Source organism: Acinetobacter sp. ANC_7513 (assembly GCF_056779915.1).
Genome location: NZ_JBWYIW010000005.1, coordinates 1 through 115,343, shown reverse-complemented (window position 1 = coordinate 115,343; position 115,343 = coordinate 1). Strand labels below are relative to the sequence as shown.

Genomic DNA, 115,343 nt, shown 5'->3' with positions numbered 1-115,343 from the left:
CAAAACGTACGTTTAGCTTCTGAGTTAACTGGTTATAAGCTCAATATGATGCTTGAAGAAGAGTACCGTGCTCGTCAACAAAATGAAGCACAGCAATATCTCGATATGTTTGTAGGTCGTCTTGATATTGAAGAAGACCTTGCGATGGCATTGGTAGAAATGGGCTTTACTTCACTTGAAGAGATTGCTTACGTTCCAGCTGAAACATTTGATGAAATCGAATTAGATGCAGAAACGGTTGAGCTTTTACAAAGCCGTGCGAAAGAAGTTGCATTAGCAGATGCACTGAAAGAGCAAGAAAATATTCAAGAACCGAGCGAAGAGCTTCTAGCGATGGAAGGAATGAGTTCAGAGCTTGCTTATGCATTAGCGGCTCGCGGTGTAATCACAGTAGATGATTTAGCAGATCAGGCAACTGATGATATCTCTGATATCGAAGGTTTAGGTGCTGAGAAAGCAGGTCAATTGATCATGAAAGCACGTGAATCATGGTTTAATTAACGAGGAGGTCATACATGACGGATAAGTCAATTAAAGAGTTAGCAGTCAGCGTAGGTCTTCCAGTTGAAAAACTATTAGATCAGGTGCGAGATGCTGGGTTGCCTCAATCTAAGGCAGAAGACACAATCTCAGTAGAACAGCAAGACCGTTTAGTCGCTCATTTGAAAAAAGCGCATGGGCAAGACAGCGGCAGCGCAGGAAAAATCACGTTGAAACGTAAAACTACGAGTACTGCAAAAGTAGCAAGTACATCAGGTAAAGCTAAAACTATTAACGTAGAAGTTCGTAAGAAGCATACGTTCACTAAGCCAGATCCTGAACAAATTAAAGCTGAAGCATTGGCAAAAGCAAAAGCTGAAACTGAAGCAAAAGCACAGCAAAAAGTTGAAGTTAAACCAGTTCAAGCTGAAGAGAAGGCGCAACCTGCAGTAAGTAAAGCGAAAGCGAACTTAGATGCAATGCGTGCTGCAGCGAAACAATCGAGTGAGAAGCAAGAAGTTGCTAAAGCTGCGGTTGTGGTTAAGCGCAAGTCAACAAATAAACCGATTGTTAAACAAGCAACTAAGCCAACTGAAACTGCAGAACAGAAAAAAGCACGTGAAGCTGAAGCTGCTAAATTAAAAGCAGTTGAAGAAGCAGCACGTCGTAAAGCAGCTGAAGAAGCACAACAACGTACGCTTGAACAAATGCGTCAGATGGCTTCTAAGTACTCTAATGAAGATGCAACTGCAACGATTCGTGTGGTCGATGATTCTCCATTGGCTGCTGGTCTTGTTGGTCAAGCATACGAAGATTCATTTGCGAAAGAAGACCGTGACATTAAGCGTGGTAATAACACACCAGGTGCACGTTCTCCTAAGAAAGGTGGTCGTCGTGGTCAAGAAGAGCAATCTTTCCGTGACAACTCTCATAAACGTGGTTTGAAATCAAGCCAAGCTAATAAACATGGTTTCGAGAAGCCAGTTAAAAAGCAAGTTTATGATGTTGAAATCGGTGCAACTATTGTTGTTGCTGACCTTGCTGCAAAAATGGCGATTAAGGTTCGTGAAGTAATTAAAACACTCATGAAAATGGGTGAGCTTGTCACTCAAAACCAATCAATTGACCAAGATACAGCAGTTCTAGTGGTTGAAGAAATGGGTCATAACCCAGTTCTAGTATCAGATACTCAAGCAGAAGATAACTTACTTGAAGCGGCTGAAGAAGCACGTGGTGCACAAACAACGCGTCCACCAGTGGTTACTATCATGGGTCACGTTGACCATGGTAAGACATCGCTTCTTGATCGTATTCGTCGTGCGAAAGTAGCGCAAGGTGAAGCGGGCGGTATTACACAGCATATCGGTGCTTATCACGTTACAACGGATAAAGGTATTATCACTTTCTTAGATACTCCGGGACACGCAGCATTTACTGCGATGCGTTCACGTGGTGCGAAAGCAACTGATATCGTTGTATTGGTGGTCGCAGCTGATGATGGTGTTATGCCACAAACAGCGGAAGCGATTGACCATGCTCGTGCAGCAGGTACGCCAATCATTGTTGCAATCAACAAGATGGATAAAGAATCTGCTGATCCAGATCGCGTATTGAATGAATTGACAACTAAAGAAATCGTGCCTGAGCAATGGGGTGGTGATGTCCCTGTCGCGATGGTTTCTGCGCACACCGGTGCAGGTATTGATGAACTTCTTGACTTGATCTTGATTCAATCTGAACTTCTAGAGCTTAAAGCTTCTGAAGAAGGTGCGGCACAAGGTGTTGTAATCGAAGCACGTGTTGATAAAGGCCGTGGTGCGGTTACTTCGATTCTTGTTCAAAATGGTACATTAAAAGTAGGTGACCTTGTTCTAGCTGGTGCATCTTACGGTCGTGTACGTGCGATGACTGATGAAAATGGTCAACGTATTAAGTCTGCAGGTCCATCGATTCCAGTTGAAATCTTAGGTCTTCCAGAAGCGCCAATGGCAGGTGACGAAGTTCTTGTTGTAAATGATGAGAAGAAAGCACGTGAAGTGGCTGATGCGCGTATGGATCGTGAACGTCAAAAACGTTTAGAGCGTCAATCTGCAATGCGTCTTGAAAACTTAATGGCTTCAATGGGCAAAAAAGATGTGCCGATTGTGAATGTAGTTCTGAAGACAGATGTTCGCGGTACATTGGAAGCGCTTCATGTTGCATTGGCTGAACTTTCAACTGATGAAGTGAAAGTGCGTGTCATTGGTTCAGGTGTTGGTGCGATTACTGAGTCTGATGTCACACTTGCAGAATCTTCAGAAGCATTCTTATTAGGCTTTAACGTTCGTGCAGATAATACAGCGCGCCAAAAAGCTGACGCAGATGGTATCGACATCCGTTACTACTCAATCATTTACCAATTGATTGATGATGTGAAAGATGCAATGAGTGGTAAGCTTGCACCAGAACATCGTGAAACAATTCTTGGTGTGGCTGAAGTACGTGAAGTATTCCACTCAAGTAAATTTGGTGCGGCAGCAGGTTGTATGGTTCTTGAAGGCTTATTACACCGTAACAAACCAATTCGTGTCTTACGTGATGACGTGGTTGTGTTCCAAGGTGAACTCGAATCACTTCGCCGTTATAAAGAAGTGGTTGAAGAAGTTCGTGCTGGTATGGAATGTGGTCTTGCGGTCAAAGGCTATAAAGACATCAAAGTGCTCGATAAAATCGAAGTCTATGATGTTCAATTAATTAAACGGAGTCTTTAATGGCGGGTAGTCAACGTCTTAAGCGTATGGCGGACACGGTTCAGCGAGAATTGTCTGAACTCATCCGTCAGGAGCTGAAAGATCCACGCTTAGGTGGTCTTGTGACCATCTCAGCGGTGAAAGTGAGCCCAGATTTAGGCTATGCTGAAGTTTATGTCACTGTCATGGGGCGTGAACTTGGTGATGAGCAAAGTGAAGCAGCAAATAAAGATACTCTAGATGTTTTAAATAAAGCATCAGGTTTTCTGCGTCATGAGCTGAGTCGTCGTATTAAGACACGTATCACACCTCGTTTACGTTTCCATTATGATAAAACTAATGCATACGGAAACTACATGTTTGGTCTAATTGCTGAAGCTGTGAAGGACTTACCTCCAGCTGACGATAAAAAAGACGAAGAGTAATTTCAAACAAAAAGCCACCTTAGGGTGGCTTTTTTTATCTTAATGTTTTTATATAAATTAAAGCCATAAAATAAATGCTACATTCAATTTTGAATTTGCGTATACAATATTTTTAATTAAACAAATACAAATAAATAATGAGGTTGATGTCATGCAAACTTTAAAAAAATCAGCTGTTGTGCTCGCATTATCAAGTACCTTGCTTTTTACAGGTTGTGGGTACAATACACTTCAAGCGAAAGATGAAGCCGTGACTGCATCATGGTCTGAGGTACAAAACCAATACCAGCGTCGAGCAGACCTTGTTCCGAATTTGGTGAATGTAGTTAAAGGATATGCAAAACATGAAGAACAAGTTTTAACTGAAGTCACAGAGGCACGTGCAAATGTTGCAGGGCTCAAAGTTGATAAAGAAGTCCTTGAAAATCCTGAACTATTCAAGCGTTATCAAGAAGCGCAATCGCAAATGACAAGTGCATTATCACGTTTGCTGGCAGTGACTGAAAACTATCCAGATCTTAAAGCGAATGAGCAATTCCGTGATTTGCAGGTACAATTAGAGGGTACAGAAAACCGTATAGCAGTTGCGCGTAATCGCTATATTTCTACCGTCCAAGATTACAACACCTATGTTCGTCAATTCCCACAAGTTGTAACTGCGAAAGTCATTGGCATGGATGCAAAAGAAAACTTTAGTGCTGAAGCGAGTGCACAAAAGACACCTAATGTTTCTTTTGATTAAATCAATGATTATAAGTTGATGAATATGAGCATGAGAACTCAGCATCTTAGACAAAATAGTATGAAATTGATTTCATGGCTATTTGTCTTTGTGATGACCTGTACATTGCAAACGGTTCATGCAGAATCTGCAACAGCAGTAGATCATGAGTCTGACGCGATTGTGCTGGGAAAAGTGATTCAATCCAACTCAACAAATCCATCAACAAGTGCTCAGCAAAATAAACCAACACCAGTATCTCCAGTTACTGTCTCAAATGATATGCAGGAAGGAGACACACAACGTCAACTTCCTACATTAAATGAACCTGTGATAGATCAGGCGAATATACTTTCTCCTCAAGAAAAGTCAGAACTCGATACAATAATTCGTGGTCTGTATAACGAGGGTAAGGCTCAAATTGGGATCGTCATCGTTCCAACAACTGGTCAGGAAGGTATCTTTGATTTTGCAATGCGGACTGCACAGACTTGGGGGTTAGGTTCTGCTCAACAAGATAATGGTTTATTAATCGCAGTGGCAATTAATGATCGAAGATTACATATCGCAACAGGCTATGGATTGGAAGGTGTGATTCCAGATATCGTTGCGAGTCGAATCATTCGCGAACAAATCACCCCTTATTTTAAAGCCAATGAATTTGGACAGGGTTTAATTGCAGGGGTTAGAGAAATTGAACGAATTGTTAACCTTGATCCTGAAATTGCCCAACAGGCTGCTGAAGAGCTGAAACTTAGACAAGAACAAGCCTTAAAAGCGCAATATGCAAAGGAAAAGACATTTAACACGGTATTATTTATTTTAATCGCTGGTGTGATTGGTTCTTTTATTATTGGTAATCGTTTAAGTGCTTCGGTCGCGGGCGTTACTGCTTTTGCTGCGAGTATGATTTATGGTTCAGGGATTTTAATCAGCTTGATTGTGGGTATTGGAATTTTCTTTTTATTATTTACATCAATCGCACAGTTGATTTTCCAAGCATTTTTATCTGGCGGAGGACGCGGCGGCAGTGGCGGTCGAGGCGGATTTGGCGGTGGTGGATTTAGTGGCGGTGGTGGTGGCTTTGGTGGGGGAGGTGCGTCAGGCTCATGGTAACAAAAACTGAAACGACAGAAATTATCACTGAACCTAAGTTGCAACAAACATCTCAACCGAGCTTCAAGCGCTGGATTAGGCACTTTTGTTATTTGCCTGCATCTAAACGTTATTTTTCCAAAATGGATCAAAATGCGATTGCAGAGGCAGTGAAACAAGCGGAGCAAGGTCATGTTGGAGAGATCCAAGTGGTCATAGAGGGATATATTCCATGTGCCTTGGCTTATTCAATGAATACTCGTCAGCGAGCAGAACAACTTTTTGCTGAATTAGGTGTATGGGATACAGAGTTTAATAGTGGTGTGCTGATATATTTAAATCTATGTGAGCAGAAAGTTGAAATTGTGATTGATCGTGGGATTCAAAAGGCCACAACGCAACAAGATTGGCAAGCAATCTGTGATCACATGATTAATGAGCTAAAAAATAAAAATTATAAACAGGGTGTTATTGTTGGCGTGATGGAAGTCGGCGAAATTTTGAATCGTTTTTATGATGATAAAGTGCAAGATTTGGAAAATGAGCTCAGTAATCAGCCAATTATTTTAAATTGATTTAAGAAAAGTGACAAAAAATGTCACTTTTTTACATAAATTAACATTAAAAATAAATTTGAAAAATATTTATTGGCAACTTTGAAGCGTTATCAGAAAATAGCATCAGTTAGTTAGCAACAACAAAATCTATATTGGGGATAGGTTGTTAACTTTGAACTTAAAAAATTAGGAGAGATGTTATGAACGCTCAAAAAGGTTTTACTTTAATCGAGTTAATGATTGTTGTTGCAATTATCGGTATTCTTGCTGCGATTGCGATTCCTGCTTACCAGAACTATATCGCTAAATCTCAAGTGAGTGAAGGTTTAACGCTTGCTGGTGGTCTAAAAACTGCAATTCAAACAAATTTACAGAGCAATACTTGTTTCGCTAATGGTTCAGATGAAGCAGGTACACAAGACTCAATTAAAGGTAAGTATGGTATCGCTACAATTACTAAAGCGGATGGTGATGATTTAGTTTGTGGTATCAATTATAAATTTAACGGTACTGGTGTCTCTAGTAAAGTAGCAAATTCAGAGCTGAATCTTACTGTTAACGACAATGGTGTTATGACAGTTGCTGATGGTACAACCGAAACTCTTAAAGAATTTTTACCACAGTCTTTAACAGTTTCTGGTTCATAATTTAAATTGAATAAAAAAGAGGATTTTAAATCCTCTTTTTTATATGAAAATTATTTATATTCTTCTCGCCAACTTTGCCCTTGTTGCACTTGCAAGTTACTTGGGGGTAGGGCGACCATTGATTAATTACGATTACTTATTAGTCGTAATCATCTTTTTATTTTTAAAGAATAGATTTCTAGCTGTAATGCTATTTACAATTTGTATTTTCATAGATGGTTTGAATATATTCTTTCAAATATTTCCTATTATTCATCTATCCGATATTATCTACCTACTTAAATTTATACCAGAAATAGATCATACTAAAAAAATAATAATTTCGTTTGGATTAATATTTCTGTTCATATATCTGTTTTTTTTGTGGAAATTTTTAGAAAAATTTTCGATTTCCAAAAAATACTTTTCCTATGGAGTCATTATTGTAATCTTACTTTCAATACTACAGAGTTTTTATATTGCCAATGGTGAGCGAGCATGGCGTATTGGTGAATCTAAATATTTTGATTCACAAATTTATAATTTCACAAAATTTAGAAATATAGATTTTATAAAAAAATTTCAAACTTCAGAAACAGCTTTGGGAGACAGATATTCTTTTTCAACTGGTTATGATGAAGTATTAAGAATTGAAAATCCTAAAAAAATTTTATTTATTGTAAATGAATCATGGGGAGTCACCTCAGATGAAATTCAAGAAGATTTGTTGCATGAAATTTTGAACAATAAACGGTTTAAATTGCTCAAACAGTCTGAAGTTAGTACAGATGGGTTTACCGTCAATGCTGAAATTAGAGAGTTATGCGGTCTATATCTGAATAATTTTAATCTCAAAAAACAAAAAAATGGATTTGAACAGTGTCTACCTCATATTTTGAGTAAAAGGGGATTTCATACACTGGGTGTTCATGGTGCTGCGAGCACCATGTATGAGAGGAAAGACTGGTATCCAAAATTAGGTTTCAAGGAATCTCTATTTTATGAAAATTTTTTAAACTTAAATTCGCGTTGCTATTCATTTCCAGGATTGTGCGATCGAGATTTGATGCAAGTTATTAGAAATAAACTCATGAATCACGATCAAATTTTTCTTTATTGGCTTACGTTGAATACGCATCTTTCATATGACTTGAGAGATCTTAAAAATGATCAATTTGATTGCGAGCGATTTTTAATCGATGGAAAATCCTCTTTATGCCGAAATTTAAAATTACAGAAGCAGTTTTTTTCAAATATAGATGAATTGCTAATTCAATCACAACTTAGTGGAACAATGATCATAATTGTGGGGGATCATGTGCCACCGTTGCTCGAAAATAATGAAATCAAATTTAAAGATGCTAAAGTTCCAATGATCGTGGGGTATATAGAGTGACGAATTTAAAAACACATAATAATGTCTTTTTGTTTTTTTTATTTTTTATTATAGGGTTTAGTAGTGTTTCTTATAGCCTTATCAATAATTTAGTGATTACTTTTATTTTGGGTGTGGCATTATTATTTGTTTTATTGAAATTTAAACTTGAATATTTTAGCTTCGAAAAGAAAAGATCACTGTTTTATTTTTTTTTATTGTTTCTAGTTTTTGGAGTTTCTCTCTATCTCTCACCTTATCAAAATGAGCACATGTTGTATCGTTATTTTGGAGTGGTCTTAAGTATTATTTTTGGAATATTTGGATACTTTAACTACAAGAATAAAGGCTTTGATCTGATTTTTATCAGCCAAATTTTGAGTCTAATCGGTTTCCTTCATTGTACAGTTTTAATATTTTATTGGTTTACTGTTCCGAGTCCAGCTGATTACGATTGGATATGGGATATGCCTTTTTTTTCAAACATCAGACATATTGCGGATTATCTGTCCATTTGTTTTTTGGCTTCATTTATTTTGCTGTTGAATAAAAAAATGAAGCTTGGTTTTATATATTATATTTTTTCAGTTGTTTTACTTTCTGTGATTATTTGGACTGGAGCTCGGGCAGCTTATTTAAGTGTCGCTTTAGCCCTTATATTTTTAGTTTTAAATGATATTAAGACTATAAAAAAATTAATTATGGTTTTAGTTCCATCAGTCATCTTGCCACTGTTTTTTAAAACAAATTTACCTGGTTTAGGTATGGGGCGATCATTTGATGTGGTTGGCAAGTCGGTTAATAGCTATACCTCAGGCCGGGTAGAGTTATATCAAACAATATTAAGCAAGTTTTCTGAAAGTCCGTTATGGGGCTTGGGTCCTGAGGCTGTGAGAAATATTGCGATTCCGCATGCAGGAGATGTGTTTGCCCAAGCACATAATCTGATTTTACAAATATTGCTTGAGTTTGGGCTCATCGGTTTTATTCTTATTTCAATTATTTTTGTGAAACCACTAATTCGTATTGCTAAATTTGAAAAGAACTATGAATTTATAATTTTGACGAGTTTTGTTATCAATATATGCGTCGCTGCTATGTTCAATGGGGGATTCTATTACATCGTGACTTTACATATTTTTTGTTTCTTTTATGGCGCACTGTTGGCGAATTTAGATTCGAAAAGTACAATTACAATTTCTTAATTACATATTTGTATGCTGAACTTATTTGCATGTTTGCTATTTTTAGCGTTAGCTTGGCTGCTACCATACCATCGTTCTCCTTGGCCAACCTTCGGTTCAGAAGTATTGACGTTTATCGCAGTCTCTTTTTTATTGCTATATTTAGCAAAATCTAAAGTAAAAATCGCAAAACCACAGCTTTATTTATTGCCATTTCTAAGTATTCCACTTATTCAATTTATTTTCGGACAGAACATCTATTTCAGCAATGCTTTATTTAGTTTTGCTTATATTCTGTTCTTTATGTTGATGGTGATTGCTGGATATCAACTTTGCCTCGAGCAGAAAAAGAGAGAGCAAGTATTTAAAATTACCTGTTTAACATTTGTTTCAGTCGGAGTTATCTCAGCTGTATTTGCGGTGCTTCAATGGCTCCAGCTAAATTGGATTTTTGGTGATCTTATTTACCCGCTAAAGGGAAATAGACCTTACGCCAATTTAGCTCAACCCAATAACTTAGGGACTTTACTTTTTTTAGGGCTACTGAGTTCGCTCTATCTATTTGAAAAACGATTACTTTCCAATCTTTATCTTATACCAATCGCGTTTGTTATTTTATTGGGAATTGTTTTAGCACAATCTCGAACAAGCATTATCGTTTGTGCTTTTATCGTGATCTATTGGTTAATCAAACAATTCAAAAAACAGAATCGATTTTCATTGACCCATTTAGCTTTTTGGTTAGGTGTATTTGTACTCTTAACACTGAATTTAACGACGATCAACCAGTTGATTTTTTCTATTGGTGATTCAGCTTCAGTCGTGCAAAGTTCCGCAGCAAACCGTGCTGTCCAAGGTATGGGTGATATTCGCCTTGATATGTGGCAACAAATGATAGCTGCGATTCTGCATCAACCATGGTGGGGGTATGGATGGAATCAAACAGGCTTAGCACAATACTATATTACCGATACCTTCCAAGTTTCACTTTGGTATAAAAGTGCACACAACATGATTCTAGACTTATTGGTTTGGAATGGTTTGATTTTAGGTGGGTTTATTCTTCTGTACTTTACAGCTTGGCTACTTTGGCTCAATAAAGGGGTGAAGGATAATATCTCGATCATTGCAACATTAATGGTATGTGCAATCCTCATTCATGGCATGTTAGAGTTTCCTTTGCATTATGCTTATTTTCTACTTCCAGCAGGTTTCTTACTGGGCATCATTCAGGCGCAATATAAAAATTTGCCTTCAGTAAAAATGAATGGTCGAGTGTTCGCAGTGATTGCTCTTATCACGATTGTGGGGGCTTTAGTTACGACACGGGATTATTTTTTATATAAAGAGCAAAGTGTACTCGCATCAAAGACTGAAGCTTTAACAGTAGATCAACAACACACCATGCAAAAGCAAATTTGGTTGATTACCCAATTTAAAGAGCGCGTGTGGTGGATCGGATTAGATCCTAAAACTGAAATGACAGAACAACAACTTGCTGATCTAGAGCGAATGGTTGCAAACTTGGCATCAAAATATGATTTACATAAGTATGCACAAGTATTGGCTTTTAATGGTATGGAGCAAGAAGCGAAGCATCAACTATGGATTTTAGAAACATTGCATAAGCAACATATTGAGTATGATGACTTATTGAAATAAAAAAATCCCCGAAAGGGGATTTTTTTATTTCAATCATTAAATTTGGCTTTGAATATAATTCTCTACACCAACTTGATTGACAAGATCGAGTTGAGTGGTCGCCCAATCTAAATACTCTTCTTCTTTTTCTAAAATCTCTTGTACTAAATCACGCGTAACGTAATCGAGTTGTTCTTCTGCTAATTTCACAGCAGTTTGTATCGTTTCAATGTTTTCTTTTACTTTCCGAACATCGCATTGCAGCACTTCGATTGTGTGTTGACCAATATAGAGCTTACCCAGATGTTGAAGATTTGGAAGACCTTCTAAAAATAAAATGCGTTCAATGATTTTATCTGCATGCTTCATTTGGCGGATAGATTCTTTATATTCCGCTGAACCGAGTTGTTCGATGCCCCAATCATTAAACATGCGTGAATGTAAAAAATATTGGTTGATGGCTGTAAGATGGTGGTAAAGCACCTGATTTAACTGATGAATAACGTCACGGTTGCCTTTCATGATCTTAGCTCCAAACTCAAAATTCAGCCTATCATAGAAGGCTATCGATAGAGATTATCTTAACCCAACTTGCTAAAGTCTGACGAGTAATTTATTGAACAGCAAATGAAAATCGCAATCAAATACACTTTTTCAAAAAATAACCCCGCTGAGTCAAAGCGGGGGGAGAAATTGGAAATCTGAATTATAGTTATAGAATGAGTTCTTATTATTTTTAGCACATTCTGAATTAAGCGGCGATTGAAATTCTGGCAGCTATTTCAGCAAGTTCTTCATTAATAATACTGCGTGCTTCAGGAACACAGCGTCCGCAACAAGTGCCTAGATCAAGCAAGTCACGAATTTCACGATAAGATTCAGCGCCATTTGCCATAGCATCTTTAATATCTTGATCTGTAATTCCACGACATAAACAAACGTACATTTCTGCTCAACCACAAGGATAAATGCGATAGTTGATATTATTGATAATTATTATCGTTTGTCAATGAAATTCATTTAAAAATGCTGTTTAATTCATCGATTTTCTAGATAAAAAAATACCACCTCATAGGTGGTATTTTTTAAGATATTGAAATTATTTAGAAATAATCACAACACCATCCATTTCAACCAGTGCTCCTTTAGGTAAACTTGCAACGCCTAATGCTGCACGCGCTGGATACGGCTGAGCGAAATATTCACCCATAATTTGGTTTACCAATTGAAAGTGAGATAAATCAGTGAGGAAAATATTCAGTTTGGCAATATCAGCTAAAGAACCACCAGCAGCTTCACAAACTGCTTTTAGATTATCAAATACACGACGAATTTGAGCTTCAATGCCCTCAACCAATTCCATGCTATATGGATCTAATCCAATTTGTCCTGAAAGATAAAGTGTATCGCCGACAAGAATGGCTTGAGAGTAAGTACCAATTGCAGCAGGTGCATTTTCAGTATGAATGACTTGGCGGGACATCTATTTCTCCATTATTCAAATCTAGCTTCATCATAAAGGATGAACACTATAGGTGAAAGCTCTAATCTGTATTTGTTTAGCAGGCTTGTGAGACTTCTTCAACTGCAAGAGGAGCTGACATGCGTGAAATACGCGGAAAACCAAATTGCATGCGGAGTTCACGAATGATTTGCGCAATTTGCTGACGACTATGAACAACAATACTCAGATAGGTTTTTGATTCGTATTGTCGAACGGACTCGATTCCGATTTTTGATTTACGACAGATATAAATCAGTTGTGAAATTTGCTCATCACTTAATAATAGATCGATACACAAGTAAGCATTGAAGTTGATTTCTGATTCACCTTCATCTTTCCAGTGCAACGGCATAATATTTTCAGGGTGTAACTGTTGTTCGTGTAGAAGGTTCTTACAGCGAGCACGGTGAACAATAAGACCGCGGCGAGATAAATGTCCCTGAATAGGATCGCCTAGCACTGCATTACAACAATGGGCATATTTTACATCTACACCATCAGTACCTAAGATCAGGCGACTTGATGCTTGATCTTGATGATGATCTTGAGCAAAGAGATGGTTCGCCACAAGTTGTGGGAGCAAATCACCTACAGCAATTTGTTCAAAAAGTTGATTCTTGCTTGGAATATGGCGCCATTGTAATAGTTCAGTCCAATTTTGATCGGTTAGATCATGAATAGAGGTATTAAATAACTTTAATGCACGATTTAAGGCTTGTTGACCGACAAGGCGCTGTTCATCAATATCTTGATCTCGCAAAATATTTTGAATAGAGCGTCTGGCTTTTTGAGTGTTGATAAAGCTCAGCCAATCCGGGTTGGGTGAAGCGAGAACATCTGTAATCACCTCAATGACTTGACCACTTGAGAGTGGTGTAGAAAGCGGTTTGATTTCACCATCAATTTTACAACCGACTGCATGGTTACCTAGGAATAAGCTCGCAGAGTAAGCGAAATCTACTGCTGTCGCTCCTTGTGGTAACTCATGTAAGTGACCTTGAGGAGTATAGACCCATATTTTTTCTTGATGTAGATAATCTAATAGATCATTAAACGTGGTCTTTGCACAGTCGCCACCGACTAAGGTGTGCAAATTTTGCATAGATGCTTGAATGGCAGATCGGCATGTTTGAGGAGCATTTTCACCTAATACCACTCCAAATCGCGCAGCCTTACGCATAAGTTCAGTTTGTATGGTGAGCGAAAGCGTTGTTTTCTCGCCTTTCAAACGCAGCATCAAGGATTGATTGCCACCAGGGAGAGGGCGGCGGATATGATCTTGGTAATTTAAAACTTGGAAGTTATCTTTTAACAACTCAACTAAACGATCGCAATCGGCAATGGTCTGTAGAACGATTTCAAACGCATGACTATGTGTGAGTTCTTGAAGGTTAATTTCGTTTTTAACAAAGTGGCGTAGCAATTCAATGTTATTGTTTTTCTTTTTGATCCGCCCGGGAATATTGAAGTTTTCCAAGAGATCGCTCAAATGCTTTTCCCAAATGGCTTGGTATTTACAGCGTTGAGGTTTGGTTTGCGCCAAAGCATCTTGTACATCATTGAACATATCTAAATCAAGATTTTGATAGCAGAGGTGTTCAAGATTGTCAGCCATTTCATTCATGCCGACCAAACGTGCCATTGGCACGAATATATCAAAAGTTTCTTGTGCAATACGGGCACGTTTATCTGGTCTTAAAGCTTCCAAAGTCGTCATATTATGGTAACGGTCTGAAAGTTTAATGATGATCACACGAGGATCTTGTAACGTGGCTTGTAGGATTTTTCGGAATGAGGCTGCTTTATTATATTCTTTGTCACTAGAGTGGCTTAATTTCGTAACACCATCGACCAGCTCAGCCACTGTTTTGCCAAATTTTTCAGTAATGTCTTCTTTGCTAAAGTCGGTATCTTCAATAACATCGTGCAGTAGTGCTGCCATTAACGTTTCTGGGTCTAGGCGCATATGCGCCAGAATACAACTTACGGCTATCGGATGCAGAATATAGGGTTCACCGCTTTTGCGTGTAATACCATCATGCGCCATGTCAGCATAATCGCAGGCCACAAGTACTCTGTCGACGTCCTTTTCAGATAAATACGCGTCGATGATGACTTTTAGCTGTTGCTTAGCTTGGCTGACCAATGGGCCTGGCATACTACACCTTTGAATCCGTGGAAGAGAGTAAAAAGTAAAAGACTTTACTAAAAATTCATATTGCTACAATGCTCTATTTTTAAATAGAGAATAGCTCTAATTTTTTTAACAAATTTTTTCAATTTTGTCGAATCATTCTCTAAAAAAATTCAATAAAAAAGCCTAGTCACTGGACTAGGCTCTTTTAAATGCAGGTCTTAAAGCTTATTGGAAAGAAAAACCATCTAAGTTTAAGTTATTTGCAGAAAGTGCTAAATCTAAGCTAGACGTTTGATAATCTTGCTCACGCTGTTTCAAGATATCTTTAGTGACATGACCTTCAGCGATTTCACGTAAAGCAACCACTGTTGGTTTGTCATTGTCCCATTCTACAGTTGGTTCGATACCTTGACGAGCAAGTTGACGCGCGCGTTTGCTTGCCACTAGTACAAGCTCAAAGCGGTTGTCTACATGGTCTAAACAATCTTCAACGGTTACGCGTGCCATAAGAGTTCTCGTATGTATGAAATTTTTTAACAGACTGCGCAGTATAAAATGCTTTGTCTATAGACTCAAGTTTAATCACGAATTCGGTGTGATTAATTTTTGAATTAAATCTTTATGTCGGTGAGCCTGTTGTGATAATGAAAGACGGTTCGCATTAATGACAGACTCAAGATCATGTAAAGCTTTATTAAAATCATCATTCAGGATGATGTAATCAAAGTTTACGTACTGTTGCATATCTTCTACTGCACAACTTAAGCGATGTTCAATCACTTCAACAGAATCTGTACCGCGGTTTGATAGGCGTTGGCGAAGATCAAATTGAGTAGGTGGAAGAATGAAAATTTGTTTTGATTCAGGAAAAAGTTTGCGAACCTGTTCTGCACCTTGCCAATCAATTTCAAGTAAAACATCATGACCCTTTGCAAGTTGTTCTTTTACAGTCGCTTGTGAAGTGCCGTAGTAGTTACCGAAAACTTCCGCATATTCGATGAAACCACCTTGATTCACTTGCTCAATGAAAGATTCTTTGCTGGTAAAGTGATAATGCACACCATCTAATTCACCAGGGCGTTGACCTCGAGTAGTGTGTGAAACAGAAACGTGTAAATTGCTTACGCGCTCAAGTAGGGCTTTAACTAATGATGTTTTGCCAGTTCCAGAAGCAGCTGAAACGACAAACAAGAGACCCGACATGATATTTTTCCTGATATGATAAAATATCTTCTCTATTTTAGAGCAGAGTGCTTTTAAACTAAATAGCAATTCGCATTTGTTTTAAAAAATATTCTGATTCATTGACCAAATTTTAGCGATCGTTTGAGGGTCTTATGGAAATTGTTTTAGCTAATCCACGTGGTTTCTGTGCTGGTGTAGACCGCGCTATTGCGATCGTTAATCGTGCACTTGAAAGCTTTAATCCTCCGATTTACGTTCGTCATGAAGTGGTACATAACAAATTTGTTGTGGACGATTTACGCCAACGTGGTGCAATTTTTGTAGATGAATTAGATGAAGTTCCTGATGACAATATTGTGATTTTTAGTGCACATGGTGTATCAAAAGCTGTACAACAAGAAGCTGAGCGCCGTGGATTAAAAGTATTTGATGCCACATGTCCTCTCGTGACAAAAGTGCATATCGAAGTAACAAAATATGCGCGTGAAGGGATTGAAGCCATTCTGATTGGTCATGAAGGGCATCCAGAAGTTGAAGGCACCATGGGTCAATATGATCTGAAAAATGGTGGTGCAATTTATCTGGTTGAAGATGAAGATGATGTTGCTGCTTTACAGGTGAATAATCCTAATAAGTTAGCATTTGTCACTCAAACGACACTTTCAATTGATGATACTGCAAAGGTCATTGATGCTTTACGTGCTAAATTTCCAGCCATCCAAGGGCCACGTAAAGATGATATCTGTTATGCAACTCAAAACCGTCAAGATGCGGTCCGTGATTTAGCGACTCAATGTGATGTCGTTTTAGTGGTTGGTTCTCCAAACTCCTCGAACTCTAATCGTCTTCGAGAATTGGCAGAGCGAATGGGTAAGCATGCTTATCTCGTAGATAATGCGGATGAGCTAAAAAAAGAATGGTTTGCTGAAACCACTAAAATCGGTGTTACTGCAGGTGCTTCAGCACCTGAAATTTTGATTAAACAAGTGATTCAGCGTCTACAAGATTGGGGCGCTACGTCACCACAGGAATTAAATGGGCGAGAAGAGAACATAACCTTTAGCTTGCCTAAAGAATTGAGAATTCAAGTTACTCAAGCTTAATAATGAATTATCAATGACATAGCAGGATAAGTGAACAGATTGCAAAATCGTGATCTTATCCTCATTTTCATACCATTTGTCATAACTGTGTTGGTTTTATAATTATAAAATATTACTTTTGTAACATTAATAAATAAATACAAAAGTTTGAATATGAAAGACTTACAACGGGGCTTTACCATTATTGAGCTGCTGATTACCACAATTGTGCTATCAATCACAGCAACCATGGCTATTCCATCTTTTAAAAATCTTGTTGCGCAATATCGCCTAAATTCAGATGTGCGTGAATTATCAAGCGTGCTGATGATGGCGCGTAATCAAGCAACATTGTTAAGAAAAGATGTGACTGTAGATCTTCAGTCGAATCAATCAGATAGCAATACAATCTTTCATTGGACACCCAAAGAGCAAAATAAATTGACTTCATCACAAGAAAAAGTCACATTCTGGATGGATGGGGGAATTTCTGACTTTACATCTGACATAAATTTTTCTATTTGTAATAAGGTGTTAGGTGTTTCTAAAACGATAGCAATTACAAGAATGGGAACACAATATTTAAAAGCAGAGGGGACATGCTAATGCGTGCTGCGCAACAGGGGGTAGGAATGATTGAAATTCTAGTTGCCTTATTGGTTTTGGCCATTGGGGTATTGGGGTTTTCATTTTTACAAATGCGCGCAATTGATGCTTCACATGAAGCAATGTCTAAATTACAAGCCATGAATTTAGCGCGTGACTTATCTGAGAAGATACGTGCGAACTCAAATGCTTATACTCAGTATCAAGCCAGAATAAATGCAGAAACACAAACAACTACAGCCAAATCATGTGTGCAAAAAGGAACGACGAATCCATGTGTTCAAGCAGCCGATTTTGCCCATTATGATGCTGCCCAGATAATAAAAAATGCCAATGGTCTTGGTATGAGTATCAAAATGCCGAATTGCCAAGTCAGTAATAATTTGCAATCTCGCCGATGCATTTACGTAGCCTGGGGAAAAACAAAACCTATCGATGATGCTTCTGCAAAAGATGCATGTACCCATGGTGGAAGTTATTTACCAAAAGCGCAATGCATCGTTATGGAGCTTTATTGATGCAGCATCTTAGGTATACACAAAAAGGTTTGACGCTAGTCGAGCTTATGATCGCTTTGGTGCTTGGATTATTGATTACCGCTGCTGCGGTACATCTGTTTTTTACAGGGCAGATGGGATTCACGATGCAGAAAGGGATGTCGGAGGTTCAAGATAACGGCAACTTTGGTCTGCGCTTTCTTACTTATGAAATTCGTAAAGCAAATTATGGTCAAGTAAATATCATTAATGATCGTTTGACGCATGGTGGCATTGTTATCACTTCAGCTCAGTCTCCAGTGGTGCCTACATCTGGTGATTTGGCATTTAATGCGACCAATATTCCTGTCAATATTTCACGAAATATTCCAAATACGGAGGTTGTGCCTGTATCGCAATCTGGTATGCCGAGTAATATAGAGTTGGTTTCAGCTGAATCTTCACAACCTGCTCAAGCGGGAATGAGCGACCAATTGGTCATGCAGTTTTATGCTGATACACAAGGTGTGGATTGTGAAGGTAATAATTACGATGCTGGACGATATATTGTTCAACGTTTTTTTCTACGTAAAGATGCAAATGCAAATATTCAAAAAGAACCACACGATGCATTGGTCTTGGCCTGTGAAGCAGGGTGGTACACGCGTAACAGCACTCAAATTTTAAAAAATTTTAATAATAAAAAGACTGTCTTTGGAACAACGAATGGTGAAATTTTGATGCATCGTGTTGATCACTTTCACTATCTGTTGGGGATTTCTAATGACGATAATACGGCACAGCAAAGATATATAAGTATTGAAGATTATAAAAAGCTCAATGTTTATCCACGTCCACGCATTAATTCAATACAGGTCGGTTTATTAGTAAGGTCATCTGAGAATGTAGGTCAAAATCAAGCAATTTCTCCTCATCAAGAATTTGAAGTTCTTGATCAAAAAGTAAAATTAAAAAAAGCACAAAAAACCGTCGCGACTAAATTTATTCGACAAGTCATTACACAAACGATCGCGATTCGAAATGGTATGAGTGTGATGGATTCAGCGGAGGGCTTATGATTCAACATCAACGTGGTGCAACGCTGATTGTGGTACTGATTATGTTAGTTCTGCTCACCATTATTGGTACTTGGGCGATTCGACAAAGTATGGTGAGTTTGAATATCACCACCAACAGCCAAGCGCAACAATTGTTAATGCAATCTTCCGATACTGTTTTTTATCGATTGGGGCATGGCGGCTATGCTGCCTCCAGTGGTAACCCTCTGAACTTAATTGGTTACTCGATTCAGAATGAAGGTAACGAAGTCGTATTCTGTTTTAGAAACCAATCCAATAGTGCGATGTTTAATGTTTCCAACAGTAGTGTATTGCGTTGGAATGAAGCAATGAGTGATGTCTCAGTCGATGGTGTTTCTGGGTTTTGTTCCTTATCAAATGATGGGGATTATGCCAGTGCTCGTAAGGCGCAATTAACTCAGGTGTCTGTAATCGTAAGCCCTCCATCAGACAGTGATCATGATATCCCACTTTCAAACGCAAACGTTGGAACTGACACTGAAAGTATAGGACAACCTTCTGATACTAAAAAAATAACAGTCTATTCAACATCGCTCTTACCCGCATTGTCTTCGACAGATTTAACGGATGAAATCCATCTTTGTTTGCGCCGACCACATACAGCACCATTGGTGGGTAATGCACAAACCATTTCGTCCTGTTTAAAGGAAATTGGTGTGCCGTATAACACCCAAATTCAAAGTTACATTTTTGATGCTTATCAGCGCGCTGAATCTTAATGGGGATGTGTTGTGAATAAAAAGATAAAGAATCATTTTACAAAAAAGATGATTGCGCAAAGTATTGCAGTCGTGATGGCATTGGGTGCGATCCCAATGCAAATGAACGCCAGTGATCTACAAATTTATCAAAATCCTGTAGCAAAAAATAATCCGATTATCATGTTGGCGATTGATAACTCGATGAGTATGAGTGCAGTAGATGCAACTTATAAAGGTCAAAGTGTTAGCCGTTTAAATGCCTTAAAAAACTCATTGGTAGATGCCTTAAATGCAAAGGACTTATCAGGAAATTATCGTATTCCAGATAATGTTTATATTGGGGTGTCGGTGTTTACGTCAACGGGTGAAATAGGGACAACAGAAGATTGGTTAAGCTATGGTGAAAATGCTCGTTCATCTAAAATCTTACTAGAAGCAAAACAACTTACACCTGCTCACCGTACGGATTTAATCAATAAAATTAATAGTATTGGAGCCGTAGGTAGTACGCCCACACCACTATTACTCTCAGAAACTTATGCGTATTTACTAGGAAATCGTACCTTTGGGGCTAACCTAAAAGGCATCGATTTACTTCCTTCATCTAAATATTCTAATTATAGCCGTGGTTTATCTGGAGCATCATTTGCGCCAGCGGACATTCGCAAAGCGGATGGTAGTTATAGAGCGCCACTCAACAAGTTGAATAACAGTGATGCCCAATGTAGTACGCAAGGTGTTTTTTTCTTAACAGATGGGGCGCCAGTTGGTTTGAGACCAAAGACGGTACTCCCTGTCATGCAAAATGCGTTGGCAGATGACAGCTTTACTTGTGAAGGCTCGCCCTTAAAAGATGTCTATTACAATTACGGTAATGCCAAAGGTGCCAGTGGTGCCGCGACCTTCAATGGCGAGTTTAAGGAAATGGCGACGCAGCCATATCGTTTTTATGAAGATGATATTGGTAATGCTGTGTCAGCCAATCAAACCACCTGGCAAAACCGTAGTTCATGGGCTTGTGTGGGTAAGATGGTTCAGCGTTTGGCAAATCAAACACAGATGACCAGCGATGCGAATCAGAAGCGTGTTTATACATCTACTGTAGGTTTTGGTCCCTTATTCCAAAAGCATCCACGAGAAACCTGTCGTGATTATGACAATGACGGTCTATACGATCATTGTACTTTTGATAGTAGCTATACAGGTTCTGGAAATGACATTTCCAATAGTATGAATGCTCAAGCATTAAAACAGTTGGGGAATGTGATTGGTAAAGGGGATACCTACGGGACTCGCCAAGAAATTGGGGGGTATACCCAAGCGACTTCTGGTGAAGATATTCAGAATGCATTGAATACCTTCTTGGTTGCCGTCTCTCACGGTAACTTTGAGGCTGCTAGTTTTGGTACTTATGTGGTGCCATTTGACCGTTTATCAACAAGTTCAGCATATCCTTATGTGTTCGCACCGCAGTTTCAACCACAGGTGAGCACAGCAAATTCGGTATTGGCTTCCACACATCAATTATGGTTAGGGAACTTAAAGAAATACAGTATTAACGCTCAAGCTGTGATGATTGATCGTGGGGGGAAAGAGGTACTTGATCGATCAGGTGCAATACGAACCAATACGCAGGATTTTTGGAACAATACTGGAATAGATGATGGTTTGAGTGCAATTCAAGGGGGCGTGTTCTCTCGGATTGCCACACCTTCACCACTAGCAGGTGTTACTGCTACAGACAAAATAAAAACGCGCCCTTTATTCACCAATGCAACGATTGCCACAACGGGTGATCAAGCAAAACGATTGGTAGGTTCTGAGAATGGACAACTGACGAAATTAACGACACAGAATGTGCTAGCCGCGACCTATATTGATTCAACCAAGTCGGGGTGGCGACAAAATGTATATCAACCCTATTTACTGTCGGCTTTGGGTTATCGACTTGATAAAAACTACTTAAGTAGCTTACCTGCTGGATACATTTGGAATGATCTAAATAAGGTTAAAGATCTTAAGGTGATGCAGCAAATGGGAGGCGTTGTTCACTCGGAACCACTATTGGTCACGCTCGAAGCAAAATATAACGCGGGGTCTGGTACCATTTTAGCGAATACCCGTAATGCGACTCATCGAAAAGATTATGTGGTATTTGGGACGATGCAAGGATTATTGCATGTTGTGGATCAAGAAACTGGTGAAGAGGCATTTAGTTTCTTAGCTCATGAAATGGTTCAAGATCCAAGTCGACGAGACGCGTTACTTGAACAGTCCAATACATTATTGTCATCTGCGCATCCTATTTATGGCATGGATGGATCATGGACTTCAGATGTTCAATATAAGATTGATCAGAACAACAATAAGTTTATTGCTGCGAAAGCCAACATTTATGGTGGTATGCGCATGGGTGGGCGTAGTTATTATGCCTTGGATATGAAAAATCCGAACCAACCTGAATTACTTTTCCATGTTGATCCAAGTTCTGGAACGATAAAGAGTAAATCAACATCAGTGAGTGGCACAAATCAATCAGATGCCTTAAAAGCTATGGGATATAGTTGGTCTAAACCTACCATTGCTAAAATTCGTTTTGACGGCAAAGTTAAAACGGTCATGATTGTGGGTGGTGGCTATGATATGGCCTATGAAACGGATGGTTATCAGCCTCAATCTGCATTAACTGGTCAACGAGCTAATCAAGGGGCGGGCGTCTATATTTTTGATGCTGAAACGGGCGAATTATTGTGGAATGCACGCTATGGCAACCAATCGAATCAAACCAGTGTTGATGTTAAGCATGCTGAGATGAAATATAGTGTGGTCAGTCAAATTAAAGCATTTGACCGTAATACGGATGGTTTGATCGATCACCTATATTTTGGTGATTTAGGTGGGCAAGTGTGGCGCGTCGATCTCAATAATCGTCTTGGAACGAATACAACCGCGTTTGGACGAGTGACACGTCTTGCTGATTTTAGTGCGTATCACCAACGTTTTTATGAAATGCCTGCTTTGACCATCCATGATCTGAATGGTGAGCGATTTGGTGCGGTGAGTATTGCGTCAGGAAATCGCAGCTTTCCATTAAATACCAGCAATATTTATGACAATCGAGTCTATGTGTTACATGATTATGACTTGGCACAACCGAATTTGTTTCAAGCGAATTTTGCTAAAACACAAAACCTTACCGAAGCTCATTTAACTGCATGGTCTAATTTATCAGGTACAACAGTGCCACATCTGATGAACCGTAATAAGCGTGGTTGGTTCTATGTGTTGCAACGAACAACGGCTAAAAACGAAACAGCGAATACTGGTACAGTTAAAGCATTAAATGGTTATATTGCGATCGCAAATAGTCCAAGTCATTCAGATTTATATGTGTCTTTATACAATCCAAATGATGCATCGTCACAACAACCGAACCAATGTACTGGGGGCATTAAAGGAGCAAGTCGTACCTTAAAGCTTTGCTTGCCGTATGGTGTTTGTGGAGATGCTGGATCAACGTCTAATCTTCAAAATAAAATTGTGGCAGAAATCTCAGACACTAAGTCTGATGGGATTAGTAAGCTAAACAGCGTACCTATTGTCCAGAATGGTAAAAAGAAAACGACTTTGCTGGGCGGTGGTTATACCAACTACATCACAACCAAAGTGCTGAAAGCTTATAACTGGTTTGAGCGTCAGTAGGTGGTTACCATGAATCAAAAAGGTTTTACGCTGATTGAGTTGATGGTTGTTGTAGTGATGATTGCCATATTGATGACAATCGCAGTGCCATCATACCAAAGTTATTTAAAACGTAATGCTGCTGCACAGGCTCAGCAAGAAGTATCCAAAATTATTGAACAACTTGAACGCTATAAAAGTCGCAGTTTTTCCTATCGAGGTTTTGATGCGAAGTATATTTACGATCAAGATACATCAATGACGAGTATTTCCCTGCCTGATGCGAAGAAACCAAAATATGTGATTAGTATTGCCGATATCAGTGAAAAAACACCTAAAACCTTATTAAGTTCAGATCAGGGCTTGGGACGGGCATGGGGGATTCGAGCTGTACCAACGCAGACAGGCTATGATGCGTTTTTGGCGACGAGTCAGGGTATTCGTTGTAAAACAGAATATTTGGTGAAAAATGACTTAAAAGAAGTCAATGCATATACAGGATGTGGTGCAAATGCAAAACAATGGTAATTCAGGATTTACTTTAGTAGAGATCATGATTGCAGTGGTCATCATTGGAATTTTAGCCATGATTGCCTATCCGTCCTACCAAGAATATGTTCGTAAAACTAAACGTGTCGAAGTAAAAACCACATTGGCAGATATTGCAGCTCGACTTCAGCACTATCAGGTTGCGAATTACAGTTATATTAAATCGGATGGCAAAGCAGTCACGTTGGCTGAATTGGGATTTCAGACCAATGCGCAAAATCGAGTTGAAGTTCCGTATTATGATCCTGTCTATACGGTTGGTATATCAGATGTAACCAACAACAGCTGGGTGTTGAGTGCAGTGCCTGTGAGTGGAAAATTGATGCAAACAGATGGTCACTTTGTCATAAATGAAGCCAATGAAAAATGTTGGGTGAAAGCAGCTTCTTGTACACCTTCTTCAAGTACAAACTGGGATGGAAAATAAATTTAAATTCAAAAATGTGGATAAATAATTTTTGAGCTTTCAATCGGATCAAAGTTCACGTAAAATACTGCCCTCTATGAAAGGGGTTTGAAATGTATCGATGGTCGGTGCAGGGATAATCCGTAAAAACTATAAGGTTCTATCATGGTTGTTATTCGTCTTGCACGCGGTGGTGCTAAAAAACGTCCGTTCTATCAAATCATCGTGACTGATAGCCGTAATGCACGTGACGGTCGTTTTATCGAACGTATCGGTTTCTTCAACCCTACAGCTCAAGGTAAAGCAGAAAAACTTCGTTTAGATGCTGATCGTTTCGCTCACTGGGTTGCTCAAGGTGCTCAACCTTCTGAACGTGTTGCTTCATTAGCTGCTCAAGCTAAAAAAGCTGCAGCTGCTGTTTAATACGGTAGAAGCTAGCCCATGACACCAACACAGAATGTTCCCGAAGATCGTATTCAGATTGGACAGCTACGTTCAGCTTATGGATTAAATGGGTGGCTCTGGGTCTATTCGAACACAGAACCTATGAGCAACATATTTGACTATCTGCCTTGGTACATCGAGACCAAAGCAGGTTGGCAAATTGTAGATGTGAAACGTTGGAAGCCACATGGTAAAGGCTTAGTTGTTTCGCTGAAAGGTGTGAGTGATCGTACTGCAGCAGACAATTTAGTTGGCGCAAATATCTGGATTTCTAAATCGCAACTGCCTCAACCAGGCGTGGACGAGTATTATTGGTCTGATCTAAAGGGTCTAACAGTGTTAGGTCTGGATGATGAAGAGCAAGAAGTTAATCTTGGTCAAATCCACGAGTTGTTTGAAACAGGTGCTAACGATGTGATGGTAGTTCGCGCAACTGCTGACAGTGTCGATGGCGAAGAGCGAATGATTCCATGGCATAAAGATGTGGTGCAACGCGTTGATCTCGAAACTGGTCGTATCTATGTCAATTGGGGCGTAGATTACTAATATTTTCGGAAATACGGGAGTCTGCGATGTTTTTTGCAGTCATTACGCTTTTTCCTGAAATGTTTGAAGCGATTACAAGTTTTGGTATTAGCGGTCGCGCAGCGAAACGCGATTTAATGCAAATTCATTGTATTAATCCTCGTGATTTTGCAACAGGGAACTACAAACGAGTGGATGAGCGTCCATTTGGTGGTGGTCCTGGTATGGTGATGATGGCTGAGCCATTGGCAAAAGCAATTCATCGTGCCAAAGAGCTTGCAACGCAAGCAGGTGCTGTTCATGTACCTGTGGTGTATATGTCGCCACAAGGTAAAACCTTAAATGAACCTTCAGTACAAGATTTCGTGCAATATGACGGATTAATTGTATTGTGTGGTCGTTATGAAGGTGTTGATGAGCGTTTGATCCAAAAATATGTTGATCAGGAATGGTCCATAGGGGATTACGTTTTATCTGGGGGAGAACTGCCTGCGATGGTTTTATTGGACAGTATTATTCGGAGACTTCCGGGTGCAATGTCTGATGAACAATCACACGTTCAAGACTCATTTGTAGATGGTTTACTCGACTGTCCGCAATATACAAAGCCTGATCATTTTGAAGGTTTGGATGTGCCTGAGGTACTAAAATCAGGTCATCATGCAAATATTGAAAAATGGCGTTTTTTGCAGCGCTATCAACGAACGCTTGAACGTCGACCTGAATTGGTTGAAAAAGTTGAGTTGACTAAGCAGCAAAAGAAATGGCTCAAAGATTCGCAAAAATAAATCTTTTAGATTTATTTAAGCAAATATGACCTCAAGCATATTGCTTGAAGTATTAAATAGGCTCTTTATGCATTGAAGCGGTCAAGCATAAAGGGAAAGTCAATCGGGTCTATGCGCCTTAGCCTCTAGCCCCAGTGGATATCAGACCTCTTCTGACCCACACATATTGGAGATACCCCATGAGCGGTAAGCATCCTTTAGTACAAGCTGTAGAAAATGCTCAGCTTAAACAAGACATCCCAGCTTTTGCACCAGGTGACACAGTAGTTGTCCAAGTAAAAGTAAAAGAAGGCGACCGTGAACGTTTACAAGCGTTCGAAGGCGTTGTAATCGCTAAGAAAAACCGTGGTTTGAACTCTGCGTTCACAGTACGTAAAATTTCTAGCGGTGTTGGTGTTGAGCGTGTTTTCCAAACTCATTCACCAATCGTAGCTAAAATCGAAGTTAAACGTCGTGGTGACGTTCGTCGTGCTAAACTTTATTACCTACGTGAACTTTCTGGTAAAGCTGCACGTATTCGTGAAAAGTTACCAGCTCGTAAACAAGGTTAATTTTAGCCTTGCTTCGAAGCAAAAAAATGCGCCTTTTGGCGCATTTTTTTATGATCAAAACTTACAAACCTTGAATCTTCAAACGATTGGCATGTTGTCTAAAGATTGATACTGGATCAGGCGCAAAGAAGCCTTTAAGCCCAAGTATTTGATTGACTTCATCAAAATGATTTAAGTTGTAATTATCACGAATTACTTTACCGTATTTAGCACTACAAATAGGCACGAGACCATCGTGATTGCGTTCATTAGGCATAATCGCTGTCCCTAAGACAACAATTGCGGTATCTAAAATATCGAGAACATTGGTCACCTTTGAAGAACCAATCCAAGAATAATGATATACGCCGTTAGCCGTTTGTGATGAACCGTTAGAATTACAGTCTTTTGGGATCGCAGCAGAAGGGAACTTTTGATTAAATTCTAAAGAACCTTTTACAGAAAGATCATACATGGATTGTTCGTAATTAACGCTAAGACTTGGATTACCTTCCATAATTGAAATTGCAGGTGCCAAAATATCACCAATAACTAATTTTGCTACACTATTAAGCACTTTACTATTTACGAAAGTATCTCCTAGGGGAGAGCCCTTAATACTGCCTGCAACAGCAGTTAGAGAAGCAACTTTCTTAGGAGCAATGGCTTCAACGTAACGTACAGTAGGTCCTCCATGACTATGGCCGATCAAATTGACCTTGTCTTTACCCGTAATAGCTAAAGCTGTTTCCACTTGTTGTAACAGTTGCTCACCACGAACCACAGTTGATTCGACAGGAGACATTTGAGCGACAAAAACACGTGCACCATTTCGTGCGAGGTCAGGGGTAATTTGATAGAACTGATCTAAACCGAAATGTTCTGTACCAATGCGGCTAAAACCTAATGCAAAGCCATGGGCCATTACAATAGGGTACTTAGTTTGCGCATAATTGGTATTTACGTATTTAGCTTCGACATCGATCAGGCCGGAAGCATATGTAAGTTGAGATAATCCTACGAGACTTAGCAGAAGTGCTGGGATCATTTTTTTTGTTTTCATTTTTTCTTCCTTAAAAAGACAATATTTATTGTCAAAAAATATTGTAAAGAAAAACTAAACAAAAATAAGATAAATCCGACTAAATGTTAATCATTATTAAACTGAAAGAAAGGGTGAAAAGCTCACCCTTTGTGTTTAAGTTTTATAGCCCTTGGAGTTTAAGTCGATTTGCATGCTGACGATAAACATCTACAGCGCTTGGTGCAAAAATGCTTTTTAAACCGAGTAGATGGTTAATTTCATCTAAATGATTCCATTTATAATTATCACGAATGACCTTGCCAAATCGAGCGGAGCAACGCCCTACAATTCCATCTCCATCTTTTTCAGCCAAAAGAGAAGAAGCTAACATGCCATAATCAGATGGATCTAAAGCGGTATTAAATGGAGAGTTACCCATAAATGAATAATAATGAGTATTGTTGACACGATAAGCCCCTTCACCACATTGGGTTGTAGGTACACCATTTGGAAAATTCTGACTAAATTTGAGAGATTCTTTCGTTCCTAAACTTTGTAGGGCTGCTTTAGCATCATAAGGAAAGACTTTTGGATCAAGACCAGATGCGAATGTAATCACTGGCGATACCAGATTGTCAAAAATCGCGCGAGCAGGTGCTTCTAAAATATTACCTACCAGAACACCTTCTAGTATATCAGCCATTCTTGCTCCTTGATTTCCAGAAGCAATTGTCGTAACAGATGCGACATGATCAGGTATAACACCTGCAATATACCGAACAGTCTGACCACCATGACTATGTCCGATTAAATTCACTTTTTGCTTGCCGGTAATGGCAAGTATCTCTTCAACTTGACTCAGTGCTTGTTCGCCTCGCACTTCACTTGAGTTCATCGTTGAAACACGTGTTTGCCAGATGTTTGCACCATGTCGAGCAAGATCAGGAGTGATCTGATAAAAGTAGTCAACACCGACCATACTACCAAAGCCAAATAAGCCATGGGCAAGCACAATAGGGTATTGGGTTTGTGCATAATTTGATTTAGGTGTTTTGACGGTATGGTTAACGGCTAGATCTTTAATTTGCGTTGAGGCTTGTGCAACAGTAAGAAAACATGAACCTATGCATAGGCTCATGACTATTTTTTTTAGTTTCATTTTCGATACTCATTCAGTGATTCGTTTATTTTTATGATTCAGGCGATATCCATCGCCATAATTTAAGATACTAAAATTGTGACTTAAGTCTATAAAAAAGAGATAAAGTGCAAATTTATTGATATAAATTGGATGGGTGACTCATTTATAGGATAGATATGTCATGCTAATGAGGGCTATTTAAACAGTCTGGACCCATCTAGAGATGAGTGCAGACAAAAAAATATATTAGAGACCTTGTTGTTTAAGGCGATTTGCATGTTGACGATACATCGAGACTGGATCTGGCGCAAAGACACTTTTTAAACCAAGCACTTGATTGACTTCATCTAGATGATTCCAATTGAGATCATCACGGATGGTTTTACCGAATTTCGCACTACAGCGTGAAACTAGACCATCATTCTCTTGACCACCATCAATTAATAAACTGGTAATTTTTAAAGCTGAGTCTACATCAAGTGGGTTTGTGACCGTTCCGATACCCGTAAAGGAATAGTTATATATTCCTTGTTCACGATATAAACCTTCAGAGCATGAGTTTTGAGGAACGCCTATAGGATATTTTTGATTAAATATTGCTGATCCTGCTAAGCTCAAACTATTGGCTCCCGCAAGTGAGTCATGAGGGAAGGATGCTGGATCAAGTCCCTGTGCCCAAATAATAGCTTTAGACAGTAGATTGACTACAGCCACAATAGGTGTTTCAAGGATTGGTGCTGTATCACGAATTTTTAATATAAAATCAGACACTGGTGAGCCTTGATGTGGCGCCCCAATCGCTGTCATTGATGCGACTAATTCAGGTCTTACACCTGCGACATATCGAATTGTGGGCCCGCCGTGAGAGTGACCGATTAGATTGACCTTAGGCGATCCAGTGAGTGCAATGACTTCTTCAACTTGATGTAAAAGTTGCTCACCCCGAATTTCTGATGAGTTAAATGGCGATACACGGGAAGCCCATACATTTGCACCGTTACGGGCGAGATCAGGTAAAATTTGATACCAATAATCTACACCGAGTGGATCAGTGCCAATACGGATAAAACCAGACATTCCGTGACTAAATACGATTGGATACTGGGTTTTTGCATAAGTAGTTTGAAATTTTGAAGTCACTTGTTCAGGTGCTGTAGCAGCGTAACTCGTGCCAATTAAACATGCGAAAGAGAGGCATGTCCCCAAAATAAATTTTCTCATCTCTATTCCTTAGATGGATTGAAATACTCGACAATTTCCGTTGTCACAATAAGAGTATAGCGAAGCAAAAGGAAAGAAAAGTGGATTTAAACTTTAGGGAACAATTTTTAAGATAAGCCTCCATAATTTCGTGATGAGCGTATGGAGGCTTGAGAAGATTATAGTCCTTGAAGTTTCAAACGATTTGCGTGTTGTCGATAAACCGATACTGGATCTGCTGCAAAAATGCTAGTCATCCCCATCATTTGATTGACCTCATCTAAATGATTCCAACGGTAATCATCCCGAATCGTTTGTCCGAAGCGAGCACTGCAAACTGGGACTAAACCATCATTTGCACCTTCCTTAGATACAATGAAAGATGCCGCTTGCATTGCATAATCCGATGGATCAAGGGCATTGGTAAACGGTGTATTACCAGTAAATGAATACATACGCATGCCATTGACTTGATATGCACCCTCACCACATTTTGTGGTTGGTACACCCGCAGGGAAACGTTCTGTAAATGCTAATGAGCCTGCTGTAGATAAACTTTTAGCCGAGGCAAGCGAATCATGTGGCAGGCTTTTCGCATTTAATCCTTGTGCCCAAACAATTGCTCCCGAGACAAAATTCATCGCTGTCGCAAGCACAGTATCAAGTCCTGTTCCTTCTGAACGCAAGATAAAGTCTGCCATAGGTGATCCTTTATTCACACCAGCGACAGTGGTCATGGATGCCACATGTTCAGGAATTGTTCCACCAATATAACGTATTGATGGTCCACCTTGACTATGCCCAATTAAGTTCACTTTTTGTGCACCAGTAATGGCTAAAATATCTTCAACTTGTTGAAGCAATTGCTCTCCACGAATTTCGTTGGAGTTGAATGGAGATACTCGTGTAGGCCAGACATTAGCACCATTACGCGCTAGATCTGGCAGGATTTGGTGCCAATAATCTAAACCAAAGCTCTCTGTACCAAGACGGACAAATCCTGTTAGTCCGTGTGCAAATACGATTGGGTATTTAGTTTTTGCGTAGGTATTGTATTTGCCAAGTGTCGAGGTTACAGGTTTCACTTCTAATGCAGAAGCATTAGATAATTGAGTCGTTAAGCAAGCTGCAGACGTAAGTAGGCACGCCATAATTTTGTTGTATTTCATCATCATCCTCAACTTTTTATTATCAAACCCTAATCCTAGAGTTAAATTGATTATAGTGATGTAAATCACATTTTAAATATCGAATAGATGAATGGTAAATTTTTAAGGTTAAAAAAGAGAGGTAGATTTGATCAATGAACTATCTTGATGAAGATTTGAATCTGCTTTCAAATCCAGCCTAATGAATTTGAAAGCAATTACTCAATTAAAGAGCTAGAGATTTAAAGTCCTTGTAATTTAAGGCGGTTGGCGTGCTGTCTATAAACTGCAACTGGGTCAGGAGCAAAAAATCCTTTAATTCCGAACAGCAAGTTCACCTCATCTAAATGATTCCACGGAAAGTCATCACGAATAGTTTTACCAAAATGGGCACTACAAACTGGAACGATGCCATCATTTTTTCCTGCTTTATGAACCGACAAACGGTCAAGTAGAACCATGACAGGGTCACCTAGATCCAAGGCATTCGTAAAAGGCTTGTTTCCTGTCATTGAATATAAATGAATTCCTTTTTCTTGATAAGCACCTTCGCCACAGTGGGTTAATGGTAAACCGAGAGGGAATTTTTGATTAAACAAGGCAGTTCCTTCAACAGATGTACTCACACCAGCGGCCATCGCATCATGTGGGAACGTATCAGCAGGAAGACCTTGCGCCCACATAATGACTTTACCAAAAGTGCTGATGAGAACATTCAGTAGCTCTGATGTTCCTGTTTTATCTGCGATTTTTAATACATCTGACGCGATGATTGTACCTTTGTTGGCACCGGCTACAGTCATCACCGATGCAACATGTTCAGGCATTACACCTGCGGCATAACGAACAGAGTTTGCACCATGACTATGACCAATCAGATTGAGTTTGTCAGCACCAGTAATCGCCATGACTTCTTCAAGTTGTTGAACATATTGTTCACCTCGGACTTCAGAAGAATTGAAAGGAGACATTCTAGCCGCCCATGTGTTTGCACCGTTTCTCGCTAGATCAGGTAAAATTTGATACCAGTAATCCATGCCTAGACTTTCAGTGCCCAAACGTATAAATCCAACCATTCCATGAGCGAATACAATAGGATATTTCGTTTTGGCATAGTCAGATTTGACACTTGAGACTTTGATCTGTTGAGCTTGAGTAGCATAAGTTGTCGTAGATGTTAGACATAGCGCTGTCACCAGCGAGCCTAGAATGTGTTTTATTTTCATTATTATTCCTAGTTTTTTAGTGAATCTATGATGTTCTTCCAGATGAACATACAGAAGACCTTAAAAGATGTTATTGAATGCAACAAGATACAAAAAATGCCAATTTAGCTTGCCGAATTAACATATAAAAAGCAAAAAAGAATCAAAAGTTGAAATAATTAAAGGATTTAATCATTAGCAAATGTGTTCAAAAAGCATTATTTAAATTTTGTCGAGAGTCGCTGATGGTCGGAAAAGCTATTCTGATGAATAGCTTTCCATTTAACTGCGCTATTTTGTGCGTCTAGAGTCCTGTCAGTTTCAAACGATTGGCATGCTGGCGATAAAGTGAAATAGGATCTGGGGCAAATAAACCTTTGAGACCGAACATCATATTAGCTAAATCGGTATGATTTAGTTTGTAATCATCACGAATCACACGTCCAATATGCGTGCTACAGCGCCCAACCATGCCATCATTATCTTTATTGCCATACGCTAAAGGCCCTAGCTGCATTAAAATGGTATCGATATCTAAGAGGTTGGTGGTTTGTGCAACACCAGTCCAAGAATAATAAAAGATTCCGTTGTCTATTGGGTTGCCTAAACGAGTACAACTTGACGCGAGAGCTTTTGTTGGAAAACGTTCATTAAATGCAGCAGAGCCTGTTTCAGTTAATGATTTCATCGAAGCATCAAAGCTGATCGGCATATCAGGACGACCTTGTGCATAAGCAATTAATGGGGGAATGATGTAATCCCCTAAAATATTAAATATTGTTCGAGTTGCTTCATTATTTTGAATTTTATCTGCGACCATAGAACCTCTGAAAGTCCCTCCTACACCAGTAACAGACGCAACATAGTCGGGTTTTACTGCTGCAACATAACGCACAGTCGGTCCGCCGTGCGAATGACCAATCAGATTGACCTTTTTCTGCCCAGTGATCGCAATGACTTCTTCAACCTGAGAAATTAATTGTTCTCCTCGAAATTCAGTCGTATGAGCAGGTGAGAGTTGTGCTGCAAAAACGCGTGCACCATGGCGCGATAGATCAGGTAAGATTTGATACCAATAGTCAATATTGAATGTTTCATTGCCTATGCGAGACCAGCCTAACCAACCGTGTGTCATCACAATAGGATATTTGGTTTTTGCATAACTACCGATCTTTGTCTCATTTACTTCGAGTAATCCCGGACCTGCGTGGGCAGTGAATGAGCTTGATAAGCATAGCGTTGTGACGAATGCTAACGTCGTAGGTATCAATTTAAGTTTTAAGTTTTTCATCGTTCTTCCCTGTGAATGAATGTGTTCCTTGAAAAGATTAATCGGCAAAAGGAAGTTGACCGCCTTGATCATGAACTTGCTCGAATGTTTCTACCCGAAGTTGCTCTTGTGAATTATTAAAATGTTGAGAACGGAGGCGTTGTACAGCTTCCTGCTTTGCACTAGGGCTCATATTACTTTTTACAATGCTGTCACGTTCAGATAAATATTGATTGACCTTGCTTTTCCAATTTGAGCGCTGTCCATCAAGATTTTCTAGACGTTGTGTTGCTTCAGGACCCACTAAGCTGAGACGCATTTGACGAATTTCTTCTGCGCTACCACCACGTGCTTTAATTTCTGCAGTTAATTGACGAAGATCTTCGAGTTGAGAAAGTTGTTTTAAATTTTCTTTCCAATCTTCAGGTAGATCATTGAACAGTTCTTTTAATTTATCGGCTTTTTGTTTTTCAGATAAATTTTTATCTTCCATGACACTCATGCGAGCCAAGGTATAATCATGATATTCATCTTCGATACCAAATAAACCTTCAATTTCATAGTCTGAAAAAAATTGTTTACGTAATGATTTCATCTGATTAAAAATAGCTTTGTAATACTGCGCACTTTCTTTGTCATGGTTTGGTGGTGTTAGGTCACCCATTTTTTCACGATATTGAACATAGCGTGACCATAAATCTGTCAGTTGACCTAGTAATGGTTCTTGATAGGTGCTTTGAGCAAATTTAATAAAATCAGCCTTGATTTGCGGAATCTCTTTTTCGCCGTATTGGGTAATAAAAAACTCAAAACAGTTCTTAGTATTTTCATTCACAATCAAACGGTTGGCGTTATCGGTTTGGATTTGACAATTGATTTGAATATCTTGCTGACTTTTACTTGCAAAGCTAGAACCATTCACGGTTGTACTTTGTTGTAGCGCCATATTTTCTGATTGAATTTCGGCATCTTGTGCTGCTCGTTGTGAGTTTTCAGCAGATTCAGCTGAGTCAGGTTTCAACCATTGAAAGAGAAGGAATAAAACGATCAGACACGCCACAATCAGCAGTGTAATTTTCAATTTAGCTTTTGAATTCATTTCACATCCTATGAAATCATTTAGTTATTATTAATGGTGTAGAATAATTTGCCACAAATGTCACATTTTATGCATAAAAATTTAATCAATATTCGATAAATGGATTTGATAAAATAGCAGTATTTTACTGATCTGAATATTATCTAATGTCTGCTAAATCTCCAAAAATTACTCGACGTCATATAAGTGGTGTATTTCTACTCAACAAACCTTTGGGGATTAGCTCAAATGCAGCATTGCAAAAAGTGCGTTGGCTCTATCGTGCTGAAAAAGGTGGTCATACTGGCGCTTTAGATCCATTAGCATCAGGCTTACTCCCGATTTGCTTAGGTGAAGCGACCAAGTTTTCACACTTTTTACTGGAATCTACTAAACGTTATCAAACGACGATTCAATTGGGAAATAGTACAACTACAGGTGATGTCGAGGGTGAAGTTTTGCTCGAGGCACAACCGATTGAACTTAACGAAGATAAAATTCAAAGCGTGATTCAGCAATTCGTTGGAGACATTCAACAAGTTCCTCCAATGTATTCTGCTTTAAAGAAAGAAGGTCGTCCTTTGTATGAGCTGGCGCGTAAAGGAATTGAAATCGAACGTGAGGCTCGTCCAATTCATATTTTCGCGATTGAACTGATGTCTTTCACTCAAGATTCAATTACTTTGGATGTGACATGCTCAAAAGGAACGTATATCCGAGTATTGGGAGAGGATATTGCTCAAGCTTTAGGAAGTTATGGGCACTTAACATATTTACATCGTATTCAAACTGGACATTTTGGTATTGTGCCAGAGTACACCATTGAATACTTAGAAAGTCTAACTGAACAACAACGTGAAGCATTGTTGTTACCTGCTTATGCGCCTGTGGATCATTTTCCAAAAGTTCAAGTACCAGAAGGTCGTGCAGAATATTTTTGTCGTGGGATGGAAAGCAATATTGATCATCCTGCCGAATCTCAAGTCCTCGTTTTTGACGAAAAAAAGTGTTTAGGTTTAGCTGAAATTACTGATAAAAAACGTCTAGTTCCTAAACGTGTATTAAATTTATAAGCGAACTTAATTATGGAATTAGACATCATCCTCAGCCTGATTTTTTTTGCATTTTGCGCAGGCGCAATTGATGCAGCAGTCGGTGGTGGTGGTCTCATTCAGATTCCAGCATTGATGAGTGCTTTTCCTCATATGGCGCCAGCAACATTATTTGGCACCAATAAGCTAGCTGCGGTTGTTGGAACAGCAACATCTGCGTGGACTTTCGCTAAAAAAGTTAAGTTTGAATGGAAGTTATTACTGGTGGTGGCGATATGTGCTGCCATCAGTTCTTTTGCGGGAGCTGCCAGTGTTTCCATGATTCCGAAATCAATCTTGCAGCCCTTTGTCTTGGTGATGCTGATTGTGATGGCAATTTACACATTGTCAAAGAAGGAGTTTGGACAGGTTCATATTGCACAAACGGTAAACACTAAAATTCTGATCTTGGCTGGAATAGGAAGTTTGGCGATTGGGTTTTATGACGGATTATTCGGTCCGGGAACAGGAAGTTTTTTTATTTTTTATTTTATTCGATATTTACAAGTCGATTTTTTGCATGCAGCAGCTTTGGCCAAGATTGGTAATGTGATGACCAATTTAGCCGCTCTTACATTCTTTATTCCTGCAGGCCACATTTTATTTGCAGTAGGTGCCATGATGGCTGTCGCTAACATGATCGGCTCGATTGTCGGGGTGAAGTTGGCGCTTAAATACGGTAGCGGTTTTATTCGTATTCTGTTTTTAATTCTAGTATCTATTTTAATTGTTCGATTAAGTTATCAGATGTTCTTAATGTAAACCATTCTCAACATTAAACTTTTTTATACAAATCGCTTCTTAAACCTATCTCGAAGTTATCGCCTAAGCTCTTATAGTAAGTTGAGTGTTTTGAAGATCATTCAAGTTTTTCTTTTTTCAAATCATATTTATAAGACAGGATAACAAGATGAATATTTTTGAAGCTTTACGTGAAAGTCATGATGTTCAACGTGAACTTGCTGAGAAGCTGGTTCAAACTTCAGGGGACACGCCAGAACGCCGAACATTATTTGAGCAGCTAAAAAATGAATTGTTTGCTCATGCAGTGGCAGAAGACCGATACTTCTATATTCCACTGATGATGACCGATTCAGGTTTGAATATTACGCGTCATGCATTAGCTGAACATCATGAAATGGACGAATTACTTGAGCAACTCACCGAAACTGAATTCAGTAATCCAGGATGGTTAGCCATCGCGAAAAAATTGTCAGAAACCGTGCATCATCATCTTGAAGAAGAAGAGCATGGCTTTTTTCAGCAAGCAGGAAAAATTCTAGAGGATAAACAAAAGGAGAGTTTGGCTAAAAAATATCAAACTGAATATAAGAAATATAAGAAATTAGATAAAGACAGCTTGGTTTAACCCCATGATAAAAAAAGATGGCATGTGCCATCTTTTTTTATGTTTCTATGCCATGTGATTTCATTCTAGCAGCGCGATAAGTAACACCAATTGATGCAATCATAATACAACCCAAAGCAACGGCTTGTAATAAGGTAATGTGTTCATTCAACAGTAACCAACCTGTCAATGCACCTAATGCTGGTGACAAACTTGATAGCGTTCCATAAGACATTTTACTTAAATTCTTTAATGCCAATAAATCCAATGCATAGGGAATAGCAGTAGCCAAAAGCGCAATGACGATGGCTTGTGGCCAATATTCAAATTGAACTAATGCGTATGCATTATGAACCATACTGATTGGTAATAATGTCAACGCTGAGAGGACGATTGCAATGCTGAGAGCATGCATGCCGATATTCTGCCGAACGACTTTCTGTCCAAAATAAATATAGAATGCCCAACAAATGCCTGCACCAATGGCCATAGCAGCACCAAGATATGAAAAGTTAGTCGCATTGGCATCTTGCCAAGGCACCATCAGTGCTACACCGAAAATTGCCAGGATGACCCAAATGTAATCACTTCGTTGTTGAATTGATAGTAAAGCCAAGGTGAGTGGTCCTAAGAACTCAAGTCCTACTGCAATCCCTTGCGGTAGTTTTCCTAATGATGCATAAAACAAGACATTCATCAAAGCGACTGAACCACTATAAAAGAGAAGATCTTTCCATTTTAAGTAAGGAAGGCGACGAAGAATTTTCCATGAACGGAACATCAATACAACCATAATTGATGCAAAGCATAGACGTAAAGTGACCACAGTAAATGGATCTAAAACTTCAAAAAGCTGCTTTGCGAAGGATGCACTAATTTGATAGGCGATCATGGATAAGACCATGAACAGCACGGCAGTGAGTTGGGCATTTGGCATTGGGAAAACGAAGCCGAATTAAAAAGAGTGAGACTGCTCAAATTTTAACATTATTATGATGACCACAGTGCTTCAATCCATCATGGAAAATGTAGTTTAAATTAAGTATGAGATCATTCTTGTTTGGCGTGTTGAGTGGTATAGGTGCAGCCAATTGAGGCACAAATGATGGTAAACAATGCTAGCCATTGATTCCATAACAATTGCTCACCCAAAAATACAAACCCAGATAATGCGGCAACAGCTGGTTCAATACTCATCAGGGTACCGAAACTTAATGCTGTTAGATTTCGTAGTGCAATCATTTCTAAAGTAAAGGGTAAAGCACTGGCGAGTATCGCTAAAGTGATGAATAACATTAGATGATTAATTTCAAATACGCTTGCTGGCAAGCCGATACTGAGGGCGATCGGCATGAGAATGATACTTCCAACAAACATGCCTAAACATACGGTGTGATTACCTGAAACTCCCGAAGGCCGCTGACCAGCAATAATATAAAGTGCCCAACATGCGCCAGCTGCCAACGCAAAAAATACACCAAGTAAATCCAAAGGTTGTTTGGCTTGGTCAAAGGGAAATAAAAGGATCAGTCCAATAATGGCCAAACTAACCCAAATAAAATCAAACTTTTGACGCGCATAATATAAAGCCACACTGAGTGGACCAATAAATTCAAATGAAACTGCTAAACCGAGCGGAAGACGATCAATAGCAAGATAGAACAACATGTTCATGCCAGCTAAAGCGACACCATAACTGACAATGGCTGTCCATTTAATTTGTTTGAATTGAATTTTCCAAACTTGAAAAATAAGCGCCAAAATCACAGCACTAAATGTCAGACGTAGAGCTGACACAGTAATGATCGGGAATTGTTCAAATAAAACTTTTGCTAATGAACCACTACTTTGTAGACTGATCATGGCGATCAATAACAAACCGAGTGCTTGTAACTGCGGGTTTATTTTTAACAAAGACATGGTTTTAAACGTATGGTGGTTAGATTAGAAAGGGATATCTTTCATCTAAGTTGGCGGAGCCTACGTCAACTCAGATGAAACACCATAAAAAAACCACAGCTCGAAAAAGCTGTGGTTTTCCAAACGTATTAGAGATTAGAACAATACGCGAGCGCGGATTGTACCTTCTACGTTATGAAGTGTATCAAGTGCTTCAGCAGAAGCTGTAGCATCAACGTCCATGACTAAATAACCCACATCACCTTTGGTCATAAGAGACTGACCTGAGATGTTAATGCCGTGTTCAGCAAACAGGTTGTTAATTTTAGACAACACGCCTGGAATGTTTTTGTGAATGTGAAGTAAACGGTGTTTACCTTCAGTCAATGGAAGCGCAATTTCAGGGAAGTTAACTGCTGACAATGTCATACCTTTGTCAGAGTAAGCAACGAATTTCTCTGCAACTTCTAGACCGATGTTTGCTTGAGCTTCCATCGTAGAACCACCCACGTGCGGTGTTAAAATCACGTTCGGGATATTACGTAGTGGAGAGATAAACTCTTCACCGTTCGCTTTAGGCTCTTTCGGGAATACGTCAACAGCAGCACCAGCCAAATGACCTGATTTCAGAGCATCAGCTAAATCTTCAATTACTACACATGTACCACGTGCAGCATTGATGAAGATTGAACCTTGTTTCATCTGAGCAAATTGCTCTTTGGTCATGAAATTACGTGTAGAAGGAACATCTGGCACGTGTAGTGATACAACATCAGCATTTGCAAGAAGTTCGCCCATTGAGCCAACTTGGCGAGCATTACCTAAAGGTAATTTTGTTACTGTATCAAAGTAAATCACTTTCATACCCATGCTTTCAGCAAGTACAGAAAGTTGTGAACCAATTGAACCGTAACCCACAATACCTAAAGTTTTACCACGTGTTTCAAATGAACCTACTGCAGATTTGTTCCAACCACCTGCATGTGTATCTGTAGATTTTTCAGGTACACGACGAAGGAGAAGAATAGCTTCAGCTAATACAAGTTCAGCAACAGAACGAGTATTTGAGTATGGTGCGTTGAACACTGGAATACCACGGCTCATCGCAGCATTCAAGTTCACTTGGTTTGTACCAATACAGAAACAACCGACCGCGATCAATTTATTCGCAGCTTCAAAAACTTCTTCAGTTAATTGTGTGCGCGAACGAATACCGATGAAGTGAGCATCTTTAATCGCTTCTTTCAGCGCTTCACCTTCAAGCGCAGTTTTACGATAGTCGATGTTGGTGTATCCAGCAGCATTCAAAGTGTCGATTGCGTTTTGGTGAACGCCTTCTAACAATAGGAAACGAATTTTATCTTTAGGCAAAGAGAGATGTTGGCTCATTACGGCTCCGCTACAAAGGCCAAATTTAGTGGCAGTATGATAGCATACGTGAGCGTGCTATATACATTTCCTTTATGACTTGAGCTATGGATATTTTTGCAAGATATAGTCCTTATCAGACAAACTGCGGTTGAATTAACTGCATCATATCTAAGTAACATTCGCAAAATGTCTGATTTTATCGGGGTTTCATGGGAAAATGCTTTATAATGCACAATCGTGAAATTGACTCATCTAGTCGTGGTGATATTTTCTTCACATTCGCTTAACAAATACGCTTTTAAAATCTTGATTAAAGGTTTGTTTTTTAAGCAATCTACAACTTGTATCTTTCTTGCTAGGTCTGCAAACGATGAATGCTCCAGTTGCTTTAACCCCAGAGTTATTGACTCAATTAACGTCAATTGTTGGTGAAAACCGTATCAAAACTGATGCGGACAGCCTACAAAATTGGGGACGCGATCACACTAAACATTTTGATCCAAACCCATCAGTCATCGTTTTTCCTTCGACGACTGAACAAGTTCAGGCAATTGTGAAACTAGCAAACCAATTTAATGTTGCTGTGACACCATCAGGTGGTCGTACTGGTCTTTCTGCAGGTGCTGTCGCTGCCAACGGTGAAATCGTGGTCAGCATGGATAAGATGAACCAAATTTTGGAATTCTTCCCAGCAGACCGTATGGTACGTGTACAAGCAGGTGTGGTCACTGAACAACTTCAGAACTATGCTGAAGAACAAGGTATGTATTATCCAGTTGATTTCGCTTCAGCTGGTTCATCACAAATCGGCGGTAACATCGGTACTAATGCAGGTGGTATTAAAGTCATTAAATACGGTATGACACGTAACTGGGTACTCGGTCTGACTGTGGTCACTGGTAAAGGTGATGTGCTGCGTTTAAACAAAGGCATGATCAAGAATGCGACAGGTTATGCGTTGCAACACTTATTTATTGGTGGTGAAGGTACTTTAGGTTTAGTGACTGAAGCGGAAATTAAACTTGAGCGTCAACCACAAGATCTGCAAGTGATGGTGCTCGGTGTACCTGACTTTGATGCAGTGATGCCAGTTCTTCACGCGTTCCAAGCGAAAATTGATTTAACTGCGTTCGAGTTCTTCGGTGAACTTGCGATGCAAAAAGTATTGGCAAATGGTCACGTGCAACGTCCATTTGAAACCGAATGCCCATTTTATGTATTGCTTGAGTTTGAAGCGCCATTTGAGCCAATTATGGACAAGGCAATGGAAATCTTTGAGCATTGTATGGAACAAGGTTGGGTACTTGATGGCGTGCTTAGTCAAAGCTTAGACCAAGTAGAAAGCTTATGGCGTCTGCGTGAAGATATTTCTGAGTCAATCGCACCATTTATCCCATACAAAAATGATATTTCAGTGCTCATCACACACGTACCTGCATTCATTAAAGAAATTGATGCAATTGTTGCTGACAATTATCCTGACTTTGAAATCTGCTGGTTTGGTCATATTGGCGATGGTAACTTGCACTTAAATATCTTAAAGCCTGAAAATTTAACCAAAGATGAATTCTTTGCGAAATGTCAGGTGGTGAACAAGTATGTATTTGATACTGTGAAAAAGTATGATGGTTCAATTTCTGCGGAACATGGTGTAGGTATGACGAAGAAGCCATATCTTGAGTACACACGTTCAGCTGAAGAAATTGAATATATGAAAGCGCTCAAACAAGTATTTGATCCAAATGGGATTATGAATCCAGGTAAATTATTTGATTTGTGAAACAAAATCTATCTATAAATAAGGTCTAAAAAACAGCATGCTTGTCATGCTGTTTTTTTATTTCATGAGAAATTTTAATGTTAAAAAGAATAATTTTTCTAAGTGCAATTGCACTTTCACTTAATGGATGTATAGGTCAAAAACAGTCGAATGAGATCAATACTAAAAATCATAATTCTGAAGCTGGTCAAGTAGAAACGTCGAAACAAAATGCCAATTCTGTTCAAAACTCTCCTTTAGATCAAGTGTATCGGAAAATTCAAAGCTTTGAAGATATGAGAACAGTAGATTTACAACAGGAATTCGATACACCTGAATCTGGAAAATCTCATGCAAAAGTAACTGTCACCTATGGTGGACTAGCGGATGACTCTGTTTCTGCACAACGTGAAACTTACCAATTTGAATACATCAATAGTGAGTGGAAAGAAATATCAAAAGATGAAACTTGGAAATGTGGTCGTGGACCAGATACTACAAACTTTCATAATAAATTATGCCCTTAAAAATTTACTTTCGAAATTTTCCATAAAATTGTTACGAGCGTCATTTGAACTGTTTAAATTCAAAAATGTAGCATCAATATGCTGCATTTTTTATTCGTATTTCTCGTTCTATTAATCATTTTTAATGAGCTTTAGAAAAAATAACATACATATCTGTTCTTTTTTGTCACAACAGTTCAGAACATCATATGTAAAAGATCAATGGCGAACTGAGTAAAACAATGATGATGAAAATAATGACCACAGTTGGTCTAGTTAGTATGATGCTCACGGGGTGTGCTACTACGAAAAATGTTATTTCTAAAGTACATGGGAATGACACTCCTTTAGAGCAAGTCTTGAAGCTACATCCTGAATTACGCAATGAGCTTGCGACTGTTGAATTACGTCAGTATTTTAATCGTGCCGAAGCACCGACCGTAGCCGAAGTCAAAGTGACACAAACAGGCTTGATGGATGACTCAATTGCTGCCGAGCGCTTTATCTATAGTTTTAAATTGAACGATGGTAAATGGCAGCAAGTTAATAAGAAAACGGAATACAAATGTGTGCGAGGAAAAAATACAAAATCTTTCCAAACTGCGCTTTGTCCATGACATCAGACCAGAAATTCGGTTTAAAAAGGCATAGTGAGTTATGCCTTTTTTATTGCATGCACTATTGAGTCGAATAAGGATGAGTAGACGAGAAGCGCCACTCACGATAGCAAATATAGCCCATCGCTAAAATGGGAAAAATCATACATAGGAAGCCAAACAACATATAAGTAATCGCACCTAATATTGCACCTGAACTGAAGGATAAAATAGTCGGTAAGATTTTTAGAATATTTTGTTTGGCAACTTGTTTGCGTTCTTCTGATACATGAGGCGCCCCATAAGCAATAGTAAAATCAATGGTTAGTTGAGCAAGATTGCCCGTCATTAAGGTTGAGGTAGCCATTGTAGATAGTAATGTTCGGATAATGGCATTTCGAATTCCCATTGCAGCAATGCCCAATGTTGCGGTAAGTATTGCGCCAAATTCAGCCAAAGTATAAAAGGGGCTGAAATTAAGTCCCGCCAGCATGAAGAGCGTTAACAGTATTGTCTCTGCAATAAAGAACCCCAGTAAGATGTTCGGATACTTGTCTTTCCAACGTTGTTCACACCACGCAGTAATACCAATCGTAACTACGAAAATGCCAATAAAAAGAGCCCACAGTCCTAATCCTCCCAAGATCGTTTCTTTGCCTGCAGTCACGATATAGCCAGTAACATGATTGGTATAAATGCCAAATAATGAAATAAATCCAACGGTATTTAGCCAACCACCGACGAGCGATAGAATCGAAGCTTCATGATGATGTCGCCAGCGATTTTTAATTGGTATGTAGCATTTTGACATAGTTCTAAAAGCTCAAGGTGTACTGAGAGATTACATCGACAAAACAAGTGTTTTATCGAGTCTGCAGATCCTTTGCTTTGTGGAATTAATCCACATGAACATTAAGTAATTAAAAGTTTCATATTGATCAGTGGTGAATGTTCAGATTAGATGATTTCTAAAATTTTATATGTTTCAAATTGCATCAAATTTTGATGACAAAAATATTTCAATTGATAAAACACAACTGAAAGCATCATAAAATTAACGTAGAGGGAAATCTAAAACCGCATTAAACTAAAGTCATTCAATAAATAAGATAAAAAATGAAAACACTCGCTTTTATCCATCGTAACGACAGTCATTTTTCAGTTGGAGACTTTAATCCGGTCGTGTCTGTTTTTTCACACTATGAACTCGGAAATACAGTATCCCCATTTTTACTTCTCGATCATATTGGTCCCGGTATATTGAAACCCTCTCAACTGCGTAAAGGTGTTGAAGAGCATCCGCACCGTGGTTTTGAGACAGTCACGTTCGTGTATGAAGGTGAGTTAGAGCATTGGGATTCGCAAGGTGGTGGAGGTGTTATTCAGAAAGGTGATGTACAGTGGATGACTGCTGCATCAGGCATTATTCATAAAGAAAAATTTAGTGAGTCATTTTCCCGAGAAGGTGGACGATTTGAAATGATTCAGCTGTGGGTGAATTTGCCAGCAATTGCAAAAAAATCGAATCCGCGTTATCAAAGTTTACTCAAATCTAATATCCCGGTTGTAGAGTTAGCTCATGATGCGGGTACTGCGCGTGTCATTGCTGGAGCCTTTATGCAAGTGAAAGGACCAGCATTAGTCCATAGTCCTTTGCTGGTTTTGGATTTGGATTTAAAAGGAGGTCACACACTCACATTACCAGCAGGACATTTGGATACCACACTGATGTATATGCGCCGTGGTAAAGTTGAATTTGGTACAGATGATGAATTACTGACTGATCAGGGAATGGCGGTGTTTTCAAGTCATGGTGAAAATGTTGAATTCACCACATTGTCTGATAGCAAAATTTTATATCTCATGGGGCAGCCGCTGAACGAGCCTTTAGTCGGGCGTGGTTTTTATGTCATGAATACGCAAGATGAGATTGTTGAAGCGATTGAGGAAATGAAGCATGGTACTTTTTTGAAAAGTCATGCAATTGATGCCAAATGATGTCAATGTTTGGGTGAGAAATTGATTTACGATAAAGGCTAAATTTTCGTTTAATTTTCAGACTTTGTTTCGTAGTTCAGGGTTACAAAAACGCAAAACTTTGTCATGGCATTGTGATGCATTTCACGTAAACTACGCTTCCAAAAAATATTCAAACATGTGAAAAAAAACATGCAAAAGGTGAGTAAAGCAACCTTAAGTCGGGCAACAATTATGTTTCCTTTGGCATTGGTGCTCTTCGAATTTTCAGTCTATATCTGTAATGATCTTGTACAACCTGCGATGCTTACGATTACACGTGAGTTTGGTGTAGGCAGTGAGTGGGCGCCATCATCCATGTCTTTCTTTTTATTGGGTGGAGCATCTTTGGCGTGGTTTTTAGGACCGTTATCAGATCGCTTAGGTCGTAAAAAAGTACTCCTTGGAGGTGTTTTCTTTTTTGTAGTCTGCTGTTTGCTCATTTTATTCACCCAGTCTATAGAGCAATTTCTTGCATTTCGTTTTTTACAAGGGATTGGGCTGACCATTATTTCAGCTGTGGGTTATGCTGCCATCCAAGAAATTTTTGAAGAAAGAGATGCGATTAAAGTCATGGCTTTAATGGCGAATATTTCATTGATCGCACCATTACTTGGTCCTGTGCTCGGCGCATTTATGATAGACCATGTGTCTTGGCATTGGGGTTTCATTGGGATTGCCTTTTTAGCAGCCTTAAGTTGGTTTGGTCTTAAAGCAAAAATGCCTGAGCAGCATTTGAGTATTCCAAAGCAACCATTAAGTTATGTATGGGATGATTTCAAAGCCATTTTTAAAAATAAAAAATTTATGGGCTTGGCTTTGTCAGTACCCATGGTCTCAATTCCACTGATTTTGTGGATCGCTATGTCACCTGTAATTTTGGTCGAACAGCTCGGTCTGACCAATATGCAATATGGCTATGCACAGGTGCCTGTATTGGGTGGTTTAATTATTGGAAATATTGTCCTGATTCGTGTTATTGATCGCTATGCAGTAGGAAAGACCGTGGTAGTTGCATTGCCGTTGATGTTAGTTGGAACGCTTATTGTTTTGGCAGGTGCGATTTGGCAGGATTATTTGTTATGGTGCTTAATTATCGGCATGACCTTAATCAGTTTTGGTGAGGGCTGTAGTTTTTCTGTGCTTTATCGTTTCAGTTTAGATGCTTCTGAGGTATCTAAAGGAACTGTTGCTGCCGCAGTAGGCATGATTATGATGATTGCATTCTTTGTTGTGATCGAAATTGTACGCATTATGTATGAATCTTACGGCACGATGGCATATGCATTGGCTTGTTTTATCCTTATTGCACTGTGGTTTAGTGCTCCAAGAAAAATTGTTCATCAGATCATGCAAGAAAGAGCCACTTCAGCATAAAAAAATCCTCCTTGTGGAGGATTTTTTAATCATTGTATTTGTTCGAGATGTTTGAGTTTACGATCAAAAATAAAAGGGGCAAAGGGTAGAACGGAAGCTATCAGCCCAAGAATAAATACATTGATAGACCACTTTTGCTTCTCGCATACCACAAATAATACGACTAAAAACAACAAAAATAGAACGCCATGTCCCATACCAATATATTTCACATAAATAGGCTGATCTAACATATATTTCATTGGCATGGCAAAAAAAAGCAGTAGTAGGAATGAAATCCCTTCAAGTAAACCAATAATACGTAAGGACTTAATATTCATTCTAAACCCCACAAAAGAAGACATCCTATTTTACCTAATCGTTGTTGTAGCAAAGTTAGAATCTATGTGGACTAGATCGCATTGTTTAAGGGAAATATAATTTATAATAATCGTTTTTTATGATAGTAGATTTAAAAATAAGCTAATATGTCAATCATGTCTATAAAGATGGATATGAAGTGATACTCACAACATTTTATAGATCATCAGCGAAATAAAAAAGGACTAAGCTAGAGCTTAATCCTTTGATGAGTCTTGGGTGTAGTTTAGCGTATAACACCACATGCTACACGATCACCCCCACCACCTAGTGGTTTAGGTTGGTCTGAATAATTGTCACCACCTGCATGTACCATGATGGATAGACCTTGAATATCTGCAAGTGTAAGACGTGGTGCAATCACTTGTGTTTTTGCATTACCTGACGCGTCAACGTTCAATACAGGTAAGTCACCTAGATGACCATCGTTTGGCGTACCATGCCCAGGCGCTTGATTTGGATTGTAATGTCCACCAGCGGCAAGCGCAGCACCCATTTTTCCATCTTTTTCAGCAGGCTCACATGAGCCTTTTTCATGGATATGGAACCCGTGATATCCAGGTGATAATTTAGTTAAGTCCGTTGTGATCACAAGACCTTTGTCACTATCTTGGAAGCTAATCGTTCCAATTTGATCATGAACTCCTTGAGCACTCACCGCATTTACAGGAATGGTTTGGATTTTAGTGTTGGATTCTTTGGATGCAGATGTATTTTGCGTTGCTGCACATCCCACAAAGCCTAAACTCAGCAATGCACTGAGCATAGAAACTTTGAATGCTGAAACTTTCGATTGCATTTGCATGCTGTTCTATCCTTGTTCCATGTAAGTGATAACGCATTGAAACAAATTTGGCATTTAGCAACAAGAACGATTTAAGTATTTGATTGTATAGATTTCTTATCAGTAAAAAATAAAACACCACTTATGAGAGTGGTGTTTCATTGTCTTGATCGTAGGCCATCGTGGCTTTAGGCACGGGTTCTGGTTCCAGTGTTTCATGTAACCATTCACGCCAAATGGCTAAAAGAATGGCGAGAATTACAGGACCAATAAAGAGTCCAACTAAACCAAAGCTCGCTAAACCACCCAATACACCAAACATGATCAATAAGAACGGAATTTGAGTAGCACCTGAAATGACCAAAGGACGAATGACATTATCGGCTGTACTCACCACACAAACGCCCCAAGCCATTACGCCAATCGCCTCAACGGTCTGACCTTGTGAAAATAACCACAGTGAAACAGCACCATATGCCACTGGAGGACCAAAAGGAATTAGCGCCATGATAAAGGTCATAATGGTTAAAAGCATTGGATTTGGAACACCAGCAACGTAATAGCTGATTCCTGCCAATATCGACTGTGCAACGGCAGTCAAACCAACACCATATACCACTGCACGCGTTGTTTCAGAGATCGTGTCGATATAATGTTGGATACGTGGACCAATGACTTTCTCCATCGCTTTACTGACCTGTTGAACAATCGTTTGTCCATCACGGTAAAAGAAAAAGAGAGAGAGCATGGCAAAACCAAGTTTGACTAAATTTTTGGTAATTTCGCTAATCACGAATTTACCGTAATTTAGATGTCCTTGAATCCATACACTAATATTACTAAAAAGTGCATTTGGGTCGGCATTGATGTCACGTACAATTCGAGAAACTTCTTTACCTACAATGGGTAACTCACGTATCACGTCAGGAACGGTGATATGACCAGAAGCCAGTTGGCGCTGTAAATCAAAGAATAAGTTTCGGCCTTCATGTTGAAGTAAGAAGATAGCAAAGGTGAACGGTAAACCGACAACGAGTGCCAATAAGAACGTCATAACAGACGCACCCAATGTAGGTCGATTACCACACCAAGCGAGAATACGTTTGTATAAAGGCCAAGTCATATAGGCGATAATACAAGCCCATAACACAGGTACGATAAAGTATTTGACAATGTCATATCCCAAATAAAGCAGAATAAAAAACAAGCCAAATAAAAGTACACGCTGTAAAGTTGGATTAAAATCTTGCACTAAAGTCTCTGATCTATATTCTTGATTTTCAAACGTATCTGCCGCACATCTGATTCATTTCGAGTATGCATTTAACATCATATATGAAAATGAAAAAAAAGTGCGATGACAATCTGTATTCTTTATTTAGAACCAATCACTTGGATCATCAATTAAAACATCTAACAAGGGTTGCCATTGTTGTTGTATTGATAAATAAGTTTTTTGATTTTTATCAAAAATATTGAGACCCTGCATCGCCAATTGACCATAAGCTGTTCGTTCAGAAATCCAAGCAACAGGTTGTTGATCAATCTTGGCAAAGAACTGTTGGATCTCTTGAGCACTCTGACTATTTGGTTTGACACGATTTGCCACCAAATGAACTTGAACTTTACCTTTCCGAATACGTTTAATGTCATGAATGTGTTTTAAGAAACGACGCGTGCTGTCGATATCAAAAAAAGAAGGTTGCAGAGGTGTGACCACTGCATGACATTCTGCAATTAATTGTTCTGCGTGTTCGCCTGTTAATGCACCTGGAGCATCAATAATCAGATAATCAAGATTCTTCGGTGCATCACCAATCGATTTTTCATGGCGCCAATCTAAACTTTGAATGTGTGTTGCTGATTTTGGGCGCTGCTTTAACCATTGCAATGCAGATTTTTGATTGTCCGCATCCGCCAATGCAACTTTATAACCTTTCTGTGCGAGTGCTGTGGCCAGTGTAATCGCAGAAATTGTTTTTCCACAGCCACCTTTTTGGTTGGCAATCAGTATCGTTTTCATGAGTTTAAAATTATACATGCTTCAAATAAGGTCTGATCTTAGCTTAGCATTAAAATCAGCCAAAACGCGCATACATGACAAAAGTTTAGTTCTTGTTTAAATTGTCCGCATAACAAGTCATAGAGAACGTCAATGTCCATTTGGATGGCAATGTTAATAGGCGCCTGTATTGGCGTGGTAATCACCACAATGATGTTGAGCTCAACCCGCAATGGCCGTATCAAAGCAGAATATGAACAATATATTGCAGAGCTTGAACTTGAGCATCAACACGCATTAGCTGCTGCTCAAAAACGCAGTGTAAATACCAGTCGTGCGGTACTGAAAGGTAAAATGGCTGAACAATTAGCACCGATTATGCCAGAATTTCAATATTTACCCAGTGATGCTAAATTCTTAGGTGATCCTGTCGACTATGTAGTATTTGATGGATATACAGATTTCCGTGATGGTGATGGCGCAGCAGAAGATATTGAAGTTGTATTGATTGATATTAAAAGTGGTGGAGCACGGCTCACCAAAGGTCAGATGGCAATTGCGAATGCAATTGCCGAAGGGCGTGTGCGTTTTGAGACGATCCGTATCGACTTTCAAGACTAGCTTGGATCAATAATCCACTACTTAGAAGTGATCAGTTGGTTTTAGTCGCGCGAGCAAGCATCATGCGACGACCTACTTTGGGCACTTCTTCTGCTTCGAAATAATCGAGTTCAGAAATCTCAAAGCCAGCATCAAGCAGTGCTTGCTCGATATTTCTGTTCAAATGACAACCATCAGCAATCACTTTCTGTACTGGCGTTAAAATATCTTGAAGACGCTTTAAACTCTTTTGCTGTTGTGCATCGTAAGCGACATGTTCAACCAAATGCAAAGTGCCACCGATACGTAATACACGTTTAATTTCATGTAGAACTTGTTGAACATGACTCACACTACACAATGTCCATGTGCTGACGACATGTTGAATAGATTGATCTTCAAAAGGTAAATTTTCCGCTTTAGCATGAACATGTTCCACATGGAACGGTGCATCTTGAATACGCTGTTCAGCTAATTTGTATACATCTAAACTCGGTTCAAGCGCATAGAGACTGTCCACAGCTTGATAAAATGGCAGGTTAATTCCTGTACCAAAACCAATTTCTAATACCTCACCTTGAATCGGAAGCAGAAGACGGCGTCTGCTATCCATCATACTTGGTAACTGCATGACTTGATTCAGAATATGAGGGAATACTCGTTGCTGATAAAATTTGTAGATCATTTTTGTTCTTAACATCTTCCATTATTTGATTATTTTACACGTTGAATATACTTTTAACAGTAGACAAAATTGTGACTAAATCACGATAGATTGTTACTGTTCATCAATTTCCTTTTCAGAATGAAGTTCTAAGATAGATCATATAGATGTAGGTTAAATACAATTCAGTCGGATGTTGTCCAGAGTAGATGTATGTGCTGCGGTTGGGTTGTTTTTGATACTTAGCAAGAAGGATGGATGTCTGTTGAAAAAGTTAGTTCTCGCATTATGTATCGCCCTTGGTGGTGTTTCGGCTTATAGCTCTGCCAGTGTGAAGTCGAGCGACTTTAATATTGCCAATGGTTTGCCCCCAGCTTCGGCAGATCAAAAAATTTCGGTACTGGAACCTTTTGAAGGGGAATTTCGTATTCTTGGTTCAAAAGAATATACCGATGATCCGCAAGCCCAATTTTCACCCATCGACTATGCCGTGACCCGCGGTATTTTCACAGAACCTGAAATTGCACGACAAATTTCGATTAATCAGTATGACCGCTACTTAAATTGGAAAATGGCAAAACCACCGATTCACCCACGCTTAGCAACACAGTTGGTGAGTAACATGCACATTATCCCGGCTAATCCAGAAATTGCGAAAGAGATTAAGAAAGTTCAACGCGGTGATCTGGTGCGCTTAGAAGGGGAATTGGTGCAAATTAATGCCAAAGATTTGGTGTGGAAGTCAGCTTTGGATTGGAATGGTATCGGCGATGGTGCATGCAAATTAATTCGCGTCGAATCAATTGAATGGTTAGAAAAGCGCAATATTTAAACAGGATTTGAGATTGATGAGTTTGAAATGACTTTCAGCTCAAAGTCTTCATCATTAGAGAAATGAGAGAGTGTGGATCATGAGCGTTGGCAAGACATCCTTATGGATAAGTTTATGTATTGGCGTACTCGGGAGTAGTCTTGCCGCATGTCAAAACCCAGTCTCTGAAGTGCAAGCGGAGTCCCATCACTATACTGATCAGCAAAATTGTCCTGCACTATTGGTGATGAAAGTGGGTGAAACCTTAGAATTTAATGCAGCAGAAAATCCAAGTACGGGTTATCAATGGCAAATTATGCAACCGCTTCATCTCTTTAAAGTTGAAGAACAATATTTGGCGACTGAAAAATCAAAAGCGATGGTAGGCGTTGGAGGTGAAAAGACAGTGAAGCTGACTGCGCTAAAGCCTGGTCAGGAACTCATTGAATTGGCGTATGTGCGACCTTGGGAAGTTGCTCAAGACCGTACTCAAACAGATGCCCCAACATCGTGGCAATGTCGAGTACGTATTTCTTAAGCAGGCAGAAGACTGTTTCTAAAATTGTGCTGTACTTTTACTATGTACGCTATTGTTCTTTCGTGACACTAGTATTTTGACTCCAATGTTGGAGTTGGGCTTTCGCAGTATAATAATCACTCATATTTCGAATTGCATCTTTAGGATTTCGAAGCTCATCTTCGGGAGACTGTTCGAGCTCTTGATAGACCTCAATCTGATTTTCCCAGTATTGATAAAATAAGCCTTGAATATATCTACCTTGTTCCGTCTTAAGATCTAATTCTTTCAACATATTGAGGGAGGACTGAATGAGATCTCGTTTACGCTGAAACTCCATATCCGCATTTAAATTGCCATCTGCTTTTAATTGCTGAAGTTCTGCGTCTAGCTCATCACTTAATTGCTCAAAACTTTGATCATATTGATTCAGCAAAGCAACGTCATGTGCGTCATTTGGAGTGGATTCAAACGATTTGATCGGCTGTGCTTCAATTTGTGTTTTCAATTCAACAGATGGATCAACGGATTCTTTTTGTTCGGTCTGAGGGTTTTGTTCTGTTTTTTGGCATCCAATGAGCATGAAAGGCATACTCAAGCAGAGTGCAAATATCGAAAGTCGAATAGGGTGAAGATTTGCCGTCATGAGAGTCAATCCTCTGTTGGTTTTTTTAATGAATGATCGAGATTAAGTTTAGTTTATCGCGCACGATAGTGATAGGCATAAGTGATATAAGGAAAGGAAACTTCATCATGGAGCATGAGTCCCGTATGTTCAAATACGATCGATTCAAATGCTGTCTTCATTTTTGCTTGGTCTGCCGCTGACATTGCCGCAATAAAACTGGTAGATAAGAGTCGTTTGCTGATGACCTGTTCAACACTGCCGACTTGATGCTGAGTGAAGGTGCTTAAACTTTGGAATTCAAATAATTCTTGCTGCTGAAATACATTTTGCCATTGGTTGCTGTGAAAGCGTGGCGTATCGGACTCAAAAGGTTCGATGTAATCCGCCAATGCTTTGACCCAATCCACTGAGATATCTCGTTGGTTCCAGACTAGACCTAAATGTCCTTGAGGTTTAAGAAGGCGATGAATTTCTTGCAATGTTTGGCGTCCAGCAAACCAATGAAATGACTGTGCGCATAAAATAGCATCAACACTATGCGTTGATTGCGCAATTTGATGGCTTGATGCTTGTAGTGTCTTCACCTCAGGATGTACTATTTTCAATTGTTCGAGCATTGCTGGAATCGGTTCAACGGCGATTATGTTCGAGGTGACTTGTTTTAGATAGTGCAGGAATTTTCCTGTCCCTGAACCTAAGTCAATCGCAACTGCATCAGGATGAATATTCAACTCATCTTTCAACCACGTGACGATAGCCTGTGGATAATTTGGTCGGACTTGTTGATAAAGTTCAGCCGCAGAACTAAACCCATTTTCAGCAGCAGGATGAAGTGAATGTGTCATATTTTGCGCTTTTTAATCTGAACAGTATCTATAAAATATGACACCGACAATGTGATGTAAGCAAGTGAACGATTGATTCATTTTGCAAACCAGATGATGAGAACCCTTTTTTGGAATTGCAATGGATAAGCAAATAGTATTTGAAGACGAACACATCAGAGCAATTTATTTAAAAGGAACAACAGAAACATTGGTTCTCTCTTTTGGTGACTTGATCAGTCGTGCCAAAGGCAATGCCATTAATGCTGAAAAATCCTTAGCCAAATATGACTACAATGTCATTGGTATCATGCCAAAACAAAAGTCATGGTTCCCATCACAGAGCATGCAAGCTTTGATCAAGCAAATATCGCCTTTGTTGAATCAATTTCAGCGTATCGTGGCTTATGGTGGTTCTATGGGCGGCTACGCAGCGATTAAGTACAGTAAGTTATTGGGCGCAGCACGTGTGGTTTCAATGGTGCCGCAATATTCAATTAATCCTGCTGAAATTGAAGACCGCCGTTATACTGATTTTTACGATCCTAAGGTCAATGCTGACATGCAAATTGCCGCTACAGATATTGCGTGCGATGCAGAATATATCGTGGTTTATGATCCTTACTTTGATCTGGATCGCGAGCATTATGAAAAGATTAAGCCACTTATTCCTCAACTCAATACACTTCATTTACCTTATACGGGTCATGATGCGGTTGCTGTATTAGCAAATTCTGCGTTATTGCATGATTTTATTGAACATGAATTTGATGCAACCTACTTTTATCGCCAGATTCGAGCAGTTAAAAAGAACAGTAAATTTTACTATCGAAGCGTGATCGCACATCTGCTTGGCACCCACAATGAAGCATTAGGTAATATTTTAAAAACCATCGATCTACAACTAGACAGTAGCTTTTTTGATGCCAGTCTTAAACAGACGATTACACGTATCTTACTGACCAATAAAAGAGTTGATGAACAAGATTTACAAAAGCTTGGTATTTCGATTCATTTGCCATTTGAAAATAAAACACAACTTCATGACAGCTTTGGCAAAGTCTTGGTCTTTAACGTGATCACCCAAAAATTAGAAAGCTATGAACAACATGTGATTGATATTAATGGTAAGTACATTATTCCATTACATGTGGAAAGTACTGGATTGGCCCAGATTGAAATTAAAAAACAGCACTATCTCATTTGTATGAATGATCGCCGTGTTACCAAATTGATCAAAATGGATGATGCGCTGAGTGCGGATATGAGCCCTTTGATTGTGAAAAAGGGCGAAGGTTTCTTTAGTATCAGTTATAAGCATCTCTATATGCACTGCGATGAGTTAGGAAACTGTATTTTTGAATCAGACACTGTTGGTGAGGCAGAAAAATTTTCAGTGGAGTAAGGCTGAATTTTTCATAGCAATTGATCAAAGCGCTTCGGCGCTTTTTTTGTCTTTAAGTAAAAAAATATAGAGTGTGTGATAGATCTCAATCTGTCGTAAAAAGCGATATTGTTTAAAATTTACCCGTGTTTATTTTGTAACGAAAGCGATGGAAAGACTCTGTTTCATTGTTAAGATCAGGCAATATATAACGAATTTAAATGATTCAAATGATGATGTATTTATGAATATCGGAATATTCATGCATCTTTGACGTGTCTACTTGAGCACAAAAAACCCATATAAATGGAATTTAGGTGGGACAGATGAATAAAAAGAAAATTGTAAAAACTGAAACAGGAATGAATCCTCCAAAACAATCGCGTACACATCGCCGTGTTATGCAGGTGATTCAAACTGCTGAAAAACTTTTAGTTAAAATGGGCTTAGAGTCAATTTCAATTCCTGAAATTGCCAATGCTTCAAAAATTCCAAGAGCCAGTATTTATCAGTTCTTTCCGACAAAATATGATCTGTTGCATCATATGGCACAGTTGCATTTGCAGAAACTGGTAAGCTTGCTTAAGGAAGCTGGTTTAAACGTCATACGAGAACATCCGCACGAAAGTATGTCGGCTTATGGTCGAATGGTGGCTGCAGCTGTGATTGAGACCACTGCCAAGTTTTATAATGAATCTGCTGTGGCCCGATTATTGATTTTATCAGGACCCCTGAACCGACAAGTATATTTACGTCATCAAATGGAACTCAAACAGTTCAGTCAAGATTTAAGAGATGCACTTAAAGCAATTCGGGTAGATGATTATTTACCGCAACAACCTGACAGTATGTTGATCATTATTGAAATGATCTTTACTTGTATGAAACATGGTTATTACACAGAAGATCGGATTTCTGAACGTATTTGTGAAGAAGCGTATCGTTTGGCAACGGCATATTTAAATGCGCTGAAAGAAGATCAATTTTCCCTAAAAGCACAGCGTGCAGCAACGACGCAATCTGAGACAAAAAAACAGTCAAATCAGCTATTGTTGACCTACAATTAAGCTTACAATCAGTTGAATTATCATGAAAATCTTGCAGTCGAAATGCAGATCAATATTGCTGAGGTTCAACGTGAAAGCTGTTTTTTTGGATCAATTCTCTCTCGATCAGAATGATTTAGATTTTTCGGGGTGGTATCAAGTCTTTGATGAGGTAACATTCTTTGAGCGCACTGATCCAGATCAAGTGCTTGAACGCATTGCGGATGTAGATGTGGTGGTGACCAATAAAGTGGTGATTACGGCAGACATGATGCAACAACGACCGCAGCTTAAATTAATTTTAATTTCAGCCACAGGCACCAATAATGTCGATTTAATCCAAGCAAAAGCTCAAAACATTGTGGTATGTAACTGTCAGGCATATGGTACTGCCGCTGTAGCTCAACATACCATGATGTTGATGCTGAACTTGGCAACGTCTTTTATTCAATATGATCGTGCAGTTAGTGCGGGTGAATGGAATAAAGCATCACAATTCTGTTTATTAGATTTCCCCATTGCTGAATTGAATGGTAAGACCTTAGGGATTTTGGGCTATGGTGAGCTTGGTCAAGCCGTAGCGAAATTGGCTGAAGCCTTTGGTATGAAGGTGATTGTGGCTCATTTACCAGGACGACCTGCAGCCGCTGATCGTGTCAGTTTAGAAAGCTTGCTGCGTCAATCAGACTTTATTAGCTTACATTGTCCATTAACTGAAACAACACGCGACTTAATTGATGCAGAAGCATTCAGTCTAATGAAAGTAAGTGCATATTTAATTAATTGTGCTCGTGGTGGCATTGTGAATGAACAAGCATTGGCGGAAGCACTAATCAATCGGAGAATCGCAGGGGCAGCGACTGATGTATTGAGTATAGAACCGCCTCAGCAAGGCAATGTGTTATTGAATTCGGATATCCCTAATCTCATTATTACACCACACAGTGCATGGGGAAGCGTTGAAGCACGTCAACGCATTGTGCAACAAGTACAGGAAAACGCAGCTGCATTTAAAGCGGGTCAGCCGATCCGTCAAGTCAACTGAAGTTAAGCAATAAAAAAAGTGCTGTGAGAAGCACCTTTTTTCTTGAAGAGATATAAATAAACTCAACCTAATAAATAAACTCCACTTAGGTTTGAATAAAACGACATGGGTTAACGTGGGACACCTGCATCACTGTCATCTACAGCTGGACTAGAGTTGGTAGCTCCACTATTAGGTAAAGCAACACTTTGACGCTGAATGGTCGGTTCTGCTTCAGGTGCTTGATTTTGACTTGCTAGCGTGGTGTTGGCTGATTGCGCAGTTTCAAGGTTGACTGAATTTTCTTGAACGGGTAAAGCGACCGATGCAGTAGTTGGAGCAGGGGAGGCAGTGACAGCAGGTGCTGTCGTTGGGTTAGGTTGACTCAAACTGCCTCTTTCGATGGGAACACCACCTGCTCCGACGAGGTTCTGTTTAACATGCTGCACAGATTTAACAGTTGTATCTACGCCTTGACGAGCACCGTCACGTAATGCAACCGCTTTTTCATTGGTGAATTCTTTGGTGTTTTGCCAAGCTGAATCGACGGATGGTTTGATTTTAGCAATACCACGCTTGGTCGCATCATCAACGGTGTTGGCTGTATTTTGCAAAGTCTCTTGTGCTTTGACTGCAAGTACTTTGGCTAAATTTGGATTGTCACCGTAAGCAGGATTGTTGCCTGTTAAAGTAGAGTCTTGAGCAAATGTAGTTGCTGAGTATAGCGTAATACAACTTACCAGCATCGTTTTCATTATGTTCATGAAGGATCCTCTTCTCGGTTCTGTATGGGTGGCGCTGTGACTCAATCGCCTCATCTGTACAAAACTTTTGAATTTTTTATCAGTTTCCAAGCAAACTACATGAGCGATGGGGCTGTTTCAATGTTGAAATGTATCTGTAACGTTGTGCTTCGGCAGTTTTAATGACTAAAGCTACAATTTTTATTCATCTTGTATCGCTTAAAGGCTCTTAGGATACAACGCTACATCGTGTGAATTGGATCGTGGACAACAAAATTAAAAGTAAAGTTTATCATCCGATTCTAAGACAGGTGTTGATCAAACCAATATATTCAACATAAAAAAGTCTGAGCATGGATTCATGCTCAGACGCTGTTTATAAGAAATCTAAAAATTAATGCTTCAGATATTGAGTCGGGACTTTTGGTAAAACTACGCTCGATGGGTATTGTGAATTCGAATAGATCGAAATCGATCCCAAAAGCGATGAAGTTAAACTTGGTAATGGGGCAACGCCTTTCCATACATCACTGGAAACCACCGAAATTTGAATACGATGTCCTTTAGGAATAAGCGCAGCAGTTGCTGGAATCTCAACATTGACCAAGACTGGCTTGTTTTTGTCCAAAGGTTGAATATCAGATGCTTTAAATGTATGCCAAGGTTGAATCATTTGTCCTTTGATATAACGAGAACGTGATTCGTCAACTTTACGCATGGACGCTGTGATAATACCCGTGCTTAATGTTTTAGCATTGCCCGTTCTTGGGTCCACATCGGATACACGTACGACTAAACCACTGTCTTTAGAGCTGGATGAAATCCATAAGTCAGCTTGTATCGGTCCATTTAAATAATAGTCTTCAGTTAAAGGTACTGAGTTAAAGACTGAAGCAGGAATATTCGCCAAGTTGCTATTTTCCAGACATGGGAACGGTAGGATAGACGTTGCACCAATGAGAACTTGTTCAACAGTACTTGAGCATAAACCGAAAGTTGGCGCTTGTAATAAGTAGTTTTCACCAGAGCTTGACGTTGGTCGATCTTTTGCAAGATTTCCACGTGTATTTAAGAATAAACGATCAGGTTCTAATGCTACATGCGGCCAATCCGTACTGACGACATAATCTTCATAACCGTGCACCCATTGTGTGACATTAGGTAGAGTTTCAGCGCCAGTGTTGATGCCTTTTAAATATTGATCAAACCATTGAAGTTGCATTTTGTCTAAACGCGGTACATTACCTTTAGGCAAACTTGGGAAAAGTTGTGCGGCTTGAATGTGTGCCCAAGGTCCAATAAAGGTTTTTACTGTGGTATGACCTTTTAATGCTTCATGCCAAAGCGGTTCACTGCGTTGGAACAAATCACGTGTTCCCCCGACAATAAAAGTCGGAACTTTAATATTATTGGCTTGTTCTAACAGCGATCTTTCTTGCCAAAAGTCATTATCAAAGGCATCAGCTTTGCCTTTTAGAGCATTGGCAAAAAGCGGTATTTGAAACTCTGTACTGTTAATAATTTTATCGAGTGCGGTCAGTTTTCCAGTAATCGGATCTTGCACCAAGGTATCAATCGGTAAAGTACCCAACAGTGTAATTAAACTCATCCAAAGTGGAATGAAGTTCGTATTTAGCTGCCCGCCATTGAAAAGAATATCGCGGTACGCATCTCCCATAGGTACGATTGGGAACGCTGCCTTGATTGCTGGATGTTGTGTCGCTGCACCCAGCATCGCCGTGATTCCTAAATAAGAAACGCCATATAAGCCGACATTTCCATCAGAGAAGCTTTGTTTACTTGACCAGTCAATAATTTCATAAGCATCTTGTTGTTCGACTTTGCCAAAAGCTTCCCACTTACCTGTAGAGTTACCTGTTCCACGAACATCTGCAACGACTGTTGCGTAGCCACGTTTCACCATTTCAGGGTCTGCACCACCTGCTATTGCTGAAACCTTACCTGCAACCCCTGCGCTATAGGCCGTTTGAATAACAATCACAGGGAATTTTGCATTGATAGGACGACCTGACTCATCGGCAGGGAGCGTGACATAAGTGGCGATTCGCGTTCCATCACGCATGGTAATCCACTGTGCTGGCAAGGTCACCGACTTAGGATATTCAGCAGGTCGATCATACAATTGCCATTGAGCATTGGCATTGGAAAGTAATGGGACTTGAGGTTGACTCGGAGATTGTCTAGTTCCGAGTCGAGTGTTTTTTAATGCAACGGGAGTACCTGGGAGTGTGACATCTGGGGAGGTCACTGGGTCGGGTTGAGGACTTAAATAGCTTAAGTCTGGTGTCACATTTGGAGTTGGATTAATTGTTTTATTCGCTATGCCAATGGTGGTCGCAAGTATCGTGACGCCGATGCCAACAGCAGCATAGAAAGAATTTAGCAATTTCATTACATAATTCCTTTTTGTTTTTCATTTTTGTAGTCGTGCTTGAGTGAAGAATGAAATATGCATAAAGCCAAATCGTTCCATTCATTTTATTTTTATGTCTCCTAATCTGATCAAAAAAGATAATTCAGATTAGGCTTTGATGTTGTATCACTGTTTAGTTTAACTAACAAGTTGGGGTCTTGCTGTTTGTCGGATTGGCAATGATGTTTTGATTAAGTATTTTATTTTTAATATAAAAAAATATTGATTGGGTCAGTTTAAAAAATACAACTGTATATAACTTAATCATAATTTAGAAGATATTTCTTCTATCTGATTTCTAAAGAAAATTATAAATTGTGAGCATTTATGCCAATCAGGAGCTTTTATTGAAACTGTAGAAACTCAGCGCTATGTGAGACTTTCACCTTTATGAAAAATCGTGATTAATCAAATTTTTTTACTCTGATATCTGAAGCAATACTGATTTAGGCAAAATATGCGCAGCTTTAAATCAAAGTCATTGCTCGAATAGATGATTTATATTTTTCTTAATCAGAGCACCAAGTTGAGGATCAAATCCATCTACCAAGAATCGGCTAATTAATCCTTCTATTAGTGTGTAAATTAATTCGGATAAGTTTTGTCGGCCCATATTCAAGCAATGTGTTGATATTAATTCTTTTATCCATTGCTTATGATTTTGAGCAACTGAGATTATAGATTTATCATCTTGGTTCGATTCAGCAACAGCTCTAACGAATAAGCATCCTTTAAAGGAGTCTTGTTGAAACCACTGCATATGCCAATCAAAAATTTTGTTTATTGCAGCAAGACCTTCTGATTTGCCGATATATTGAAACAAACTCGCTTTAAATTTTTCATCACGAGCTTTGAGAACGGATTCAACCAACTGCATCTTATTTTTGTAGTACGTGTACATCGTGGTTTTCGAACACCCTGATTGATCTCGAATTAAGTCTACACCAACGCCAACAAAGCTATTTTGGTTAAATAGTTTTTCTGCTGTATCAAGAATTTTTAATGCTGATTTTGACATCCTTGCAATCCTGAAAATAAAAATAGTACAGATCTGTACTATTTTTATTTTATCTGTATTATGCTTTTAAAACAATATTAAAAAGGCGATATCAGTATGCTTTCAATTTTTGAAGGAAAAGAAAAACTTACTGCTTTTCCTAAACCGCACGAAATGATTCGGAGCTTTATTGGAGGAACAATTAGTATTTTTTTGCTACTTTTGTTGAGTAAATTAACGGGAAATATTTATATCATGGCGCCTTTTGGCGCAACTTGTGTAATTCTTTATGCAGTATCACAGTCGCCATTAGCTCAACCTAGAAATGTGATTTTCGGTCATTTTATTTCTGCTTTTATCGGTCTATTTTTTCTTAAGTTCTTTCATGATTCGATTTTGACTGTAGCTTTATCAGTCGGTTGTGCGATTGCCTTAATGCAATTTTTTAGATGTGTGCATCCTCCAGCAGGAGCAAATCCATTGGTCATTTTATTGACAGCAGATTCAATCAGCTATGGATGGAATTTCCTCATATTTCCTGTGCTTTTAGGATCTGTGGCTTTAGTATTGATTGCGATGATTGTGAATAATATTAAACCTAATCATAAATGGCCACTTTACGGTTTAGGTATAATCAAATCCAAGTCATAATTGAAATTTGCATCATTCGATTTTTTTAATCTTATGTGAAACTACCTGAGATAGCCTTTCACTCAAACCTATCTTTTGTGAGACTTGGCATTGGTCGAGTCACTTTATACTCCCCTCTTATAAAAAAAGCACAGTTGGTTTTAGCCAATTGTGCTGTTCTAGTTTATGAATGATCAGATGAATGGTTTTTAGCGTCTTAGAAATGTTCACACTGTTGAAGATTTTTCGCTTTAAAGTGGTTTTTGAGCGCGTTGAAATTGGTTTGTTTTACTGAATCTTGAATATCAAACACGGTTTGTTTGTTTTCGACATCAGCATCTAAATTTGAATGCGCTGACATCAGTTGCTCCCCTTGGAAGAACCAGTATTCAGTGGCTTTGCCTGTTGCAAAGTTGCCAGTGAACTCGATCAGACAGTTTTCTTTTTGTTTGATGAGTCGTGCTAAGTTGTCTTTGGTTTCAGGCTCAACAGCAATGTTTTTGTGTTGTTCTAATACGATAGGGGTATTGGGATTTGATGGTATTGAAGAGCAGGCTGTAAGAGCTAAACATGTTAAAGCTGAAATAACTAAAGATTGAGTTTTCATCATAAGTTTTATATTCTGAACTATATAAATTTAAGTATATGAATTTTAAATAACATTGCCTATAGGGAGAAGATTGGGGTTGTGTCTTTTAATAAATATAAAAGAGTTTATTTTTGGAAGTGAAGAGTAATATATGACAATTCATCAGAACACTATCTTATTAGAAGCAAACTATTTAACTCTATCAATTCTGAATGATTTCAATAATAAATTAAAAGAGAATTATTATGCTGAAAAAGTGGTTATTGATCTAACTGGTGTTAATTTTTATGATCCTCAGACTATTCTTTGTTTAGCATTAATACTCAGAGACTTTAAGAAAGCTAGAGGAATCAGAAATACTCTTATTTCAATTAATCAAACACATAATTCAATCGGGTATTTGGCACATATAGGCTTTTTTGATTTTATCGGTGTAAATTTTGGTAACAAGATTGGTCAGGTAAAAGCTGGTGAGAGCTTTGTTCCAATTAGAAAGATAGATAAACAAGTACTATTAAATGAAAGTTTCGAAACTGGGAAAAGTTTACAAGATTTGATTCAGGAAGAAGCAGCTTATGTCGCTCGGGTGTTAGTAGGAGCAAATTTTAATAAACAAGTTTATTTAACAATTGCTTATTCCATTAGAGAGACAATAAGGAATGCTTTGGAGCATTCAGAAAGAGATGTTTGTTATGTATGCGCACAAAGGTGGAAAAATAATAGAGCTCAAATTGCTGTTGTTGATGAAGGAATAGGGATTCTTAGTTCACTAAGTAATGCTCAGATCGATGTGGATAAGGAAAATTTTTTAAAAATTGCTTTACAGGCAGGATTATCCAGAACATTAAATTTAGATGAAGATAAAAATATACATGGTAATTCGGGATTTGGTTTATATGTTTTACAACATTTAGCTAAAAACTTTGGCCGTATGACTCTCTCGAGTTCAGGTAAAACAATGATTATAAAAAATAAAAAAACTGAGAACGAAGAAAGAGTAAATGGTTTCACAGGAACATGCGTGTCAATTGAGTTTTCAATGTATCCAAATGATATTGAAGATGTTATTTCTATGATTGCTGACTCAGGTGAAGAAGAAGCACGAGAAGCAGGAAGAATTGTCAAGGCCTCTACTCGAAGTCGATCTGTTAATGTATAAAAAAACCCGCTTTAAAGCGGGTTTTTTTATTTAACTGAACCTTAGTGCTGTAACACTGAAATATCAGCAACTTTCGTAAACAAGTCACGAAGTTGAGCAAGCATGCGTAAACGGTTCGCTTTTAATTCAGCATCATCTGCCATGACCATCACACCATCAAAGAATGCATCTACAGGCGCACGAAGTGCAGCAAGTGCAGACAACGCAGCAGTGTAGTCTTTCGCAGCAAATAATGGCTCAACCACAGGCGTGATTTTCGCAAGTTCAGCGAACAATGCTTTCTCAGCATCTTCAACCAAGTTTGCTTCAACCACAGCGCCTTCAGGTGCAGCTTCTTTCGCAAGAATGTTGGCAACACGCTTATTCGCAGCAGCAAGCGCAGCCGCTTCAGGTAATGCACGGAAATGATTTACCGCATTTACACGCTTATCAAAATCAAGTGGTGATTTTGGTGACAAGGCTTGAACCGCTTGAATCACATCTACAGCAACGCCTTGGTCTTCGTATTTCGCACGGTAACGACCTTCAAGGAATGCAACTGCATCTGCCAAAGTCTTATCGTGGTCTTTCAATACATCGCCATAAGCAGCGAGTGCTAGTTTGATCAGGTCTTCAATAGACACATCAAGCTCGTTTTCAGTCACTAGACGTAAGATACCAATTGCAGAACGACGTAGTGCAAACGGGTCTTTAGAACCTGTCGGCGCTTGACCAATACCGAAAATACCTGTGAGTGTATCTAAACGGTCAGCAAGGGCAATCGTTGTACCTGTTTTGGTTTTCGGTAAAACGTCACCTGCAAATTTAGGTAAATACTGCTCACCCAAAGACTCAGCAACTTCGTCATTTTCGCCTTCAAGACGTGCGTAGTAAGTGCCTGCAATCCCTTGAAGTTCAGGGAATTCACCCACTAATTCTGAGGTTAAGTCACACTTTGCAAGAAGCGCAGCTTTTTCAGCGTCTTGAGGGTTTGCACCTGTAATTGGCGCTAAAGCAACAGCGAGTTTTGCAATACGTGTCGATTTGTCCCAAAGCGTACCCAATTCTGCTTGGAAGACCATATTTGCTAATTTCTCTTTACGAGAAGCAAGCGGTTGTTTTTGGTCTTGTAAGAAGAAGAATTCAGCATCAGACAAACGTGGACGAACAACCTTCTCGTTACCTTCAATAATTTGTGTCGGGTCTTTCGACTCAATATTTGAGACAGTAATGAAGTATGGTTGAAGTTTATTGTCGCTGTTTACTAAGCAGAAGTACTTTTGGTTGTCCTGCATTGTTGTGATGAGTGCTTCTTGAGGAACAGCAAGGAAGCGTTCTTCGAAGCTTGCACGAAGCGCAACAGGCCATTCAACCAGTGCAGTCACTTCGTCACGTAAGTCGCTAGGTACAATCGCAATCGCATTTACTTCATCAGCTAAAGCTTTGACTTGACCGTCAATGATTGCTTGACGCTCTTCAAAGTTTGCCACAACGTAAGCCGCTTTTAACTTCGCTAAGTATTCATCAGCATGCGTTAAAGTAATTGCTTCAGGTGCATGGAAACGATGACCGAAAGTTACGTTACCTGCTTTGTGATCTTGAATTGTTGCATCAACAACGTCGTTGTCTTTAAGCAATACCACCCATTTTACTGGACGTACAAATTCGGTACGGCTTGCCGCTGAACGCATACGTTTCGCAATTGGAAGATTGTCCAATGCATTTTGTAAAATTTGGGGAAGTAAAGCATCAAGGCTTTGACCTTTGACATCTTTTAAGTAGCAAACTTTTTCGACTTTACCCGCTTGAAAAGTCGAGATTTGATCAACCGTGATGCCTTGACCACGCATAAAGCCTTCAAGCGCTTTAGTTGGGTTACCTTCAGCATCAAACGCTGCTTGTTTCGCAGGGCCATCAAAACGTTTTTGCGTGTCCGCTTGCGCGCCATCAACGTTTACGATTTTAAGGGCAAGACGACGTGGTGCTGCATAGGCTTCGATCGAGTCGAATGCAAGACCTGCATCTTTTAAGCCTTTTACAGTTTCAGCTTGCAGTGCATCACGTAATTTTTTTAAGCTTTTTGGTGGAAGTTCTTCACAACCTAATTCGAACAAAACGGTATGTTTAGACATTATTTGCTCTCCTCAGATTTTGCTTCTGCTTCAACTTGTGCCTTTAACTGTGCCAATACTTCATCACGTAATGCTGGTTCTGCCATTGGGAAACCAAGTTCCGCACGTGCAGCCACATAAGCATTTGCAATTGAACGTGCCAATGTGCGTACACGTAAGATATAACGCTGACGTTCTGTCACAGAAATCGCACCACGCGCATCGAGTAAGTTAAAGCTATGCGACGCTTTAACCACTTGCTCATACGCAGGAAGTGGAAGTTTTGCTTCGATTAAACGTGTTGCTTCAGTTTCATAGAAGTCGAAGAGTTCAAACAGTTTATCAACAGGTGCGTATTCAAAGTTATAAGTCGACTGTTCAACTTCATTTTGATGGAATACATCACCATAAGTCACTGTACCAAACTGACCTTTAGTCCAAACCAAATCGTAAACTGAGTCTACACCTTGCAAGTACATTGCAAGACGCTCTAAACCATAAGTGATTTCTCCAGTAACAGGGTAGCACTCAACACCACCGACTTGTTGGAAGTAAGTGAACTGCGTCACTTCCATGCCGTTTAACCATACTTCCCAACCTAAGCCCCACGCGCCAAGCGTTGGAGATTCCCAATTGTCTTCTACAAAACGAATGTCGTGTACCAACGGATCAATTCCGATCGCTTTAAGCGAGTCAAGATACAACTGTTGGATGTTGTCTGGGTTTGGCTTAAGTACCACTTGGAATTGGTAGTAATGTTGCAAACGGTTTGGGTTTTCACCATAACGACCGTCTTTCGGACGACGTGAAGGTTGAACGTATGCAGCGTTCCAAGTTTCAGGCCCTAATGCGCGTAGGAAAGTTGCAGTGTGGAATGTACCTGCACCCATTTCCATGTCGTAAGGCTGTAACACGACGCAGCCTTGCTCCGCCCAGTAGTTTTGTAAGGCAAGAATTAAGCCTTGGAAAGTATCAATATGCGATATGGCGCGACTCATGGTCTTCCACTTAAAATTAGAGAAAAATTGTGCTCAATTATAAGGACTTTAGCAGGGAGTGGCAAAGGTTAGTCCATAAATTTGTGCGGCCAACTCAATTGCTAAAAAGTTTGCATACTTGGAGCAGAACGACATCTGTAGTGTTCTTGCCTACATGTTGAAGTTTTTAATCAGATGGCAGGAAATCAACCTCAGTTGATTTCATTTTTACTTTAACTTTTGGCTTTTCAGTGGAGATATTTCATCTGAGATAATGAATAAATCTTTGAATCTCTGTATCACTATGTTATAAATGTTATGTTATAACATTTCAAGTGTAATGTATTGTCATAATAAGAGATGATCTCCATGAAAAACCAATTACCAAAGATCAGCATTTTGCTTTCAGCTATTTTACTGACAGCTTGTGGTGGTAGTGATAACAACAAATCAAATCAGAATAATCCGCCTGAAAAACCAACAACTGTGGTAAATCAAGAGGGGAGACTTTTGATCATCAATGATCAAGTCGATCGACCAGAATTGAGTTTATTCGATTTAGAACAGCAAAAAGTCATCGATGTTAAACAACTGAAGACGATGCCATTTGCGTTACATAGCAGTCCCAGTTCACGTTATGGCATCTTGATGGATCGAGTTGGTGGCACTGTTAATTTTTATGACAGCGGTTTAAGTGATAAGGGAACTGCTTCACCTCAGTTATTGAACTTCCAACTCAATGGTGCTGCACCTACGCATTATCGGAATTTTAATGGTCAGGCTGCTATTTTTTATGATGGTAGCGAGACTGAAACATCAAAATTTGATGTATTTACAGATGCAGGAATCGCTTCAAAAAATGTGGCATCGCAAAAGCTGCCATTTAAACATCATGGTGTAGCTGAACCGTTGGGTGAGTATGTATTGAGTTCATATTCAGGATCAGGCGAAACATTAGCAAGTGTGGTGAGAAATTACGAACTGCATGGTGATCATTTCCATGGTCAAAATAATTTAGAAAATACGTGTCCAGGTTTGCACGGGGCTTCATCGGTTAAAGGTTATAGTGCATTTGGCTGTGAAGACGGCGTATTGCTTGTCGAGCATGGTGTTGCAGGTCTTTTTAAAGACTCGAAGATTAAGTTGGACGTTCGTATTGGTACAGTCGTTGGCCAAGCCAATGCGCAAGAGCTAGTTGGATTGGCATCCGCTACACCTGATTTATTCATTATCAATGGTGCAAATAAGTTGGTTCAACAAATTCCATGGACTGAGAAAGATACCAATGTGAAACGTCTTCAGCAGACGTATAGCCAATCTGGCGATTATTTCGTGATACTCGATTCATTGGGGCAATTGGTGATTTTAGATACTGAGTCTTGGACAGTGAAAGATCGTATTCAAGTGATTGAGCAAGGTTCAGAAGCGATAGAGAAGGCAGCGCTGATTGCGCATGGTCAGCAAGATCGTGTTTTCATCAATAATGTGGTGACGAAACAGATTCATGAGATTGATTTGAAATCGGCCAAGATTGAACGCAGTATCAAGCTAGATGCCGTACCACAAAAATTCACTTGGTTGGGTGTTGCAAAATAAATAAAAGACTGGCTTTGAATCGACAAGAAAAAAGCACGATATCGTGCTTTTTTCTTTTTTGAACATTTTTTAAATTAGCTAAAGAACCAATAGATAAATAGTGACACAATGAAAATACACATTATATTCAGGACGAATCCGACTTTCATCATTTCAGACTGTTGAATATGTCCGGTACCAAATACGATGGCATTTGGTGGTGTCGCAACAGGAAGCATAAATGCACAAGAAGCACCAATGCCGATCACAATAACTAAAATTTCCTTGGGCATACCCATTTGATCGGCAATCGCTGCAAAGACTGGTACTAACAGTGCAGCAGATGCAGTGTTACTGGTGAATTCAGTCAAGAAGATAATGAACGTAGCAACGACGAAAATAATGAGGAGTGGGGAGGCATCACCAAAGGCATTGGCTAGGGTTTGACCAAGCACCAATGAACTGCCTGAATCTTTTAAAATTGCACTGAGGGTTAAACCACCGCCAAATAAAAATAAAACGCCCCAATCCGTATTTTCAGCGACTTGTTTCCATGTTGCAGTACCGATAATCACGACCAAGCATGCTGCTAACACAGCAATCCAGGTATCAGGTTGAGTGATACCAAAAGTATCGGTGAGCTTTTTACTGAAGATCCAAGCGATAGCTGTGCAGACAAACAATATCATTGTTGCAATTCGAGTGCCTGTCCAAGGGATATCCTCAGTCACAAATTGGACTTTATGGTTGAGCTTAGGTCTAAGTACCAGATAGAGACTCAAGAGCATGGCAGGTAAAATGAGCAGCATCATCGGTAAACCGATTTTCATCCAATCTGCAAAATCATAGTCTAAAGCCTTAGCCGCGATTGCATTTGGTGGAGAGCCAACCATGGTCCCTAAGCCACCAATACTTGCAGAATAGGCAATACCTAACAGGATAAAAACAAATGTTTTTCGATCTCGACTGACATCTAAATGTGAAAGTAAACCAAGGGCAAGTGGAAGCATCATTGCTGCAGTCGCCGTATTTGAAATCCACATAGATAAAAGTGCTGTTACAGCAAAAATCGCTATTACAGAGATGCCGAGATGACCACCAGACATAGAGATGATCCACATCGCAATTTTTTTATCGAGCTTTTGAATATGCAGCGCGGTCGCTAATGCGAAGCCACCAAAAAATAAAAAAATCACAGGATCTGCAAATGTAGCTAATGCCGCTTGTGTTGTGATTGGTATAAGCTCATCGCCTTTAGCCATAGGCATCGCGAGAAGAACCGCGAGTACGGGTACCAATAGGGCGGTAATCGTGATATGGATGGCCTCAGTCAGCCATAAAATGCCGATAAAGCAAAGTAATGCCAACCCTTTATTGGCGTTTTCATCATAGGGTAAGACTTGATAGAGTCCATAAGAAATAAAAGCGGCGATCAGTATCAACACCCAACCTTTGATGAGCCCTTTTGGCATCATGTTGGTTGGGGTCGCGAGTTGTTCCGTCATATTCGCTCCTTTTGAATGTCGCTATAGGTTTTATAGTTGCATGTATTAAACTTCTTAATTCTGAAGAATGAATATCCTTATCACTTTTCAAAATATACTATTTAAACAATGAAATCGATTGTTCTAATAAATTATAGCTTTGCCACAGGGCTTGAATGCCGAGCAAAAGTAATAGGATCAATACTGTATTTTTAAAAAACTGTTGAGAGATGTGTTGCCTGATCCGTCCTCCGATCCATACCCCAAATATTGCAAAAACACAGATCAACATGACTAAAAGTTGTTGATGCTTATCAATATTGACCAAAATTGGGTAAAGTAGAAGGAGTTGTATCAATTTGCTGGCGATAAAGCTTAAATTACTCACGATCACAATATCGGTTTTACTCAGCTGACAGCTGAGTAAATACATCATTAGAAATGGTGCCATTGCATTGGTAGCACCACCGATAATGCCTGCTAACAGACCGAATATCAGCATATTGAGCACTGACGGGCTGACGGTGAATGAATGTTGTCGTAATTGATCAATCACATACAGTACCATCACCATGCCAAGTAAAAGCTTTAAATAACCTTCATTGAGCCACAATAAAAGTTTCACCCCAAGCAGACTGCCAACTAAGCTACTTAGAATAAGGGGAAAAAATCTTATGCTGTAGTGTTGAATGCTCTGCCATATTGAATACTGAGGGTGAGCAGTTAGCAGAATTAAATTTAAAATGAGACAGGGAAGAATGACCAAAGTGACAGCGAGGCTGAGCGGGAGTTGAGTAGAGAGTACGGCGGTACTCATCATGGGAAAGCCGAAACCGCTCAGGCCATGTAATAATGCGGCCAGTGCGCATAGCCACAATACCATCCATTCCGACTGTGCCATTGATTGTCCATATTTATTGTTTTGTTCAAGTTAGCGCTATTTTGAGAAAGATGCAAAATGAGAATAAAAAAAACACGATAATTGGGGGAAATTATCGTGTTAAAAAACTCACCCGAGGTTGTGTGGGTGATTGAGGGTAAACTCAAGTTAAAGCGGTGATCTGTCCTGATGTACAGTGCGCATTGGACGATCATAAGTATTTGAATGTTCGTGCTGAACTTTATTTTTTGGCATCACTAACCAAAGCACTAAGTACACTAAAATTCCTGGAAATGCAGCGCTCATCACTGACACTAGAACAAAAATAATTCGTAATAAATTCGCATTCCAACCAAAACGTTCAGCAATACCGCCCATCACACCAGCAATCATGTTAGAGCGGTTTGAGCGATATAAACCAACATTGGCCATTGAGTTCTCCTTTAGAACCTAAAATAGTCATGAAATAGACTTCGCAATTTTTCTTTAACGTTTGTCTATACATTTTATATGGAGAATAATTTTTAGTTTTAAAGGAGATTATTCAAAAAATATCGTAATTTTATGTAATGAAAAAGATAAAACCTTGATGTGGTATAGGTTCTGCATAAATAGTCAGATCAGTCTAATACTTGTATATCCCTATTTTATAAGGATAATATTTTTATACATCGCAATTTATGAAATGGCTCAAGATATAAAATGGTGAATTTAAATTTTAAAGTTCATTCAATCTCAATGTTCAGCATTATCGCCATCATGAATATTGCACTTGCGGCATGTAGCCAGAATGAATCGCCACATATTGAACACATCAACCAAATTCAGGAGTCGCATACGCCTGAGTCTTCTAACTCATTAACGAATGTCGCAGGTAAGGCACGGCCTCCAGTTCAAGAGAATGCGGATACAACACCGCAGTCTGTTGCTAAAGAATGGCAGAAATTTGTAGGTCGTTACCAAACCACCATGCAATGTGATGATGGCTTTGCTCGTTGTGATAAGGGAGAAGCTGAGTTTATTATCAATTTATTGGCTGATGGCACAGCTCATCGTATTTTTATGCATCGTGGTAAGGTTGAATTTACAACGCAACGTCAATATCGCCAAGATCGTTGGTTGTATGATCCGCATCACCATCAAATCATTATTTTGAGAGAGAGTGGGGTTCAGTTTTTTTACGATTTGGATGAGCAGGGTAATATGGTCATGGATCTTGATAAAATTGCCAATGCAACGCAAGTGAACCAAACTTTCTTTAAAGACAATCCGCTTCCGTCACGTGCATATACTTTGCAACGTCAAAAGCTTTAAAGACATAAGAATTGATACTCTATAAGGGTAGCTTGTATTATATTGCAGGCAATAAAAAAGCCTTTCAATATGAAAGGCTTTTTTAAGAATCTGGTGGGTCGTCCGCGACTCGAACGCGGGACCAACGGATTAAAAGTCCGCTGCTCTACCAACTGAGCTAACGACCCATAGGGGTTTCAAAATAAGTGGTGGGTCGTCCGCGACTCGAACGCGGGACCAACGGATTAAAAGTCCGCTGCTCTACCAACTGAGCTAACGACCCATCTCGTTTTGATGTTGCGTATTTTAGCAAGTTATTTGAGTAGCGCAAGTAAAAAATATAAAACTTTGTTACGTTTGGCTAGAAATGACACAATTTCGTATTTTCTAGCCAAAAAACAATCGATTTTAGCTTAAAAACGATATTTATACTGTTCAATATTTTTCAGAATCTCTTCATTTAAATCGCAATATGCATCTTCATTTGGTAATAAAACCAAAATACGATCTGAAGTTTTGTCTGGAAAATAAGCTTCTTCCTTTAACTTACTCTTTTGATATTTAAATGTTCCTGTAGTTTCGAGTGTTTTCTGTACACGTAAGAACACTGGAACTGCATAGCTAGGCAAAGACTTCTTAAAGAACTGAGCCATATCGGATAAATCTTGCTCATTTAGTTCAGCACCTTCTGCTAAAGTGATGGCTGCCATACCTGCACGACCGTTAGTATTTGGAATCTCAACGCCGTATACCACTGCTTCTGTGATCTTTTCATAATCACTACAAATATTTTCAACCTCAGTTGTAGAGACATTCTCACCTTTCCAGCGGAAGGTATCACCGAGACGGTCAACAAATTGAGCATGGCGGCACCCGATATCTCGCACGAGGTCACCTGTGATGAAATAAGAATCTCCTTTGGTAAAAACATCATGCATGATCGAGGATTTATTCTTTTCTGGATCGGTATAACCATCAAAGGGCGAGCGATTGGTAATTTTACCAATCAATAAGCCTGTTTCACCTTTTTTGACTTTAATACAATGACCTTTTGCATCACGAATAGGAGCTTCTTTTTCCTTGTCATATTGGATAATGGCATAAGGAATAGGAGAGAAACCTACGGTATTGTCGAAGTTTAAAATATTGGAAAAGCCGACATTGCCTTCACTTGAAGCATAAAGTTCGAGTACTTCCTCAATGCCAAAGCGATTTTTAAATTTATCCCAAATATTTGGACGCATGCCGTTACCAATCATCTTGGTGACGCGATGATTGCGATCTTGATGTGATTCAGGTGCATCTAGAAGATAGCGACATAGCTCACCAACATAACCAATTGCTGATGCATTAAATTTTTGAACATCTTTCCAAAAAGAAGAGGTTGAGAACTTACGACGAATCGCTAGTGTCGAACTACCAGCAATTACACCACACCAGCACACTACCATGCCTGTAGCATGATAAAGCGGTAAAGTGACATACATAACGTCATCTTTATTTAGATTGAGGACATGACCATATGTGCCATACGCTAACATCCAACGACTATTGGTAAAGACTACGGCTTTTGGTAAACCTGTTGTGCCAGACGTATAGATGTAGAATAAGCCGTCAGTACCAGTCACCTTATGTGTTTCAGCTAGATTATCTTTAGATTCAGATAAAATTTCTTGTGCAAGATTATGATAGCCTTCAGGTGCTTGACCAGCATTTTGGCGTGTATTTTGATCAGCAAACCAATAGAGCTTATCTTTTGCGACAGTCAGTTGTTCGCGTACTTCATCGACAGCTTCACGGCATTCTTCACCGACAATTACGCCGATTGGTTTAACCAAATTAATACTATGGGTAAGTACCTTACCTGTTTGAGACGTATTGACGAGCGCTGAAACAACCCCAATTTTTGCAAGACCAATGACGGTGGCAATAAGTTCACTACGGTTTTCAATAATGACCGCAATCACATCACCTTTTTTTGCACCCTTAGCGATGTAGTAGTGTGCAATTTGGTTTGACCAATCATTTAGTTGTTGGTAGGTATATTTCTGATCTTCACATAACAGCGCAATACCTTGAGGATTTTTTTGCGCTGCACGCTCAAAAGCGAGGGCAAGACCTGCTGGCGTTTTAGGGGTACGTAAATAAGCCTGTTTGAGCCCGACAAGAATATTTGGCAACTTCGTGACCAAATGTGGGAGTCGTGCTGCTACGTCTTTGATTCCAATGAGATCGTTTTGATAAGTCTGGCTCATACTGGTCCTATTTTTTGTGATATTCCGTTTAGTCTTTAATTTTTCGCAAGTTTTTTACTTGGTTTTGTCACTGAATATCTTATCCATTTTGAAAAATTGATCAATTCTGAACAGGATTTTTCAGTCAAAACTTTAAAGACCATAACAAAAAAACCTAGCCACCGTAATGACTAGGTTTGTCAAAAGCTAATGTAGTTTAAGCAAATTACTCAGCTGATGGTGTTACTTTTTTTGGTGGGCGACCACGAGGGCGACGCGGACGAACAGGTTTATCTTCTTCCTGCTGTTCTGCATCATCCTTATCTGCTTCAGCTTGTGCAGATTTATCTTCAGCATTTACGGCAACTTCCGCCACTTCAACTTTCGCAGTTTCTGCTTCTGTAGACGCAACTTCAGTTGATTCTGAAGATTTTTCTTCAGGTTGCTGTTGTGACGAAGTTTGAACTTTTTCTTCAGTCTTCACTTCAGATTGAGTCACTTCAGCTGTCTGTGTTGCTGTTTCTTGATGTGCAACTTCAGATGTTGCATCAGCTGCTTGTTGAGCATCCGCAACAGGTGCTTCAACTTTCACGGCTTCTTGTGCTGCAACTTCTTCAAGACGCGCTTGTTTTGCTTGCTCTGCAGCAAGTTTAGCCAGACGGCGACGCTCACGTGGATCGTTTGCAACACGCTTATCAGACACTGGTTTTGGAGGTGTTAAGTCCAACACAGGTGCAGGCTCTTTTTCAGCTGGAGCTTGTTGAACAGCGACATCACGTGTGACTGGTTTTTTCTCAGTAACAGGTTCAGCAGATTGAGTATTTAAACTCGCTGCATACTGTTCAGTGAACTTTTGCAATGCGCGATTGAAGGTTGGAATTAATCCAAACTGCTCAATCAATACAGAGCAATCCGCACCATAAACATGTTGAATTAAACTTAAAACCGTATGTTGTGCTAAAGCTGGCACTTGTGAAGGGCGAAGCTTCGGCGCATCTGATTTTGCTTTCTGGTCATGTTGATGCTTGTTACGACGACGTTGACGTGGGTCGTTACTTGCACGTTGTGGTGCTTGTTGAGGTTTAACCTCAGCTTCAATGACAGGTTCATCAACCGTAATTTCCACTTGAGGTGCTGACACTTCAGCGTCTGTCACAACAGGTGCTGGAGCAGTTGCTACAGGTGCTGCTACTTCAGGCGTTAATGCAACAATCTCACTTTGTGCTTGATCAACATTAACCACTAACGCTGTTTTAAGCTCATCATTACGAGGTACATCAATTAAATCAACTTTAACTTGAGCTTCTAGAGCAACAGGTGCTGAAGATTGCTCTTGATTTAATACACTTTGATCGCGGTGACGATTTGGACGTTGTGGACGTTGTGCATTACGGTCACGACGTGGCACAGCTTGTTCAGTTTGTGCTTCGAAAGCTGTCTCGTTTTGTTGAGGGCGCTTTTGATGACGTTTCTGATCACGCTGTTCTTGGCGTTGCTCATGACGGTTTTCATTGCGTGACTCATGACGATTGTCTTGACGTTGTTCATGGCGAGGTGCCTGTACAACTTCTTCAATCACATGTTGATCTGCGTTAACTTCGCGTGTGTCACGTTGCTTATTGCGATTTTTCTTGTTATGACGTTGTGGACGCTCGTCTTTTTCAGCTTGACGTTCTTGGTCGCGTGTATCATTTTTCGCAACAGGCGTATGTGAAATATACGCATTTGTTTCAACTGGTGCAGATGCTTCAATTGCCACAGGTGTTACAGGTGCAATTTGACCGAATTGCCCACGACTTACGGCACCACCGTTCACCATTTGTTCAATTGCAGCCGCTGCAGAGTTAGCCGTACGCGATTGATCAATCGTACTTGCTTGTTTTTGAACAAACAGATTTTCTAACCATGCGCATGGGCTAGTTGCTGGAGCAGCTACTGCTGGGGCAGTTTTTTGCGCTACCGCAGGTTGTGTAGCATTTTGGTTATTTTTATGACGCTTATTGCCTTTTTCCTGCGTTACAGGGGCATGCGTATGTGGAGCTGCATGCTCTTCTTCTAAGTGCCATTCTGAAGACTCATAACCCAACTCTTTTTCACTTGAACGAGTCGCTTCAGTACGTTCATAGCTGGTTGGTGCAAAGCCTTCAGGATTATACGAGATTTCGTAATGTGGCGTTTCCAAATGCGGGTGAGGGAGTACAGTCACACGTACATTTGAAGTTTGCTCCAAATATACGAGGCTATGACGTTTTTCATTGAGAAGGAATGCTGCAATTTCAACAGGAACTTCTACTTGAACTTCACCTTGACGCTCACGAAGTGCAATTTCTTCAACTTTACGCATGATTGAAAGTGAAAGAGAACGCAAGTCACGAACCATACCTGTGCCATGACAACGTGGACATACATAGCCAGTCGCTTCTTCTAAAGAAGGGCGTAAACGTTGGCGACTCATTTCCATTAAGCCGAAACGAGACAATTGACCGAACTGGATACGTGCACGATCACTTTGAGTTGATTCACGCAGTTTCGCTTCAACCATACGTTGATTGCGTTCTTTGGTCATATCAATGAAGTCAATCACGACCAGACCACCGATATCACGTAAGCGAAGTTGGCGAGCGATCTCTTCTGCTGCTTCTAAGTTAGTACTAAGCGCAGTTTCCTCTACATCGTGACCACGAGTAGATTTTGCAGAGTTAATATCGATCGAAACCAATGCTTCTGTTTGGTCAATGACAATTGAACCACCAGAAGGAAGCTTAACTTCACGCTCGTAAGCTGTTTGAATTTGACTTTCGATACCAAAATGAGCAAATAAAGGCTCATTCAAAGTATATGTTTTTAACTTGTCTAATTGGTTCGGCATCACGGCTTTAACAAAGTTATAGGCTTCGTTATAAGCTTGTTCAGAATCAATTAAAATTTCTGCAACATCATCACGTAAATAGTCGCGAATTGCACGAGTAACTACACCAGCTTCCTGATGAACCAACATTGGAGAAGGGCCAGAATTTGCTGTACTTTGGATGCGTGCCCAAAGATCGAGAAGGTGCTGAAGATCAAGTTGAAGCTCTTCTTGTGAGCGACCAATCCCTGCAGTACGTACAATCACGCTCATACCACGAGGTACATTTAAAGACGCCAACATTTCTTTCAATTCTTCACGAACTGAACCAGAAATTTGACGACTAATACCACCACCTTTCGGGTTGTTTGGCATTAAGACCAAGTAACGACCCGCAAGGGAAATAAAAGTTGAGAGAGCAGCGCCTTTGTTGCCACGTTCCTCTTTTTCAACTTGAACTAAAAGCTCAGTACCTTCAGTGATTAACTCACGAATGTTTGAAGTTTGACGAGGGTCAGCTTTGTAATATGAGTTTGCGATTTCACGCATTGAAAGAAAGCCTTGACGGCCTGCACCATATTCTACAAAAACAGCTTCAAGAGATGGCTCAACGCGAGTCACATGACCTTTGTAGATATTGGCTTTCTTTTGTTCACGAGTACGATTTTCTAAATCGAAATCGTAAAGACGGTGACCAGTGATGAGTGCAACGCGAACTTCTTCGGCATGTGTTGCATTGATCAACATACGTTTCATGGGTGTAACACCTAATAGTGATACACAAGCAAAACATCGCGATTTACGTAGCGAACATCAACCCGCATGGATCAATTCCTAGATCACCATAATCAGTTTGATCTAAGTGTATTACCGGCCTTTATTGATGGGCTTAGGTATTTTGATTCACGTATTGATGATGGCAATACGGCTTTAATCCTGTCACTGATTAAAGAAGCCTGAACATTCACTGGCGGACTAACGGTGCATTGGATGTTCGTTACTTTCACTGTCACATTGCTCGAAGATCATCTCTTCAATTTTTTGATAGAGTGTCTTGATACGGAATTATCGTCGTATCTTTACAAATTGTGCAGATCCAATGCATCTAACGTTATAGCCTGAATGAGAAATCAGGTTGCGACTATTCTGATGTGTATCAGTTAACGTTTAAAAACCAACATAATTGTTGGCGACATATTTTTTTAAACAAACTGATTTATGTGCAAAAGCACAATTAAACGCAACAGTTTGTCTTTTTGCCGATATAATAAGCCTTCGGCGTTGGCATATTCTTTTGGGACCATTCCGAGTTTATGCTAAACAAAAATTTAGTTTGAATTTCAAAATTTTGAAATCTCTAAACAAATGTTCACTTACGGCGGTATCCGTGCGCTGACTATAGCAAACCTTAGATCATCTGCCTATGGGCTACACAGACATTTCTAGTCAATTGGGTAGTCTAAATGATCAATTTTTAATCGAATTTAGTATTTTTTTAGGTCAACGTAACTGTATGAATTCTACGCAAGAATGGCAAAGCGTCACTTGGTTTGAAGTGGATGAGCACCAATTGGGGCAACGCATCGACAATTTTCTATTCGCTCGTCTTAAAGGAGTACCGAAAAGTCGAATCTATCGTTTAATTCGTGAAGGTCAGGTGCGGGTCAACAAAAAGCGTGTGAAAGCGGAAACTAAATTAAATATTGGTGATCAAATCCGTGTTGCACCGATTCGTTATGAACAAAAAGATGAATCTCAAGCTCCAGTATCAGACAAAGTCGCGCAGGGCTTGTTAAGCCGTGTGGTTTATGAAGATGAAGGTCTTTTAGTGGTGAACAAACCTTCTGGGATTGCGGTGCACGGTGGAAGTGGTGTGGCGTATGGCTTAATTGAAGGCTTACGCGCAGCGACAGGGAAAAAATATTTAGAACTGATCCATCGTATTGACCGAGATACTTCAGGCTTGGTGATGATTTCTAAAAAGCGTAGCGTATTAAAAACACTTCAAGATATGCTTCGTGAACACAAGATTCAAAAAACTTATGCTGCTGTGGTGAAAGGCCAAGTAACACTAGATTCCCAATTAATCGATGCACCATTACATCGCTATGAGTTAGCCAATGGTGAACGTCGAGTGCGTGTATCTAAAGAAGGAAAGCCTTCAAAAACCCAATGGAAGGTAGCAGAACGCTTTATGCATGCATCACTCGTGTATGCATCACCGCTTTCTGGTCGTACACATCAAATTCGCGTACATGGACTCAGTATTGGTCATCCCTTGGTGGGTGATGAAAAGTACGGGCATGAGACGGAATATCGTGGACCTAAACCACGTCGTTTATGTTTACACGCAATGCGCTTAGAGATTCCTGGATATCCAGTAATTGAAGCACCATTGCCTGAGGATATGCAAAGCCTGGTTGCACAACTTCGCGCACAAAAAGCGGATAAACCTGTAGTGCAGTCTCAACAAGACTGATTGCGTCTCAGTGGTTGTGTAAGGATTGAATCATTGTGTCATGACGAGGTCATGCAACGATGAGATCTTAATATGTCAATATGATATTTAAATGGCATCTACCCGATCAAAATTAGGATACAAAATATGACATCAGCGGTAAAACTCATTATTTTTGATTGGGATGGCACCTTATTTGATTCAGTGGGTCAAATTGTTGAAAGTTTAAAATTTGCCGCCAAACAATTTAATCAACCTTTGACTGATGAGGATGCTAAAAGCATTATTGGCTTAGGATTACGTGAAGTAGCGCAGGTTTTATTTCCTCAGGTTCCTGATTTACACGAGGCAATTTTACAGTCTTATTCAGCGCATTATGTTGAGCATTCGAAACATGATCGTTGGTTTGATGGTGTGGCTGAAATGTTGCATGATCTCAAAGAGTCAGGTATTCATTTGGCTGTTGCGACAGGAAAAAGTCGTAAGGGGCTAGATCGAGTACTGGGGCAAACTCAGAGTGTGAGTTTGTTTTCAGCGACACGTGCAGCCAGTGAAACAAAATCAAAACCAGATCCGTTGATGTTGGCTGAAATTTTAGCCGAAACGGGTTTTAATGCAGATCAAGCGATAATGGTAGGAGATACTTCATACGATCTTGAAATGGCATTGAATATTCGTATGCCAAGTGTAGGGGTGACGTATGGCGTTCATGTACCTGAGGTACTACAGCAATATCATCCCCTTGCGGTTGTGGATTCAATTAATGAGTTACATCAATTTTTAAAACATGTGATCAAACAGTCTGTTGCGTGTTAAAGCACAGTGAATAAAAAACCCGCTCGATTCAGCGGGTTTTTTATTCACGTTGAACTTTGATTAAAGTCTAAATAAAAGACTTTTGAAAGTAACTCCATAAATTTTTGCACAGCAATACCAGTGGCATTCTTGCGATAACTTACAAAGAGATCCAGAGAAGGTAGCTCTACATCGAGTGGACGAGTCACACTATTTTCCAAGAGAAGTGGCATAATATAGCCAGGAAGAATCGTACACCCTAAGCCAATACCAATAGAGTTAATATTAAACAAGATATTGTCAGCTTTTTGAACAATTTTAAAAGAAACGCCATTTTGTTCAGCAAAGCCTAAAATGGTGTCATGCAGGGTCTTAGATTGCTCATCTGAAGGAATAACAAAATCAATGCCATCAAGCGCTTTTACAGGAATACGATCGTACTTTGCCAAAGGGTGATCTTTAGGCAGAATAAAAACTAAAGGCTCACGGAGTACAAAGCGACTCTCGATCTCTTCAGAATCTAAACGTTGACGAGTAAAAGTAATGTCCAATTCACCTTTCTTTATGCCTTTGAATTGCTCAATATTATTTAAGCTTTGTAATTCAATTTTTAATTCGGGATTTTGAACACGTAAGTTAGGTAATACATAAGGAAAGATTTTCATTTCTGCAACTGGCACAAAACCAATGCGTAGCATTTTTTGTTTTGCTTTAGACACTTGGCGCGCCATATTAATTGCTTTTTCTGCTTGAGCAATGGTGAGTCTCGCCTGTTCCAGAAACACAGCGCCTTCTTCGGTCAATTCAACTTTTCGTTTGGTACGATTTAGTAAACGCACACCAACATCGTCTTCTAAATCTTTGATTTGTTGGCTGAGTGAAGGCTGTGCTGTGTAGAGCTTAAGTGCAGCTTTGCTAAAATTAAGCTCTTCTGCAACTGTAATAAAATAGCGCAAATGCCGTAATTCCATATAGCCTTCCAGAGAATAATCTAAAAAATGTCTTAATTTTGCTAAAGATGAGTATAAGTGAAATTGATCAATAAGTAGATGTATTTTGGTATTTAGTTAGTGAATGAAGCATTTTTTTGTATTTTAAAATTTACATGCATTTAATTTCTTACTTAGATAGAAATTTTACATTTCAAGATCGAACTCTCATCGTGAATGAGTGACTGATTTGTATAGGTTTAGAAAAGATTGTATCTATTAAAGTTGAAACCAATTGTTTCGGCTTTAAGTCTATGAAAAATAATAATGTAGAGAAAAGTACGTTGAAGCTTTGGGAGATCAGTTGTTCAGCGTTAAGTCACATCCTAAACAAAATTTAACTTCCTCTATTTAAGATTTCTGTGGGTGATTAAAAAAACATCAAAAATCAGAAAAAAACAACAAAATCATAAACAAAAAGAAAGTCTGAGTTGTATATGATGAATAATAGAGGGATGATTGGTGTTCTATTTCACAATTTATTGATGAAATTATAACCACTTCATGGGAATTGAGATTGATGTTGTCTTAAATGAAACACGAACAGTGTATCTTTTAAAAACAAAATTTAAAAATGCGAATAGATGATGAACATAATCTATTTATATAACTGAATAATCAACTATTTCAAAATCGCTTCGGTTTAAGGTGCTTACATTTATTATGTCTAATTTGACTGATATTCCAACGACGACTTCGAGTAATCCAGAGTCTACACTTGTTGTTGGACGGAAGCCGCAAGATTCTAATCTGCACTATCAACTAAAGACTGAAGATTGTATTCGGCATGTGTGGTTTAAACCAAAACTTAAATTGGTTTCACTGGATCACCATAATGGGCAAAGATTCGTTAATCAGGAACCACGTCCTGCACAGCTCAACCAATGGAATTTATATAAATGGTTGATGGCTCGTAAAAGCTTTACCTGGCAAGGTGATTTCGCGAAAGAGCAACAGGACTTTATTCAAACCAAACGTGCTAAGCCTGAGGCTCGTCCGCATGCAGATTTAGAAGATTGGCAAGTATGGTTTGTTGGTCATGCTACGGTTTTAATTCAAATTGGTCCATATAACTTCTTAACCGACCCTGTATGGGCGGATTATGTAAGCCCAAAGCACGGGAGTGGACCGAAACGTGTTATCCCTGCAGGGATTGCACTTGAAGATTTACCACAGATTCACGCAGTATTACTCAGTCATAATCACTATGATCATATGGATTTAGCGAGTTTGAATTGGCTACATCAAAAATTTGCTATGCCGATCTATACAGGTCTAGGAAATGCAGCCTATTTGCCGAAAGCATTTCATGTGATTGAGATGGATTGGTGGCAGTCTGCCTTATTCAAAGATTTTAAAATTGTCTACACGCCTGCCCAACATGGTTCTGGTCGAGGGCTTCGTGATCAAAACCTTGCATTATGGGGTGGTTTTTCAATTTTATCTGAGCATGGGCATTGTTACTTTGCTGGTGATACAGGCTATGCACAACATTTTAAAGAGATTCACCAGCGCTTAGGTGCACCAAGGATTGCTTTACTGCCAATCGGTGCATATGAACCAAGAGTATTGATGCAATATCTACATATGAATCCTGCTGATGCATTCCAAGCACATAAAGATTTACACGCAAAACGTTCATTAGCGATTCACTATCGTACTTTTCAGTTAACAGATGAAGATCGGAATCAACCTGAGTTGGATCTGCACCAAGCGATGAAAAATGCATCTAAATTTATCAGTCCATTTTATTGTATTCGGGAAGGTAAAAAACTAATTGTTTGAATAAAAAAACCGCTGATAACAGCGGTTTTTTATGGAGATATTAATTAAAGTAGGCCAGGATTTCCTTGTGCTGGGTCAGTTGCACGTGCAGCCTGTGCATCAGCTACAGTCATGCCTAATGCTTTTGCAACACCCTCGCCATATGCTGGGTCACAAGCATAGCAGTTACGAATATGACGATACTTAATGAAATCTAATGCATCGCCCATTGCTGCGGCTGTATTGTCAAATAAAGCCTGTTTTTGCTGATCATTCATGAGATTGAATAATGCGCGTGGTTGACTGAAATAGTCATTATCATCTTCGCGGTAATCCCAGAAATCTGCCGCACCAGAAATTTTTAATGGTGGCTCTTTATATTGTGGCTGTTCCTGCCATTGGCTGAAACTATTTGGTTCATAGTGTGGCAAAGCACCATAGTTACCATCAGTACGACCTTGACCATCGCGACGGTTTGAGTGAACAGGGCAACGCGGTGCATTCACTGGAATTTGATAATGGTTAACACCAACACGGTAGCGTGCAGCATCTGCATAGTTGAACAGACGTGCTTGAAGCATACGGTCAGGTGAGAAGCTGATGCCTGGCACTAAGTTACTTGGAGCAAAGGCAGCTTGTTCTACGTCTTGGAAGTAGTTTTCAGGGTTACGATTAAGTTCGAATTCACCGACTTCGATCAAAGGATAGTCCCCTTTAGGCCATACTTTGGTTAAGTCAAATGGGTGATATGGAACTTTCTCTGCATCTAACTCAGGCATGATTTGGACGTACATTTTCCATTTCGGGAAATCACCACGTTCAATCGCATCAAATAAGTCAGTTTGAGAACTTTCGCGATCTTTCGCAATAATCGCTTCAGCTTCTGCATCAGTTAAATTCTTAATGCCTTGTTGCGTGCGCATATGGAATTTAACCCAGAAGCGTTCGTTGTTGGCATTAATGAAACTGAAGGTATGGCTACCAAAACCATGCATGTGACGGTAACCATCTGGGATACCTCGGTCTGACATGACAATCGTCACTTGATGTAATGCTTCTGGAAGTAAAGTCCAAAAATCCCAGTTGTTGGTTGCACTACGTTTGTTGGTTTTAGGATCGCGTTTAACTGCTTTGTTTAAGTCAGGGAACTTACGCGCATCACGTAAGAAGAAAACTGGAGTGTTATTACCTACTAAATCCCAGTTACCTTCTTCAGTGTAGAATTTCATTGCGAAACCGCGGATATCACGTTCAGCATCTGCTGCACCACGTTCGCCAGCAACTGTAGAGAAGCGCACAAAAATATCGGTTTTTTTACCGATTTCAGAGAATAATTTAGCGCGAGTATATTGCGTAATATCATGGGTAACAGTGAAGGTACCAAATGCCCCAGAACCTTTCGCGTGCATACGACGCTCAGGAATCACTTCACGAACGAAGTTACCTAATTTTTCATTCAGCCATAAATCTTGTGCAAGTAAAGGACCACGTGCACCTGCTGTCATACTGTTTTGGTTGTCTACTACAGGAGCACCAGCATCAGTTGTTAAGTGGGTGACAGGACATTTTTTTGAGTCATCGCTCATATTCATTCTCCATTTATAATATATGCCTTTCTTGATGGTTGGCTGAGCATTCACTTTTATAAGTTCTAGCGCCTCCAATATCAGAGACATGAACCGTTTTGTTCGATCATTCTAAAGCAACATTGTGACAAGAATGTGTTTTATTGAGTTTACAAATTCATCATAAATCATGATGCGTTCAATTGGAGTGTTTAATTTGTAAATAAAATTCCAATTACCCTCATATAAATTAAGGGTTTATTTGAATATTCACCAATAGAATATTTGGTTCAGGTTAAAAGGATTTAACGATGATTTACAGTAAGGTTTTGGTTGTGCAATTTTTGGATATGAATCATAAGTTTGGTTGTTTAAGTGTTTGAATCTTACTGTCATGAAGCATTGCATGATTACTTCATGACGGCGATTAACTTAAGAATCTTTGTTAAACATCAAGCACAATGATTGGTGAGCGAGCCACAGTGTTGCATAGCGTAATGCGATGTTGAATAGTGGATGAATCAACTTCTAACTGAGTTTGACCTTCCAATTTAGTGCATACACAGGCTTTGCATAAACCTTGTTGACAACCGCTTGGCAGTTTTAAACCAGCTTGACGCGCGGCTTCAAGTAAAGTGACATTGCCTTGAATGTCGATACTTGTATTACTTTTTTTGAAAATTACTCGACGTGTAACACCATCAGACTCAAAACTGAGAGGAGCAGGTTTAAAATTTTCTGTGTGAAATGCTGCTGCTTTAACGCCTGCTTGAATAAGTTGTTGGCGAGCAGAATCGATTAATGCTTGAGGGGCGCAGGCATATACGTGTTGGCATTTAAAATCTCGAATATAAGGTTGGAAAATTTCAAGACTAAAACGTCCTTGTCGTAAATCAGATGCCGACTCGTTCTGAACTTTGGAGCAGATAAAGTGAACATTCAAATTTGAATACTTCGCGATTTGACGAATCTCATTTTCATACAAAATAGAATTTTCATCATGGTTAAAGTAAAACAAATGAGCTTCAGCTTTACTTTCGATACGCTGATATTTTCTTAACATACTTAAAATTGGTGTAATACCGACTCCTGCTGCGATAAAGATTAACTTCGGCGGGAGGGTGTCTAAAACAAAATCAGGTGTAGATTGTGGTGGACTTACAATCGTCACCTCTGTATTTACAGGAACATGATCATGAATATAGTGAGAAACGATTCCCGCAGGTGTACGTTTCACTGCTATTTCAAAATAGCCATCTGCGCTTTGGCTTTCATGCAATAAGCTGTATTGACGAATATAAGTTTGCCCATTTATTTCAAAGCTTAATGAAATAAATGCACCTGCCTGCCATTTTAAATGTTCCCAGCCTTGAGGCTTGCTCATTTTGAGTGTTTTGACTTGACCATTAAGCTGTATTTCGACTTGTATAACTTTTGCCGACGCATTATAGAACTGTGGCTTGTGTAAATATGTCATGGTTGAGGGTGGCTGATATTGAATTCCTCGTTTGATACGTTTTAATAATTCTTTTGGTCGAATGAGTAATTTGAAAGGGTTATTTTTTTCTTGATTACCAAAAGGTAGAGTTCTTTTAATGAGGCTGAGCGGTATCGCTGGAATCAGCTTTTCCATGGGTGAATTGTGATAAGGCAAATGATATTTTTCACAAATACTACGTACTACAGCTTTGATTTGTCTTTGACGATTACATGCTAAATCTGGAAATAAATGATGCTCAAGATGTGTATCTAATCCGCCATAAAAGATTTCAAATGGAGGTGGATTTGGATACGGGACCTCATCATCAAGGATTTTTTTGAGAAACTGATCCAGCGGTGCATATGGGATAAAATTGGTGGTACTTTTAATCTGTCGTATGAAATATTCTTCTTGCGTCTCATCAGGTCCAGGATCTGAATAAAGCTCCAAATTTTCAGCGTGATGTTCTAAGAAGAGGATATGAAGTAAAAAACCATAGCCTATCGTTGTTGTAAGATAATTTCCGATAAAAACAGGTAATTTTTTTGACCATTTTGCAGCGACTGGTGCTTCAATAAACTGTTTTTGAGCATGAGCTTTTATGAGACGAAGTGATTGAGTAAAGGTTTCTTTGGAAAGGATCTTTCGACCTTCTGTACGTGCTGCTGATGTGGCTGTATAGAGTGTGAAATAGTAGGATGGAGTGATCATCAGCGCACTGTAAATCAGCAATTGAACACTGTGATGCCCGTACCAGCTTTGACCTGCCAAGCTTCTTAAAAAGGAATACCCTAAATCATGATCTTTGCCAACGATGTTGGTAAATGGATGATGATTTTGATGATGCATGACGCGCCATTCACGAGGATCAGTCACAAAGTCCCATACCCAGCGTTCTGAATGAAACTCGGTTGCTTGGGGGAGGTGATCATAACTTCCGTGCATGATGTTATGACCGAGCTCTGAAAATTCGAGTAGGGTGTGTAAACAACCCAGAATAATGCCCCGTCCCCAAGATTCTAAACTTATACATTCACGAATAAGTTGCTCACTGCGTAATTTTATAGCCTTTGAATATGCAGCAACATTTCGAATATGATCAATATCTTGGTCGTTCATCTCGGCTTTGGTTTTTTGATATAACGCCGTGAGTTCATTGACCAGGCTTTGCTGTTCCTCAGCAAGATTGGCATACATGTTCATAAAAAATTCCATTTTCTTTTATTTATGAATATAAGAGATTGAATTCACTTGTAGAATGATAATTAAACAGTTAAATTTGACATTAGATGACAAATAAAAACGCGAATAATGATGCTTAATTCATGGAAGTTTTTAAGGGAAGCGAATACAGCTCGGGTACTATGTCATGTTGCAGAAAGCTACGGTATTACTTTTGAGCAATGCCTAGAAAATACACAACTGACGAAACAGGATCTTTATCAAGAAAATTTTGAAATCCAAGAGCGAAATGAATTACAGATCATCAGAAATATTCTGAATCTAATCTCTGATGAACATCCCATTGCGCTCGAAGCTGGGCTTCGACATCACACCACCACATTAGGGGCTTGGGGATTTGCAATTTTAAGTAGTGCCAATGTCAGAGAAGCGTTGCTGATCGCGATACGATATCTGAAATTAGGCGCAATTTTTTCTGATGTGGCTTTGCAAGAAGATGGTGAATTTACACATTTGAATTTATTTCATCATGACCTAAGTGCTGATATGCAATTATTTATTTTAGAAAGAGATATTGCGACCATCATCACACTTCAAAATGACATTCTTGGTGCTCAATTACCATTTCAGATAGATTTAGCGATGACCAAGCCTTGCTATGCAAATCAGATAGAAGAATTAACTGGTTATCCTATTTTTTATGAGAAACCACAAAGTCGAATCACGATTCAATCTGAATTGTTGCTTACCCCATTGCGTCAAGCTGATGACTTCACTTTTATGCGTTACCAAAAAGAGTGTGAGCATGTATTTCGACGCCGAAAAAGCTTAGGGGACTATAGTAAAAAAATACGCGAGTTTTTATTAAAGAATGCATCACAAATGCCGACGATTGAAGATATATCCAAAGCTTTAGCTGTCAATATTCGTACCATTCAGCGCAATTTAGCCAATGAAGGGATTACGTTTCACCAATTGGTTAAAAATTTACGTGAGGATTTGGCAGATGATTTGTTGCTGGGTACTGATCTTACAATAGATCAAATTTCTGAACGGTTGGGTTATGCAGAAGTATCTGTTTTTTCTAGAGCATTCAAGCGCTGTAAGGGTATGCCACCAGCAAAATATAGAAAGATGATGCAACAATAGCAGAACACAATACTGAGATAATATTAAGCCGTTAATAAAAATTTAATGACAATTCAGGTCATCATTTGCACTAGATAATCTACTTTCAAAAGCTATACTCGATAATATAAATAATGAAGTTAGAGATAAAAATTCCAAAGAGGGTGCGTTTATGTCGGCATGGATGACACATCAAATACATAATCAATTTGATGAGCTTCAAGATTACAATCTATATACAACAGATCCAATCTTACAAGAAATCTTACAGCGTTATGGCAGTAGAAACTCAGTCCATTTAAGTGAATTTGGCGCAGTCGTAGGTTGTGAAAGCTTTTATCACCATGCTGATCTTGCCAATAAACATCCTCCTATTTTACATAGTTTTGATGCTCGAGGTAGACGGGCAGATTTTGTTGAATTTCATCCTTCATGGCACAAATGGATGGCGTTAAATCGTAAATATGCGGTTCATGCACATCCTTTTCTAAATTTCACTCAAGAATCTGGTTGGGTGGATTGGGCAGCAAAATTCTTCCTCAGTGGTCAAGTGGAGTGTGGAAACTTATGTCCAAACTCAATGACCTTGGGCAGCATTCCATTGATTCAAAAAGAACCTGAGCTGTGGAAAAAGCTAGGAGATAAACTTTTATCCACTGAATATGATGAACGCGATTTACCGATTGCTCAGAAAAAATCGATTTGGATTGGAATGGGCATGACTGAAAAGCAGGGTGGTTCTGATGTGCGTGCTAATGAAACGACAGCTGTTCCAGTTGGGCGGTCTGGAAGAGGACAAGCCTATTTACTAACTGGGCATAAATGGTTTTTTTCAGCACCTATGTGCGATGCACATTTGGTTGTTGCTAAAACTGAGCATGATGGATTGGCGTGTTTCTTTGTTCCGCGTTGGTTGGAAGATGGCACAAAAAATGCGATTCATATTCAACGACTCAAAGAGAAGGTTGGAAATCGCAGCAACTCCAGCTCTGAGGTCGAATTTAAAGAAGCTTGGGGCATTATGATGGGGGAGGCTGGACGCGGCATTCCAACGATTATTGAAATGGCGAATTATACCCGATTAACGTGTGCGGTAGGTTCAAGTGGCATTATGCGTCAGGCCCTAGTACAAAGCATTGCCTATACTCGTCAACGTCAAGCATTTGGTAAAAGACTCATTGAGCAGCCATTAATGCGGTCTGTGCTCACAGATCTTGCTTTAGAAACTGAAGCGGCAGTGCAGTTGAGTTTTCATTTGGCTCATTGTTATGAACATGACAGCGAACTTTGTTTGGCATGGAAACGTATCATGACACCAGCAGCAAAATTTTGGATCTGTAAAAGAGCAGTAGAAATGACTGGTGAAATGATGGAAGTTTTCGGTGGCAATGGCTACGTTGAACATGGCATCATGGCTCGTCTCTTTAAAGAAGCACCTGTAAACACCATTTGGGAAGGGTCAGGTAATGTCATGTGTCTCGATGTGCTTCGTGCTATTTCACGTGATCCTGAATCAATCGAGCATTTATTTAAAGATTTAGCATCTACTGCAAGTCAAGACAAAATACTTAATGAAGAGTTGCAGGGACTGTTTAGATTATTTCATCAGGAACCTGATGATTTACAATTTATGGGGAGAAGCTTAGTCAGTCGTTTGGTTGTGCTCTCTCAAGCAGTATTGCTGAAACGTTATGCGCCAGATTTTATTGCCAATGCTTTTATTGCGACGCGTTATCAAAAATTTCATGGTCAAGTGGTGGGAATGCTTGATCCTAAACAAGTAGATGTGACCTCAATTTTAAATCGAGCATTTGCCGCTTAATTATTTTCCAAAACCCTTTTCTGATAGACAGCCAACACATAGATGCGGTTGGCTGTTATCGATACATAAAAATAAATAAGTACGACAGTGTGAAAAAATAGAATTCACTAGAATCGTGTCATTAAAAATTTTTAAATTTTGATCATATTAAAGTGAATAAAACATGTTGATCAAAAGTTATCTCCTCAATAAAGATTATTCGTCATTATGCACATGCAAAAAAAATCAAAAAAATTAAAGTATTTTTTGGTCTTAGTGGTATTGGTTGCTTTAGCTCTTTCTGTTTATTTCTATATTCAGTCACAAAAAAAGCAGCCAGAACCGCAGACCGTTCAAGTCACTCAAGGTGATCTAACGCAGATTGTTAAAGCCACAGGTGAAATTTATGCATCCGATATTGTCTCCGTGGGTGCGCAAGTCTCAGGTCAAATTCAAAAGCTGTATATCAAGTTAGGACAGGATGTAAAAAAAGGCGAATTAATCGCTGAAATTGACTCGACAACACAGTTGGACAAGCTCAATACCAGTAAAGCCGAACTTGAAGCTGCGAAGGCAGACTTGGCAGCGAAACGTGTCGCTTTACAAACTTTAAAACAAAACTATCAGCGTAAATTAACTTTATACAAAGCTGAAGCAGGCTCTCGTGAAGAGCTCGAACAGGCGAATAATCAGCTTAAACAAGCGATTGCAGATGTTGAGTCAAATGAATATCGGTTGAAACAATTACAGATTAATGTGAATACAGCACAAACTGAATTGGGCTACACTCAGATTCGCTCCCCACTGACGGGTACCGTGGTTTCCATGCCTGTTGAAGCTGGTCAAACCATTAACTTTGCACAAACGACACCTTTGATCGCGACGATCGCCAACTTGAATAAGATGGAAATCCGAATGCAGGTCGCAGAAGGTGACTACACTAAATTAAAAGAAAACATGCCAGTTAAATTTAGCACCTTGGCAGACCCCAATGTGAAATTAGATGGTGTGATTCAAAGTATTGATCCTGCTTTAACGACCCTGACCAAAGGAACTTACGACGATAAAAATGAAAATGCGAATGCAGCAGTGTTCTACTATGCAAGAATGTTGGTGGACAACCCTGAGCGTAAACTCAGTATCGGTATGACAACCCAAAATGACATTATTGTAAATCAAAAAAAGAATGTGCTGAAAATTCCGAAAACAACGGTGATTGGATATGGATCAGATGCCATTGTTTACCTCTATCAACCTGATACAAAACCTCAACCAAGAAAAGTCGTGACTGGAATTTCTGACTCAAATGATATTGAAATCAAGTCTGGTTTAAAGTTGGGTGAAAAAATTTTGGCAGAGGCACCTGACGATAGTGCGAATACATCAGGCGATACTTAATGAGTTTGATTGAACTAAAAAAAATAAATAAATTTGTAGGTCCAGAAAATAATCAACAACACATCCTAAAAGATGTCAGTCTCAGTATTGAACAGGGTGAGTTTATTTCGATTATTGGGCAATCAGGTTCAGGTAAGTCTACTTTAATGAATTTACTTGGATGTTTGGATCAAGCCTCTTCAGGACAGTTTCTGTTTCGTGGACAAGATATTTCCTTATTGAGTAATGATGAGCTTTCATCGTTACGTTTAAAAAGTTTTGGGTTTGTGTTCCAACGCTATAATTTATTGAATGCTTTATCTGCTTTAGAGAATGTCGCCTTGCCCGCGATTTATTCAAATTTGAATGCAGAAAACCGTGCGGATCGAGCACTGCAACTTTTAGCTCAGCTCGGTTTAGCTGATAAGAGTGACAATAAACCCAATGAAATGTCGGGTGGACAGCAGCAACGAGTCAGTATTGCCCGCGCGCTTATGAATGGTGGTGAGGTTATTTTAGCCGATGAACCCACAGGCGCTTTGGATTCTGAAAGTGGTGAAATGGTCTTGCAAATTTTGGAAGATCTACACCGTCAAGGGCATACGATTATTTTAGTTACTCATGATAAAAGTATTGCAGAACGTGCAGATCGTGTCATTGAAATTAAAGATGGACGCATTCTTTCGGATACGCAGCGTAAATCTTTAGGGCAAGTTTCTCCATCAAAAGTTTTTCATGCGGACATGAAATTCAGCTTTGTTTCCCAAGTGTATGAAGCGATGAAAATGTCTTTGCACTCAATTTTCGCCAATCGTTTAAGGTCATTTTTGACCATGCTAGGGATTATTATTGGCATTTGCTCAGTCACCATTGTCATTGCGATTGGTAATGGCGCAAAAGAAAAATTTTTGAATGATTGGGGGGGATTGAAAACAGCAACACTTGAGATTTATCCAGGGGGAACAGCTTTAGCTGCATCTGCCAGCCGTTTAAATATGGACGATTTAAATGCACTCAATGAGATGAAAGAAATTATCCATGTTTCTCCACATGTCAGTTTAAGTGGGAACATGATTTATCAAAATCGTAATATTGATGTGAGTGCAACAGGTGCAGATGGTTTTTATTTAAAAATTAGAAACATGAAAGTTCAATATGGTCGCTTTTTTACACAGAGCGATGTTGAACAGCGTTCCCAAATCGTAGTGATTGATAAGCAAGCTGCTGAAAAGTTATTTGGACAGCAAAAATTAGCTTTAGGTAAAACAGTGTTATTTAATAAGCGTTCTTATGAAGTTGTTGGAATCGCTGAACCTCAATATAGCTCAGGTTCTTCACAAATTTGGATGCCTTATAATGTATTGATGTCACAAATTTCAAGTAGTGATAATGTCAATCTGCTGACTGCGGTACTACATCAAAATACTGACTCAGTGAAAGCCGAAAAGAAAGTGAGGCAACTATTGATTGCTCGTCATGGTGTGGAGGATTTTGATATATATAACAGTGATGAGTCTATGAAGTCCTTTGAAAAATATTTAGGAACGATGACTTTCTTTATTTCTGCAGTAGCCTTTATTTCATTGGTCGTAGGTGGCGTTGGTGTGATGAATATCATGCTCGTTTCTGTGACCGAGCGAATTAAGGAAATTGGCTTACGAATAGCAGTTGGTGCTCGCCAAAGTGATGTGCAGGCTCATTTTTTGATTGAATCTGCAGTTTTATGTTTAATTGGTGGCGTTATTGGTGTTGCGATCGCCTTGATCGCCAGTTTTATTTTTAATGCGATTAGCTCAGATTATAAGATGGTATTTTCATGGTCAGTTGCTATTATCGCACTGCTATTTTCAACACTGGTTGGTTTGATCTTTGGTTATATGCCCGCTAAACGTGCTGCAAACTTAAAACCAATTGAAGCCTTAGCCCATGAATAAGAAAAAATTAGAGATGGCTGTTCAGTGAGTATTGTCTGTATTAACAGGTATTCAAAGTTCAAGATACTAAAGTTAACATTTTTTATCGTGGAATTTATTGTTGCAAATCAGTCTAATATTTTAACTGTAAATTCGATTTTTTTACTTACTAAACCGTAAGTACTTCTCATCCTTCTTCTGCCTCAATAAGCTTTAAATTCGTCTTGTTGCACTGCCACATCCGCAGTATGACGAGGGGAAATATGGCACTTTTGCTTTAAAGCTTATTTAAAAAATAAAGATCAATAAGAACCATAGATAAATTTATCTCATGAGGCTGATATGACAAAACTCCTAACCACTAGTTTATTTGTGACCACCATTGCTTTAAGTGGCTGTAATGATTCTGATGATAAAAGTCCAAAAGATTCATCAAATCCATCTCCACTCACTTTGCAGACTTATACTCCTGGAGAGGATGCTGTTTTTGCCGTTGCATCAACTTTAATTTCAGGAAAAAAAGATGCTATTTTGGTCGATGCTCAATTTCAGAATCAATACGCTAAAGACGTAGTCAATCTGATTAAGAAATCAGGTAAAAATTTAAAATATATTTATATTTCGCATAGTGACCCTGACTATTATTTTGGAACCAATGAAATTTTAAAAGCATTTCCAAATGCTAAGGTTGTTTCAACCGCGCAGACAGCCTATTTAATACAAGCCTCTAAAGAAGATAAGTTATCAGTTTGGCAGCCACAATTAGCAAAAAGCGATGCCCCTAAAAAGATTATTATTCCTGAAGCCTTAAATTCAGGATATATGGAATTAGATGGGCAAAAGATTCAAGTCCAACTTGATCCAGAAGATTCCGCACATAGTTTCCTATGGATTCCAAGTTTAAAAACGGCATTGGGTGGTATTTCGGTCGCTTATGGTGAGCATTTGTGGATGGCCGATACCAATGGTGTGCAAGGGATCGATCTTTGGAAGAAGCAACTTGATAAAATACTGAGTTTAAATCCTAAAAAAGTGATCCCAGGTCATTATGTAAAAAGTGACTTTTCACCTAAGCCATTGGATTGGATTAAAGGGTATTTAACGAACTTTAAAACAGCAGTTACTGAAAATCAAAGCTCGGAAGGGATTTTTGGATATATGAAAGCAAAGTATCCAGATCTTGAGTCGAGTGAAGAAGTGCTAAAAATGTCTGCACAAGTATTTGCCAAAGAAACCGATTGGAAAGTTGCATCTCCTTATCCGCCAATAGGACAAAAAATTCAAGTCGATTTTACGAGTTTGAAATTTGATCTTGATGTCAAAGACCATCAAAACCTAACTTTTACAGGTGCCGGTGGCGCAGTTGGGCCAGATCTTTCTGAAGCGGTAAAATACACACCTGTTGAGATTGCTAAAAATATTTTTATGGTTTATTGGCATGAGGATAAATCAGGAGATAAGGTCGTTCATATTCAAGATTATAATCGAGATGTCGTTTACACCAACATTGCTGGGAATGATGGAACAATTCATCTTAAAGGCAAAATACTAGGCGTCAAAGGTGTAATCAAGGACATCGGTTTACAACAAGCATTGAACAAACCATTCTTCGCTATTGGACAGACTTTGGCGTTAAACATCAATGGTCAAACGCAGCGTCTTGAATTCAAAGACCAAAGTCTTTTAAATATCACATCAGGACAAAATACATCTGCCAATATTGAATATTTAGCCACACAGGTTGGACCTGAGCAGTTTATGGTGTATTGGACAGATGATGCGACTAAAGAAAATGTTGTACTGATCATCGATCAAAAGCAAAAGATCATTTACCAAAATATCGCAATGCCAGTTGGAAAATTTAATCATCATCGAGGTACATTTAGTCTTCTACCGAAATAATGAAGATTTAGTCCTTTCTATGCTGAGTAAGAGTACCTTCGGGTGCTCGAGTTTTTGATCAATTTAACATAGAAAAATGGCAGAGCTAATCTTAAACATTGTATGCATTCGATGAATGTCATTGAAAAAACCATTATGAATTTGCTTGTATAATGTACAAAAAAGCGTAATATCGCTTTCCCATCATCTAGGGTGGTTAAACTGAAGGTGATTAAAAAATGGCAAAGAAAAAAGCGTTGCCAGAAGTTGTGATTCACAACTTTGTGGCAAAACATATGCATGAAGTCAACAAAAGCCAAGTTTTTGTAGATCGTAAGAAAAATGCAAAACGTGGCTATAGCAAGCACAAAAAAGGGAGATATTCGAATGATTATCTCCCTTTTTTTATATGCCTAAACACGTGAAGGTTAGTCTGCTCCACCACTACTTCCACCATAATCTATATCTACATATGATGATTCGCTCATTTGGTGTTCAGAATTCATCGTTCAACCATGATCTAGCGTATAATTTGAAATAGGTTTATTGGGTCTTGAACTACTTTTTAATTTACTAACATATAAATGAAATAGAATTACCGAGATCGCTACGATCAACATGAAGATTAAAAAAAAAGCCAATTGATTATGTTGTTACTCAGCTCTTTCTCTGCTTAAACCGAGATTCATATTAGGCATTTACAATACGATTCGATTTCACCATATCCGCTAAACCATGATGACGGAAATAATACTCCATCCAACTTTTCACAATGAGTGGATTACTCATTTTCACCACTTCATCCAAAAGTGTTTGCGCATCGACCATTGGAACATGACAAATTGCTTTACGGACTCTGAGAATATTGCTCGAACTCATTGAAAGCGTATTAAAGCCCATTGCCATCAGTAAAATTGCTGAGAGTGGATCGCCAGCCATTTCACCACAAATACTGACAGGTTTGTCATATTTATGACACTCTTGAACTAAGCGTTGCAATGCTCGAAGCACTGAGGGATGGAAGTGAGAATAAACACTCGATACACGTGGGTTATTACGGTCGACTGCCAACAAATATTGGATTAAATCATTCGAACCCACAGAGAAGAAATCAACTAATTCTGCAAACTCACCAATTTGGAGTAAAACACTAGGTACTTCCACCATGATGCCAATCTTAGGACGATTAATTTTAACTTGTTCTTCTTCCTGAACCGCAGCTAAGTCACGCTCAATAATATAAAGCGCTTCTTCTACTTCACTGACGCTGGTGATCATTGGCAGCAAAATATGCAAATTATTCAAGCCGACACTGGCTTTTAACATCGCACGAATTTGTGAAGAGAAAATCTCAGGATGATCCAAGGTAAAACGAATCCCTCTCCATCCTAATGCTGAGTTTTCTTCTTCTATTTCGAAATAAGGTAAATCTTTATCTGCACCAATATCCAAAGTACGCATCACGACTGGTTTATTGGCAAAGTGACTAAGTTGTTGACGGTAAATCGCCCGTTGCTCTTCTTCACCCGGGAAACGATCACGCAACATAAATGGAATTTCTGAACGATAGAGTCCGACACCTTTGGCACCGCGTTGTACACCACGCACGACATCAATCATTAAACCTGTATTCACAAATAAGCGTACTGCAACACCATCAGGAGTGATGGCATCTTTGGTTTCATACTGTTTAAGATCTTTGGCGATTTGTTCTTCTTCTTTTTGGATGTCACGGTAACGTTGACGTAAACGACGTGGTGGATTGATAAATACACGTCCTTGATAGGCATCAACAATCATTTCCACATCATCAAGGGTAGTCACCGGAAGTTCGGTGACACCAACAACTGTGGGGATACCCAAAGCACGTGCCACAATCACCATATGTGAATTGGCAGCCCCTTCAGACGTCACAATCGCTGCAATCTTATCTACAGGAAGTTCAACCAATGCTGCCGTACTGATTTCTTCACCCACGATGATACTGTCATTGCTCAGTTCACGATGACTCAGATCATCTTCTTGAAGTGCTGCTAAAATACGTCGCCCAAGGTCTTTTAGGTCTGCAACACGTTCTCGTAAATAATCGTCTTCCATTTGTGCAAAGATTGCCACATGACGATCAATAACGTGTTTAACTGCACCTTGAGCCCAGTGACCATCACGGATTAACTCTTTGATTTCAGCAGGCAGGGCATTCTCATCCAACATTCTCAAGAATACGCTAAATAATGCACGTTCCTCAGACATCAAAGAATCTTGCATTTTATCATCAAGTGATTGAATTTCTTGGCGAACTGAATCAACTGCATGATCAAGTAATTCAAGCTCTTCACTGATATCTTCAGCTTCGCGGTCAGGTACTGAACCTAAATCTGCGGGTGGATAAAGAATAAGTGCACGACCTAATGCAATACCACCTGCACCTGATGATCCTTGAAATGTTTTATAGGTTGGAGAATTATTTGGCTTACGGAAAACATCAATATTTCCAACTGCATGCGCATGGGCGATAACGCCAGAAAGTTGCGCACAAAGTGTGACTAAAAACGATTCAGCAGCTTCGCTAAAGTCTTGTGGTTCAGTATTTTGAACCACGAGAACACCCATGACTTTTCGACGATACATAACAGGAACGCCAAGGAAAGAGTTATAAATCTCTTCACCCGTTTCTGGGAAATATGCGAAACGCTCATGCTTAAACGCATTCTCGATATTGACGATTTCCTCGCGTTGCCCAACGAGTCCGACCAAACCCTCACCCAGCTGCAGTGAGACATTGCCAATAGATTCAGCATTTAAGCCTTTGGAAGCCATCAGAACGTAACGTTGGTTACGTTCATCAAGTAAATAAATAGAGCACACATCTACATGCATTGCTTCAGAAATTTGGTTGACCATAATTTCTAACGAATCATGCAAACTGACAGACGCATTGATTTCTTGGACAATGCGCCGTAAAGAGTCTAATTGCATGTTCGACATGTAGCGGTGCTCCTCTTAAAGGGATGTAATTATGGTGATTATTCAAATAGTCGAAATAAAAATCAAACATTTAAATTCAATGTTTAATATAAATCATGCTATGGCAGATGCATACACAATTCCAACATGGCACGACGGTAAACATCTTTTTTGAAGTTCACCACTTGGCCTAGTGGATACCAATAGCTGACCCATTGCCATTGATCAAACTCTGGCGGATCATTTAAGTTCAACTGAATATGATTCGTTGACGCGACTAATTTCAATAAAAACCATTTTTGCTTTTGTCCGATACACACAGGATCAGAATCTGATCTGATGTAGCGAAGTGGCAAACGATAATGTAACCAACCTTCGGTCTGAGCAATTATTTGGACGTGCTCCGGCAATAACCCGACTTCTTCACGGAGTTCCCTGAAAAGTGCCTGTTCTGGAGTTTCACCAAATTGGATGCCTCCTTGAGGAAATTGCCAAGCATTGTGACCAATGCGTTTTGCCCATAAAACTTGTCCAATATCATTTGCCAAAATGATCCCGACATTCGGTCGGAAACCTTCTGAGTCGATCATTTGGCACCTAAAATTTATTAAATTCGTTGACTTTGGGTTCGGGGGCATCCACTCTCTATGCCCGACTCGAAAAGTTCAAAGTAATAATGTTTTAAAATTGCTATGATCTTAACGAATTTCTATCGACTAGCGGAGATAGATTTACATTTTTTTTCTTAAATTTCAGTTTGAACGAGTAATTTCATGAAATTGGCGTTGTTTGATTTAGATCACACCTTGTTAAATACCGACTCTGACCATTCTTGGGGCGAGTTTTTAGTCAATGAAGGCTTGGTTGATCCAGTTCGACATCGCGCCATGAATGACAAATTTTATGAAGACTACAAAGCAGGACAACTTGATCCAATTGCCTACAACGAATTTGTATTTGAATTTTTAACGCAACATGACAATGAGTATTTGACCGACTTACATCAGCTTTTTATGCAAAAAGTGATTCGACCTCAAATGCGTCCTGAAGGTTATAAAGCGATTCAACGTCATCAAGATGCTGGGCATCAATTAGTAGGAATTACCGCAACATCAGATTTTATTACTGCACCTATTTTTCGTGAATTTGGTATTACAGAAATTATTGCAACCAATGCAGAAGTGGTTGATGGTAAATATACGGGTAAAGTCATTAATATTCCGTGTTATCAAAAAGGTAAATTGGCACGATTAGATCAATGGCTCGAGGGACGAGACGTTACTGAATCATGGGCATATTCAGACTCCATTAACGATCGATTCTTATTGGAATATGCGGATCATGCGATTGCAGTCAACCCAGATGATCGTCTTGAAGGATTGGCTAAAGAGCAGGGTTGGGATATCCAAGACTGGTCCATTTAAGACAGTTTTATTCTCAAAATTAAATCATTGCTAAAGCCATTGTATCAATGGCTTTTTTTCATTGATCAGCATTGAAATAACTTGAGATGAAATTCAGCATAAATTTACAGACGCTTTCATCCCTTAGTGATACCTTATGCGCAAACAACTAACTTAAAATTAATCAAAATCATAAGGAATATACGATGATAAATGCAGAGCCAAGAATGACCAACTTATTTGAGCAATTAGGATTGGATTCTAGCGAGCAAGCTATTGCAGAATTTATTGAAACACATCAGTTAGAAGCTGAAACCTTTTTGACTGAAGCAAGTTTTTGGTCTGAAGGTCAACGTCAATTTTTGAAAGAAAAATTATGTTCAGATGGTTCATGGGCATTAATTATCGATCAGCTCAATGAGTCTTTACATGAAGATTCATTGAAGAAAAAAGCTTAAGTAGCTCACTTGTCTTAAAAAGTAAAAAGTCATCTGATTAGATGACTTTTAAATATCGAGTGCTGAAATTATTTCATTAAATCAACCAATGCTTTGGCTGCCTTAGATTGGGTGCGTCCCGGATGCCAAACCATACCCAATTGACGCTGCATTTCTAAATTAATATCCAGTCTGACCAGGTCTTGATTGACTAAAGTACTTGGCAAGACAGACCAACCTAACCCAATAGAAGCCAACATGCGAATGGATTCAAGCGGATTATTGCTCATGGACACTTTAGGTTTTAATCCATTTTTTTCAAATTCTGCAAGGGTGATCTGCGCTGTATATGTTTGAGCTGCAGGTAATAAACTTGGATACTGCATGAGATCTTCAAGGCTTAAATTTTTCATATTTGCCAATGGATGAAAAACTGCAGCAACGAAAACCAAAGGATCACTCCATAAAGGAACATATTTTAAACGTTCATCTAGGACAGGGGGTAAGGTTAAGAATGCCAGTTCAAGATCACCAGCTAACACTTTTTCATGCGCTTGTTCTGAATCTACAAAATGCACATCTAATGTCACATCAGGATATTGCTGAACATAGCTTTTTAAATGTTGCGGTAAATGATGTAATCCAATGTGATGGCTGGTACCAACTTTAAGCTTTCCTTTAATCTGATTTTGGTCGTGGCTTAAGGTGTGATGAATATCACCTAGTTCATTTAACCAATTTTTAACTTTTGGAAGCAGGGAATGAGCCGCATGGGTGGCTTGTACACCTCGGCCAGCAGATTCAAATAATTTGACACCAAAATAATCTTCTAAACTATGAATACGTTTGGTAACAGCGGGCTGAGTGATAAATAGTTGATCAGCTGCCATAGAAATCGAACCCGTTTCCATGACTTTTATAAAAGCTTCAAAGGCAGCAAGATTCATAATTTAAACTCGGTTATGAAAATATTATTTAATTATAAAATAAATTTATATCTATTGCGAAGTAATTCTTCATAAACTGTTGCAAAAAAGCCGCATAGTGCGGCTTAGATGAGGAGGATCACAGGTGAAACTATGCGACGATATTTTCTTCCTGTTGTATCGTTTTTTTCTCCCACACGCGTTCGTGAATGAAATAAGCCACGGCTTGTACAGTAGGCTCAAGTAAACTCAAAGTAATTGCCATCCAAATGCTGCCTGTGACAAGGTAGCCTACAATCATGGCTACCGTAATGTGCATAATGTAGTAGCTTAGTGTTTTTTTGAACATGCGTTGATTATCTTCAACAAATTTTTGAATATGTGCCATGTGAACATCCTCAGTTGGTGGTGATCTTGGAGATGTTTAAATGATAAGCATTCTTATTTAATCTGTAAAAGCGAATATTATTTTTAAATTAATCGTTTTTATAGATGGTTTTGGTGTTTAAATTGATTCTAAAAAGTTTTTAAACTAATAAAAATGATAAATTAGATTTATGTGAATAGGCCGTTATAATCGTAATTAATGACAGAATTACCCAGTCCAGTGGAGCAAATCGACATGGCAGGCGAAACCCAAAAAGCAGAAACTCAAACAAAAAAAACGTTGTACGATAAATTGTGGGACGATCATTTAGTTAAACAACGCGATGATGGATCTTCTTTACTTTATATCGATCGTCACTTGTTGCATGAAGTGACTTCTCCACAAGCTTTTGAAGGCTTACAACTTGCAGGACGTAAACCTTGGCGTTTAAGTGCAAACGTGGCAACTCCTGACCATAACGTACCAACGTCTACAAAAGAGCGTTCTGAAGGGATTGCGGGGATCGAAGATGATACTTCACGTATCCAAGTGCAAACTTTAGATGATAACTGTAAAACATTTAATGTTGCACAGTTTGATATCAACGATGTCCGTCAAGGGATCGCACACGTTGTTGGACCTGAGCAAGGTTTAACTTTACCAGGTATGACGGTTGTTTGTGGTGACTCTCATACAGCGACGCATGGTGCATTTGGTTGCTTGGCACACGGTATTGGGACATCTGAAGTTGAACATGTATTGGCAACGCAATGCTTAGTTCAAAAGAAAATGAAAAACATGTTGGTACGTGTTGACGGTAAATTAGGTCAAGGCGTAACACCAAAAGATGTGGTTTTAGCGATTATTGGTAAAATCGGTACAGCTGGTGGTACAGGCCATGCCATCGAATTTGGTGGTCAAGTGTTCCGTGATATGTCGATTGAAGGTCGTATGACGGTATGTAACATGGCGATTGAAGGCGGTGCCCGTGTAGGTATGGTTGCTGTAGATGAGAAAACCATTGAATATGTGAAAAACCGTCCTTATGCACCGAAAGGTGAGCAGTGGGATCAAGCTGTAGCTTATTGGAATACTTTACATTCTGATGAGGGTGCACACTTTGATACAGTCGTTGTATTACAAGGTGAAGAGATTGAGCCACAAGTGTCTTGGGGTACATCTCCTGAGATGGTGATTCCTGTATCGCAAGCAGTACCGACATTAGAACAAGCAAAAGATGATGTACAACGTAACGATTGGACACGTGCTTATCAATATATGGGCTTAACCGCGGGTCAAGCATTGTCTGATATTAAATTGGATCGCGTATTTATCGGTTCTTGCACTAACTCTCGTATTGAAGATATCCGTGCGGCAGCTGAAGTTGCAAAAGGCAAAAAAGTTGCAAGCACGATTAAGCAAGCGATGGTTGTTCCGGGTTCTGGCTTAGTCAAAGCACAAGCAGAAGCTGAAGGTTTGGATAAAATCTTAATTGAAGCTGGTTTTGAATGGCGTGAGCCGGGTTGCTCAATGTGTTTAGCAATGAACGCAGACAAATTACAACCAGGTGAGCACTGTGCATCAACATCAAACCGTAACTTCGAAGGTCGTCAAGGTAATGGTGGTCGTACGCATTTAGTGAGTCCAGCGATGGCAGCAGCAGCGGCAATTGCAGGTCACTTTGTAGATGTGCGTACGTTCTAAGCAAACCTAGAAATGAGTTATGTAACTGAAGTGAAATGCTCACTGACTAGAGACTCAGTTTGCATGGGGGATGATGTAAATGCTCCTCATTTGTTACAGACTCACATTGTAAAATATGAACAGAGTGAACAGTTTTTCAATGAAATTTTAAAACACTATTCATTTCCAGCTATGGCATGTTGGTCTTGTTATTTAAATGATGAACTGTTTGCACTCATTAAATTTGATCATAAAGAAAATGGAGTCCATGTGGAGTACAAATATTTAAAAGATAAAGTTGAACTGTTAAAAGTTAATTTTATACATTTTAGATATGATAGTTCTTGTGAAACATGGTCTTGATTCCATTAGGTAGTAATCATGAAAAAATATACCGTTGAACAAGGTATCGTTGCACCTTTAGACCGTGCCAATGTCGATACAGATTTAATTATTCCAAAACAGTTCTTGAAATCAATTAAGCGTACAGGTTTCGGCGCGAATTTGTTTGATGAGTTACGTTATTTAGATGAAGGCTATTTGGGGCAAGACAACTCAAAACGTCCTTTGAATCCAGATTTTGAGTTGAACAAACCACGTTATCAAGGTGCTTCAATCTTGATTTCACGTGCCAACTTTGGTTGTGGTTCAAGCCGAGAACATGCGCCATGGGCTTTAGAAGAATATGGTTTTCGTACCGTAATCGCACCAAGCTATGCAGACATTTTCTACAACAACAGCTTTAAAAATGGCATGTTACCAGTGATCTTGTCTGAAGAGATTGTGGATCAATTATTCAAAGAGTGTGCAGCTCAAGAAGGTTATCAGTTAACGATTGATCTTGAAGCACAAGAAGTACGTACACCTACAGGCGAAGCATTTAAATTTGAAGTTGATCCATTCAGAAAGCACTGTTTGTTGAATGGTTTAGATGATATTGGTTTAACGTTACAAGCGGCAGAAGACATTCGTGCTTATGAGGAAAGAACTAAAGCTGTTCGCCCATGGGTATTCCAAGAAATCAAAGCGTAACTGATACTTAAAGCTATAGTGCTCTGATTCAAGTCTTGCTAATATCGGTGCAAAATTATTCTTTTAGTTTTGCGCCGTTTGGTGAGGTTGGGCACAAATGAAGGCAAAAGTTTTATTACGCTACGCGTTTTTCGGATTGTCTGTCGCCGTTTTATCCGCTTGTCAGACCGTAGACCGATTACAACTGAAAAAGATTAAAGAAACGCCTGAAACCAGAAATCATGCTTTGATTTATTGCTCAGGAACGTTGAATTGTGAGTTTGAAAGATTCGATGAGCATCCCATTGTTGATGCTCAATCTCGAAGATTAGATCAGCGTGCGATCAAGCAAGGTATGGTGCGATTAAATGCTGACTCTTTGAAAGATCCGCAAGCCTTATATCTTTCAGTTCCTGCTGGACTGCATGAAGTGGTGGTTCGCTTTTATCCGATTTCAGAGGAAAAAGCAGAAACTATTAATGTTATCCATCGCTTCGAAGCAAAAAAAGATTACCGATTTGTAATGTTTAGAGATCGAAGCAGTGGGAAAAAAAGTTTACTTGATGCTTCTGCACCAGAGCCATTATGTGTTGACTTGTTGCAAGAGCAACAAACCATTCGTCGTTTCTGCAAACCCTATAATGTTCTCAATGGACTAGGTGAGTTTGTGGAACAAAAAAATTTAAAAACACGTTAGTTCATACTAACTTTATAAATGGAAAATCTCATGTCTAAACAAATCTTGATTTTAGCTGGTGACGGCATTGGTCCTGAAATTGTAAAAGCAGCTGAACAGGTCCTCACCCGTGTCAATGAAAAATTCAATCTAGATTTAACATGGGAACAAGGTTTATTGGGTGGCGCTGCAATTGATGCGCATGGTTCACCTTATCCAGAAGTTACCTCTGAACAAGCAAAAAAAGCAGATGCGATTTTGTTAGGTGCTGTTGGTGGTCCGAAGTGGGACACAATTGAGCGCTCAATTCGTCCTGAGCGTGGTTTATTGAAATTACGTAGCGAACTTAACCTTTTCGCTAACTTGCGCCCAGCGATCTTGTATCCTCAATTGGCAGATGCTTCAAGTTTGAAACCTGAAATTGTTTCAGGCTTAGATATTTTAATTGTCCGTGAATTAACTGGTGGTATTTACTTCGGTCAACCACGTGGTATTCGCGAATTAGAGAATGGTGAGAAGCAAGGCTTTAATACCGACGTATATGCAGAGTCAGAAATCAAGCGTATTGCTAAAGTGGCGTTTGAAATGGCGAAACTACGCGGTGGTAAAGTGTGTTCAGTGGATAAGGCAAATGTTCTTGAAGTCACTGAGCTTTGGAAACAAACAGTAACTCAGTTACATGCTGAACAGTATGCTGACATTAACTTGTCACATATGTACGTTGACAATGCAGCAATGCAATTGGTTCGTGCACCTAAACAATTTGATGTGATCGTAACAGGTAACTTGTTCGGTGATATCTTGTCTGATGAGGCTGCGATGTTGACTGGTTCAATCGGTATGTTGCCATCAGCTTCATTAGATGAAAATGGTAAAGGGATGTATGAGCCTTGTCATGGTTCAGCACCAGATATCGCAGGTCAAAATATCGCAAACCCATTGGCAACAATTTTATCTGTTGCAATGATGCTTCGATATACGTTCCGTCAAGAAGCTGCAGCAAAAGCGATTGAAGATGCAGTAGGGAATGTTTTAGATCAAGGTTTACGTACAGCTGACATTATGTCTGAAGGCATGAAGAAGGTCGGGACAATTGAAATGGGTGAAGCAGTTGTTGCAGCGCTTAACTAATTTCAGTTGATTCATTCAAAACGCAGCCTATGAGCTGCGTTTTTTATTGCCGAGCTTTCGAAAGCGATATTTTTTTTTAACTAAAAACACTCGAGCAAGTCATTACGTTACCGTATCACAGCTTTGCTGAAGCTGCACGTACAGGAATAACAAAATCATTTTCATCTCTCATCGAATTTCCCATTGGAATCGAGGTGTTGACTATACGTTCAAAGGTGAAAATGGATCGATCATCTCGAATCTCAAGATTGGGCTTCAGCTTAATGTTAAAAGAATTCAACTCGGTAGTTTATCGGATATGTTGGATATCTTGTCCTACAAATTGTGAAACATAAGTATTCATATTTTTTTTGTTCTGAAAATTTGCTGTTTGGCATGCCGTAAACAGGAAAAGTGTAAATATGCAGATGGGCAAAAAACACAATTTATTTAGTGCACGAAATAGTGGGGCAGTACGACGATTTTTTTGTGGTTGAGTGTGTATATGAGGATTGTTTTTATATTTGATTGAAAGTTAAGAATAAATAGTGAGTTTAATTATTCTATATATCTGAATTTATCTCTTATCACAAAGACAGGCGATTGATTTAGCTGAATGAACTTTCTATGCGATTCATAAAATAAAAGTACAAAAACAAAAAAGCCACTCAATGTGGCTTTTCGCTTACTAACACTTAGCGTGCACGGTAAGTAATGCGACCCTTAGATAAGTCATAAGGTGTCATTTCAACTTTAACACTGTCGCCAGTCAAAATACGAATATAGTGTTTACGCATTTTACCAGAAATGTGTGCAATTACTTCGTGACCGTTTTCTAAACGTACACGGAACATAGTATTAGGAAGCGTTTCGGTGACAACGCCTTCGAACTCGATAAGTTCCTCTTTATTGGCCATAGCCTACCTGATGATCAAATTGGAAAGGCGCAAATTATAGGCAAAATTTTAGAAAAAAACAAGGTTAAACCAAGTTCAGTCGGCGTTTCTATGGTCAAACTTGTCGAACAAACAAATAAAATTTTTAAACAAAAAAATGCTTAACTATGTTGTCAGTTTGGTCAATCGACTGTAATCTAATTCATAAGTTTTAAGTAAATATTAATAACATACAAGGAAGGGCACTGCGTGAGTCAGCTAACTGATGCTTCGGTTGTTCTACGATTAGGTTATCAAGCAATTCGTCGTGCTGGATTGCCCACAGAAGAAATTTTAACAAAAGCGGGTGTGGCCTTAAATCAAGTAGATCAAAATGCGCGTACGCCTTTAAGCGCGCAGTACGCTTTCTGGGTTGCTGCCGAAGAAGTCAGTAAAGATCCAGACATTGGTCTACATTTAGGTGAGCATTTACCACTTTATCGTGGTCAAGTGATTGAACATCTTTTTATTTCATCTGAAAATTTTGGCGAAGGCCTGAAAAGGGCTTTAGCGTATCAACGTCTAATCAGTGATGCATTTCATGCCAAATTGGTTATTGAAGATGATCGTTGCTACCTAACCAATGGTGAACAACCTTTCTCTGAAAATCTAGTCAATCGTCATTTTTCTGAGTGCGCGATTTCAGGCATTTTAAGATTCTTCAAATTTATTACTGAAGGTCGTTTTCAACCTATATATATCGATTTTAACTTTAGCGAGGGTGCTTCAGACGATGAGTATTTCCGTGTATATGAGTGCCCGGTAAGTTTAGGCCAAAAAGAAACGCGACTTTATTTTGATCCTGCAATTTTAGATTATGTACTTTGGCAAGCCGAGCCAGAATTACTTCAACTACATGAGCAGTTGGCGATTGAAAAATTACAGGAGTTGGCTCGATACGATTTAGTGGGTGAGGTGCGCCGTGCCATTGGTTCTACACTTGAGAGTGGAGAAACAACGCTAGAAACTGTGGCAGCTCAGTTGAATATCACCCCACGTCGTTTGAGAACACAGCTCAGTGAAGCCAATACAAGCTTCCAGCAAATTTTATCTGACTATCGTTGTCGTTTAGCTAAAAAACTTTTGGCAAACACCAATGAAAGCGTAGAGAGAATTGTCTATCTGACGGGTTTCTCAGAACCAAGTACGTTCTATCGTGCCTTTAAACGATGGACCAATGAGACACCTGTTGAATATCGTAAGCGTAAACAGCGCTAAAAAAATCCCTTCTTATGAAGGGATTTTTTTCAATTCAAAATAAAAAATCTATTCAGGCATGTTTAACCAATGAGGGCCTAGCGGCACTTTAGGCAAGTTAAACTCTTCAGGATAGTGTGCTTGGATAAAGTAAAGGCCGTCAGGTGGTGCTGTGATCCCTGCTGCTTTACGGTCTTCTGCTGCGAATATTTCATCGATATGGTCAATGTCGTACATCCCCTGACCAATTTCCAGTAAACAGCCCATAATATTGCGAACCATGTGATGTAAAAAACCATCTGCTTGGATGTCAAGAACAAGGTAAGCACCATGTTTGATGAGTTTGCAATGGCTCACATGGCGTACAGGTTGGTTGGATTGACACGCAGCAGCTCTAAAGCTTTCAAAGTTATGAGTACCCTCAAATTTTGAGGCTGCAGCAATCATTTTATCCACATCAAGTGGGTAATAAGCATGCGTTACTTGTTTGTGGAGTAAGGCAGGGCGCATGGGGCTGTTATAAACGACATAACGATAACGGCGAGCCTGCGCTTTAAAGCGTGCATGAAAATCACTGCCCATTTCTTGAATCCACTGGATGGCAATATCTTTAGGGAGTGTACTGTTAGCTCCCATAAGCCAGCCGCGAATTGGACGTATTGCATTTGTGTCAAAGTGAGCCACCATATTTGTGGCATGAACACCTGCATCTGTTCGACCCGCACCATGCAAAATGATGGGTTCATCAGCAATTTTGCTCAACACTTTTTCCATGGTTTCTTGTACGCTCGGCACGCCTGGTTGCTGTGTTTGCCAACCTCGATAACGAACGCCACTAAACTCAATTCCGATTGCAAAACGTGGCATTTGAACCTCTAATTTGATGAATCATACCAATGCTGTAACCATTGATCTGTGGAGGGGTATTGTAAATACATTTTTAGAATTTTGGCATAAAGATCGGCATCACTGAGTGTATCGTCGATCAAAATATCAGATGCTTTAATCCAACTGCTAATTGCATAGCGTTGATCTAATTCTCCAAACATGACCTGACTACTTAATACAATATGGCAGCCTAAGGCATGAAGCTGCTTCAAAATATCTGTGGTATCCGCATTAATTGCTAAATTACCGGTTCCATATGCTTGAAGTATGAGTACATGAGGCGGGTTGTCGATAAAACGCGTTAAATGCTGATTGAATAATTTGATTTCAATGGGGCGAAGACTCAGATTCGCAATATTGAGTTGTATCGAGCGTTCAATATGTTGCTCAGTAATGTTGAAAAAAGAACTTGATATGGGCTTGATGACATTTGTAAATGCTTCACCACAAAATGCATTTAGTGCCGTGCGATGAGTCTTAACTGCAGTTCTAGCATGAAAAATTTGATGGTTAAAGCATAAGTAAACACCATCAGACACATTTTCCATATGTTGGATGGCATGATTTAGATTATTTAAAGCGTCGCTCGATGGATGCAAAGTTGTCGCGGCATGATTGAGTAGGGGAAATTGGCTACCTGTGATAATGACTCGACACGTATCATGGAGAAATCGAGAAAGAATAGCCGCAGCATAACTCATGGTATCGGTACCATGAATGACAATAAATTTTTGAAATTGTTTAGTTTGTAATTGCTGGATTTGTTGGATTAACAGCAACCAATCACGCGCCGTACATGCACTACTGTCTTTAATCTCATGAGCCTGAACAAGCTCGATTTGATTTTGAACGGGCAAAATTTCTTTTAATTGCGGGAAAAAATCGGCAGCAGGCATAGGCGCTAAAGGTTCACCAACGCAACCAAATGTCCCACCCATATAGATTAAAGCTATTTTTGAACTCATAAAAAAAGCAGCCTGATTAGACTGCTTCATATTAAGATTAATTGGAATCAGATTCCATGCTCTCTCGGAGTTTTGCTGCACGCATTTTTTGTTCGTCATTGTAATGCGATTCATATTCCGTAATTAATTTTTCTGCTTCATCAAACGCGCCAAATTTAATGTATTGATCCGCTAAATCTAAGTTAAGTTGAATTTCATCAACGTTGAGTAATTCAGGAAAACGTTGTACAAGAGGATCATCAGGACGATTCGGATTCATTTTTATCGCAGATGTTTCATGCGAATGACTCTGTTGCACATCCACGTTTTCATCTGATGAATTGAGGTCAAAATTAAACTCGTTTGTCGGTTCAATTGAGCTTTCTATTGTAGATTTTGAATCAAGATTTTCCTCAAAGTCGAAAGTTACAAAATCTAAATTTTGATCATTCACGCTTTGTTCTGGAACTTTTGCTGAGCTAGATATTTCAGCATCAAAGTTAAAATCATCTGAAAGATCAAAAGTGAGTTCATCCTTAGATGTTGTTTGAGAATGAGGCTGTTCCGACTGATCTGAAAAGCTAAATTCCAATGGATCTATTTCAATATTCAGTTCTTGTGGATTTTTTTCTAATGGAGAAGAGCTCAGTGCTGAATGAGAGAGATCTGTTTTTTCAACCCATTCTTGACTCAAATCAAGTGTGAAGTCGAGATTTTGGATGGACTCATTTTCTGAAGCAAGGTTCTCGGCATCGGTCGAGTTCACTGATTCTGTTTGTGATTTATTTTCAGACTGAAAACTGGAGAAATCTAAATCAAACTCTAAGGGTGCGCGATCTTCAGTCGATTGATTGGTTGTTTCAGATTCAGTCTGTGTTTGAGCATTTGGCTCGAAAGTTAAATCTGTCGTTATAAATTCTAAAGGTGTTTGCTCTTTTGATGCAGGAGTCTTCTCATCATCTTGCTCGAATGGGTGTTGTGAGGTTGGTTGCGGTGTATCTTCCATAAAAAAATCGAGTTCAAAATGCTCGTTTTGCGATGGAGTCTGTTGTTCAGTTACCTGTTGATTTTCAGCCTGATCAGAAGGGAGCTGGTCAATGATTTCTTCATTGGTTTTATTGAGCGTAAACTCTTCTGCTAAATCCAGCTGTTCTGAGCTAAATACAAAATGAGCAGTAGGTTCAGCAGAGACATGCTCATTTTCTTCTTCAGGGGGGCTTTTCTTCTCTTTGGCTTGTAAGGGATGTGGGTATTGTTCTGTTTCAAACACAAATGTTGAGCTTTGAGAAGGAAGAGAAGATTGCTCTGTGGTCTCATTTGTTTCAGTGGGTGTGCTTTCCTGAGAGCTATGTTGTTCATCCTGAGACTTGATGAGATGATCAAAAGCTTGTTCTGATTGCACTGCAGGAATTTCAGTTAAAAAACTGGTGCTATGAAACTGTGCAGCATGACGAGGCTGATTCTCGGTGTTCGATATATCCCGTGATTCTTTCGCAATTTCTTTATTACGTTCCGCTTCTTTTGCAGCTTTAAGTTTGTCTTCAGCTTCATCCGCAATGTAATGTAATCCAGTGGAGCGTAAATAATTACTCAATTGTTTTAAAGCAAATTCATCATTCTGTAAGATGTGAATATCAATCAAATACGAGTAAAGCTCATGTTGTCTAGGATCGCGATTCAATGCTTGATTGATTTTTGCTTCGGCTGACATATAGCTTTCTGATTGAATTAAGTATTCAATACTGGCTTTAAGTTCATCAGCCACTGGTTCGGCACTTAAGTCTTGTGGTGCGCCATGACCATGCTGTGAATAGGCTTGTTGTGGGGTGGAACGAGTTTTGGGGCTTTTCTTAGCGCGTTTTACACTCACATTTTTTTTAGATTTTGTTGATCCTGTGTCACCATTTTTTTGTTTATCCTCACGTTTTTTGAGCACCAGTGCGATTAACAGCAAGACGACAAATGGAATGACATACAACATAATTTTTCCCCTTCATTGAATTCAATGAATTTATTGCAAATCTAATACCTGAGTGCTCGAAATATTGGACTGTTTTTAATCTCGATTTTTTATATTCTCAGTTCATCATTGTGTATCGATCAAGATGTTCGAAATAAGAAGTGATGAGATTGTAATTTAACTGTTTTTTGTATCGATGTCATAATATTTCCTTTCAAATAGCACTCCAAGCTCTAATCAATTCAAATTGCATAAAAAAAGCCGATCTAATCAGACCGGCTTTTTATTGAAGTGACTATTAAATATTAAGCATTTTTATAGTCAATCAAGATGCGTAGCATACGGCGTAAAGGTTCAGCAGCACCCCAAAGTAATTGGTCACCAACAGTGAACGCGCCTAAATACTCTTTACCCATATTGAGTTTACGTAAACGGCCTACTGGAACTGTAAGCGTGCCAGTTACTGCAACAGGTGTAAGATCAGTCATTGATGCTTCACGTGTGTTCGGCACAACTTTAGACCAGTCATTTGCACTTGCAATGATGTCTTCAATTTCATTTAAAGGAACATCTTTACGAAGTTTTAAAGTCAATGCTTGTGAGTGACAACGCATTGCACCAATACGTACACAGTGACCATCAATAGGTACAATTTGTGAATTACCAAGAATCTTATTGGTTTCAACTTGACCTTTCCATTCCTCTTTCGATTGACCGCTTTCAAGCTGTTTGTCGATATAAGGAATTAAAGAACCTGCTAAAGGTACACCGAAGTTTGCTGAAGGGAATCCTTCACCACGCTGTAATTCAGCAATTTTAGAGTCGATATCTAAAATTGGAGAACGTGGATCGTCTAATAGATCTTTTGTATTGTTATACAAATAGCCCATACCTGTGATGAGTTCACGCATGTTTTGCGCACCCGCACCAGAAGCAGCTTGGTAAGTCATTGAAGTCGCCCATTCAACAAGATTGTTTTGGAACAGACCACCAAGACCCATTAACATCAATGAAACAGTACAGTTACCGCCCACAAATGTTTTCGTACCTTTTACCAAACCGTCTTTGATCACATTCATGTTGACTGGATCTAATACGATGATTGCTTCATCGTCCATACGCAATGTAGATGCAGCATCAATCCAGTAACCATTCCAACCATCAGCTTTCAACTTAGGGAAAACTTCAGTGGTATAATCACCACCTTGGCAGGTAATAATGACATCCATTTGCTTCAGACTATTAATGTCTGTCGCATCCATAAGTGCTGGGGCAGTTTTACCACCAAACGCAGGGGCTTCACCACCTGCATTACTGGTAGAGAAGTAGAATGGCTCAAAATGAGCGAAATCATTCTCTTCAACCATACGTTGCATAAGGACGGAACCAACCATCCCGCGCCAACCGACCAGACCTACTTTCATGTCACTTTGCCTCGGTGCGTTAAAATAAAAAAGGGGGTTCGAGTGTATCAAAAGAGTGTATAACTGCAAGTGGTACACAATCAAAACAGCAAATATATTGTGCAATATATCTTGTTTATGTTACATGCAAAACTAATATAAATTTATGAATCATCGAAAAATTAAGAATATATAAAGAGAAGCGCTATGCTATGGATTGAGATACTGGCTGTTGTTGTGATTTGGTTAAGTTTTTGGTCTTTGATTCCGCGTGATGAGTGGTGGTTTCGAGGTGCCGATTTTCCAAGACTACAAATTTTAGCCCTAGGCTTTATCGCATTTATCCTCCTGTTGATTTGGGATGGGGAATGGGATTTAAGACGCCAAGTCATATTTGTTGGATTAATTGCTGCATTAGCATATCAATTGAAGATGGTTTTGCCTTATACCTTAATTTGGAAAAAACAGGTGAAACAGGTCCAACCAGATCAACTTGATCCATCAAAGCAAATCTCTTTAATTGTGTCGAATGTTTTAACACCAAATACAGAATATCATCGTTTGATTGAACAGATTCATCAGCATCAACCCGATATCGTATTGACGCTTGAAACAGACCAAACCTGGCAGAATGAACTTTCGGTCATCGAAGCGGATTATCCTTATCGTGTTCCAGTACCTTTAGATAATCTCTATGGAATGCATCTCTACAGTAAGTTGGAATTGAGTGATACCGAAGTCAAATTCATACTGAGTAATGAGATTCCTTCTATTCATACCACAGTGAAATTACGTTCTGGACAGCCAGTTCAATTATATTGTTTACATCCCAAACCGCCGAGTCCAACTGAAGCCAAAGACTCTACATTACGTGATGCTGAATTGTTGATTGTGGGTGATCAAATTAAAGACTTGGATGAAAGTTGCATTGTCATGGGAGATCTAAACGATGTGGCATGGTCTCGTACCACACGACTATTTCAACGTATCAGTGGTTTGTTAGACCCGCGTGTTGGACGTCATTATGTCAATACCTTCCATGCGGACTATCCGCTATTACGATGGTCACTCGATCATGTATTCCACAGCACTGATTTTGCTTTGGTGAAAATGGAGCGATTACCGCATATTGGTTCGGATCACTTTCCTGTGTACGTTGTTTTACAAACTGGACGACAATTTGAGCAAGTACAGCAAGAATTAGAACAGACGGATGCTGATGAGCAAGAGGCTCAGGAGGCGATTCAAGAAGGTATTGCGAAAGCTGAGAAAGAAGAGAAACAAGTGACAGATGAAATTGCGCAAGATTATAAAGATGGCAAACAAGTGTGAATGGATGCGTGTAAGAAATTGCTTACAATGAATGTGTCTGTTGACCCATAGTCACGAAGCGAGCTTAAGCGTAATCTAAGCTTATCGGCACAGGGAGTGGGAATGGAATGATCCCAATATGGAAGACGACGCCGACGGAAAATCATCATGGAGATGATGTAGGAAAGGAAAGCCAATAAAACAATAATATGATTTTTGAAAAGCACAACCTCATCGACCCGAGTTTTACAGGATGTAGAACTCGGGTTTAGTTTATGGTGGATTTAAACGTTTAAATGCATACAGGTCGAATGAATTAAATCTCGTTATTCAGCTCTAATCTTTTATTAATGCTATGATTTGCCAAAATGAAAATATTGAGCAGATGGGGTATGAGTTTGTTTCTTAAAAATATGAAAGACATAACTACAAGCAAATCCTTCGCTTCGATCGTTGTGTTAAATGTACTAATGAGTACCAATGTTTTTGCACAAGAAGCTGATGAAAAAATGATGGATGCGGTTGCATCTCAAGAACAGGTCGCGAACACTGAAGCTAAAGAAGCTAAAGAAGCTAAAGAAGCTAAAGAAGCTAAAGAAGCTAAAGAAGCTAAAGAAGCTAAAGAAGCTAAAGAAGCTAAAG

General features: G+C 39.2%; 107 protein-coding genes and 2 tRNA genes (1 of these 109 running past the window's edge). 60 read left to right on the top strand and 49 right to left on the bottom strand.

From position 1 onward, the window contains the following. The 10 genes from nusA to AC1M9B_RS07700 all read left to right on the top strand — a co-directional run. Positions 1-501, top strand: partial view of a transcription termination factor NusA gene (gene nusA / locus AC1M9B_RS07745; protein WP_035266021.1) — the 3' portion only. The gene continues 984 nt to the left of window position 1, outside the view; 501 of the gene's 1,485 nt are visible here — the last part of the coding sequence; its start codon lies off the left edge, out of view; its stop codon occupies positions 499-501. A 14-nt stretch (positions 502-515) separates the two neighbouring features. Then, the gene (infB, locus tag AC1M9B_RS07740) at positions 516-3,230 is read left to right on the top strand and encodes a translation initiation factor IF-2 (RefSeq protein WP_180028666.1); all 2,715 of its coding nucleotides are present in this window, start codon (positions 516-518) and stop codon (positions 3,228-3,230) included. Further along, the gene (locus AC1M9B_RS07735; protein ID WP_035266025.1) at positions 3,230-3,634 is read left to right on the top strand and encodes a ribosome-binding factor A; all 405 of its coding nucleotides are present in this window, start codon (positions 3,230-3,232) and stop codon (positions 3,632-3,634) included. The genes infB and AC1M9B_RS07735 overlap by 1 nt, the downstream gene beginning before the upstream one ends. Before the next feature lie 151 nt (positions 3,635-3,785). Next, positions 3,786-4,376, top strand: a complete 591-nt coding sequence (locus tag AC1M9B_RS07730) for a LemA family protein (RefSeq protein WP_481592271.1) — start codon at positions 3,786-3,788, stop codon at positions 4,374-4,376. Between the two features lie 24 nt (positions 4,377-4,400). Further along, positions 4,401-5,471 (top strand): TPM domain-containing protein, encoded by a 1,071-nt coding sequence (locus AC1M9B_RS07725; RefSeq protein WP_481608902.1) that lies wholly within the window; start codon positions 4,401-4,403, stop codon positions 5,469-5,471. After that, on the top strand, positions 5,465-6,025 hold the full coding sequence (locus AC1M9B_RS07720; RefSeq protein ID WP_481608901.1) for a TPM domain-containing protein: 561 nt from the start codon (positions 5,465-5,467) through the stop codon (positions 6,023-6,025). Before AC1M9B_RS07725 ends, AC1M9B_RS07720 begins: the two co-directional genes overlap by 7 nt. Before the next feature lie 182 nt (positions 6,026-6,207). Next, complete coding sequence (locus AC1M9B_RS07715) at positions 6,208-6,654, top strand: pilin (protein WP_481608900.1); 447 nt, start codon at positions 6,208-6,210, stop codon at positions 6,652-6,654. 43 nt (positions 6,655-6,697) lie between these two features. Next, positions 6,698-8,029, top strand: a complete 1,332-nt coding sequence (locus tag AC1M9B_RS07710; protein ID WP_481608899.1) for a sulfatase-like hydrolase/transferase — start codon at positions 6,698-6,700, stop codon at positions 8,027-8,029. Next, entirely contained in the window at positions 8,026-9,213 is a 1,188-nt protein-coding gene (locus AC1M9B_RS07705) for an O-antigen ligase family protein (RefSeq protein ID WP_481608898.1), read from the top strand. Before AC1M9B_RS07710 ends, AC1M9B_RS07705 begins: the two co-directional genes overlap by 4 nt. A gap of 12 nt (positions 9,214-9,225) precedes the next feature. Further along, on the top strand, positions 9,226-10,854 hold the full coding sequence (locus tag AC1M9B_RS07700) for a PglL family O-oligosaccharyltransferase (RefSeq protein WP_481608897.1): 1,629 nt from the start codon (positions 9,226-9,228) through the stop codon (positions 10,852-10,854). Positions 10,855-10,890: 36 nt separating this feature from the next. Here AC1M9B_RS07700 and bfr read toward each other — a convergent pair whose 3' ends face one another. The 6 genes from bfr to gmk all read right to left on the bottom strand — a co-directional run bounded on the left by bfr (position 10,891) and on the right by gmk (position 15,677). Beyond that, complete coding sequence (bfr, locus tag AC1M9B_RS07695) at positions 10,891-11,355, bottom strand: heteropolymeric bacterioferritin subunit Bfr (RefSeq protein WP_481608896.1); 465 nt, start codon at positions 11,353-11,355, stop codon at positions 10,891-10,893. Positions 11,356-11,584: 229 nt separating this feature from the next. Beyond that, positions 11,585-11,779, bottom strand: coding sequence for a bacterioferritin-associated ferredoxin (locus AC1M9B_RS07690; protein WP_035264349.1), 195 nt, complete (start codon positions 11,777-11,779; stop codon positions 11,585-11,587). Between the two features lie 153 nt (positions 11,780-11,932). Further along, positions 11,933-12,316, bottom strand: coding sequence for a RidA family protein (locus AC1M9B_RS07685; RefSeq protein ID WP_035264336.1), 384 nt, complete (start codon positions 12,314-12,316; stop codon positions 11,933-11,935). Positions 12,317-12,392: 76 nt separating this feature from the next. Further along, positions 12,393-14,495, bottom strand: a complete 2,103-nt coding sequence (locus AC1M9B_RS07680) for a RelA/SpoT family protein (protein ID WP_481608895.1) — start codon at positions 14,493-14,495, stop codon at positions 12,393-12,395. Between the two features lie 204 nt (positions 14,496-14,699). Beyond that, positions 14,700-14,981, bottom strand: coding sequence for a DNA-directed RNA polymerase subunit omega (gene rpoZ / locus AC1M9B_RS07675; RefSeq protein ID WP_035264331.1), 282 nt, complete (start codon positions 14,979-14,981; stop codon positions 14,700-14,702). Between the two features lie 75 nt (positions 14,982-15,056). Continuing rightward, positions 15,057-15,677 carry a guanylate kinase gene (gmk, locus tag AC1M9B_RS07670; protein ID WP_035264330.1) on the bottom strand — a complete coding sequence of 207 codons (621 nt, stop codon included), beginning with the start codon at positions 15,675-15,677 and terminating at the stop codon, positions 15,057-15,059. A gap of 134 nt (positions 15,678-15,811) precedes the next feature. Between gmk and ispH the strand changes: the two genes are divergently transcribed. The 12 genes from ispH to rplS all read left to right on the top strand — a co-directional run bounded on the left by ispH (position 15,812) and on the right by rplS (position 26,568). After that, on the top strand, positions 15,812-16,762 hold the full coding sequence (ispH, locus tag AC1M9B_RS07665; RefSeq protein ID WP_092766665.1) for a 4-hydroxy-3-methylbut-2-enyl diphosphate reductase: 951 nt from the start codon (positions 15,812-15,814) through the stop codon (positions 16,760-16,762). A gap of 153 nt (positions 16,763-16,915) precedes the next feature. Beyond that, positions 16,916-17,347, top strand: a complete 432-nt coding sequence (locus tag AC1M9B_RS07660) for a pilus assembly FimT family protein (protein ID WP_481607265.1) — start codon at positions 16,916-16,918, stop codon at positions 17,345-17,347. Continuing rightward, a complete protein-coding gene (gene pilV / locus AC1M9B_RS07655) occupies positions 17,347-17,865 on the top strand; it encodes a type IV pilus modification protein PilV (RefSeq protein ID WP_228143086.1) in 519 nt (172 codons plus the stop codon). Before AC1M9B_RS07660 ends, pilV begins: the two co-directional genes overlap by 1 nt. Further along, on the top strand, positions 17,865-18,902 hold the full coding sequence (locus AC1M9B_RS07650; RefSeq protein WP_481607266.1) for a PilW family protein: 1,038 nt from the start codon (positions 17,865-17,867) through the stop codon (positions 18,900-18,902). The genes pilV and AC1M9B_RS07650 overlap by 1 nt, the downstream gene beginning before the upstream one ends. Continuing rightward, on the top strand, positions 18,899-19,642 hold the full coding sequence (locus AC1M9B_RS07645; RefSeq protein WP_481608894.1) for a pilus assembly protein PilX: 744 nt from the start codon (positions 18,899-18,901) through the stop codon (positions 19,640-19,642). The genes AC1M9B_RS07650 and AC1M9B_RS07645 overlap by 4 nt, the downstream gene beginning before the upstream one ends. Positions 19,643-19,654: 12 nt before the next feature. Further along, complete coding sequence (locus AC1M9B_RS07640; RefSeq protein ID WP_481608893.1) at positions 19,655-23,326, top strand: PilC/PilY family type IV pilus protein; 3,672 nt, start codon at positions 19,655-19,657, stop codon at positions 23,324-23,326. Positions 23,327-23,335: 9 nt separating this feature from the next. Continuing rightward, complete coding sequence (locus AC1M9B_RS07635) at positions 23,336-23,833, top strand: type IV pilin protein (protein WP_481608892.1); 498 nt, start codon at positions 23,336-23,338, stop codon at positions 23,831-23,833. Further along, entirely contained in the window at positions 23,817-24,281 is a 465-nt protein-coding gene (locus AC1M9B_RS07630) for a type IV pilin protein (protein ID WP_481608891.1), read from the top strand. The genes AC1M9B_RS07635 and AC1M9B_RS07630 overlap by 17 nt, the downstream gene beginning before the upstream one ends. A gap of 144 nt (positions 24,282-24,425) precedes the next feature. Next, the gene (gene rpsP / locus AC1M9B_RS07625; RefSeq protein WP_035264308.1) at positions 24,426-24,683 is read left to right on the top strand and encodes a 30S ribosomal protein S16; all 258 of its coding nucleotides are present in this window, start codon (positions 24,426-24,428) and stop codon (positions 24,681-24,683) included. A gap of 18 nt (positions 24,684-24,701) precedes the next feature. Beyond that, positions 24,702-25,250 (top strand): ribosome maturation factor RimM, encoded by a 549-nt coding sequence (gene rimM, locus AC1M9B_RS07620; protein WP_035264305.1) that lies wholly within the window; start codon positions 24,702-24,704, stop codon positions 25,248-25,250. A gap of 26 nt (positions 25,251-25,276) precedes the next feature. Next, positions 25,277-26,017, top strand: a complete 741-nt coding sequence (gene trmD, locus AC1M9B_RS07615; RefSeq protein WP_092766672.1) for a tRNA (guanosine(37)-N1)-methyltransferase TrmD — start codon at positions 25,277-25,279, stop codon at positions 26,015-26,017. Between the two features lie 179 nt (positions 26,018-26,196). Continuing rightward, positions 26,197-26,568, top strand: a complete 372-nt coding sequence (gene rplS / locus AC1M9B_RS07610; protein WP_004787066.1) for a 50S ribosomal protein L19 — start codon at positions 26,197-26,199, stop codon at positions 26,566-26,568. Between the two features lie 61 nt (positions 26,569-26,629). Here rplS and AC1M9B_RS07605 read toward each other — a convergent pair whose 3' ends face one another. The 7 genes from AC1M9B_RS07605 to AC1M9B_RS07575 all read right to left on the bottom strand — a co-directional run bounded on the left by AC1M9B_RS07605 (position 26,630) and on the right by AC1M9B_RS07575 (position 34,634). Next, complete coding sequence (locus tag AC1M9B_RS07605) at positions 26,630-27,610, bottom strand: lipase family alpha/beta hydrolase (protein ID WP_481608890.1); 981 nt, start codon at positions 27,608-27,610, stop codon at positions 26,630-26,632. A gap of 142 nt (positions 27,611-27,752) precedes the next feature. Then, the gene (locus tag AC1M9B_RS07600) at positions 27,753-28,730 is read right to left on the bottom strand and encodes a lipase family alpha/beta hydrolase (protein ID WP_481608889.1); all 978 of its coding nucleotides are present in this window, start codon (positions 28,728-28,730) and stop codon (positions 27,753-27,755) included. A gap of 228 nt (positions 28,731-28,958) precedes the next feature. Continuing rightward, entirely contained in the window at positions 28,959-29,933 is a 975-nt protein-coding gene (locus AC1M9B_RS07595) for an esterase/lipase family protein (RefSeq protein WP_035264290.1), read from the bottom strand. Positions 29,934-30,091: 158 nt separating this feature from the next. Further along, on the bottom strand, positions 30,092-31,081 hold the full coding sequence (locus AC1M9B_RS07590) for a lipase family alpha/beta hydrolase (RefSeq protein ID WP_081403225.1): 990 nt from the start codon (positions 31,079-31,081) through the stop codon (positions 30,092-30,094). Between the two features lie 221 nt (positions 31,082-31,302). Further along, positions 31,303-32,286, bottom strand: a complete 984-nt coding sequence (locus tag AC1M9B_RS07585; protein ID WP_092766675.1) for an esterase/lipase family protein — start codon at positions 32,284-32,286, stop codon at positions 31,303-31,305. Between the two features lie 283 nt (positions 32,287-32,569). Continuing rightward, positions 32,570-33,556 carry an esterase/lipase family protein gene (locus AC1M9B_RS07580; protein ID WP_180028913.1) on the bottom strand — a complete coding sequence of 329 codons (987 nt, stop codon included), beginning with the start codon at positions 33,554-33,556 and terminating at the stop codon, positions 32,570-32,572. Positions 33,557-33,593: 37 nt separating this feature from the next. After that, a complete protein-coding gene (locus AC1M9B_RS07575) occupies positions 33,594-34,634 on the bottom strand; it encodes a lipase secretion chaperone (protein ID WP_481590088.1) in 1,041 nt (346 codons plus the stop codon). A 146-nt stretch (positions 34,635-34,780) separates the two neighbouring features. Here AC1M9B_RS07575 and truB point away from each other — a divergent pair, with 146 nt between their 5' ends. The 3 genes from truB (at position 34,781) to AC1M9B_RS07560 (ending at position 37,073) form a co-directional block, all read left to right on the top strand. Next, positions 34,781-35,686 (top strand): tRNA pseudouridine(55) synthase TruB, encoded by a 906-nt coding sequence (truB, locus tag AC1M9B_RS07570; RefSeq protein ID WP_035264283.1) that lies wholly within the window; start codon positions 34,781-34,783, stop codon positions 35,684-35,686. A 12-nt stretch (positions 35,687-35,698) separates the two neighbouring features. Next, positions 35,699-36,466: a sulfite exporter TauE/SafE family protein gene (locus AC1M9B_RS07565; RefSeq protein ID WP_092766679.1), complete on the top strand. Its 768-nt coding sequence runs from the start codon at positions 35,699-35,701 to the stop codon at positions 36,464-36,466. Between the two features lie 148 nt (positions 36,467-36,614). Beyond that, entirely contained in the window at positions 36,615-37,073 is a 459-nt protein-coding gene (locus AC1M9B_RS07560) for a hemerythrin domain-containing protein (RefSeq protein WP_035264279.1), read from the top strand. Positions 37,074-37,110: 37 nt separating this feature from the next. Here AC1M9B_RS07560 and AC1M9B_RS07555 read toward each other — a convergent pair whose 3' ends face one another. The 3 genes from AC1M9B_RS07555 to serA all read right to left on the bottom strand — a co-directional run bounded on the left by AC1M9B_RS07555 (position 37,111) and on the right by serA (position 40,340). Next, positions 37,111-37,989 carry an EamA family transporter gene (locus AC1M9B_RS07555; RefSeq protein WP_481608888.1) on the bottom strand — a complete coding sequence of 293 codons (879 nt, stop codon included), beginning with the start codon at positions 37,987-37,989 and terminating at the stop codon, positions 37,111-37,113. Between the two features lie 113 nt (positions 37,990-38,102). Continuing rightward, a complete protein-coding gene (locus tag AC1M9B_RS07550; protein WP_035264275.1) occupies positions 38,103-38,972 on the bottom strand; it encodes an EamA family transporter in 870 nt (289 codons plus the stop codon). A 135-nt stretch (positions 38,973-39,107) separates the two neighbouring features. Further along, complete coding sequence (serA, locus tag AC1M9B_RS07545) at positions 39,108-40,340, bottom strand: phosphoglycerate dehydrogenase (RefSeq protein ID WP_035264273.1); 1,233 nt, start codon at positions 40,338-40,340, stop codon at positions 39,108-39,110. A 352-nt stretch (positions 40,341-40,692) separates the two neighbouring features. Between serA and AC1M9B_RS07540 the strand changes: the two genes are divergently transcribed. The 3 genes from AC1M9B_RS07540 (at position 40,693) to AC1M9B_RS07530 (ending at position 43,204) form a co-directional block, all read left to right on the top strand. Further along, positions 40,693-42,102 (top strand): FAD-binding oxidoreductase, encoded by a 1,410-nt coding sequence (locus AC1M9B_RS07540; protein ID WP_180028909.1) that lies wholly within the window; start codon positions 40,693-40,695, stop codon positions 42,100-42,102. A gap of 77 nt (positions 42,103-42,179) precedes the next feature. Further along, the gene (locus tag AC1M9B_RS07535) at positions 42,180-42,608 is read left to right on the top strand and encodes a hypothetical protein (RefSeq protein WP_481592256.1); all 429 of its coding nucleotides are present in this window, start codon (positions 42,180-42,182) and stop codon (positions 42,606-42,608) included. A 236-nt stretch (positions 42,609-42,844) separates the two neighbouring features. Further along, on the top strand, positions 42,845-43,204 hold the full coding sequence (locus tag AC1M9B_RS07530; RefSeq protein ID WP_228133217.1) for a hypothetical protein: 360 nt from the start codon (positions 42,845-42,847) through the stop codon (positions 43,202-43,204). 61 nt (positions 43,205-43,265) lie between these two features. Here AC1M9B_RS07530 and AC1M9B_RS07525 read toward each other — a convergent pair whose 3' ends face one another. Next, complete coding sequence (locus tag AC1M9B_RS07525; protein WP_051586500.1) at positions 43,266-43,994, bottom strand: YoaK family protein; 729 nt, start codon at positions 43,992-43,994, stop codon at positions 43,266-43,268. A 305-nt stretch (positions 43,995-44,299) separates the two neighbouring features. Between AC1M9B_RS07525 and AC1M9B_RS07520 the strand changes: the two genes are divergently transcribed. Both AC1M9B_RS07520 and craA read left to right on the top strand, forming a co-directional pair. Next, positions 44,300-45,181, top strand: coding sequence for a pirin family protein (locus tag AC1M9B_RS07520; RefSeq protein WP_481592255.1), 882 nt, complete (start codon positions 44,300-44,302; stop codon positions 45,179-45,181). A gap of 171 nt (positions 45,182-45,352) precedes the next feature. Further along, positions 45,353-46,576: a chloramphenicol efflux MFS transporter CraA gene (gene craA, locus AC1M9B_RS07515; RefSeq protein ID WP_035264265.1), complete on the top strand. Its 1,224-nt coding sequence runs from the start codon at positions 45,353-45,355 to the stop codon at positions 46,574-46,576. Between the two features lie 29 nt (positions 46,577-46,605). On the opposite strand, the gene AC1M9B_RS07510 is transcribed toward craA, so the two are convergent. The 4 genes from AC1M9B_RS07510 to AC1M9B_RS07495 form a co-directional block, all read right to left on the bottom strand. Continuing rightward, on the bottom strand, positions 46,606-46,896 hold the full coding sequence (locus AC1M9B_RS07510) for a DUF3817 domain-containing protein (RefSeq protein WP_481596179.1): 291 nt from the start codon (positions 46,894-46,896) through the stop codon (positions 46,606-46,608). Between the two features lie 266 nt (positions 46,897-47,162). Further along, on the bottom strand, positions 47,163-47,741 hold the full coding sequence (gene sodC / locus AC1M9B_RS07505; protein ID WP_035264260.1) for a superoxide dismutase family protein: 579 nt from the start codon (positions 47,739-47,741) through the stop codon (positions 47,163-47,165). 121 nt (positions 47,742-47,862) lie between these two features. Then, positions 47,863-48,972, bottom strand: coding sequence for an AI-2E family transporter (locus AC1M9B_RS07500; protein WP_035264258.1), 1,110 nt, complete (start codon positions 48,970-48,972; stop codon positions 47,863-47,865). Positions 48,973-49,098: 126 nt separating this feature from the next. After that, the gene (locus tag AC1M9B_RS07495) at positions 49,099-49,743 is read right to left on the bottom strand and encodes a ParA family protein (RefSeq protein WP_481608887.1); all 645 of its coding nucleotides are present in this window, start codon (positions 49,741-49,743) and stop codon (positions 49,099-49,101) included. A gap of 132 nt (positions 49,744-49,875) precedes the next feature. Here AC1M9B_RS07495 and AC1M9B_RS07490 point away from each other — a divergent pair, with 132 nt between their 5' ends. Further along, on the top strand, positions 49,876-50,343 hold the full coding sequence (locus AC1M9B_RS07490; protein ID WP_481592253.1) for a Holliday junction resolvase-like protein: 468 nt from the start codon (positions 49,876-49,878) through the stop codon (positions 50,341-50,343). A 31-nt stretch (positions 50,344-50,374) separates the two neighbouring features. Here the strand turns inward: AC1M9B_RS07490 and AC1M9B_RS07485 are convergent, their stop codons facing one another. Further along, positions 50,375-51,007 (bottom strand): class I SAM-dependent methyltransferase, encoded by a 633-nt coding sequence (locus AC1M9B_RS07485; RefSeq protein WP_481592252.1) that lies wholly within the window; start codon positions 51,005-51,007, stop codon positions 50,375-50,377. Between the two features lie 244 nt (positions 51,008-51,251). On the opposite strand from AC1M9B_RS07485, the gene AC1M9B_RS07480 reads away from it, so the two are divergent. Continuing rightward, the gene (locus tag AC1M9B_RS07480; RefSeq protein WP_171076732.1) at positions 51,252-51,818 is read left to right on the top strand and encodes a hypothetical protein; all 567 of its coding nucleotides are present in this window, start codon (positions 51,252-51,254) and stop codon (positions 51,816-51,818) included. A 79-nt stretch (positions 51,819-51,897) separates the two neighbouring features. Then, positions 51,898-52,335, top strand: coding sequence for a protease inhibitor I42 family protein (locus tag AC1M9B_RS07475; protein ID WP_180028899.1), 438 nt, complete (start codon positions 51,898-51,900; stop codon positions 52,333-52,335). Between the two features lie 49 nt (positions 52,336-52,384). Here AC1M9B_RS07475 and AC1M9B_RS07470 read toward each other — a convergent pair whose 3' ends face one another. Together AC1M9B_RS07470 and AC1M9B_RS07465 are read right to left on the bottom strand one after the other, a co-directional pair. Next, on the bottom strand, positions 52,385-52,960 hold the full coding sequence (locus AC1M9B_RS07470) for a hypothetical protein (RefSeq protein WP_481592251.1): 576 nt from the start codon (positions 52,958-52,960) through the stop codon (positions 52,385-52,387). A gap of 53 nt (positions 52,961-53,013) precedes the next feature. After that, positions 53,014-53,787 (bottom strand): class I SAM-dependent methyltransferase, encoded by a 774-nt coding sequence (locus AC1M9B_RS07465; protein WP_481592250.1) that lies wholly within the window; start codon positions 53,785-53,787, stop codon positions 53,014-53,016. A gap of 121 nt (positions 53,788-53,908) precedes the next feature. Between AC1M9B_RS07465 and AC1M9B_RS07460 the strand changes: the two genes are divergently transcribed. The 3 genes from AC1M9B_RS07460 to AC1M9B_RS07450 all read left to right on the top strand — a co-directional run bounded on the left by AC1M9B_RS07460 (position 53,909) and on the right by AC1M9B_RS07450 (position 57,241). Next, complete coding sequence (locus AC1M9B_RS07460; protein WP_481608886.1) at positions 53,909-55,171, top strand: hypothetical protein; 1,263 nt, start codon at positions 53,909-53,911, stop codon at positions 55,169-55,171. A gap of 305 nt (positions 55,172-55,476) precedes the next feature. After that, entirely contained in the window at positions 55,477-56,217 is a 741-nt protein-coding gene (locus AC1M9B_RS07455; RefSeq protein ID WP_481596187.1) for a TetR/AcrR family transcriptional regulator, read from the top strand. Positions 56,218-56,287: 70 nt separating this feature from the next. Then, positions 56,288-57,241: a 2-hydroxyacid dehydrogenase gene (locus AC1M9B_RS07450; RefSeq protein WP_481608885.1), complete on the top strand. Its 954-nt coding sequence runs from the start codon at positions 56,288-56,290 to the stop codon at positions 57,239-57,241. 110 nt (positions 57,242-57,351) lie between these two features. Here AC1M9B_RS07450 and AC1M9B_RS07445 read toward each other — a convergent pair whose 3' ends face one another. The 3 genes from AC1M9B_RS07445 to AC1M9B_RS07435 all read right to left on the bottom strand — a co-directional run bounded on the left by AC1M9B_RS07445 (position 57,352) and on the right by AC1M9B_RS07435 (position 61,415). Further along, positions 57,352-57,984 (bottom strand): hypothetical protein, encoded by a 633-nt coding sequence (locus AC1M9B_RS07445; RefSeq protein ID WP_481608884.1) that lies wholly within the window; start codon positions 57,982-57,984, stop codon positions 57,352-57,354. A 373-nt stretch (positions 57,985-58,357) separates the two neighbouring features. Beyond that, positions 58,358-60,376, bottom strand: coding sequence for a CocE/NonD family hydrolase (locus tag AC1M9B_RS07440; protein WP_481608883.1), 2,019 nt, complete (start codon positions 60,374-60,376; stop codon positions 58,358-58,360). 499 nt (positions 60,377-60,875) lie between these two features. Next, complete coding sequence (locus AC1M9B_RS07435; protein ID WP_481608882.1) at positions 60,876-61,415, bottom strand: TetR/AcrR family transcriptional regulator; 540 nt, start codon at positions 61,413-61,415, stop codon at positions 60,876-60,878. 96 nt (positions 61,416-61,511) lie between these two features. Here AC1M9B_RS07435 and AC1M9B_RS07430 point away from each other — a divergent pair, with 96 nt between their 5' ends. Continuing rightward, complete coding sequence (locus tag AC1M9B_RS07430; RefSeq protein ID WP_481608881.1) at positions 61,512-62,045, top strand: HPP family protein; 534 nt, start codon at positions 61,512-61,514, stop codon at positions 62,043-62,045. A gap of 196 nt (positions 62,046-62,241) precedes the next feature. On the opposite strand, the gene AC1M9B_RS07425 is transcribed toward AC1M9B_RS07430, so the two are convergent. Next, positions 62,242-62,634: a hypothetical protein gene (locus AC1M9B_RS07425; RefSeq protein WP_481608880.1), complete on the bottom strand. Its 393-nt coding sequence runs from the start codon at positions 62,632-62,634 to the stop codon at positions 62,242-62,244. A gap of 130 nt (positions 62,635-62,764) precedes the next feature. On the opposite strand from AC1M9B_RS07425, the gene AC1M9B_RS07420 reads away from it, so the two are divergent. Then, the gene (locus AC1M9B_RS07420; protein ID WP_481608879.1) at positions 62,765-63,772 is read left to right on the top strand and encodes an ATP-binding protein; all 1,008 of its coding nucleotides are present in this window, start codon (positions 62,765-62,767) and stop codon (positions 63,770-63,772) included. A 41-nt stretch (positions 63,773-63,813) separates the two neighbouring features. Here the strand turns inward: AC1M9B_RS07420 and glyS are convergent, their stop codons facing one another. After that, positions 63,814-65,883 (bottom strand): glycine--tRNA ligase subunit beta, encoded by a 2,070-nt coding sequence (gene glyS, locus AC1M9B_RS07415; protein ID WP_481608878.1) that lies wholly within the window; start codon positions 65,881-65,883, stop codon positions 63,814-63,816. Beyond that, the gene (glyQ, locus tag AC1M9B_RS07410; RefSeq protein ID WP_035264216.1) at positions 65,883-66,860 is read right to left on the bottom strand and encodes a glycine--tRNA ligase subunit alpha; all 978 of its coding nucleotides are present in this window, start codon (positions 66,858-66,860) and stop codon (positions 65,883-65,885) included. Before glyQ ends, glyS begins: the two co-directional genes overlap by 1 nt. A gap of 348 nt (positions 66,861-67,208) precedes the next feature. On the opposite strand from glyQ, the gene AC1M9B_RS07405 reads away from it, so the two are divergent. Next, positions 67,209-68,435, top strand: a complete 1,227-nt coding sequence (locus tag AC1M9B_RS07405; RefSeq protein WP_481608877.1) for a hypothetical protein — start codon at positions 67,209-67,211, stop codon at positions 68,433-68,435. Between the two features lie 74 nt (positions 68,436-68,509). Here AC1M9B_RS07405 and AC1M9B_RS07400 read toward each other — a convergent pair whose 3' ends face one another. From AC1M9B_RS07400 to AC1M9B_RS07390, 3 genes are all read right to left on the bottom strand, one after another. Then, complete coding sequence (locus AC1M9B_RS07400) at positions 68,510-69,919, bottom strand: SLC13 family permease (protein ID WP_481596197.1); 1,410 nt, start codon at positions 69,917-69,919, stop codon at positions 68,510-68,512. 97 nt (positions 69,920-70,016) lie between these two features. Further along, on the bottom strand, positions 70,017-70,799 hold the full coding sequence (locus AC1M9B_RS07395; RefSeq protein ID WP_481596198.1) for a sulfite exporter TauE/SafE family protein: 783 nt from the start codon (positions 70,797-70,799) through the stop codon (positions 70,017-70,019). 147 nt (positions 70,800-70,946) lie between these two features. Further along, entirely contained in the window at positions 70,947-71,210 is a 264-nt protein-coding gene (locus AC1M9B_RS07390; RefSeq protein WP_179998741.1) for a PspC domain-containing protein, read from the bottom strand. Between the two features lie 270 nt (positions 71,211-71,480). Between AC1M9B_RS07390 and AC1M9B_RS07385 the strand changes: the two genes are divergently transcribed. Beyond that, positions 71,481-72,092 carry a hypothetical protein gene (locus AC1M9B_RS07385; RefSeq protein WP_481608876.1) on the top strand — a complete coding sequence of 204 codons (612 nt, stop codon included), beginning with the start codon at positions 71,481-71,483 and terminating at the stop codon, positions 72,090-72,092. Between the two features lie 91 nt (positions 72,093-72,183). Here the strand turns inward: AC1M9B_RS07385 and AC1M9B_RS07380 are convergent. The 4 genes from AC1M9B_RS07380 to AC1M9B_RS07365 all read right to left on the bottom strand — a co-directional run bounded on the left by AC1M9B_RS07380 (position 72,184) and on the right by AC1M9B_RS07365 (position 77,909). Next, positions 72,184-72,259, bottom strand: a tRNA-Lys gene (locus AC1M9B_RS07380). A gap of 19 nt (positions 72,260-72,278) precedes the next feature. Beyond that, positions 72,279-72,354, bottom strand: a tRNA-Lys gene (locus tag AC1M9B_RS07375). 130 nt (positions 72,355-72,484) lie between these two features. Continuing rightward, a complete protein-coding gene (locus AC1M9B_RS07370) occupies positions 72,485-74,326 on the bottom strand; it encodes a long-chain-acyl-CoA synthetase (protein ID WP_481608875.1) in 1,842 nt (613 codons plus the stop codon). 205 nt (positions 74,327-74,531) lie between these two features. Further along, positions 74,532-77,909, bottom strand: a complete 3,378-nt coding sequence (locus AC1M9B_RS07365) for an Rne/Rng family ribonuclease (RefSeq protein ID WP_481608874.1) — start codon at positions 77,907-77,909, stop codon at positions 74,532-74,534. A 66-nt stretch (positions 77,910-77,975) separates the two neighbouring features. Between AC1M9B_RS07365 and AC1M9B_RS07360 the strand changes: the two genes are divergently transcribed. The 3 genes from AC1M9B_RS07360 (at position 77,976) to AC1M9B_RS07350 (ending at position 80,427) form a co-directional block, all read left to right on the top strand. After that, a complete protein-coding gene (locus tag AC1M9B_RS07360) occupies positions 77,976-78,113 on the top strand; it encodes a hypothetical protein (RefSeq protein ID WP_179998737.1) in 138 nt (45 codons plus the stop codon). A 553-nt stretch (positions 78,114-78,666) separates the two neighbouring features. Beyond that, on the top strand, positions 78,667-79,632 hold the full coding sequence (locus AC1M9B_RS07355) for an RluA family pseudouridine synthase (RefSeq protein ID WP_035264199.1): 966 nt from the start codon (positions 78,667-78,669) through the stop codon (positions 79,630-79,632). Between the two features lie 126 nt (positions 79,633-79,758). After that, the gene (locus tag AC1M9B_RS07350; protein WP_481608873.1) at positions 79,759-80,427 is read left to right on the top strand and encodes an HAD family hydrolase; all 669 of its coding nucleotides are present in this window, start codon (positions 79,759-79,761) and stop codon (positions 80,425-80,427) included. Between the two features lie 44 nt (positions 80,428-80,471). Here AC1M9B_RS07350 and hcaR read toward each other — a convergent pair whose 3' ends face one another. Continuing rightward, positions 80,472-81,377, bottom strand: coding sequence for a DNA-binding transcriptional regulator HcaR (gene hcaR / locus AC1M9B_RS07345; RefSeq protein WP_481608872.1), 906 nt, complete (start codon positions 81,375-81,377; stop codon positions 80,472-80,474). Positions 81,378-82,058: 681 nt separating this feature from the next. Between hcaR and AC1M9B_RS07340 the strand changes: the two genes are divergently transcribed. Then, positions 82,059-83,180: an MBL fold metallo-hydrolase gene (locus AC1M9B_RS07340; RefSeq protein WP_092766704.1), complete on the top strand. Its 1,122-nt coding sequence runs from the start codon at positions 82,059-82,061 to the stop codon at positions 83,178-83,180. 44 nt (positions 83,181-83,224) lie between these two features. On the opposite strand, the gene AC1M9B_RS07335 is transcribed toward AC1M9B_RS07340, so the two are convergent. Further along, positions 83,225-84,745, bottom strand: coding sequence for a catalase (locus AC1M9B_RS07335; RefSeq protein ID WP_035264193.1), 1,521 nt, complete (start codon positions 84,743-84,745; stop codon positions 83,225-83,227). Positions 84,746-85,169: 424 nt separating this feature from the next. Next, complete coding sequence (locus tag AC1M9B_RS07330) at positions 85,170-87,407, bottom strand: fatty acid desaturase (protein ID WP_481608871.1); 2,238 nt, start codon at positions 87,405-87,407, stop codon at positions 85,170-85,172. 111 nt (positions 87,408-87,518) lie between these two features. On the opposite strand from AC1M9B_RS07330, the gene AC1M9B_RS07325 reads away from it, so the two are divergent. From AC1M9B_RS07325 to AC1M9B_RS07300, 6 genes are all read left to right on the top strand, one after another. Continuing rightward, positions 87,519-88,535: an AraC family transcriptional regulator gene (locus AC1M9B_RS07325; protein WP_481608870.1), complete on the top strand. Its 1,017-nt coding sequence runs from the start codon at positions 87,519-87,521 to the stop codon at positions 88,533-88,535. 151 nt (positions 88,536-88,686) lie between these two features. Next, on the top strand, positions 88,687-90,336 hold the full coding sequence (locus AC1M9B_RS07320; RefSeq protein WP_481608869.1) for an acyl-CoA dehydrogenase family protein: 1,650 nt from the start codon (positions 88,687-88,689) through the stop codon (positions 90,334-90,336). A gap of 207 nt (positions 90,337-90,543) precedes the next feature. Beyond that, complete coding sequence (locus AC1M9B_RS07315; protein WP_481608868.1) at positions 90,544-91,713, top strand: efflux RND transporter periplasmic adaptor subunit; 1,170 nt, start codon at positions 90,544-90,546, stop codon at positions 91,711-91,713. Beyond that, positions 91,713-93,626: an ABC transporter permease gene (locus AC1M9B_RS07310; protein WP_481608867.1), complete on the top strand. Its 1,914-nt coding sequence runs from the start codon at positions 91,713-91,715 to the stop codon at positions 93,624-93,626. The genes AC1M9B_RS07315 and AC1M9B_RS07310 overlap by 1 nt, the downstream gene beginning before the upstream one ends. 321 nt (positions 93,627-93,947) lie before the next feature. Beyond that, on the top strand, positions 93,948-95,507 hold the full coding sequence (locus AC1M9B_RS07305; RefSeq protein ID WP_481608866.1) for a MoaF-related domain-containing protein: 1,560 nt from the start codon (positions 93,948-93,950) through the stop codon (positions 95,505-95,507). Positions 95,508-95,725: 218 nt separating this feature from the next. After that, positions 95,726-95,911 carry a DUF7230 family protein gene (locus AC1M9B_RS07300; protein ID WP_035264181.1) on the top strand — a complete coding sequence of 62 codons (186 nt, stop codon included), beginning with the start codon at positions 95,726-95,728 and terminating at the stop codon, positions 95,909-95,911. A gap of 265 nt (positions 95,912-96,176) precedes the next feature. Here the strand turns inward: AC1M9B_RS07300 and ptsP are convergent, their stop codons facing one another. Together ptsP and AC1M9B_RS07290 are read right to left on the bottom strand one after the other, a co-directional pair. Then, entirely contained in the window at positions 96,177-98,471 is a 2,295-nt protein-coding gene (gene ptsP, locus AC1M9B_RS07295) for a phosphoenolpyruvate--protein phosphotransferase (protein ID WP_035264179.1), read from the bottom strand. Between the two features lie 98 nt (positions 98,472-98,569). Further along, positions 98,570-99,040: an RNA pyrophosphohydrolase gene (locus tag AC1M9B_RS07290; RefSeq protein ID WP_035264177.1), complete on the bottom strand. Its 471-nt coding sequence runs from the start codon at positions 99,038-99,040 to the stop codon at positions 98,570-98,572. Between the two features lie 183 nt (positions 99,041-99,223). Between AC1M9B_RS07290 and AC1M9B_RS07285 the strand changes: the two genes are divergently transcribed. Then, complete coding sequence (locus tag AC1M9B_RS07285) at positions 99,224-99,874, top strand: HAD family hydrolase (RefSeq protein ID WP_481592416.1); 651 nt, start codon at positions 99,224-99,226, stop codon at positions 99,872-99,874. A gap of 185 nt (positions 99,875-100,059) precedes the next feature. After that, positions 100,060-100,311 carry a DUF2789 domain-containing protein gene (locus AC1M9B_RS07280; RefSeq protein ID WP_481592415.1) on the top strand — a complete coding sequence of 84 codons (252 nt, stop codon included), beginning with the start codon at positions 100,060-100,062 and terminating at the stop codon, positions 100,309-100,311. A gap of 68 nt (positions 100,312-100,379) precedes the next feature. Here AC1M9B_RS07280 and AC1M9B_RS07275 read toward each other — a convergent pair whose 3' ends face one another. After that, positions 100,380-101,237: a LysR family transcriptional regulator gene (locus AC1M9B_RS07275; protein WP_035264171.1), complete on the bottom strand. Its 858-nt coding sequence runs from the start codon at positions 101,235-101,237 to the stop codon at positions 100,380-100,382. Between the two features lie 130 nt (positions 101,238-101,367). After that, the gene (locus AC1M9B_RS07270) at positions 101,368-101,604 is read right to left on the bottom strand and encodes a DUF2061 domain-containing protein (RefSeq protein WP_035264169.1); all 237 of its coding nucleotides are present in this window, start codon (positions 101,602-101,604) and stop codon (positions 101,368-101,370) included. Between the two features lie 234 nt (positions 101,605-101,838). Between AC1M9B_RS07270 and leuC the strand changes: the two genes are divergently transcribed. The 5 genes from leuC (at position 101,839) to leuB (ending at position 106,084) form a co-directional block, all read left to right on the top strand. Beyond that, complete coding sequence (gene leuC, locus AC1M9B_RS07265; RefSeq protein WP_481592414.1) at positions 101,839-103,287, top strand: 3-isopropylmalate dehydratase large subunit; 1,449 nt, start codon at positions 101,839-101,841, stop codon at positions 103,285-103,287. A 12-nt stretch (positions 103,288-103,299) separates the two neighbouring features. Further along, entirely contained in the window at positions 103,300-103,629 is a 330-nt protein-coding gene (locus AC1M9B_RS07260) for a hypothetical protein (RefSeq protein WP_155756938.1), read from the top strand. An 18-nt stretch (positions 103,630-103,647) separates the two neighbouring features. After that, positions 103,648-104,298: a 3-isopropylmalate dehydratase small subunit gene (leuD, locus tag AC1M9B_RS07255; RefSeq protein WP_481588649.1), complete on the top strand. Its 651-nt coding sequence runs from the start codon at positions 103,648-103,650 to the stop codon at positions 104,296-104,298. Positions 104,299-104,395: 97 nt separating this feature from the next. After that, complete coding sequence (locus AC1M9B_RS07250) at positions 104,396-104,974, top strand: hypothetical protein (protein ID WP_035264152.1); 579 nt, start codon at positions 104,396-104,398, stop codon at positions 104,972-104,974. Between the two features lie 30 nt (positions 104,975-105,004). Next, the gene (leuB, locus tag AC1M9B_RS07245; RefSeq protein WP_179998721.1) at positions 105,005-106,084 is read left to right on the top strand and encodes a 3-isopropylmalate dehydrogenase; all 1,080 of its coding nucleotides are present in this window, start codon (positions 105,005-105,007) and stop codon (positions 106,082-106,084) included. A 674-nt stretch (positions 106,085-106,758) separates the two neighbouring features. On the opposite strand, the gene infA is transcribed toward leuB, so the two are convergent. After that, positions 106,759-106,980: a translation initiation factor IF-1 gene (gene infA, locus AC1M9B_RS07240; protein ID WP_004692529.1), complete on the bottom strand. Its 222-nt coding sequence runs from the start codon at positions 106,978-106,980 to the stop codon at positions 106,759-106,761. 228 nt (positions 106,981-107,208) lie between these two features. On the opposite strand from infA, the gene AC1M9B_RS07235 reads away from it, so the two are divergent. Beyond that, positions 107,209-108,216 carry an AraC family transcriptional regulator gene (locus AC1M9B_RS07235; protein WP_035264130.1) on the top strand — a complete coding sequence of 336 codons (1,008 nt, stop codon included), beginning with the start codon at positions 107,209-107,211 and terminating at the stop codon, positions 108,214-108,216. A gap of 48 nt (positions 108,217-108,264) precedes the next feature. Here AC1M9B_RS07235 and truA read toward each other — a convergent pair whose 3' ends face one another. The 4 genes from truA to asd form a co-directional block, all read right to left on the bottom strand. After that, complete coding sequence (gene truA, locus AC1M9B_RS07230; protein ID WP_179998719.1) at positions 108,265-109,062, bottom strand: tRNA pseudouridine(38-40) synthase TruA; 798 nt, start codon at positions 109,060-109,062, stop codon at positions 108,265-108,267. Positions 109,063-109,070: 8 nt separating this feature from the next. Next, positions 109,071-110,048, bottom strand: a complete 978-nt coding sequence (locus tag AC1M9B_RS07225) for an asparaginase domain-containing protein (protein WP_481608865.1) — start codon at positions 110,046-110,048, stop codon at positions 109,071-109,073. 37 nt (positions 110,049-110,085) lie between these two features. After that, entirely contained in the window at positions 110,086-112,008 is a 1,923-nt protein-coding gene (locus AC1M9B_RS07220; protein ID WP_481608864.1) for a hypothetical protein, read from the bottom strand. A 284-nt stretch (positions 112,009-112,292) separates the two neighbouring features. After that, positions 112,293-113,411 carry an aspartate-semialdehyde dehydrogenase gene (gene asd, locus AC1M9B_RS07215; protein WP_035264122.1) on the bottom strand — a complete coding sequence of 373 codons (1,119 nt, stop codon included), beginning with the start codon at positions 113,409-113,411 and terminating at the stop codon, positions 112,293-112,295. A 186-nt stretch (positions 113,412-113,597) separates the two neighbouring features. Between asd and AC1M9B_RS07210 the strand changes: the two genes are divergently transcribed. After that, positions 113,598-114,722 carry an endonuclease/exonuclease/phosphatase family protein gene (locus tag AC1M9B_RS07210; protein ID WP_035264120.1) on the top strand — a complete coding sequence of 375 codons (1,125 nt, stop codon included), beginning with the start codon at positions 113,598-113,600 and terminating at the stop codon, positions 114,720-114,722. A 371-nt stretch (positions 114,723-115,093) separates the two neighbouring features. Continuing rightward, on the top strand, positions 115,094-115,343 hold a 250-nt coding region (locus AC1M9B_RS07205), incomplete at its 3' end, for a hypothetical protein (RefSeq protein ID WP_481592407.1).

What these genes read in the sequence shown, in the direction of transcription:
- infB (WP_180028666.1), top strand. Translation starts at nt 516, where the DNA reads ATGACGGATAAGTCAATTAAAGAGTTAGCAGTCAGCGTAGGTCTTCCA.
- AC1M9B_RS07735 (WP_035266025.1), top strand. Translation starts at nt 3,230, where the DNA reads ATGGCGGGTAGTCAACGTCTTAAGCGTATGGCGGACACGGTTCAGCGA.
- AC1M9B_RS07730 (WP_481592271.1), top strand. Translation starts at nt 3,786, where the DNA reads ATGCAAACTTTAAAAAAATCAGCTGTTGTGCTCGCATTATCAAGTACC.
- AC1M9B_RS07725 (WP_481608902.1), top strand. Translation starts at nt 4,401, where the DNA reads ATGAGCATGAGAACTCAGCATCTTAGACAAAATAGTATGAAATTGATT.
- AC1M9B_RS07720 (WP_481608901.1), top strand. Translation starts at nt 5,465, where the DNA reads ATGGTAACAAAAACTGAAACGACAGAAATTATCACTGAACCTAAGTTG.
- AC1M9B_RS07715 (WP_481608900.1), top strand. Translation starts at nt 6,208, where the DNA reads ATGAACGCTCAAAAAGGTTTTACTTTAATCGAGTTAATGATTGTTGTT.
- AC1M9B_RS07710 (WP_481608899.1), top strand. Translation starts at nt 6,698, where the DNA reads ATGAAAATTATTTATATTCTTCTCGCCAACTTTGCCCTTGTTGCACTT.
- AC1M9B_RS07700 (WP_481608897.1), top strand. Translation starts at nt 9,226, where the DNA reads ATGCTGAACTTATTTGCATGTTTGCTATTTTTAGCGTTAGCTTGGCTG.
- bfr (WP_481608896.1), bottom strand. Translation starts at nt 11,355, where the DNA reads ATGAAAGGCAACCGTGACGTTATTCATCAGTTAAATCAGGTGCTTTAC.
- AC1M9B_RS07690 (WP_035264349.1), bottom strand. Translation starts at nt 11,779, where the DNA reads ATGTACGTTTGTTTATGTCGTGGAATTACAGATCAAGATATTAAAGAT.
- AC1M9B_RS07685 (WP_035264336.1), bottom strand. Translation starts at nt 12,316, where the DNA reads ATGTCCCGCCAAGTCATTCATACTGAAAATGCACCTGCTGCAATTGGT.
- AC1M9B_RS07680 (WP_481608895.1), bottom strand. Translation starts at nt 14,495, where the DNA reads ATGCCAGGCCCATTGGTCAGCCAAGCTAAGCAACAGCTAAAAGTCATC.
- rpoZ (WP_035264331.1), bottom strand. Translation starts at nt 14,981, where the DNA reads ATGGCACGCGTAACCGTTGAAGATTGTTTAGACCATGTAGACAACCGC.
- gmk (WP_035264330.1), bottom strand. Translation starts at nt 15,677, where the DNA reads ATGTCGGGTCTCTTGTTTGTCGTTTCAGCTGCTTCTGGAACTGGCAAA.
- ispH (WP_092766665.1), top strand. Translation starts at nt 15,812, where the DNA reads ATGGAAATTGTTTTAGCTAATCCACGTGGTTTCTGTGCTGGTGTAGAC.
- AC1M9B_RS07660 (WP_481607265.1), top strand. Translation starts at nt 16,916, where the DNA reads ATGAAAGACTTACAACGGGGCTTTACCATTATTGAGCTGCTGATTACC.
- pilV (WP_228143086.1), top strand. Translation starts at nt 17,347, where the DNA reads ATGCGTGCTGCGCAACAGGGGGTAGGAATGATTGAAATTCTAGTTGCC.
- AC1M9B_RS07650 (WP_481607266.1), top strand. Translation starts at nt 17,865, where the DNA reads ATGCAGCATCTTAGGTATACACAAAAAGGTTTGACGCTAGTCGAGCTT.
- AC1M9B_RS07645 (WP_481608894.1), top strand. Translation starts at nt 18,899, where the DNA reads ATGATTCAACATCAACGTGGTGCAACGCTGATTGTGGTACTGATTATG.
- AC1M9B_RS07635 (WP_481608892.1), top strand. Translation starts at nt 23,336, where the DNA reads ATGAATCAAAAAGGTTTTACGCTGATTGAGTTGATGGTTGTTGTAGTG.
- AC1M9B_RS07630 (WP_481608891.1), top strand. Translation starts at nt 23,817, where the DNA reads ATGCAAAACAATGGTAATTCAGGATTTACTTTAGTAGAGATCATGATT.
- rpsP (WP_035264308.1), top strand. Translation starts at nt 24,426, where the DNA reads ATGGTTGTTATTCGTCTTGCACGCGGTGGTGCTAAAAAACGTCCGTTC.
- rimM (WP_035264305.1), top strand. Translation starts at nt 24,702, where the DNA reads ATGACACCAACACAGAATGTTCCCGAAGATCGTATTCAGATTGGACAG.
- trmD (WP_092766672.1), top strand. Translation starts at nt 25,277, where the DNA reads ATGTTTTTTGCAGTCATTACGCTTTTTCCTGAAATGTTTGAAGCGATT.
- rplS (WP_004787066.1), top strand. Translation starts at nt 26,197, where the DNA reads ATGAGCGGTAAGCATCCTTTAGTACAAGCTGTAGAAAATGCTCAGCTT.
- AC1M9B_RS07605 (WP_481608890.1), bottom strand. Translation starts at nt 27,610, where the DNA reads ATGAAAACAAAAAAAATGATCCCAGCACTTCTGCTAAGTCTCGTAGGA.
- AC1M9B_RS07600 (WP_481608889.1), bottom strand. Translation starts at nt 28,730, where the DNA reads ATGAAACTAAAAAAAATAGTCATGAGCCTATGCATAGGTTCATGTTTT.
- AC1M9B_RS07595 (WP_035264290.1), bottom strand. Translation starts at nt 29,933, where the DNA reads ATGAGAAAATTTATTTTGGGGACATGCCTCTCTTTCGCATGTTTAATT.
- AC1M9B_RS07590 (WP_081403225.1), bottom strand. Translation starts at nt 31,081, where the DNA reads ATGAAATACAACAAAATTATGGCGTGCCTACTTACGTCTGCAGCTTGC.
- AC1M9B_RS07585 (WP_092766675.1), bottom strand. Translation starts at nt 32,286, where the DNA reads ATGAAAATAAAACACATTCTAGGCTCGCTGGTGACAGCGCTATGTCTA.
- AC1M9B_RS07580 (WP_180028913.1), bottom strand. Translation starts at nt 33,556, where the DNA reads ATGAAAAACTTAAAACTTAAATTGATACCTACGACGTTAGCATTCGTC.
- AC1M9B_RS07575 (WP_481590088.1), bottom strand. Translation starts at nt 34,634, where the DNA reads ATGAATTCAAAAGCTAAATTGAAAATTACACTGCTGATTGTGGCGTGT.
- truB (WP_035264283.1), top strand. Translation starts at nt 34,781, where the DNA reads ATGTCTGCTAAATCTCCAAAAATTACTCGACGTCATATAAGTGGTGTA.
- AC1M9B_RS07565 (WP_092766679.1), top strand. Translation starts at nt 35,699, where the DNA reads ATGGAATTAGACATCATCCTCAGCCTGATTTTTTTTGCATTTTGCGCA.
- AC1M9B_RS07560 (WP_035264279.1), top strand. Translation starts at nt 36,615, where the DNA reads ATGAATATTTTTGAAGCTTTACGTGAAAGTCATGATGTTCAACGTGAA.
- AC1M9B_RS07555 (WP_481608888.1), bottom strand. Translation starts at nt 37,989, where the DNA reads ATGCCAAATGCCCAACTCACTGCCGTGCTGTTCATGGTCTTATCCATG.
- AC1M9B_RS07550 (WP_035264275.1), bottom strand. Translation starts at nt 38,972, where the DNA reads ATGTCTTTGTTAAAAATAAACCCGCAGTTACAAGCACTCGGTTTGTTA.
- serA (WP_035264273.1), bottom strand. Translation starts at nt 40,340, where the DNA reads ATGAGCCAACATCTCTCTTTGCCTAAAGATAAAATTCGTTTCCTATTG.
- AC1M9B_RS07540 (WP_180028909.1), top strand. Translation starts at nt 40,693, where the DNA reads ATGAATGCTCCAGTTGCTTTAACCCCAGAGTTATTGACTCAATTAACG.
- AC1M9B_RS07535 (WP_481592256.1), top strand. Translation starts at nt 42,180, where the DNA reads ATGTTAAAAAGAATAATTTTTCTAAGTGCAATTGCACTTTCACTTAAT.
- AC1M9B_RS07530 (WP_228133217.1), top strand. Translation starts at nt 42,845, where the DNA reads ATGACCACAGTTGGTCTAGTTAGTATGATGCTCACGGGGTGTGCTACT.
- AC1M9B_RS07525 (WP_051586500.1), bottom strand. Translation starts at nt 43,994, where the DNA reads ATGTCAAAATGCTACATACCAATTAAAAATCGCTGGCGACATCATCAT.
- AC1M9B_RS07520 (WP_481592255.1), top strand. Translation starts at nt 44,300, where the DNA reads ATGAAAACACTCGCTTTTATCCATCGTAACGACAGTCATTTTTCAGTT.
- craA (WP_035264265.1), top strand. Translation starts at nt 45,353, where the DNA reads ATGCAAAAGGTGAGTAAAGCAACCTTAAGTCGGGCAACAATTATGTTT.
- AC1M9B_RS07510 (WP_481596179.1), bottom strand. Translation starts at nt 46,896, where the DNA reads ATGAATATTAAGTCCTTACGTATTATTGGTTTACTTGAAGGGATTTCA.
- sodC (WP_035264260.1), bottom strand. Translation starts at nt 47,741, where the DNA reads ATGCAAATGCAATCGAAAGTTTCAGCATTCAAAGTTTCTATGCTCAGT.
- AC1M9B_RS07495 (WP_481608887.1), bottom strand. Translation starts at nt 49,743, where the DNA reads ATGAAAACGATACTGATTGCCAACCAAAAAGGTGGCTGTGGAAAAACA.
- AC1M9B_RS07490 (WP_481592253.1), top strand. Translation starts at nt 49,876, where the DNA reads ATGTCCATTTGGATGGCAATGTTAATAGGCGCCTGTATTGGCGTGGTA.
- AC1M9B_RS07485 (WP_481592252.1), bottom strand. Translation starts at nt 51,007, where the DNA reads ATGATCTACAAATTTTATCAGCAACGAGTATTCCCTCATATTCTGAAT.
- AC1M9B_RS07475 (WP_180028899.1), top strand. Translation starts at nt 51,898, where the DNA reads ATGAGCGTTGGCAAGACATCCTTATGGATAAGTTTATGTATTGGCGTA.
- AC1M9B_RS07470 (WP_481592251.1), bottom strand. Translation starts at nt 52,960, where the DNA reads ATGACGGCAAATCTTCACCCTATTCGACTTTCGATATTTGCACTCTGC.
- AC1M9B_RS07465 (WP_481592250.1), bottom strand. Translation starts at nt 53,787, where the DNA reads ATGACACATTCACTTCATCCTGCTGCTGAAAATGGGTTTAGTTCTGCG.
- AC1M9B_RS07460 (WP_481608886.1), top strand. Translation starts at nt 53,909, where the DNA reads ATGGATAAGCAAATAGTATTTGAAGACGAACACATCAGAGCAATTTAT.
- AC1M9B_RS07455 (WP_481596187.1), top strand. Translation starts at nt 55,477, where the DNA reads ATGAATAAAAAGAAAATTGTAAAAACTGAAACAGGAATGAATCCTCCA.
- AC1M9B_RS07445 (WP_481608884.1), bottom strand. Translation starts at nt 57,984, where the DNA reads ATGAACATAATGAAAACGATGCTGGTAAGTTGTATTACGCTATACTCA.
- AC1M9B_RS07440 (WP_481608883.1), bottom strand. Translation starts at nt 60,376, where the DNA reads ATGAAATTGCTAAATTCTTTCTATGCTGCTGTTGGCATCGGCGTCACG.
- AC1M9B_RS07435 (WP_481608882.1), bottom strand. Translation starts at nt 61,415, where the DNA reads ATGTCAAAATCAGCATTAAAAATTCTTGATACAGCAGAAAAACTATTT.
- AC1M9B_RS07430 (WP_481608881.1), top strand. Translation starts at nt 61,512, where the DNA reads ATGCTTTCAATTTTTGAAGGAAAAGAAAAACTTACTGCTTTTCCTAAA.
- AC1M9B_RS07425 (WP_481608880.1), bottom strand. Translation starts at nt 62,634, where the DNA reads ATGATGAAAACTCAATCTTTAGTTATTTCAGCTTTAACATGTTTAGCT.
- AC1M9B_RS07420 (WP_481608879.1), top strand. Translation starts at nt 62,765, where the DNA reads ATGACAATTCATCAGAACACTATCTTATTAGAAGCAAACTATTTAACT.
- glyS (WP_481608878.1), bottom strand. Translation starts at nt 65,883, where the DNA reads ATGTCTAAACATACCGTTTTGTTCGAATTAGGTTGTGAAGAACTTCCA.
- glyQ (WP_035264216.1), bottom strand. Translation starts at nt 66,860, where the DNA reads ATGAGTCGCGCCATATCGCATATTGATACTTTCCAAGGCTTAATTCTT.
- AC1M9B_RS07405 (WP_481608877.1), top strand. Translation starts at nt 67,209, where the DNA reads ATGAAAAACCAATTACCAAAGATCAGCATTTTGCTTTCAGCTATTTTA.
- AC1M9B_RS07400 (WP_481596197.1), bottom strand. Translation starts at nt 69,919, where the DNA reads ATGACGGAACAACTCGCGACCCCAACCAACATGATGCCAAAAGGGCTC.
- AC1M9B_RS07395 (WP_481596198.1), bottom strand. Translation starts at nt 70,799, where the DNA reads ATGGCACAGTCGGAATGGATGGTATTGTGGCTATGCGCACTGGCCGCA.
- AC1M9B_RS07390 (WP_179998741.1), bottom strand. Translation starts at nt 71,210, where the DNA reads ATGGCCAATGTTGGTTTATATCGCTCAAACCGCTCTAACATGATTGCT.
- AC1M9B_RS07385 (WP_481608876.1), top strand. Translation starts at nt 71,481, where the DNA reads ATGGTGAATTTAAATTTTAAAGTTCATTCAATCTCAATGTTCAGCATT.
- AC1M9B_RS07370 (WP_481608875.1), bottom strand. Translation starts at nt 74,326, where the DNA reads ATGAGCCAGACTTATCAAAACGATCTCATTGGAATCAAAGACGTAGCA.
- AC1M9B_RS07365 (WP_481608874.1), bottom strand. Translation starts at nt 77,909, where the DNA reads ATGAAACGTATGTTGATCAATGCAACACATGCCGAAGAAGTTCGCGTT.
- AC1M9B_RS07360 (WP_179998737.1), top strand. Translation starts at nt 77,976, where the DNA reads ATGGATCAATTCCTAGATCACCATAATCAGTTTGATCTAAGTGTATTA.
- AC1M9B_RS07355 (WP_035264199.1), top strand. Translation starts at nt 78,667, where the DNA reads ATGAATTCTACGCAAGAATGGCAAAGCGTCACTTGGTTTGAAGTGGAT.
- AC1M9B_RS07350 (WP_481608873.1), top strand. Translation starts at nt 79,759, where the DNA reads ATGACATCAGCGGTAAAACTCATTATTTTTGATTGGGATGGCACCTTA.
- hcaR (WP_481608872.1), bottom strand. Translation starts at nt 81,377, where the DNA reads ATGGAATTACGGCATTTGCGCTATTTTATTACAGTTGCAGAAGAGCTT.
- AC1M9B_RS07340 (WP_092766704.1), top strand. Translation starts at nt 82,059, where the DNA reads ATGTCTAATTTGACTGATATTCCAACGACGACTTCGAGTAATCCAGAG.
- AC1M9B_RS07335 (WP_035264193.1), bottom strand. Translation starts at nt 84,745, where the DNA reads ATGAGCGATGACTCAAAAAAATGTCCTGTCACCCACTTAACAACTGAT.
- AC1M9B_RS07330 (WP_481608871.1), bottom strand. Translation starts at nt 87,407, where the DNA reads ATGAACATGTATGCCAATCTTGCTGAGGAACAGCAAAGCCTGGTCAAT.
- AC1M9B_RS07325 (WP_481608870.1), top strand. Translation starts at nt 87,519, where the DNA reads ATGCTTAATTCATGGAAGTTTTTAAGGGAAGCGAATACAGCTCGGGTA.
- AC1M9B_RS07320 (WP_481608869.1), top strand. Translation starts at nt 88,687, where the DNA reads ATGTCGGCATGGATGACACATCAAATACATAATCAATTTGATGAGCTT.
- AC1M9B_RS07315 (WP_481608868.1), top strand. Translation starts at nt 90,544, where the DNA reads ATGCACATGCAAAAAAAATCAAAAAAATTAAAGTATTTTTTGGTCTTA.
- AC1M9B_RS07310 (WP_481608867.1), top strand. Translation starts at nt 91,713, where the DNA reads ATGAGTTTGATTGAACTAAAAAAAATAAATAAATTTGTAGGTCCAGAA.
- AC1M9B_RS07305 (WP_481608866.1), top strand. Translation starts at nt 93,948, where the DNA reads ATGACAAAACTCCTAACCACTAGTTTATTTGTGACCACCATTGCTTTA.
- AC1M9B_RS07300 (WP_035264181.1), top strand. Translation starts at nt 95,726, where the DNA reads ATGGCAAAGAAAAAAGCGTTGCCAGAAGTTGTGATTCACAACTTTGTG.
- ptsP (WP_035264179.1), bottom strand. Translation starts at nt 98,471, where the DNA reads ATGTCGAACATGCAATTAGACTCTTTACGGCGCATTGTCCAAGAAATC.
- AC1M9B_RS07290 (WP_035264177.1), bottom strand. Translation starts at nt 99,040, where the DNA reads ATGATCGACTCAGAAGGTTTCCGACCGAATGTCGGGATCATTTTGGCA.
- AC1M9B_RS07285 (WP_481592416.1), top strand. Translation starts at nt 99,224, where the DNA reads ATGAAATTGGCGTTGTTTGATTTAGATCACACCTTGTTAAATACCGAC.
- AC1M9B_RS07280 (WP_481592415.1), top strand. Translation starts at nt 100,060, where the DNA reads ATGATAAATGCAGAGCCAAGAATGACCAACTTATTTGAGCAATTAGGA.
- AC1M9B_RS07275 (WP_035264171.1), bottom strand. Translation starts at nt 101,237, where the DNA reads ATGAATCTTGCTGCCTTTGAAGCTTTTATAAAAGTCATGGAAACGGGT.
- AC1M9B_RS07270 (WP_035264169.1), bottom strand. Translation starts at nt 101,604, where the DNA reads ATGGCACATATTCAAAAATTTGTTGAAGATAATCAACGCATGTTCAAA.
- leuC (WP_481592414.1), top strand. Translation starts at nt 101,839, where the DNA reads ATGGCAGGCGAAACCCAAAAAGCAGAAACTCAAACAAAAAAAACGTTG.
- AC1M9B_RS07260 (WP_155756938.1), top strand. Translation starts at nt 103,300, where the DNA reads ATGAGTTATGTAACTGAAGTGAAATGCTCACTGACTAGAGACTCAGTT.
- leuD (WP_481588649.1), top strand. Translation starts at nt 103,648, where the DNA reads ATGAAAAAATATACCGTTGAACAAGGTATCGTTGCACCTTTAGACCGT.
- AC1M9B_RS07250 (WP_035264152.1), top strand. Translation starts at nt 104,396, where the DNA reads ATGAAGGCAAAAGTTTTATTACGCTACGCGTTTTTCGGATTGTCTGTC.
- leuB (WP_179998721.1), top strand. Translation starts at nt 105,005, where the DNA reads ATGTCTAAACAAATCTTGATTTTAGCTGGTGACGGCATTGGTCCTGAA.
- infA (WP_004692529.1), bottom strand. Translation starts at nt 106,980, where the DNA reads ATGGCCAATAAAGAGGAACTTATCGAGTTCGAAGGCGTTGTCACCGAA.
- truA (WP_179998719.1), bottom strand. Translation starts at nt 109,062, where the DNA reads ATGCCACGTTTTGCAATCGGAATTGAGTTTAGTGGCGTTCGTTATCGA.
- AC1M9B_RS07225 (WP_481608865.1), bottom strand. Translation starts at nt 110,048, where the DNA reads ATGAGTTCAAAAATAGCTTTAATCTATATGGGTGGGACATTTGGTTGC.
- AC1M9B_RS07220 (WP_481608864.1), bottom strand. Translation starts at nt 112,008, where the DNA reads ATGTTGTATGTCATTCCATTTGTCGTCTTGCTGTTAATCGCACTGGTG.
- asd (WP_035264122.1), bottom strand. Translation starts at nt 113,411, where the DNA reads ATGAAAGTAGGTCTGGTCGGTTGGCGCGGGATGGTTGGTTCCGTCCTT.
- AC1M9B_RS07210 (WP_035264120.1), top strand. Translation starts at nt 113,598, where the DNA reads ATGCTATGGATTGAGATACTGGCTGTTGTTGTGATTTGGTTAAGTTTT.